We start from the raw sequence: 115,343 nt of genomic DNA on the forward strand, positions 1-115,343 counted from the left end.
CACAGTTCCGTACAAACGCCCAAATCAGACTCACGCCATCTATACGCCGGATGCCATCTACACAGTAATCAGGTATCTTGTAGATTCTTTACAGAAGATCGAAGCGCCCCTGCTTTTGACATCAAATTTCTGGCTTACGACGCGTCAACAATGGTTTAAGGTTTATTCGTCTTTCTGATTTATACCTTCCGAGTTTTATCTCGACTTTTCCTTAATGCTCACTACCATTACTCTTAATAACAGCAGCTTAAGGTGGTTTGAAGCCCGTTCCTGAAAACCGACTTCGGAGGGCCTTCTCCATCATTTGTACAGCTTAAGCACAAAGTTTTAGTTCATATTGAACTTCTTTGCGCGCCTGCGGCGCACCAACAATTTTCCATTAAAGCATCTGTTTAGCTAATGAAACATAGTCTTTTCTTTATCAGCTAAAAACTGAGCTTGCTGAATAAGAAAGCTAAAAGCAATCTTCAAGCACGTTTTTACTTGAGCTAACTCTTTTCTCCCTGCGAAGCTAAAGTGAAATCGGCCGAAAAATATTTCAGAAAAAAATATAAGAAAGAGAAGCTAAAAAAATCATATGTAAATTTTATTTTTAAATCATAAAATTTCATTATAAATAGATTGTCTCTTGCCCTTTAAGTTTATTCTTGGTTAAGCTATTTCTGTTATTTAATTTTGGTTAGTTCATGAAGAAGCTTATTTGCTTATTTATTATTTTATTCATCAATTCCTACGGTGCCTATACGCAAGAGCTCCCCTCTTCTTCATTATTACCTTCCTTGCATGAGTGGCAAAATCCTACTTATGTATTTGATTCAGTAAATATCATGACCGGCCAGTACACGGAAGCTCAAAACGATTTACATCTTAACGGGCCAGCCCCTATGACCCTGCGCAGATATCACACGGGAGAAGACTGTTTTTTATCGGGATGGCAGTGTAACTTCCCTAACCTATTTAACGCATCTACGCCAGGAGAGGCAGGCCATTTTACCTCTACGCACAAAATCTCGTATGAATATGATCAGCAAAATCGCTTAAAAGCTGTAAAAGCCTCTGACTTTGCTGATAAGCATCTCTATAGCTGGTTGAACATTCAACATAGCGATGATCCTTATAAGCAATGCATCATTCAAACCCATGATAACCAGCAAATCACCTATCGCTTCCGTAATCCTCGTTTAATTGCCGAAGTCATTTCCTCAAGCGCTCCTTCTATTGCTTATTACTATCAAAAGCACCCTTCCCAAGAAGGTTACCTTATCAACCGACGCGAATTACCAGAAGGCCGTTATGTAGAATACGAATATTATGAAAAAGGCCATCCTCATGCCGGAAAAGTTAAAGTTCAAAAAAGCCCTGTAGGAGAAGATGCCACCGCTATTGTTACTCGTAGCTTTGTTTATCATGAAGGGTCTACGGAGGTCTATGATGCTCTTAATTGCAAAACCATTTATCGCTTCTGCGATGGATATATAACAGATATTGAAAATTACGATTCAGCCGGCCAATTTTCTCGCCTAGAAAAATTAATATGGACTCAAGCTTTAGGAAAAAAGGAAAACAGCAAACAGCTTCGTACCCGTTATATAGCCGATGCTCAGGGTACTATTCTTATTGCCCACTCCTTTTCTTATGACAACCAACAGCGTTTAATTAAAGAAACCCTATATGGCAACCTTACTGGCACATGCACGCTAGCTATTCAAATAGGCCACGATGCTTATCCTTTAAAAAATGGGATAGAGCATTATAGCATAACCTATGAATATGCAAATGATCTTCTAAAGAGCACAGAAGAAGATAATGGAAAAAAAATAATTTATGCATATTTCCCTAATACTCCCTACCTTCAGTCCAAGTTAACATGCATTAACGACAAAATTATTCTAAGAGAATTTTACTCTTACAATCAAGCTGGGCAGGTCACCACCTTTAGCAAAGACGATGGATCTTCAAAAAATATAAACGACCTTACCAACGTCAGCGAAAGGCAGATAAAAACAATTAGTTATCGTACGGACCATCCTGCCTTAGGTTTACCAGAAAGCATAGAAGAGAGGGCATTGAATCTTTCTACCGGCCAAACTCATCTTATAAAAAAAATCATCTATCACTACAACCATCAAGCGAAGGTTATTCAAGAAGACTATTACGATGCGAATAATCAACATTATTATTCCATAAATAACACCTATGATGAGCGCCAAAAGCTTATTACTTCATCCGATGAAGTTAAAGGGCTTACCGAGAAGAGCTATGATTTAAATGGCAATCTATTAAAACAAACATGTATCAGCCCTACAGGTATCTCACAACAAATTATCCATACCTATGATTTTGCCAATCGTTTAATTAGTAGCGAAGTTTTAGATAACAATGATCAGACTAAAAAAACTTACTTTCATTATGATTTAAAAGGCAATAAGAGAGCATTTATTGACGAGTGTGGTAATCAAACTACCTATGAATATGATAGCTTAGGTCGTGAGACTCAAGTGATTTATCCGGCCGTCTTGGACGAAAACCTTAACATTATCAATCCCTCTAAGCAGACAAGTTATGATGTACTTAATCGCGTGATAGCCCAAACGGATGCAAAAGGTTGTACTACTTACACTCAATACAATGCTTATGGTAAGCCTATCCTCATCCTCTACCCTGATCAAAGAGTGGAAAAATTTATTTATAATTTGGATGGATCCTTAAAAGTTGCTTTTGATATTCAAGGAAATTATATAGTTTATCATCGTGACCCTTTAGGGCGACTCTTTAAAAATGAAGCTTTTGATAAAACAGGCGCTTTATACAAAGCCACTACTTTTATTCATAATGCCTTCCATTTATTAGAAGCAAGGGAGGCCACAGGTCGAAGAATCTGTTATAAATACGACTATATGGGCCGTTTACAAGCTCTCGAGCAAATGACAGGGAAAACTATTAGTAAGCGATTAACCTATGAATATAATCATTTAGGTCAACAGACTATTTCTAAAGAATGGTATGGCCCCCATCTTGAAAATTTTATTGCCACTATTAAAGAATATGATTTTAAAAATGATTTAAAATCTACCCGTCTTGAAAATACCAAGGGCAAGATACAAAAAATGAGTTGGGTAGAACCCACCCCTATACAACCTTCTCCCATTGAAGAGCTTGTTTTCAATTCTCTAGGACAGCAAGTACTTCAACAAGCTGTGACTGACCCGTCAGGAAATGTGACTCTCACTCTTTACGATGCGATGAAACGACCTGTGAAGATAACCAAGAAAAACAGCCTAGGTGACATACTTTCCTTACAAGAATTACAGTGGGATGTGAATAATCATAAAGCTAAGCAAACTTACTTTTTAAGCCACGGCAAAACCATCAGTACAGTATGGCATTATGATTCCTATGATCGCCTTATTAGATGCATTGAAGGATTTGGTACAGTAAGACCTATGACTACCCAGTATACTTACAATGAGGCAGGCCAGCTAAGTGCCCTTCTTAAGCCGGATGGGGTGACCATTTTTTATGAATATGATTCTCTAGGCAACCTTACTTCCCTTCATTCTTCTGATCTTACGATCCACTATATTCTTTCCTATGATTCTCTCCAGCATATCACCCATATTGAAGATAAAGTTCATTGCTTATCTACACGGCGCACCTTTTCTCTCGACGGATGCTTATTAGAAGAAGTACAAGGCAACGGATTAAAAACCACCAGGCATTATGATGAGCTTAACCGCTGCATTCAATTAGATCTTCCTGATACATCTTCCATTAAATATAGTTATGGCAGCCTCTATCTTAGAAAAATTGAGAGGCAACGTCTTTTAAAAGGTCCCTTGATTCATAGGTATCAAGAGCGCAATTTAAATGGTCATCCGCTGATTAGTGACTTGGCGGGCGGCTTAGGTCAAGAGCTACGTAGTTATAATAGCAAAGGTTATCTTACTCATATTTCTACGCCTTTTTGGTCTGAAGCTATCCATTATTTGCCTGAAAAGCCGCAGATTATCGAAGGGATTACTTTTAAAGATTTTAGTGGGGAATATAAGCACAATTATATTTACGATGATCAAAACTACCTAACAAATGAAGCAGGGCTTTTCAGCAATACCTACACCTATAACTGGCTAGGAAATCAAACGTCTAAAAATTATAAAGAGTGCACAATTAATCCTTTGGGGCAACTAATCGGTTACCATAACACCCAAAATGATTATGATGCCAACGGCAATTTGAAAGAAAAGATAGTCGAAGGCAAGAGACTTCGTTTTGAATATGATGCTTTAAATCGCATGATAGCTCTACGCCAGGATAACGGGGAAGTTTATCGATATAGGTATGATCTTTTTCATCGGCGCTTGTCAAAAACATGTTTTGCTCCTAATGGTGAAAAAAAATGGGAACAAAAATATCTTTATGATGGTTTAAATGAAATTGGAGCAGTCAATGATAAAAATCAAATAACTGAATTGCGTGTGTTAGGTGAGGGGCTAGGAGCAGAAATTGGCAGCGCCGTCCTATTAGAAATAGAAGATCAAGCATACATTCCTCTCCATGATCATCGCGGCTCAGTCTGTGGGCTTATCTCACTTGCCGATCAGACCTTGATAGAAAAAGCCCATTATTCTGCGTTTGGGGAAGAAGAGAGAGAGCTCCCCTCCTGCAATAATCCATGGCGCTTTTCAAGTAAAAGAATGGACCCAGAATCTGGCCTGATTTATTTTGGAAAACGTTACTACGATCCTTCCCTAGGCCAATGGACCACACAAGATCCCTTAGGCTCTATGGAAAGCCCTAACCTCTATGCTTTTGCCTCTAATAATCCTATCAATCGCATGGACCCTTATGGCCTATTCTCTTTTAGTAACTTATGGAGCGCGATTTATTCCCAAGTTACCGATATCGGTCAGCAAATTTTCAGCTTACTGCGCAATATGCAGGCCTTCATGTCTACTCATCTTTCATTGGAACATAATTTCAATGAGAAGATTGAAGGAACAGCGAGCGCTATTTTTGGCAAGCTAACTTTAGGCATCTGTGGTTTTTATATAGGAAAGAATGAAGCGGGGGTGATAGGACAAGGAGAAATAAATGACAAAGTAAGAATTACTTTGATTAATGGGATTTTAAATGCTCGCCATGATGTCATGTATAGCTTAGAAATAATTTCAAAATTTCATGGTGGCAATAACATCCACTACATTTTCCGCCCCACAGAAGGATGGACTTACGATTTTCTAAAATCTCTAGCCGTTAGATGTGGATGGGTTTCTCCTCAAGCTAAGCAGCTTGCTTCAAAATGGCGGGAATTGATAGCACAGATAGGTGGTGTGGAAGGCGGAGGAAGAATTATTCATTATGCGCATAGTATTGGGGCCTCTGATACCTTAAGAGCTAAAGGCCTTTTGTCAGCGGAGGAGCTAAATATGATAGATGTATATACTTTTGGCTCTCCTTGCCTACTGGCAACAGGGGGATTTCAAAATGTGATTAACTATGTAAGCCTTGGAGATGCGGTTTGCTATTTAGATCCCATTACCTATATTAAATCTTTCTTAGATCCTCAGAAGCATATTACATTTTTACCTAGCTCCTGGGGTCTTCCCCTCGTAGACCATCAACTAGGATTTCCCACTTATCGTAAGCTGTTAGAAGCATTAGGAAAGGAATTTTTAGAAATCCACAGGGCCAGATAAAAAATTAGGGGAAAAGATTGAATCCTCTCTTTTATGCAGGGACGTTGGAATGAAATGAAGCGAGGAAAAAAGCTAAAGAAGGAGAAAAAGAAAACCTCCTTTTAAAATGCAGGCGCTAAGAAAACTTTAGGTTAGATTAGGTCCGACTAACCAAGCGACAGGCAAAGCCTCCATCCCATCCTTCTGCGTTAGGCAAGATGGAAATAAGTTTCTTTTTCATTAACCCCAGTTCTTGGCACGCTATAGCTACTATCTCTTCATTTTCTTCAGGGAGAATACTGCAGGTCATGTACCAAATTTCACCCTCATTTTCCAACAGATGAGCAGCATTTTTTAACAAATTGAGCTGGATGATTTTAAGCTGCTTTGCTTGATCTTCGTTTAATCTCCAGCGAGCTTCAGGGCGTTTACTCAAAACCCCACTATTACTACAAGGCACATCTAAAACGATAAGATCAAATTTTTTATCAAATTTTAACTTCTCGCCCTCACAGCAGCTTACTTGAGCTTGCACACCATATTTTGTAAGATTGTCTTTTAATTTTTGTATTTTTGGCAAGGAGACATCATTGGCATATAGGGCTGCTTGAGGGAAAAAATCATGTAGGGCCAAAGTTTTACCGCCAGGCGAAGCGCATAGATCCAAAATGCTGGTAGGAGTTTTGCTTATTTCTTGAGAAAGATTCCCTATTAAGCTTGCTGGTGTAACATTTTGAATATAATAATTTGCAGAAGAAGCCACCCTTTTAACCTCAGAAGCAGGGACGGTAATGACCTTGACTGGCTTTTCTATAACTGTGTTCCACTCTGTCGGGATTGCTACTATATTTCTTAGCCGAGCCATTGTTAAAGCAGGCTTATTGCTAGCCTCTAAAATCTTTATTGTCGTCTGCAAGCCGTAGTGCTTGTTGAGAGCTTTAATAAAATAAAGGGGGAACGAATAGCGGATACTAAGAGAAGATGGATCCATCCCTTGGGGTAGACTTAAAGAAAGAAAAGAAAGCTTCCTTAATATAGCATTTAAGTAAGCAACAAAGTAAGAATGAAAATGCTTCTTTGCAATCTTGATTGACTCATCCGCAATAGCGTAATGAGGGAGCTTGTCTAAGAAGTAAAATTGATATAAAGCTGTACGGAGTAAAGCTTTTTCTTTTAACTTTAAACGCATCTTTTTCTTTTCAGAGAGCTGCAAAGCCAAATAATCTAAGGCTAGTGCCATCTGAGCAGAACCGTACGCTATTTGATGGGCTAATTGATAATCTTGAGAAGAAGGCTGCTCTTTTTTAAACCACTCCTCTAAATATTCGGAAATAAAGCTCTCCCCTTTTAAGGAATGTAAGAGGGCGAAAAATGCTGCTTCACGACTGTTTATCATCAAAATATAGCCATTGCCGGAACACCCATTCTTGAAGCCAAAGATGTAGCTTGCTTGCTGCCTCAGCATAAAGCTGCTCATCTTGTTGCTCAAGCCATTCACAGGCTTTTTCAAGACTGGTCCCTGTTGAAAAAAGATTTAGGAAACGAAAAGCAGAAAAGTCAATTTCGTCCCACTGTAAATTATTTTTACTATTACGGTATACCACAAAATAATGGGGACGATCTTGAGCTAGGTTAGGAAAATCATGATTTTCCCAGTATTCTACCTCTTGTTTGATCATTTCCTGACGGAAAGCAAACATATCATAACGCAAATTAAATAAGAAAACGTGAGGTTGTAAACACATGCGACGTTTAAGAGTTTTATCCATCCCTGCTGCTATTGTATGGGCATTTACAGGTGAATAATGGGCAGCAAAAAAAGAATAGTTTAAAGCGGCGTCAATCTTTGCTGCATCTAATACTAATTGTTTATCCTTTTCCTGATAGTTCTCATCTATCCACCGAGGAAGCCGATCACTAAGAAAATTTAACGACCAGGTATCAGGAGGATAATGAGTAAGATAAGGCTTGCCAATTTTTTCATTAAAGTCATGATATCCAAACAGGCGCACCACAAGAGGTGTGGCATCATGCAAAATGCTTAAAAGCCTCCACCAATATTGCTGATTATAAAGCTCTATACGTTGAGCGGGCCTTAAAGTAGGGCTAGGAACAATGTAGTCAAATGCTTCTTCTTCCATGCTTTCTTGTGAAGGAGAGATAGGATTCATACGGCTATCTTGATCGACAGGCCTTACTAGTATACTTGCAAACCACTCTTGCAGCTTTCTAAGGTTAGCGGGTACTTGCTTATCTAACGTTAATTCCATTGCCTTCACACTTCTACCCCTTGCAATTGGCGCATCGGTCTTTCAAGGCTAGCCTTGTCATGTAAATATTTCTGAAACTTTTTTGCTTTTAGAGCCTCCTCCCAAGTTTCTTGAAAACTAAGAAAATTATCATCCCATTCAAGTAAAGTGGAAACACCCCCTGTGCGGGGATAAATATCGGCATATAAATCCCACACTTCATCGCGGACATAATTATCATGGGTATCTAATACATAATCGCCATGATCGCTATGGCCCGCTAAGTGGATTTGCAACACCCGATCATAAGGAAGGTTTTGGATATATTTTTGCGCATCAAAGCCATGGTTGCGACTAGAGACATAAATGTTATTGACATCCAACATCATAAAAATGTTAGCTTTCTCTACAACAGCCGTGTAAAATTCCCATTCAGGCATCTCATCCTCTTGAAAAGCTACATAAGAAGAAAGGTTTTCAAGAGCAAAAGGAATTTCTAAGTAATCCTGTACGATACGTGCTCTTTCAGCTACATAGTTGATGACTTCTTGGGTATAAGGCAAGGGAAGTAAATCATGATAGTGAGCGCCGGGCAGATGCCCCCAACATAAGTGATCAGATAACCAAGGGGTCTTGGTTAAACGTGTTAAGGCTTTAAGTTTTTTTAAATAAGTGTAGTCTAAAGGCTCAGCACTTCCGATTCCTAGAGCTACTCCATGTTGCACGACCTGATATTTAGCTAAAATTTTCTCAAGATTTTCAAGAGGTTTGCCACCTTCCACCATGAAATTTTCACTAATAATTTCAAACCAGTCAATTTCAGGTTGTAAGCGAAAAATATCTTCGTAGTGTACATGCCTTAAACCTATTCCAATTCCTAAGTTAGGAATGTTTGCATTTTTCATAGCCATCCTGGCAATACTTAAATTTTTTTGTTCCTACTACCCGTTTGATGAAGAAAAATTTCTAGAACTTCAAAAATATAGGCCTGGTATTTAAAGTTTAATTTCCGTTAGCAAGTGCCCTTTTTTTCATCATTTTATCATAAACTAGCTTAACAGCAAGGTTTTTGTCCGCGATTGCACATTTACCTTGACCCTTGCACGAGCCTTGCCCGGCACACTCATGCTTATCAGTTTTACAGGCATTTAGCCCTTTACATTGATTAGTATTTCCACAACGTGCGCTTGCCACCTGCCGTGCTAATTCTTTATTAGCTACATCTAAAGCTTGGTAATTTTGCTGGCCCTCCTCATTAAGCTCAAGCAGCAACTCCTCTTCATCCATCAGATGATAGCCTAGATTACCAGCATTAGGATCGACTTCAGCTTGCGTAGTAGCCGTAGAAGGGGCCGAAGGAGGACTGCTTTTGTCAGGAGTAGAGACGGCAGCTAACAGGGTAGGATAAGTAGGGGAAGAAGGCTGCTGCGCATGGACAGATTGCGAAAGCATCATGCCACCTGCCAAGCCCAATAACGCCAATTTTTTAAGATCTCTTTTCTTCATTTCTCTCCTCTTGTCCGAATCATAAGTTTTTTAAGCTCAATCATGAATAAAAAAGTTAACCAAAGCTTAAAGGTTAAGTGCTTATAAAATAGCCTATCAATTTAAATTCTATTTAATTAGCAATAAAAGCTACCAAAAGTGTGCACACATCCAAGCATTTAAAACTTAAAGATATGCACACACTAGGAGTCAAACCTTAATTAGAGCCTTGATTGGTTTGTGCACGTTTTTCGGCTTGTTTTTGTGCTGCAACTTTGATAGCAAGATTCTTATCTTTGAAGTTGCAAGCGCTCGATCCTGCACAAGAACCTTTGCCTGCACAGCTATGCTCCTCTGTTTTGCAAGAATTTAAGCCTTTGCAATCATTATTTCCTTTGCATGTTCTGCTAGCTAACTTCTGTGCTAAAGCTTTCCCTTCTGCATTCAAACTATTATAATTTTCTTTACCTTGTTCATTCAATTGGCTTTTCAATTGATCTTCCGTCATCAATTGAGTAGCAGAGCTACTTTTAAGGCTTTCATCAGCCTCAGCGATGATACGAGATTCACGATTTAAACCAGAGGAGGGTTTGCCTTGATTTCCGCATGTGCCAGCTCCGCAACCGCTAGCCATGAGCACTCCAGGTGTTGCTAAATGATTGCTAGTATCAGCATAAATAGAACCGTGAGAAGCCATCATTACGCCGCCTGTAATACCTAGCAAAGCAAGTTTTTTGAGATCTTTTTTATTCATTCTAACACTCCTAAAAAATTTATGGGTTTTCTTCAACTTTTACAGATAAAATATTCATTTAACATTCATTTCTCTCAAATGCAAGTTTTTTTATTACCTTTTTTTCCTACAGAGAAAAATTTTTCATTGCGTCGCATTTTACACTAGGCAAAGATGGCCATTCGCTCTTAAGAGAGCTTTAGATGAGACTGTTAGCAAGCAAAAGGCAAAAGACAAACTTTTTAATAGAAAAACTTTAAGTTATACGCTTTCAAGCTACTTTTTATGTAATCCCGTACTTTATAAAATTCCTCTCATTAAGTAGAGAGGCAAATTTCAGAGGGCTAGGTATGCGGACTTAGTTTTTTTAAAGCGTATTATTCAAAATAGAGGAGTTATTATACATAATCCCCTAGGGAAACTTGCGAAGACAAACTCTTTATAAGCCGCTTTCTAGTTAAAATTTATAGCCTTAAGAGAAAAAAATAAGTTGAATGCTTGGCTCCGTCCTATATTTTACATAAGTTGATAAGATAAGCTTTTTAAAGATAGAAAAGAAAAATTTAAATGATAAGAAATTAAGAGAGATTATAGATCACTACAATAGCTAATGGAAAATTTTAAAAGTTACATTTAAGCGTTTATAGCAAAGCTTTTGCCTGGCCTTTAAAGGGCTCAAGGCAAAAGCGCGGTAAGTTCTTCTTTGCAACACCTTCAGTAGAAAGGTAAAAGCCTTACTAACCTTAAGAAGAAGGCCAAAGCTCAGCGATAGGAAGAGGCAAAACTTGCCTGATATGTTCAATTTCTCCTTTAGAGACATGCTGGGTAACTACTTCGAATACAGCACGCACTATTTTTTCTACATCAGAATATTGTACTAATGCTAGGCTATTAAAGTGAAAAGCTACAAAATCTAAAAATTCTTCCGTAGTTTTAACCTTAACGGGCATTATAGACGGCTTCCATCCTTCATAATAGAATCCTCGGACTAACATAGGCAATTGAGCACTTAATTTCGCAGACACTTCTACGGATAAACGATCACGCAAAGCTTGCAGTGTTCCTTTTAAAGCCAAATAAGCTTTTTTTTCGTCAGTCCATCCCAGTAACTTCATAAGATCTTTAAGCCACTCATGGGTTTTTTGTAAAGTTGTCTCAAATACATCTACTGACATATCAGCCTCCTTATGTTAAAGGTACCTCAAGAATAGCGTAAGACTAGAAAACTATATTTTCAAGTTAATAAGATCGAAAAAAATCTACAACTATAAATTTTTTAAAATCCTAATCCCCTCATCAGCTAGTTTAGCTAGGATAAATTATTTAAAAAAACTTTAGCACTAGATTTTCTAGGCTTATCTTTTTTTAAACTCTTTTTACAAAGGCAAAAGAAGTTTAATCCTATCGGTTGATGGCTTGTAAGATATAAACAGTTTGATCAACTTTCCATCTATCTAGGAAAAAAAGCTTTTTTAAAAATTAAGGAGAGGAGGAAAGCATTCTCACCAGGAACCTTCTCCATCAAGTAACTTTTAATCCTTATTAAGTTTGCTCTTATTATGTCAAAAACATTTAAAACTTAGATTAACCAAAAGCCTTCTACACAGGTTTCAAAGAAATCGATCTACCCTTATTTTTTTAAAGACTTCTAAATTTGCTATTGCAATAATGATGGGGGCGAGCCTATACGCTCCCCTGAAAATGATAAAAATAGTGCACCCTTTAAGGAAAAAAATATTACAGATAGGAACAGTAAAATGATTTAATCTAACCTCCTCCTGCATTTACGTCTAAAGAACATTTTAGCACAATTTTAAGCATTATTATATTTTTATTAAAAAAAATTAGTAAGCTATAAGGAGGCTTATATGGAAAAGAATTCAGCTTTAGACTTGTTTTTAGAAACAGGCCTTAGACATCTTTATAATGCTGAAAGAGAAACCTATGATAATCTAAAGACATTAGCTAGCAAATCTTCCAACCAAGCATTAAAAGATGCTTTTTCTTCTCATATTTTAGAGACAAAAGACCAAATAAGACGATTGCAACAGACTTTTGAGATGCTAGACATTGATCCTACCTCTAGCAAAATTCAAGGAATTCCTAATTTTGCTGATAAAGGGAGGGAACTGATGAAAACCTTACTAGATCTTAATTTTACGGATCGTAGCAAAGGTATGGACGGCATTCTTAACGAAGGGAAAGAGCTAATCAGGCATTTTGCAGATACAGATTCTAACGATATTGCCTTGATAAGTGCTGCTCATAAGGTCGAACATTATGAAATAGCTTGCTATAATCTTATCTGCTTCTTGTGTGGACATTATAAACAAAAAGAAATGGTCAATTTAATGAAGCTTTCTTTAGAAGAGGAAAAACGTATGGGGGAAAAACTTTTGGAAATAGCTCAGCGTGAGATTAAGCTACCGGCTTTCCCCCCTAGTTAATCATCGTTTTGCCTAACCTAGAAATATGTGGGTATAGCTAATAGAAAGGACGCATACAGATTTAAAAAGCTGATAGCTTAAATGCTGGATGTAAGTCCTCCTTAGTACACAAGCTTAAAAACCAAATTTTTTAATTAAAGCAATCCAAGTAACACTTATAATGCAATTTTCATCATAGCTTATTAGAAAAAATTTAGAAGTGATAGATAATTATCTTTTATTCAGGATCTTTTAAGAATAGCATCCCTTAACCTCTGGGCTACTCCTAAAAGCTCCTTTAAATGCCAGATGGCCTAGCCAGCATGCTCCTTATGGCTCGTGCCCCGCGCCTCTTTCATCTCCTAAATCCAATTCTTGCTGGCCCCTATCATAATCGTTAAGCTCATCCACCGAACCTCCTTTTTCCTGATAAAACATTTTATCAAAGGGAAAAGGGGCCACTTGACCTTTATCGTAATTTTTATTTTTAGTCATTGCATAGCCTCCTTTTCCACGATTAGGTACCGCTACATTTTATCAACATATCTTTAAAATAAAGAAATGTTTTAATTTTATAGACGTCAAACCATTTTCATATAAGTGTTAAAGGAAAAAACAGTGCTCTAATAACGCTATGATAATCCAGGCCTTATTTCTAAAGACATTATCTGAATTAATTTATTGCGTTATTCTTTTTACTCTCATGTGTATCATGGCTAAGTAGAGGAACGCTTGGCTAGTGTTTGGTAAGGCCTCATAATCCTTACTTAATCTGAGGCATTTGCCAAACCAGGCAAATGTTCTTTCTGCTATCCATCTTTTTGCTTGTAGATGAAATCTTTTTAGCTTAGATCTTTTAATGGCTGTTAAATCAATACCCTGTAAAGCTGCTTCTAATTTCATCTCTTCTCCCCTATACCCTGTATCGGCAAATATTTTTTTTGGCTATAGAGCTTTTTCAGGAAAAAATAAAGCAGCATCTTTAGTCCATCTCTACCATTGCAAGTCGTGCTGCTTACTACAGCTGCTATTAGCAGTCCCAAATAATCTACCCCCTATGTGTCTTTTCCTACCTTTAACTTTCTTGCCGCCGTTGCATCCGCTGAGCCCTTTTTTTCAGTTATTTTGACGCTTTGGCTATCGACTATAGCTGCACTTAAGTTCCGCTAGCTTGCCTTAAGCTTTGGCGAAGCGATCACCTTAAATAAGTATTAATTTGTTCGAATAAATGACTCTGTCTCCATCTTAAAAACTGAGAATAGACCGATTTCCAAGGAGGAAGATCATAAGGAAGATCTGTCCATTGGCAACCTGTCCTTAAGACATAAAAGATGGCATTAAGCATCTCTCGTTTAGGGTGCTTAGGTGGCTTACCGGCTTTTTTCTTGCATATTATTAAGTTCAAGCACCTGCCGTTCTCGATCATTTAAATCGTTAGGATAAGGTTTTCTTATCATATTAGGCTTGCTGATTAAACAGCCTATATTTTAATCAATTTTAATAATTTAGAAAATGTCGCTAAGCAAGCTCAAACTAAACTACGCATTTGTAACGACAAGAAGCTTTTCTCTTTTTCTGCAGATTGCTATACTGGCAAAACAACCTTTCTCGACAGGAAGAAGCTAGGCGTATTGTATTTCATCATTCGATAGGAGAATTAAAACATTGCGCCCAAAAGAGTCGTTTTTCTCAATAAGTCAAAGAATCAATTTCATTCTTTTAATCAAAGCAGAATTGCCGCGTCACTTAATCTCCAAAAACTGTGGTTGCTCCTAAATGCTTGAAAGGTCTCCCCCTTTTCCTTAAATCTATCTGAAAAAAAAGCGAGGTAGATTACCTGTGAGTTGCTTTTCATTGATAAGGATACGAATTCGTTTGACTTGCTTTTTAATTTTTTTATATTGTCTTTAAAAAAAATAAAAATGCTGAAAAAGTCACCACTACCCAAGAAAATAAAATGCATCCTATCGCCTTCACATCTATTGAAAGCTTGCCCAATGAATTGCTACTCCCTATCTTAGAGGCTTGCATAGTTCCTTCCTTATTTAGCGTCTGTAAAAGATGGCATCATCTGCTGGCTACTGAAGTCATGCTCCCTCTTTATAAGCAAATAGGTAAAGTGCATGTTCCTCAAGGAAATGTTAAGGAGCAGGCTCTTATTGTAGATAGAATTTATAAGCTAAAAGAAAAGCTTTCTGAAGCAGCAAAGATAAATGCAATCTTTAGGCGAATCTTTACTTTAGCTAGTTCTCTTTCTCTTCTAGAATTTAAATGGAAGACTGAAGAGAAAAAATATTTTACTTTAGCTAACTACTCCTCTTATCTGCTGAATATTAATCGCCTTTTACTGTGGAAAAAACTTCCTGGTGGGGAAAAATACTTGAGCCGGCAAGAAATTAAGCACTTACCTCTAGAGAAAAAAGGAGAGCTTCTTAGAGATTGGATTGAAGAAAATTGTAAAAACATCACGACTTTAAATTTATGTGGAGCAGGCTTGACTTATTTACCTCCAGAAATAGGCCAGTTATCTCAGCTGCAAACGCTTAAATTAAATCAAAACCAGCTTAACACATTGCCTGGAGAAATCGGGCAGCTGTCTAAGCTGGCACGACTTTACTTATACCAAAACCAGCTCACTACTCTACCTGCAGAAATAGTTCAATTGTCTCAGCTGCAAGAACTTCGCTTAAGCGAAAACCACCTCTCCAGCCTACCTGCAGAAATCGGGCAATTGTCTCAGCTACAAACGCTTGACTTAAGAGAAAACCAGCTCACTACTCTACCTGCAGAAATAGGTCAATTGTCTCAGCTGCAAGAATTTCGCTTAAGCGGAAACCACCTCTCCAGCCTGCCTGCAGAAATCGGGCGGCTGTCTAAGCTGGCACGGCTTTACTTAAATCACAACCAGCTCACCGCTCTGCCTACAGAAATCGGGCAATTGTCTCAGCTGCAAACGCTTAATCTAAGCCAAAACCAGCTCACCAGCCTGCCTGCAGAAATCGGGCAGCTGCCTGAGCTAATACAGCTTTACTTAAATCAAAACCAGCTCACCGCTCTGCCTACAGAAATTGGGCAGCTATCGCAATTGGAAACACTTGAATTAAATCAAAACCAGCTCACCAGCCTTCCTGCAGGAATCGGGAAGCTGTCTGAGCTAATACGGCTTAGCTTAAATCAAAACCAGCTCACCAGCCTGCCTGCAGAAATCGGACAGCTATCGCAATTAGGAACGCTTGAATTAGAGCAAAACCAGCTCACCAGCCTGCCTGCAGAAATCGGGCGGCTGTCTCAACTGCAAGAGCTTTTTTTAAGCCAAAACCAGCTCACCAGTCTGCCTGCAGAAATCGGGCAGCTGTCTCAACTGCAAGAGCTTTTTTTAAGCCAAAACCAGCTCACCAGTCTGCCTGCAGAAATCGGGCAGCTGTCTCAGCTGCAATGGCTTTTCTTAAATCAAAACCAGCTCACCGCTTTGCCTATGGAAATCGGGCAGCTGTCTCAACTACAATGGCTTTTTTTAAGCCAAAACCAGCTCACCGCTCTGCCTGCAGAAATCGGGCAGCTATCGCAGTTGGAAACACTTGAATTAAATCAAAACCAGCTCACCAGCCTTCCTGCAGGAATCGGGAAGCTGCCTGAGCTAATACAGCTTTACTTAAATCAAAACCAGCTCACCAGTTTGCCTGCAGAAATCGGGCAATTGTCTCAGCTAGGAGGGCTTAACTTAAGCCAAAACCAGCTCACCAGCCTGCCTGCAGAAATCGGACAGCTATCGCAATTAGGAACGCTTGAATTAGAGCAAAACCAGCTCACCAGTTTGCCTGCAGAAATCGGGCAATTGTCTCAGCTAGGAGGGCTTAACTTAAACCAAAACCAGCTCACCGCTCTTCCCACAGAAATCGGAAAATTGTCTCAGCTGCACTGGCTTTACTTAAATCACAACCACCTCACCGCTCTGCCTACAGAAATTGGGCAGCTGTCTAAGCTGCAAACGCTTGACTTAAATCAAAACCAACTCACCAGTCTACCTGTAGAAATCGGGCAGCTGTCTAAGCTGCAAGAGCTTGAATTAAATCAAAACCAGCTCACCAGCCTGCCTGCAGAAATCGGGCAGCTGTCTAAGCTGCTACAGCTTTACTTAAATCAAAACCAGCTCACCGCTCTGCCTGCAGAAATAGGGAAAATGTCTCGGCTACGAAGGCTTTGCTTAAATCAAAACCATCTCACCAGCCTTCCTGCAGAAATCGGGCAGCTGTCTAAGCTTATCAAGCTTGAATTAGCGGAAAATCCTTTGAAAGATATTACCGTAAAAATAAGGCAGCGTTTTCAATTGTAGAATGGTCGTAAGCACTTTTTAAATTGAGGTGGGCTAAATGGAATAAAAAACTTTTAGCCATCTTATCTTTAAACAAGTAATCCGCACTTAAATCAAAAACATCTCACCAGTGTGCATGTAGAAGCAGTAGAAGAATTAAAACAAGGCACCAAAAGAGCCGTTTTTCTCATATAAGGCACAGAATCAATTTCATTCTTTTAGCCAAACCAAAATTGCCGCATCACTTAATCTCTAAAACCTGTGGCTGCTCCTAAATGCTTGAAAGGCCTCCCCCTTTTCCTTAAATCTATCTGAAAAAAAAGCGAGGTAGATTATCTGTGAGTTGTTTTTCATTGATAAGGATACGAATCCATTTGACTTGCTTTTTAATTTTTTTATATTGTCTTTAAAAAATGAAAATGCTGAAAAAGTTATCACTATCCAAGGAAATAAAATGCATCCTATCTCTTTGGCATCTATGGAAAGCTTGCCCAATGAATTGCTGCTCCCTATCTTAGAGGCTTGTGCAGTTCCTTCCTTATCAAGCGTTTGTAAAAGATGGCATCATCTGCTGGCTTCTGAAGTCATGCCCCCTCTTTATAAGCAAATAGGTAAAGTGCATGTTCCTCAAGGAAATGTTAAGGAGCAGGTGCTTATTGTAGATAGGATTTATAAGCTAGAAGAAAAGCTTTCTGAAGCAGCAAAGGTAAATGCAATCTTTAAGCAAATCTTTACTTTAGCCAAGTCTTTTTCTCCATTGGAATTTAAATGGAAAACAGAAGAAAAAAGAGGCTTAAGTCTTGCTAATTACTCTTCTTATCTCTTAAATATTAATCGCCTTTTGCTTTGGGAAAGACTTCCTGGTGGGAAAGAATACTTGAGACGAGAAGAAATTAAGCACTTGCCTCTAAAGAAAAAAGGAGAGCTATTTAGAGATTGGATTGAAGAAAATTGTAAAAACATCACGGCTTTAAATTTATCTAATGCAGGCTTAACTTATTTACCCTCAGAAATATGCCAATTGTCTCAGCTGACAAAGCTTAAGCTAAGCCAGAACCAGCTCACCGCTCTGCCTGCAGCAATCAGGCAGTTGTCTCAGCTGCAAACGCTTGACTTAAGAGAAAACCAGCTCACCGCTCTGCCTGCAGAAATCGGGCGGCTGTCCCAGCTGGAATGGCTTGAATTAAATCAAAACCAGCTCACCAGTCTTCCTAAAGAAATAGGACGGCTGTCTCAGCTGCAAGAGCTTAAGTTAAGCCAGAACCAGCTCACCGCTCTGCCTGCAGAAATTGGTCAATTGTCTCAGCTGCAAGGACTTCAATTAAATCAAAACCAGCTTACCGCTCTGCCCGCAGAAATTGGGCGACTGTCCCAGCTGGAATTGCTTGAGTTAAATCAAAACCAGCTCACTGCTCTGCCTGCAGAAATCGGGCAGCTGTCTGATCTGCAAACGCTTTGCTTAAATCAAAACCAACTCACCAGTCTGCCTGCAGAAATTGGTCGGTTGTCTAATCTGATACAGCTTTACTTAAACCAAAACCAGTTCACCGCTCTGCCTACACAAATCGGACAGCTGTCCCAGCTGGAATGGCTTGAATTAAATCAAAACCAGCTCACCGCTCTGCCTGCAGAAATCGGGCAGCTGCCTAAAGCGCTGTATCGGCTTGAATTAAATCAAAACCAGCTCACCAGCCTGCCTGCAGAAATCGGGCAATTGACTCAGCTGCTACAGCTTGAATTAAACCAAAACCAACTCACCAGCCTTCCTGTAGAAATAGGTCTATTGTCTCAGCTGCACGTGCTTCACTTAAATCAAAACCAGCTCACCAGCCTTCCTGCAGAAATAGGCCTATTGTCTCAGCTGCGAAGGCTTAACTTAAATCAAAACCAACTCACCAGCCTTCCTGCAGAAATCGGGCAATTGTCTCAGCTGCGAGGGCTTTACTTAAATCAAAACCAACTCACCAGCCTTCCTGCAGAAATCGGGCAATTGCCTCAGCTGCTAGGGCTTGATTTAAGCCAAAACCAACTCACCAGTCTACCTACAGAAATCGGACAGATGTCTCAGCTGCAAGCGCTTGAATTAGCAGAAAATCCTTTGAAAGATATTGCAGAAAAGATAAGGCAGCGTTTTCAATTGTAGAATAACAAGTACTTTTTAATTTGGAGTGAGCTAAAATGGAATAACAAACTTTTAGCCATTTTATCTTTAAACAAGCAATCCGCTTTCCTTCCAGCAACTAAGCAAGCTTAAACTAACCTACACATTTATAACGACAAGGAGCTTCTCTCTTTTTCTGCCGATTGTTATGTCTGGGAGAACAACTTTTTTGATAGAAAGAAACTGGTGTATTGTATTTCATCATTCAGTAGAAGAATTAAAACAAGGCGCCAAAGAGAGCCGTTTTTCTCAAATAAGGCACAGAATCAATTTCATTTTTTTAGCCAAACCAAAATTGCCGCATCACTTAATCCCCAAAACCTGTGGCTGTTCCTAAATGCTTGGAAGATCTCCCCCTTTCTCTTAAATCTATCTAAGAAAGAAGGGCGATAGATCCTCTGTGAGTTGTTTTTGTTGATAAAGATACAAATTCGTTTGACTTGCTTTTTTAATTTTTTTATATTGCCTTCAAAAATAAAAATGACAAAAGTTCATCATTATCCAAGGAAATAAAATGCATCCTATCTCATCAACATCTATTGAAAGCTTGCCCAATGAATTACTACTCCCTATCTTAAAGGCTTGCGCAGTTCCTTCCTTATTAAGCGTCTGTAAAAGATGGCATCATCTGCTGGCTACTGAAGTCATGCCCTCTCTTTATAAAAAAATAGCCCACCTTCATTTCCCTAAGACGAATGCCACTACCCAACGAACTCTTATGTTAGCTAAAGTTTATCAACTTAATCCTGGACTTACCTCTACTGAAAAAGTTTATCAAGTTTTTAAACAAGTTTTTACCTTAGCTAAATCTATTTCTCCTTTGGAATTTAAATGGAAAATAGAAGAAAAAAGAGGCTTAACTCTGGCTAATTACTCTTCTTATCTCTTAAATATTAATCGCCTTTTACTGTGGAAAAAACTTCCTGGTGGGGAAAAATACTTGAGCCGGCAAGAAATTAAGCACTTACCTCTAGAGAAAAAAGGAGAGCTTCTTAGAGATTGGATTGAAGAAAATTGTAAAAACATCACGACTTTAAATTTATGTGGAGCAGGCTTGACTTATTTACCTCCAGAAATAGGCCAGTTATCTCAGCTGCAAACGCTTGATTTAAGTCAAAACCAGCTCACCAGCCTTTCTGTAGAAATTCAGCTGCTGCCTGAGCTGCAAAGGCTTTACTTAGGCAACAATCAGCTCACCTCTCTGCCTGCAGAAATAGGGCAATTGTCTCAGCTGCAAAAGCTTCACTTAAGCAAAAACCAGCTCACCGCTCTGCCTGCAGAAATCCGTCAATTGTCTCAGCTGCGAGTGCTTGACTTAAATCAAAACCAGCTTACCAGCCTTCCTGCTGAAATCAGGCAGCTGTCTCAGCTGCAAAGGCTGGAATTAAATCAAAACCAGCTCACCAGCCTTCCTGCAGAAATAGGTCAATTGTCTCAGCTGCAAGAGCTTAGATTAGATCAAAACCAGCTCACCGCTCTGCCTGCAGAAATTGGGCAATTATCTCAGCTGACACAGCTTTTCTTAAATCAAAACCAGCTCACCGCTCTGCCTGTAGAAATTGGACAGTTGCCTAATCTTGAATTGCTTTACTTAGATGATAACCAGCTTACTACTCTTCCTAGAGAGATAGGCCAGCTGTCTCAGCTGCAAAGGCTTAGATTAACTCAAAACCAGCTTACTAGCCTGCCTGCAGAAATAGGCCAATTGTCTCAGCTGACACAGCTTCGCTTAAACCAAAACCAGCTTACCAGCCTGCCTGCAGAAATCGGGCAATTATCTCAGCTGACACAGCTTTTCTTAAATCAAAACCAGCTCACTGCTCTGCCTGCAAAAATCGGGCAGCTGCCTAAACTACAAACGCTTTACTTAAATCAAAACCAGCTTACCAGCCTTCCTGTAGAAATCGGACAGCTGTCCAAGCTGCGAGAGCTTGAATTAAGCCAAAACCAGCTTACCAGCCTTCCTGGAGAGATAGGCCAGCTGTCTCAGCTGCAAAAGCTTTACTTAAATCAAAATCAGCTCACCGCTCTGCCTGTAGAAATCGGGCAGCTGCCTAAACTGCAAAGGCTTGAATTAAATCAAAACCAGCTCACCGCTCTGCCTGCAGAAATTGGGCAGCTGCCTAAACTACAAACGCTTTACTTAAATCAAAATCAGCTCACCGCTCTGCCTGTAGAAATCGGGCAGTTGTTTCAGCTCCTACACCAGCTTTACTTAAATCAAAACCAGCTCACCGCTCTGCCTGCAGAAATTGGGGAACTGTCTGAGCTGAGACGGCTTGAATTAAATCAAAACCAACTCACCACTCTGCCTGCAGAAATCGGGCAATTGTCTCAGCTGACACAGCTTTTCTTAAATCAAAACCAGCTCACCAGCCTGCCTGCAGAAATCGGGGAGTTGTCTAAGCTGAAAGAGCTTCACTTAAATCAAAACCAACTCACCAGCCTTCCTGCAGAAATAGGTCTATTGTCTCAGCTTACCAAGCTTGAATTAGCAGAAAATCCTCTGAAGAATATCGCCGAAAAAATAAGACAGCGTTTTCAATGTTAGAATGGTCGTAAGCACTTTTTAGATTGAGATGAGCTAAAATAAAATAAAAAAACTTTTAGCCATCTTATCTTTAAAGAAGCAATCAGCTTTTCTTCCCGCGACTAAGAAGTTGCCATGAAACCTATTCTATCCTTAACACAATTCTAAACAAGGTTTTTATAAAGAATGGTATCCTACAAGAGTACTTATAAGTAACTATTTCTATAAGAATGAGCAATTAGATGGAAAACAAGAAGAATTTCATAAGAATAGCCAGCTTAAGCTGTGTATACCCTCTGCAAATCATCCAATTCTAATGATAGTGCCTTGATAAGTGCTGCTCATAAAGTCGAGCATAATGAGATAGCCTATCTATAATCTTATCTGTTTTTTGTGGGAACATTATAAACAAAAAGAGATAGTCAATTTAATGGAGCTTTCTTTGGAAGAGGAAAAACGGATGGGAGAAAAACTTTTGGAAATAGGCCGGCGTGATATTAAGCTGCCAGCCTCCCCCTTAGTTAATCATCGTTTTGCCTAACCTAGAAATATTTGAGTATACTGATAGAGAGAACGCATACAGATTTAAAAAGCTGGTCGTTTAAATGTGGAATGTAAATCTTTCTCAGCAAAGAAGCTTAAAAAACAAATTTTTTTAATTAGAGCAATCTAGCTAGCACTTATAATGCAATTTTCATTATAGCTTATAAAACTCTTATCCCACACAGTTCCTATAATGAGGCTTTTAACCAAATTTTTTGCCAAAGTAAATGATCAAAAACTAAAATCTGAGAACCAATTAAGCTAACCATTTTTCTAAAGAGCAGAGATAGAACCTATAAAATATCACGAAAATAAATACTTAACGTAGAGTTATAGGAGTTGCTCTACTCTAATAATGTATATAAGATTCGCTAGCTGTCTCTTTGCTGTGGGATATTAGATAAGCTAGCCGAATCTGAGGGTGATCTCAAGCTGGCATAATAGTGCAAGAGTATACTTTGCGCTAATTTTTCCGTTGGAACATCCATTTCGCTTTCATCTTCCCAAAAATCTCCCTGTTGCTGCAAGCCATGCACAAAATAGAATTGTTCAAAGGCTATAGCAAATGCTTCTTTATTATCATTGAGGTAAACTCTCTAGCTCACGCGATGTAGATTTTTAAATCTCTGAAAAGACGATAATCCCTGGGATAGGTAATTTTCCTAGCATTTTCTGATCAAGAATATTGACCTCGTTTTGGGGAATCAATTCGGCCACAACTGAATGTGTAAGAGGGGATGGATAAGGCATCTAATCATTTTTTACCTTGCTTTAAAATTTATTAATTTAAATATTCTTCTTCATAATGCGTTTGAACATTTCTTATCACCTCGCGTATAGGAGCTTGTTCCTCTAAAGCTGTATTTAACTCTTCTGCCACGATCTTTATCCCCTCAATTTGTTGCGCGGAGATCCGCCATTTTCTTCCACAACGCATGCATACTCATTTCATGTTTCACTTGAGAGCAACCCTGCAGCTTCTGCTCAAAAAGATTCTTCCAAAGGAAAAAGCAAGAATGTTAAACGAAAAAGAGGAAAATGAGTAAATGCAGCGCTCCTCTTCATAAAGCCAGAAAAAATTAATGAGGCTAGCCAAATAGGCCTATGTTCGCTCGTTTTTCGATTAGGCATACTAACTTCTATGAGAATTTTTTCTCTGCGTCTTGTTTAAACTAATTTTTGTCATAAAAGATATCGCAGAAAAGTAGGCAGCTACTTTTAGAAGACTAAAATTAAAGAAGATCCTAAAAGGTCTAGCTAGCCTACTATTCCCTTTATTACTTAATTCCAAAACTTTATAATAGCACCTACTTTCTTTAAATTATTATTTTATGACTTTTTTATGATCCGTCCGTTAATCTTTATCTGGTTAGCGCACTTTCTCGTAGATTTTATGATAGGGATATGGGCCATGTATAAGACATTGGCTCATTTAGACTTATTTCTTGCTGGCACTATCTCGGCTGCAGGAGCTTTTTTTGGGGAAGGAATGCAAATATTTTTCGGGCCTTTGAGCGACCGAGGATGGCGTAAGCAGCTTATCTGCTTGGGCATCTTATTTACTGCTGCCAACACCTTTTTAGCTTACTCTACAAACTATTGGATGCTTCTATTGATTTATTCTATCACCTGTGTAGGATCAGGGGCATTTCATCCTGCAGCGACTAGCTTAGCTGGAGCTTTAACGCCTCATCGCAAAGCAATGGTAATTGCTATCTTTGCTTCCGGAGGAGCTTTAGGGCTTGCAAGCAGCCAAATCATCTACACTTACTTTCATACTGCTTTACATGGTGCCACAGCCATTTTGGTCCTACCGGCAATTCTTTTGGTATTTACTTCATTCTACGGTCTTCAGGGGGTCCACAATTTTACCCCTATTCAATCTACCCGTGATGTTAATCTCAAAGCTCTTTTTAGGATGTTCAAAAATCGCAATTTACGTCTCTTGTATATCGCGCAAGTCTGCAATCAAACGCTTTTTTGGGCTACCATTTTTCTTCTGCCCGACACTTTGATATGTAAAGGTTATAACCCTTGGATTTGCCATGGCGGCGGCCATCTTTTTCTTATCTTAGGAGGCGCTGTGATGTTGATTCCGGCAGGCTATCTATCTGATCGATATTCGCCTAAGAGAGTTATCCTATGGGCTACAGTGGCGGCCATGATAGCTTTTTATATATTTTTGCTTTATCCTACCTTTGACAATATTACGTTCGTTGCTCTAATTTTTTTATTAGGGGCTTTTTTCGCCACTGTTAATTCAGTATTGATCGCTTTTGGCCATTGGTTAGTCCCTGAAAGTCCAGGTATGGTAAGCGCCTTCTTGATGGGTATGGCTTGGTGTGTATCGGAAGGCTTAGGACAGGGCGGAGGTGGTTTAATGACGAGATTTTTTAATGAGCATGCTCCCGTCTATGCTTTAAGCATCCTAGGTGTTTTTTTTATTATAGGAATAATTGCTACTTTATTGTTGCCAACTTTAGAAAGAAATGAAATTAAAGGGCAGTTAAATTAGAAAAATTTTTTCATTTAAGGTATCTCATGTATTTTTTATGCCCTACTTTATTTCTTATTATTCTCAGCCTCTTTACTAAAGGCTTTAGCCAAGATCAGACCTTGCACCCAGCTGGTGAGCTTCCCCTTACGGAAGCTGTAATCACCACTTTAAAAGAAATTCAACCCAATTGGCGTCTGAAAATTATCGAGAGTCATCCGAATGGCACCCCTAAAATTATCTTATATTACGCACCCTCTGGGGAGAGTAAAGAAGGGGTTCCAGTCAAGGAAATACACTTTAGAAAAAATGCTAATCCTGAAAGAGAAGTGGATTTACTTTATTTAGATCAGCGTCTTGTTTATCATGGTCCTGGGCTATTTTTTAATGAAAACGGTTCTATTCAAAAAATTATTTTCTACGATAAAGGCAAGCTTCATGGGCCCGTCAGAACATATTTTTCTAATGGCTTAATTGAAAGTGTTCATTATATGAAGCAAGATGTTAAGCATGGTCCCTTAGAGATTCGTTATTCTAATGGAGAAATAGCAGAGAAAGGCTTTTATGAAAATGATCAACTTAGCGGTCAATATGAGACTTTTTATCTCAATAAAATAAGAGCTTCTCTTATTCATTATCACCAAGGCCTGAAACAAGGACTTGCCCAAGAATGGTATGAGGATGGCTCTTTAAAAACAGAAGCCTATTACCATTTGGGACTACTTGATAATGGGAAAACTGTTCCTGCCTTCCATCTATATTATCCCAATCGTATGACAAAGGAGTTTCAAGATTTTTTATATGGGCAGCCTAACGGTCAGCATGTAAAATATCATCCTAATGGTAAAGAAAGTTACAGAGCTAGCTATACATTAGGAAAAAAAGAGGGTTTGGAACAATTTTTCAATGAGGATGGGCAGTTAATAGGACAAGGAGAATTTGCTCATGGCATCCCGACAGGACTGCATTTTCTTAACCATCCTAATGGTAAAATAGCTAAATCTGCCCATTATGATCCTCATGGACATTTACTTGAGCCTATCTTAGAGTTGGACGCTAACGGTAATAAACTTGCTGAATATAGGTTTATCCATGGAAATTACGAAGGCTCCTATAAGGAATGGTATCCTACAGGAGTACTTAAAAGTAGCTATTTCTATAAAAACGGGCATTTAGATGGAAAACAAGAAGAGTTTCATAAAAATAGCCAACTCAAGCTTCGTATAACCTATGCAAGCTATCAAAAAACTGGCTTGCTTGAAGGATGGTTTGAGGATGGCCAACCTTCTCTAAAGGAGAGCTATCAAAAAGATGTGAAGGATGGCCTTAGTCAAACATGGTATCCTAATGGAAAGCTCAATATTCAAGCCCATTATGTTAAAGGAGCCCTTCATGGGACTTATGAAGAATGGTTTCCCAATGGCCAACTTAAAAACAGCACTAACTATTCTCATGGCCAGCAACAAGGCGAATCTCGTCAATGGGATGAAGAAGGCACACTTTTATATGAAGCTCATTTTGAGCAAAACCTACCTACCCATAAAATTCAAGAGTGGCACAGTAATGGTCAACTCAAACGCATCAGCTTCTATCAAAAAGGCAGATTACACGGCAAAGAAGAAACATTTTGGCCTAATGGGCAGAAAGCTAGTCAGCTAAACTACCAGCATGGAAAAGTTGAGGGCATTTCCTTCACCTGGTACGAAGATGGCTCGCTTCATCAAGAATATACTTATCAACAAGGTTTGCGAACAGGGCCTGCGCGTGAGCTTTATCCTACTGATGCCCTAACTGGTCAGCAAAGCCCTTCCCACTTGCTAAATTATCTAGAAGGAAAGATGCATGGGGAACAAAAAAGCTTTTATAAAAATGGCCAGCCTCAAGCTATATTAACCTATGATCATGGCATCCTTCATGGCCTTAAAGCCTTATGGAATCAAGAGAGCATCCTTATCGAGCAAGGTTATTACCAGCATGGTAATCTAGAAGGCCCTTATCAAACCCGTAAACCAAATGGCCTTATCGTGAAATCCCATTACCAAAATAATCGTTTGGAAGGCCTGCATCAAATTTTTTATCCTTCAGGTGATGCTGACCCTAAAGTTAAAGCCCTAGAGGCTCACTATGTGAATGGACTTCTTGAAGGTGAGCTAGCAGAATATAATGAAGCTGGCAATAAGATCAGCAGTACCTTTTATCATCAAGGCGTCCGTGATGGAATGAGTACCACCTACTACGAGGATGGCAAGACTCACCTTACCTTGTCTTACAAAAACGATATTTTGCAAGGCCCTCTTCTCGAATACTTTCCCAATGGGAAAATTTGTCGTAAAGAAGATTATATCCAGGGGCAAAAAAATGGAGAAGTCCTATCTTATCATGAAAATGAGCAACTTGCTTCACGTGGTACCTACCAAAACGGAAAAAAAGAAGGCCTTTTTCAATACTGGAATAATAGAGGAGTGCTCTACTTTGAAGCAGAATATAAAAATGATTTACGTCATGGCAAGTTCAATAAATACGATCAGAGAGGTCATCCAAGAGTTTTGCAAACTTACCACGATGATAAACTGATAGATAAAAAAAAGCTCGATGAAGAGATAACAATTAGATAAATCTTTTTACCATAGCTATTCAGGTTTAAAGGCTTGTTAACAATTAAAAGCTTATGAAAATTATATTTTCTTGTCTCTCTTTCTCTCTTCTAAAAAGATGACTTACGAGCCACTCAATCGAATAGCCAAAAAGTCTGGATTTCATAAACAGAGGATTTGTGAGAGTGCTCAAGATCTGAATAGCTGCCCTGGAACTTTAGCTTGATAGTGGGGTCCCAAAGAATACACCTTTAAAACTACATGATAGGGGTATTGGTACTTTATTAAACCCCTTGAGGAAAAAAAGCTGAAAGAGAACTTCTTAACCCTTTGAAAAACAACTTAAGAAAAAATAATTTTTACTATTTAATTATTTGAAAATTAAACATTTAAATGTTATAATGTTTTTTTAATCTTTGTAAGATCGAAGCCTCGGATTAAAGGCTATTCCTCGTCAACTTTTTACTTTTTACATTTGGCAAGACTGTGATATCCTTTTAGCAAGTTATAAGGAGAATTTAATGGCTACACAAGAAGCATTTAGGGGACAATCCGATTATAAATACGGATTTTCAACTGCGGTTGAAATGGATAGCTTACCTAAAGGGCTCGATGAGATGACTATACGTGCCATCTCGGCAAAAAAAGATGAACCTCAATTTTTGCTAGATTTTCGTCTTAAAGCCTACCGTCTATGGCTTGAATCTACCCCACCCGTCTGGCCTAATGTCCACTATCCTCCTATTGATTTTCAAAATATTTGCTATTACTCTGCTCCTAAGACTAAGGCTAAGTATAATAGCTTAGATGAAGTAGACCCGGAAATCTTACGTACTTTTGAAAGATTAGGGATTCCTTTAGATGAACAAAAGAGATTAACCAATGTCGCGGTCGATATGGTTTTTGATTCCGTTTCGATTGGGACCACTTTTAAGAAAAATTTAGAGGAGGCAGGAGTTGTTCTTTGCTCAATCTCTGAAGCGATTAACCTTTATCCTGATCTTGTAAAAAAATATTTAGGCAGTGTAGTTCCTATCGGTGATAATTTCTATGCGACCTTAAACTCTGCGGTGTTTACTGATGGCTCTTTTGTTTACATTCCTAAAGGCGTTAAATGCCCCATGGAACTTTCTACCTATTTTCGCATCAACGATAAAGAAAGCGGCCAATTTGAACGCACCCTTATCATTGCCGAAGAAGGCTCGTCTGTTAGCTATTTAGAAGGGTGCACAGCGCCTGCCTATGACAATAATCAGCTCCATGCTGCAGTCGTAGAGCTTATTGCTTTAGATCATGCAGAAATTAAATACTCTACTGTGCAAAATTGGTATGCAGGTAATCCAAAAACTGGAGAAGGTGGAATTTATAATTTTGTAACTAAGCGCGGTCGCTGCGCAGGTATTTCGTCTAAAATTTCATGGACCCAGGTAGAAGTTGGAGCTGCTATTACATGGAAATATCCTAGCTGCATTCTGCAAGGTGATCATTCCATAGGGGAATTTTACTCTGTAGCCCTGACTAATCATCATATGCAGGCTGATACAGGAACAAAAATGATTCATCTAGGAAAAAACACTCGTTCAACCATAGTTTCTAAAGGAATCTCAGCCGATACCTCTCACAACAGTTACCGTGGCTTAGTTAAAATTGTGCCAAGAGCTCATGGAGCTCGTAACTATACGCAATGTGACTCTATGCTAGTAGGAGATCAATGCTCAGCTAACACTTTTCCTTATATTGAGGTAGGCAACTCTTCTAGCCAAGTTGAACATGAAGCCTCTACCTCTAAAATGAATGAAGAGCAGCTTTTCTATATGAGAAGTCGCGGCCTTTCTCAAGAAGATGCTGTCAATATGATCGTTAACGGCTTTTGTAAAGACGTGATTAAAGAGCTACCTCTTGAGTTTGCTGCAGAGGCTCAAAAATTGCTAACATTAAAACTTGAAAATTCAGTTGGATAATTATTCATGACTCACCTTTCCCAAGCGTTAATAGAAATTAAAAATCTTCATGCCAATGTAGAAAACAAACCTATTTTAAAAGGATTAAATTTAGTTGTACAACCCGGTGAAATTCATGCCATCATGGGTCCTAATGGTGCAGGAAAATCCACCCTTGCAAAGGTCTTAGCAGGCCATCCGGCTTATGAAATTACTTCAGGAGAGATTTTGTTCAAAGGCCAAAATATAGTGGAATTGGCCCCAGAAGATAGAGCCCATGCAGGAATTTTTATGAGCTTTCAGTATCCGTTAGAAATTCCTGGGGTTAGCAATCTGCAGTTCTTACATGCCTCTTATAATTCTGTATTGAAAGCTAAAGGCAATCCCGAAATGCCCTTAGTAGAGTTTGAAAAATCTCTTGATGAGATGATGAAACGTATGGAAATTAAAACGGAATTTAAAGAACGTAGTCTGAATGAAGGTTTCTCTGGGGGAGAAAAAAAACGTAATGAAATCTTACAAATGGCTGTTCTACAGCCTGCGCTTGCGATCTTAGATGAAACTGACTCAGGGCTTGATATTGATGCCATGCGTATTGTGGCTCGAGGCGTCAATCAACTGATGAATCCTCAGATGGGCCTTATTCTTATCACTCACTATCAACGGCTTCTCGACTATATTAAACCGAATGTTGTCCATGTCATGGTGGGAGGAAAAATAGTGCAATCCGGTGGTCCTGAATTAGCCCACCAATTAGAAGATAAAGGGTACGATTGGTTAGTACCAGCCCCTCAAAGCGAGGCTCTACGATGATCACGGAGAGCTATACCGATCAACAAGCTTTTCAGCAAATGCTTCAAAAGATGTATGTTGAGGCTATTGAAGAAAAAGATCCTACACGAAAGCTTAAAGAAAAAGCCTGGCTGCGTTTTTTAGAAATCGGTTTACCTACTCGCCAATCTGAAGTTTTTCAATATCTTCGTTTAAGAAATCTTTACATGCAAGCTTTTGAGCCGACGCCTGTTATCCCCTTAGCTGCTGATTCTATTGCACCGCATATTTTGCCCGAATGCGCGGGCTCTGTTTTAGTAATGGTTAATGGGAATTATTATCCAGAGTTATCTAATTTGTCTGCTCTTCCTAAAAGAATGGTTATTCTACCTTTAAAGGAAGCTTGGAGAACTTATGGAAGCTTTCTAAACAATCAATGGAATAAACTGCTTAAAGAAGAAAGGGATCCTTTTGCTATTCTTAATGCGGCGCTGCATCGTCAAGGAATCTTTATCTATGCGCCTCCTAAAACTCTGGTAGATGTCCCTTTGCAGCTATTACATTTCAATAGTCATGAGCCTGACCTTTCTCTATGGACGAACCCGAGAATCCAAGGCTTCATGGGGGCGCACTCCCAGCTTGATTTAATTGCCACCCACGTGGATGGGCCAGGAAAACAATTTTTATCTAATATTTCTATCGAAGTGGCAATGGATGAAGAATCTCACCTACACTACTTCCAAGCTCCTTTTGAAATTTTAAATAAACATTGGTATTTTGAAGCTTTTCGCGCTAGCCTCAAAAAAGGTAGTACCTTCAAATCTATTTTGGCTAGCAAAGGCGCTACTTCTTTAAGGAACGACTATCGAGTAGTTCTTGCCGGAGAAAATGCAGAGGCTAGCTTAAATGGCCTTTGGATGCTTTCTGATCAAGCAGAAGCCCACGCAAATATTTTAGTGGAACATCAAGCCCCTTACTGCCGCTCCATGCAGCTTTTCAAAAGTGTTTTAAACGATGCTAGCCATTCTAGCTTTGAAGGCAAAATTTTAGTACATCAAGCTGCCCAAAAGACCCAAGCTTTTCAGCTGAATAGCAACTTACTGCTTAGTGATAAAGCTAAAGCTGAGAGTAAGCCTAACCTCGAAATATTTGCAGATGATGTTAAAGCCTCCCATGGAGCTACCATGGGACAGCTCGATGCAGAACAGCTTTTTTACTTAAGAACACGGGGGTATTCAGAGAAAGCTGCTAAAAATCTTTTAGTCTACGGCTTTTGTAAAGAAATCATTGAGATGATCCCCTACCCTTCTCTCATGAATGCCATTAACAAGCAAGCCTACCGATACCTTATGCAGGAGCCTGGCGATGAAACTAGCTTCTTTTGATGTGGAAAAAATTAGGAAAGACTTTCCTATGCTTGCTAAAACGATGCATGGAAAACCGCTTATCTATTTTGACTCTTCCGCTACCGCTCAAAAGCCACAGTGCATGATTGATTCCATCCAAGATTTTTACCAAAATTATTACAGTACAGTCCATCGAACCATTTACGAATCTTCCCTTTTGGCTACTAAAAAATACCAAGAAGCCCGCGAGAAAGTTCAAAAGCTTCTTAATGCCTCAAAAAGCGAAGAGATTATCTTTACGCGCGGCACCACCGACTCTATTAACTTAGTGGCTTATTCTTTTGGAAAAGCCTTTATTAAACCTGGTGATGAAATTATTTTAACGCAGATTGAACATCATGCCAATATTGTTCCCTGGCAAATGATGTGTGAAGATAGGCAAGCTGTCCTAAAATTTATTCCCCTCGATAGCCAAGGAAATTTAAACCTGGCAGAGTTTGCCAAGCTTTTAAATTCTAAAACTAGGCTAGTCGCTTTAACGCACGTTTCTAATGCTATTGGCACTATCAATCCTGTCCAAGAGATGATCCAAATGGCTCATGCCTATGGAAGCAAAGTACTGGTGGATGGCGCGCAAGCTGTTCCGCATATGAAAGTTGATGTCCAAACCTTAGACGCAGATTTTTACGCTTTCTCAGGTCATAAACTTTACGGGCCTACAGGAATAGGAATTTTATACGGCAAGGCAGAACTTCTCAATCAAATGCCGCCTTATCAAGGCGGCGGCGATATGATTGATAAGGTCGATTGGGAAAAAACTACCTATAATGTACTACCTTTAAAGTTTGAAGCAGGGACACCCCTTATCGCGGAAGTGATTGGTTTAGGCGCTGCTATTGATTATATCAATACGATCGGCTTTTCTGCTATCCACGCTCATGAGCAGGAGCTCTTAGAGTATACCACTAAAAAAATGGAAAGCATTCCGCAAGTACGCATCATTGGAAAGCCTAAAGAAAAAGCTGCTATCATCAGCTTTATCGTAGAAGGAGCACACCCGCTCGATATTGGCACTATGCTGGACTTAAAAGGAGTAGCTATACGCACAGGACATCATTGTGCACAGCCCACCATGCGCCATTTTGGTGTACCAGCTACTGCCAGAATATCTTTTGGCTTATACAACACTAAAGAAGAAATTGATCACTTCATTATCTATCTGCAAGAGGTTATTGAGCTATTATGCGCGTCTCAGTAACAGAAGCTATTCAACTGTTAAGGGCAGGAGAAGTGGTGGGTGTACCGACAGAGACGGTGTATGGGCTAGCCGCATCTATAGATCATTTAGAAGCTATCGACTATATTTACACCCTTAAAAGGCGCCCCTCGAATAACCCTTTAATCATCCATGTCGCTGAATTGAATGATATATTATCTTACCTGCAAGGAAACGTCAGCGGTTTAGAGATTTTGGCACGCGGCTTTTGGCCAGGCCCTATGACAATCGTTCTACCAGCCAAATGTAAATTAATTCCGGCAAAGGTACGCGCCGATTTACCCACGGCAGCTTTTCGCATTCCTCAGCATCCTTTAGCTTTAGAGTTATTGAAACAAACAGGCCCTCTCGTTATGCCCTCAGCCAACCTTTCAGGCCGCCCTTCCTCCACTCATCCTGAGCATGTCGAGCATGATTTTGGTAAACACTTTCCTGTGCTAGACGGAGGGGCATGCCAAAAAGGCTTAGAATCCACCATCTTAATGTATAGAAAAGGTGGCTGGCAAATTATACGCCAGGGTGCCTTAGCTGCTGAGAGCTTTTATCCATCTTTAGGATATGTGCCTAAAATTCAACAACAAAAAGGTGAAAAACCTTTGTGTCCAGGAGGCATGTATCGCCACTATGCTCCCCAAGCTAAATTAACCCTTGTACAATCTTTTCAGGATATCACCGAAGGCGTTATTATTGGATTCAGCGATCGAAACTACCCTGCAGGCTGCAAAGTTTTAGCTCTAGGACCTCTTACAGAACCTGAGCTCGTTGTTTCTAATCTATATGCCACTCTTCGGCAACTCGACCAGGAAAAGCACAGGCAAGCCTATGTGGATGTAAACTTTTTAAAAAGTGGAATTTTGGCTACCTTGTCTGAACGCTTACATCGAGCAAGCGAAGGAGCTTAGTAAACGAGGTATAAACATATGCTTGCCATAGAAAAGGGTAAACGTTAGCCGCAGCTTTATTGTTAACGATCTTGGCTAAAGCCTAAGGAATTATCCAAAATATAAGTGGCGCTTTAAGGTTCTATTCATTAAGTTAGCTATCTTTTATCTAATTCTCTCAATAACTCTCGTATTTCTCCCTATCCAGCGCCAAAGACAAGCGCTTTCTAAGGAAAAAATTTTCTGAAGAAAGCTCTCTAAAAAATGCAAGGCAGTCTTCTATTTCTTCCTGACTTTGACACTTGTTAGACTTAAATTGCTGATTATCAAAGATCGTTGTTTCGAAAGATGGCAATATTGCCACTACACTCCATTGAACTAATGCTTATTCATAACAACCCATCCATTACCATTTCCCCTGAATGTTTAAGCTTTAAGGTTTGAAGTATTTCTTTAGATAATCCTTTTGCTGGTGTTCTTAGCAAGATAGGCTTGCCATTTACTTCTAATAGAGAAGCTTTTAATTCACCAATAGCCTCCCTTATTTTTCAACAGTATGATCTGTTCCTTTTCTAATTAAGGCGATCTCTAAATTACGAGGCATTACAAAGGCAAGGAAACAAAGCACGATATGTCCTATGATTTGTAATAGATAGGACTTAATCTGACATTTGTGATAAAAATAAAGGAAACTCAATTTAAAAGCCGCGAAGCTTGAAGCCCTGTCGCTCATTAAAATTGGCAAGGCTGAAGTTGAAGTGAGCGGCTTAAGACTAATAAGGAGTATCAAATGTCAAATTTAGCAACTCATCAAAAAGTCATTAAAAATAAACTCGGTGTTTTAAAGCTAGCTGAAACATTAGGAAATGTATCCCAGGCGTGTAAGATGATGGGATATTCTAGAGATAGCTTTTATAGATTCAAAGAACTTTATGAAACAGGTGGAGAAGCAGCTCTTCAGGATATGACACGTAAAAAACCCTGTATAAAAAATAGGGTGGACGAATCTATAGAAAAAGCTGTTGTTGATTTTGCTCTTCAAAAGCCTGCTTATGGTCAGTTAAGAGTATGTAACGAGCTTAAGAAACAAGGGATTTTCATTTCGCCAGGAGGTGTGCGTTCTGTTTGGCTTAGATACAATCTTGAGACCTTTCAAAAACGTCTCAAAGCATTGGAAGCTAAAATGGCTCAGGAAGAAATGATATTAACAGAGGACCAACTAAAAGCTCTTGAAAAAGCCAAGGAAGAAAAAGAAGCACATGGCGAAATTGAAACTGAACATCCAGGCTATTTATTATCTCAAGATACCTATTATGTAGGCACTATTAAAGGTGTGGGACGCATTTATCAACAGACAGTGATCGATACCTATTCTAAGGTAGCTTTTGTCAAACTATACGATAGAAAAAATGCGTTGGTAGCAGCGGATATGCTGAATGACCAAGTCATTCCCTGGTTTGAAGAGCAAGATATTCGTGTCTTAAGAATATTGACCGATCGTGGTACAGAGTACTGTGGAGCAAGAGAGCATCATGAGTATGAACTTTATCTGGCCATTGAAGACATTGACCATTCTCGCACTAAAGCTCGGCACCCTCAAACGAATGGAATCTGCGAAAGGTTTCATCAGACCATCCAGAACGAATTTTATGCCACAGCTTTTAGGAAGAAAGTGTTTAAAAATGTTGAAGAATTACAAGAGGATGTGGATAAATGGATGAATGAGTATAATAACGAGAGAACACATACAGGAAAGTATTGTTTTGGCAAGACGCCATTACAAACATTCTTAGATGCAAAACATCTTGCGCAAGAAAAGATGTTAGATAAGTTACAACTGACAGAAATAGTACCTGCCAGGTAACTCATGTTTGTCAGGTCAAGTACTGTCTAGGACATTTAAACCAAGCTCTCTTGCAGCTTATCACCTCCAATGAAGGCAATGTTCCTTTATACATGCAAGCGGCTGATGGCAATAGCAGCGATAAAACAGCCTTTACGCAAATTGTTGGCGAATACCTTAAAAGCTTTCGGCAAGCCGTAGAGAATCGTTATATAGTAGGAGACAGGGCTCTTTATACACCAGCTACCTTGCAAGTTTTTAAAGAAGAACAAAGCTTATTTATCACGCGTGTGCCCATGCAGATTAAAGAGGCTAAAGAGCTTATATTTGAAGTGCCTTACGACAAGGCGGTAGAAATAGCAGAAAGCTATCGAGCTTTTGAGAGCACCTCTTGCTATGCAGATGTTGAACAAAAATGAGTAGCTATTTTTAACCAAGCGGCCTATCAAAGAGAATGCCGCACTTTAGCCAGGCATTATCTTAAGGGCAGTGAAAAAGAATCCAAAGCTTTTTTAAAGAATTATATGATCGCATATGGCTCAGCTACACATCCGATCGCTAACAAATGAGATAAATGTGTTCTTTGCTAAGCACGTGACTTTTTTAGACCTAATTTTACCAAATGAAAAATAAATACTTAAAAGGCGCCTGCCATTCAAGAGTTTTCTGCCAGCCTATGTATTAACCGCTTGCCTGTTTTTTAAACACGGCTTTTCAGGCAAAAAGTCATGATACTACCCCCACCTCATTAAATCCACTCACGCTTCCTTTAATCGTCCTTAGCATGTTGATCACTTCATTTATCCATACATAGCCTTGCTTAGCCATTTCTTCATTCAGCATTTTCCAACCTACACATACAATTAATAGGGCTAACAAGGATTTTAAGGGCATGCCTAAAAAAGTAATCTGTACTTGCGGGGCTAGGCGGTTAGCAATTCCTAAAAAGAAGTCTGTCATCATAATCATGATTAAAGCAGGTGATGCCAAACGAATACTGATGACCATTATTTTATTTAGCAGGGCAATTTCGTTCGCCCAGAATACTGAGGATCGTTCAAAAAATTTGGAATTGATAATTTGATCAGCAGGGATCACTTCATAAGATGTAAGGATAGCATCCATGAATAAAAAAGGACCGTCGATCATGAAAAAAATCCAAATCATCACGTAGTTAAACAATGTCCCTAGAGGCGAAGACTGATTTTGAATGGTCGGATCATTAACCATTAAGCTGGCTCCCCCCCGCTGGTGATCAATGATAATACCAGCGCTTTGTACAATCACAAAAGGCAAGCTAATGAGGAAACCTATGATTGTCCCTACGAACAACTCTTTAAATATTAAAAAAACTAGCTTTAGGTTGAAATCAATTTTATGGGTGACTAATAGCAATTGCGGTAAAAAGATAATGAAGAGACCAATCCCTAGCGCCACTTTGGCAGGCTGAGGCATTACCCTTGCTCCAAAAAAGGGTGATTGCAAAAGAATGGGAAAAAAGCGAGAGAGAAATAAAAAGAAAAGCGCAACAAAAGAGAGCAATCCCCCTTCGGTGTTGAAGGCGCTATTTAAAAATAACGCTATAAAACTGTCGGTAGTTTCAGCCATTATCACATTCTTATGTTTTTTATCTCTAGGTTAGCTAGTAGTCTTTAGAGCCTAAATAGAACCAAGGGAAAGTGCAATTGTGTTTACAAGTTGTCTCTCACCCTTGAGAAGCTAAACTCCACTGCGCAAAGTGGGAAAATATATCGCCTGCAAACTCCATAATCTGAGCTCCCAACCATCCACCCAAAATCATCAAAGTAAGCGTTACCGCGACCAATTTTATAGTAAATGATAAAGTCTGTTCTTGAATTTGTGTGGCTGCCTGAAAGATCGCTACGATCACCCCAAAAAACATACTCACCAAAATGGGTGGTGCTGAAAGGATAAGAATCAGCAAAAGAGCATGATAAGCAAGCTGTATAACCTGTGTTTGAAACATAATCTCATCCTTAGCGGAAAGTGTTTACCAAGCCTTCAATTAACATCGTCCATCCGTCCAGCATCACAAGTAAAAATAATTTTAAGGGCATAGATATGGTTACGGGGGATAGCATCATCATACCCATCGCTAATAAAACGTTTGATACGACGAGATCGATGACAAAGAAGGGAATGTAGATGAGCACTCCTATCTCGAATGCATCTTTAAGCTGGCTAGTAATATAAGCTGGCACTAAAATCATAAAATCATCAGGCTTTAGCGTGGGCCGATAATTATCGGGTAAAACGCGATAAGCCATACGGTAAAACAAGGCATGATGCTTAACGGAAGAATTTCTTTTCAAAAAATCACGCAAAGGCTCTCTCCCAGCTTCCACCAAAGCGATTATATATGCAGAAGATCCTGCAGAAATAAGAGATTCTGGAGCAGCTTGCTGGTTAACCACATGCATCGAGGCATCATACATCTTTAAAGCCGTAGGATACATCACATAGATACTAAGCATGAAAGCAACCCCGTTGATCACTTGATTGGGAGGGGATTGTTGGACACCCAGCGCACTACGTAAAAGCGACAAGACGACGACAATTTTCATAAATGAAGATAAAATCATCACTATAAAGGGCAGCATAGCCAAAAGAGATAATACAGCCGCTTGAGTAATCAAGGAAGGTTTTCTAAAATTATCAAACTGTATATCCAGCTCTTTTTCTGCAGGGGTTTTCTCTCCGAGCCTTACTACAGCTTTTCCAGCTTCTATCGAAGTCGTACTCCGAGGAGGAGAACTTTGGGCCCAACATTCAGGGGAGATCATACATAATAGAGCTAGTACTAGCATCCATGACAGACAGTTTAAAGAAAATAATCGTTTAATAATTGCTTTTGTTTTAGCCATGCCCCTGTGCCGCCTTCTCATGTTGTTTCATCATTCTATCAAAAGCATTTTCAATAATACGCCATTGATTTTCAAGCTGGGCATTGATAATACCGCCTTCGGTCTCAATAATACATCCGCCCGATTCAATATCTGCACGTTCTCGAATGATCAAAGTTTCAAGGCTTTCAAAGAGATCTTTTACTTGCTGACGACTTTTCTCTAAAGCTTCGAGATCTTTTTTATTAACGTAGATGGTGATTTTTTTATGTGTCACCACTGCTTTTAAGCTATTGCTAACAATATCTACAACAGCAGTTTCGGATAGCTCCAGCTCTCTACCGACAATCTTCTTAGCAGCTTTTAGTGCAATGGGTAAAGCTACTTTTTCTGTTTCATGGCGTACATTTATAATCTCTTCTTCCACTTTAGCGATTTGCTCTATCCATTTCTTAAAGCCTTCCTCGAAGCCTTCTTTTTGCGCCTGCTCCTTAAGTTTTTCGATTTCTTCAGCTACTCCTTGCTTATACTTAAGGGCATCTTTTTTTACTTCTTCCATGAGTTGGTAAGCTTCCAATGCTTGCGAAAACTCTTCGGCAGGAATCACACGTGTTTCTGGAGCTACATGAACGCTATTGCCATGAATCAGAGAAAAAAATTTCTTTTTCACATTTCACTCTTCAGTTTTAAAAAGTTTATAACATTTATCACTTGCTGGATAAGTACCGAGGTTATAGCAGGATTACTCTGTGGTTTATAATGTTTTTCTATAATAGCGCTACGCCCTGTATCCAATTTCCTTAGCAAGTACCACATAAAATGAGGGTGAGTGCCGCTTAGAGCCTTTCCTAAGCGGTAAAGACCTCTTTGGTGAATTTTTCTTTGTAGCTCAGCGCCCTCCCCTTTCCATTTCTGTAGATCCATTTTAGCAGTAATAAACCTACTTTTTTGATGTAAGCAGAGACGAACAAACTGGATTTTTTTATTATCTAAACATGCATAAACTTTTTGTAAACTTTTCTTATCTACCACATGACGCAATTCTTCCGCTAAATCATATAAGCCTAAAAAATCAATTAAGTAAATAATTTCCATGCGCGATAGGGTTAGCAATATGGATAAATCCTGCTTGGGCAAAAAAGCGGGTGAAAGAATTTCAGTTTGTTTAATTTGATCGTATAGCTTCTTAGTAAAAAATGCACTTGCAAGCTTAGGCATGGAGACAAAGGGGCCATTAATTTTTAAATATTTTTTTAAGCTAGTGGCTAAAGGGTTAGGCAATGCGGAAACCATAAGATTTTGAAGATGAGTAGGAAGCTTGCGAACGTAAGGAGCCAACCAAGAATAATGGATTTCTTTAAGAAATTCATACGGCTTAACAAAGATAGGATCTATCTCTGCCGTGATGATCTGATGTCCAGCTATTTGCTTTGCTTCATCTTCCGGTAAACACTTAAGAAATTCTTGAGAGGTCTTAGGATGAAAGCGATTTAGCAAAATACGTATAAGAATTTGCGTTTTGGCGTGCATGATAAAGAGCCTTATGTCTCATCAACATCTTTATCAACCAAGCCTTTGTCTTCCGAGGAATTTTTATCTTCCGTCGGTTCTTCAGCATCCTGGATCTTCTCTTCTTCAGAAGTCCCAATTTTTAATGGTTGGAGATGAAACAGTTCTTTAAACCCCCCATGCCTTTTTAATAAAGGATAAATTTTCCAAGTTAACCAAATTAAACACAAAGCCATCAGTAGAAGAAGAAAAGAAAAAGTAAAGAAAACGACTCGAAAACGTGTCACCGACTCCTTAGCTAAAACAATTGTCCAAATACTCACGTAAGATTTTTCTTCATGCTCGCCCGATGAAAATGAGGTAGATAGATCGCTTCCACGTGCTCTATCAGAAATGACTGTTACATCATTGAAATTTAGTCCGGTTATGCTTGCCGCCACTAAACGTTTGATTTTGGTAATTAAATGGCTATTAGGATCATCTAACACTCCATTGTGTTTTACGTAAACAGAAGCTGTGATTTTGCCTTTAGTTTTCCCAGGGCTTAGAGGGTCTTCCTCAGGAAAAGAAAGTTGGACCTCAGCATCTAAAACACCATCTATCTTACGTATAACGCTAGCAATCTGCTCGGCTAGTCCAGCCTCATAACGAATTTTATCCTGTCTTTCAGAAGGCACCAACCCTACATTAGAAAAAATGGAAAGTAAATTTTGACTACGTTTCCTAGGCAAGCCAGCTTGGTTTAATAAGGCCATGGCCTGAATAGCATCTTTTTCGTTTACGCTTACATCCCATAAAACTATTTTAGAGGCACCGGTTCCTCCTCCTGCAGATTGTATCTTGTTGGCATTGATTCCTTTGCTCTCTAGAAAAACAAGAATTTCATTAGCTTCTCTTTCATCCAAACTGTTGACAATTGTCTTTTGCGACTCGCAACTAGTGAATAGAAAGGAAGAAGCGATAAGAAGTGAATAGGCAAAGAAGCGTAACATTTGATGGGAAGCTAAAGTAATGAGGTTATACATGTTTATATCTCAATTTTGTTATTAAATGCATCCTAGCATATTGATATATTTTTGCTATACTTTCTTTCTTGCAAAAATGAAACTCAAGCTTCTCCTTAAGGTAGAGCTTTATCAAGCTGGGCTTACTTTGATTAAAAACAGTAGGCAATTACAACCTTATTCTCTTCATATAAAATTTGGAGTATCCTTCTAGCATTTTCCCCATTTTCAACAAGGCAAGGCTATTTAAATATTCCCAGTCAATAAGTTTATCACTAAAAGTGATAGATTTAAAGAAAGCAAGAAGCTTTTTCTATTTTTCTTGTTTTTATTCTAAAAATCCCCTCTTACTTGCTGCTCAATCGTAAGGCTAAAGAAAGAAAACACCTATCTTTCTTCTTTAAAGCTTAAGCAAGGAATTTAAATACTTTTTTATTACATCGTTAGTTCTCTCTATCTTTTTCATCAAAAACGTAAGCGGTCATAGAGAAAAAAAATACTTAAGCTCTTGATAAGCAGAAGATAATGTAATCAGAAAGCGCAGTAAATAGAAAAACAGTTATTTGAGAGCTTTTTTGTCTTTGCAGATGCCCGCAGAATCCCATCTAAATTTGGGCTTAGCCCCGTGACCGCTTAATTAAAAGCTTTCTTCCTACCTCTTAAAAAGCCAGAGGGTTTTTTCTCAACAAAAATTGTTTACAATCCCCTGCTCATTTGTTATGGTGTTAGCCAAGAAGCCTTTTTACTGATGTAATCTCTTTCTTTATGACCATTTTTAATTTTATATAAAATTTAAAATATCTTTGCTTTTCATAAGGTCCTATGGCACTTACTAAATATCAAGAAGGCAGCTTTCGAGAGCTTTTTTCTATCTCTTTGCCGCTCATGCTCTCCTCTTTTTCTATGATGCTCATGCTTTTTGTCGATAGATTACTGCTAGCCCATTATTCTACGGCAGCCCTTAATTCAGCAGTCAATGCTTCTACCTTAGGATGGGGATTACTCTTTGGATGGGTGGTACTGACCAATATTACTGAAGTTTTCGTGGCTCAATATCATGGCGCTCAACAGCTTAATCGTATGGGTGAGCCTGTTTGGCAAATGATCTGGCTTTCCCTCTTTTCTTTCCTTTTCTTTATTCCTATGGCTATATGGGGAAGCGAATGGTTTTATGGCTCTTCCCCAGAAACAGCCATGGAAAGAACTTATATGCGCTGGATGTTATTATTTGGCCCGACTTTTGCTGCTTATGCCGCGCTCAGTGGCTTCTTTGTAGGGCAGGGCCAAACTAAATTGATTACTCTTTTAGCGATTGGCGCCAATATTATTAATGTTTTTTTAGATATCTTTCTTATTTTTGGTATTGAGGGAGTGGTGCCTTCAATGGGCATCCTGGGGGCAGCTATTGCCACAAGCCTAGGATCTTTATTTCAGATGCTGGTCCTCTTTTACTTTTTTCTTAAGAAAGAAAATAGAGAAAAAAAGGGTACTGGAAATTTTTACTTTCGCCCTCTAGCTTTTTGGCAATGTTTTAAAATTGGTTCTCCAGGAGCCATGTTTGCATTAATAGAAATCATGGGTTGGGCAGCTTTTTATCAGATGATGACAAGATTGAGCGAAGTACATATTACTATAGCAGGAATTTGCCAAAGTCTATTTATGCTGCTGCTTTTTTTTGCAGAAGGTGTAAGTAAAGCTGCTACTACTATCTGCGGAAATCTTATTGGTGCTAAACGCACCTGGTTCATTTCTCACGTATTAAAGGCCGGTATACGTATTCATCTGCTTTTTTTATTGGTTATTTCTACCCTGTTTGTCTATTTTCACCCTCTACTTATCGACCAATTTCTCCCTTATGCTACCCCTGAATATAGAGCTTTTATTGAAATAAAACTCATGAATTGCTTATATGCCACTCTTATCTATGTATTTTTTGAAGGCATTCGCTGGCTGCTATCGGGAATTTTAACAGCAGCTGGCGATACTACATTTTTATTAATTGCAGGGTCCTTAAGCGTATGGATACTGATGGTTGCTCCTGTCTACTTCTTTGTAGTAAAAAATCAAGCTTCCGTAGAAGTGGCTCTTTATTTTTGGCTGCTTTTTAGTATAGGAACAGTGATCATCTACTATTGGCGCTATGCCTCTGGCTTATGGAAAAGCAAGTCTATTATCTTAGAAAAGCCTATCTTATAGGCAGAACAATCAACAAAAAGCTAACGAACGCTTCCTTAATTCTTCACGCGTAACTTTTTCTATTTCTTTACTCTTAATTAATTTAAAAGACAAGCAAAGCTTTACAATCTAAAGTGCTGTTTTAGTTGATCTGGAATGTTCTTCAAGGCATTTCCCGTTAACATGAGAATTAACTCTTCTGGTAGCTGCTCTATCTCTATAGGAAGAGAGGTAAGCTTGTTGTCCTCTAAGTTAAGCCAACGTAATTGCGAGAGCTGTCCCATCTCTGTAGGAAGAACGGTAAGTTGATTATTGCTTAAGCTAAGCGTCCACAGCTGAGACAGCTGCCCTATTTCTACAGGAAGAGTGGTAAGCTGGTTATTGCTTAAGATAAGAGCTTTTAGCTGAGAGAATTGTTCTATCTCTGTTGGAAGGGCGGTGAGATGGTTGTCGTTTAAGTACAGCTCTTTCAGCTGAGACAACTGCCCTATTCCTGCAGGAATAGAGGTAAGCTGGTTGCTGCTTAAATAAAGCCATCGCAATTGCAAGAGCTGCCCTATCTCTGTCGGAAGGGCAGCTAGATGGTTGCTGTTTAAATGAAGAGCTCGCAGCTGAGAAAGCTACCCTAACTCTGAGGGAAGAGCGGTAAGATGGTTGTTGTTTAAATAAAGAACTTCTAGCTGGGAGAATTGCCCAATCTCTGTTGGAAGGGCGGTGAGATAGTTGTCGTTTAAGTACAGCTCTTTCAGCTGAGAAAGCTGCCCTATTTCTGCAGGAAGAGTGGTAAGTGGGTTGTTGTTTAAATAAAGAGCTTGCAGCTGAGAGAGCTGCCCTATCTCGGGAGGTAAAAAGCTTAAGTCGATTCCCCTTAAATATAGCCTTTCAATATTTTTACCGTGGTTTTCTATCCAATCTCTAAAGAGCTCTCCTTGTTTTTCTAAAGGTAAATACTTGATTTTTTCCTGACTTAAATATTCTTCTCCACCAGGAAGCTTTTTCCACATTAATAGGCGATTAATATTTATAAGATAAGAGGTATAGTTAGCCAGCGTAAAACATCTCTTGTCCTCGGTTCTCCATTTAAATTCTAACTCCAAAGGGGCAAGCGATCTAGCTAGAGCAAAGGTTTGCTTGAAGATTACCTTAGCTTTTTTTCCTTCTGAAAGTCTATCTTCTAGCTTATAAATTTTATCTAGAATAAAAGCCTGCTTGCTAATATCTCCGTGAGGAAAGTGCATTTTACCTATTTGCTTATAAAGGGGAGGCATGACTTCAGTAGCTAGCAAATGACGCCATTTTGTACAAACGCTAAATAAGGAGGGGTTAGCACAAACCTTTAAGATAGGGAGCAGCAATTCATTGGGCAAGCTTTCTATAAAGGCCGCAGAGATAGGATTCATGAAATGACCTCTTTAAGATGCGTATATATTTTTAGTCGCTTTGTAGAAGTATCGCCTTATACATAAAAAAACAAAATAAGCAAAAAAATAGTAGAAATCAAACTTTAACATTTAGCATTGAAAATGAAGGAGTATAAAAAGCTGTTAGAAAATTTTTGCCTTAATTTTAGCAGAAAAACAGAGCTTTAGATCCTATGCCTTTATATTAAACCAAAGGCTTTCTATATCTTTAAAGCTTCTAAGCCTGCCAATTTGCCATTTTAATGTTATAAATGATGAAAAAAGGCACCTTTTCAGCTACAGTCTAAAGTGTTTTCTTAGTTCATTAGGAATACTTTTCAGCGGATTTCCATCTAACCTCAGATCTAAACGTTTAGGTAGCTGCCCTATCTCTACAGGAAGGGAAGCAAGCTGGTTATCGCATAAATCAAGCTCTTGCAGTCGCGAGAGCTGCCCCATCTCTGCTGGAAGGATGGTAAGATAGTTATTGTTTAAATGAAGTTTTTCCAGATAAGATAGCTGCCCTATCTCTACAGGAAGGGTAGCAAGCTGGTTATCGCATAAATCAAGCTCTTGCATTCGCGAGAGCTGCCCCATCTCTGCTGGAAGGACGATAAGATAGTTATTGTTTAAATGAAGTTTTTCCAGATAAGATAGCTGCCCTATCTCTACAGGAAGGGTGGCAAGGTGGTTGCCACCTAAGCGAAGGATTTGCAGCTGCGATAGCTGCTCGATCTCGGCAGGAATAAACGTAAGCTGGTTATTCTCTAAGTCGAGCCATCTTAATCGAGAGAGCAGCCATACCTCAGCAGGAAGAGTGGTAAGCTGATTGTTTTTTAGATTAAGGTAGTGCAGTTGCAAGAGCTGCCCTATCTCTGCAGGAAGGGAGGTGAGCTGGTTGCTGTTTAGATGAAGTTGTTGCAGCTGAGATAACTGCCATATTCCTGCAGGAAGAGTGACAAGATGGTTGTCGCCTAAGCAAAGACTTTGCAGCTGGGATAGCTGCTTAATCTCGTCAGGAATGAACGTAAGCTGGTTATTCTCTAAGTCGAGCCAATCCAATTTAGAGAGCAGCCATATCTCAGCAGGAAGGGAGGTGAGCTGGTTGTTTTTTAAATCAAGGCGGTGCAATTGCGAGAGCTGCCTTATTTCTGCAGGAACAGAGGTAAGATGGTTGTTGCTTAAGGAAAGTCTACCGAGGTGTGATAGCTGCCCTATCTCTGCAGGAAGGGAGGTGAGATTGTTGGCATCCAATTCAAGGCCTAGCAGCTGTGATAACTGCCCTATTTCTACAGGAACAAAGCTAAGCTGGTTGTTGTTTAAATAAAGCCATCGCAATTGCAAGAGCTGTCCTATCTCTGCGAGAAGAAAAGCAAGCTGGTTATTGACTAAGCTAAGATCTCGCAACTGAGGCAGCTGACCTAGCTCTGCAGGAAGGGAGGTGAGCTGGTTGCGGCCTAAGCAAAGGCTTTGTAGTTGTGATAACTGCCCTATTCCTGCAGGAACAGAGGTGAGCTGGTTATCGCTTAAGTTAAGAGCTTTTAGCTGAGAGAATTGCCAAATCTCTGTGGGAAGGGCGGTGAGATGGTTGTCGTTTAAGTACAGCTCTTTCAGCTGAGACAACTGTCCTATTTCTGCAGGAAGAGTGGTAAGCTGGTTATGGATTAAGCTAAGAGCTCGTAGCTGCGATAGCTGCCCTATCTCTGTTGGTAAAAGGGTTAAGCCGAGTGCCGTTAAATATAACCTTTCAATATTTTTACCTTGGCTTTCAATCCAATCTCTAAGAAGCTCTCCTTGTTTTTCTAAAGGTAAATACTTGATTTTTTCTTGATTTAAGTATTCCCCTCTACCAGGCAGTGTTTTCCACATTAACAGACGATTAATATTTATAAGATAAGAGGCATAGTTAGCCAGCGTAAAGCACCTTTTTTCCTCGGTTTTCCATTTAAATTCTAGCTCCGTAGGAGCAAGGGATTTAGCTAAAGTAAAGGTTTGCTTGAAAATTGCCTTAACTTTTTCTCCTTCTAAGGATCTATCTTCTAGCTTATAAGTTTTATCTAAAATAAAAGCCCGTTCGTTAATATCTCCTTGAGGAAAGTGCATTTTACCTATTTGCTTATAAAGAGAAGGCATTACCTCGGTATCCAACAAATGTCGCCATCTTGTACAAACGCTAAATAACGAGGGGCTAGCACAATTCTTTAAGATAGGGGTTAATATCTCATTAGGTAAATGCTCGATAGTGATAGAAGAGCTAGGATTCATTATACGGCTTCCTTATTAAAACTGATGTCTATTATCAAGCGTTTTTAAACCATAGATGAATAAAAAAGAAACAAGACATACAAGAAAATATCAAAAAACAGCTTCTTACACTCTACTTGAAGCTCAAAAGACTAGAAAAAACATAAATGAAACACTTTTAAAATTCCTTTTTGCTTTAGCAGGGAACGACATGCCTTTAGATCCATCTATAGGTAGAAGGTCAAATATTCTCTCCACCCTTTAAAATTTTCAAAAAAGTATTTTAAAGCTTATTTCCTTCATTATACCATCCTAAGTATTAGTGTATAGCCCCTAGTTTGTAAAAGAAAAGATAAATTTATTCATCTCTCATTAAGGTTCGCTAGGACTTGTTTCCCATAGGCTAGCAACAGCATGAATATCTTGTATAAGCATTTTTGATATTCTGCTCTCCTGTGCAAGAAGTTGGAAAGCTGTACGGTCCTCTAAGCTTTTTAAGCCTTCACAAGCTAAAATCAAATAGGTTGCCAAAGGAATATCCTTACGAACCTGAGGATCCTTTAACATTTCTAAACATGCTTTGGCCACATCTTCCTCTTCTTTAAAAGCAATCAAAGCAATAGCTGCTCTTTCATTGTCCTCGTTAATGGGACGGCCATGCACCACTTTTAGCAAGAAATCTTTGGCTGGTTTTCCTATGGCACGTAAAGCTGCCAACACGATGTCTTCTTCAAAAAAATCTCCTTGGCTCAAGGATTCGAATAAGGCAATAATAGCACGTTTATCGCCTATCATTCCTAAGCATTTGGCAGCTAAAGAAGGCGCTAGGCCATACCCTGGAAACAGAGGATCATAAAACTCCTCTGCTTTAAGCAATTCTATTAAAGCAGGTACTATAGCTCCTTTTTCCTGGACAATCGCTTCAATTTCTTGAGCAGCCTCTAAATCTTCAGATAAAATTAAATCAGCCACTAAAAGCATATTTTTCGTTGTCGATTTAGGCTTTTCATATAAGCTTCTAAGTTTTTTGTAAGCTGTTTTGGCTTCTGCAATTTTTTCTGCCTCAACCCCTGCAAGCATTAAAGGAGCCAAATCTGTTTTCATTTTCTTCTCTATTTTAGCTAACGTATGAATTCTTTCTAATTCAAATTCAGGGTTTACCCCTTTTCCTTCATTAAGATAATAATCCAGCATGACATCAAACTTTCCTCCAAAATGCGCCTCACGGTGCATAAGAATTGCATGATCCAAGGCGTTGGCCAAAGGTAGATCTTCGATAGCTGCTTCTTCATCTCTCATTGTTTTTCTCCTTTACGCGTCTGCTTCCAAACCGCTTCAGCATTATAGCTAGAACGAATAAAAGGTCCGCAATACATATTTTTGATTCCCAAGGAATATCCATATTCTTCATATTTTTTAAATTGCTGAGGGGTAATAAATTCTTTAACCAATAACTTATTTTTTTGTGGTTGTAAATATTGCCCTAGGGTAATGATATCACAGCCTACTGCTTTTAAATCTTTAAGCGTTTCAAAAACTTCCGTTTCACTTTCCCCTAAGCCTACCATTATGCCAGACTTAAGGAGTAGGCCTGGCGCTCCTTGTTTCCTTGCATAGCTTAACACCTTCAACGTTTTATCATAAGTGGCTCGATGGCGTACACGCGGAGTTAAGGCACGCACCGTTTCCAAGTTGTGATTAAAAATTTCAGGGCAGGCTTTTAGGATAACATCTAAGGAGGCATGTTCACCGGCAAAATCGGAGGTTAAGACCTCAATGGTGACCTCACCAGCTTGCCGTCTAATTTCACCAATCACCTTAGATAAATGCTCGGCACCTCCATCAAGCAAATCATCTCTAGCCACCATAGTAATCACCACATGCTTTAAACCTAGCGCTAATACCGATTCAGCCACACGCTGGGGCTCATCAGCTTCTAATGCTTTAGGAGCTTTTGAAAAATCAATGTCGCAAAAACCGCAAGCTCTGGTGCACTCTTTACCCATCACCAAGAAGGTCGCTGTCTTTTTAGACCAGCATTCCATTAGATTAGGGCATTTGGCTTCCTCGCAAACTGTGGGCAAGCGATTTTGGTTAAAGATATGTCCTGTTTTCCATACGTTACTTCCAGGAGGGAGCTTACGATGTAACCAAGAAGGAAAACGCCCAAGACCAACAGCTCTATCCTGGCGGGCTACGTCAGGATTAATAGGAAGAATGTTTAACTTTTTCTTTTTTATCCTAGGCGTATTATCAAACAGTTCTAAGGGATTCATAAGAATTAAGCCTGCTCTTTTATATTTTAGAAAGAAAATGTAAAGGTGGATCAGCCGCTATAAAGGCAGCTTCTAGCTCAGCCTCCGTTGACTTTAAATAGGCATGGATGAGCTTTTTAATTGGCTCGATAGTCAATTTATTCGTTATCGCCCAGCCCATTTGCACTATTAAAGTAGAAGCTTCATATCCCGCAGCGTGGAGCCCCTAAAGTTTTCCCTGTAAATTTATCTTTTATTATTCGTGTAAATCCTTCTATGAGATAGGTGGCCTGAAACTTGTCCAAAGCATGCAAAGGAAAAGCTTTTACCTCTACTTGATACCCTTTCCGTAAAGCCTCTTCTAAGGACACTCCAGCTGAGGCAGTTTTCGGGCATGCCAAAACCCCATAAGGGATCGCCTCATAAAGCGTATAGACTTCCTTTCCAGCCGCATGGCGCCCAACTACGCAACCTTGATGTGTAGCCCCATGAGGTAAACAGCAGTTGGAAGCGAGTTCACCCACAGCATAAATGCCAGGAAGATTTGTTTCCACACTAACATTCACAGCCATCAAACTATTCTCATTAAAAATTACTCCAGCTTTTTTTAAGCTATTTATAAAGCAATCTATAGCTATCCATCCCCTCTTGGCTGTATTGCTCTTTCCTTCCGCCCGCTGCACCTTAATACCTTCTGAGGTTTTGTCAATCCCTTCTACCTTTATTCCTCACGTCTATTATAATATTAGCTTTCCGAAATGCTTGAGTAAGTACCGCAAAAACAGCCTTACTTTCCAGGGGCAAAAGACAGGGCAACATCTCCAACCTCACTACTCCTGATCTAAAAAAGGCAAATAGTGAAGCAAATTCATATCCAATAGATTCTCCTACCGTGACAGCTTTCTTAGAAAGGTTTTATTAGAATTAATAAGAAATAGAAGCATGAATTTTTTCTTAGCCGAAAGGAAAAGTGGAAATATTGCAAAGCTCCGAGCCAGTGGCAAGACTTACTTTTTCAAACTAATCAGTTATTAATCTTTCTAAACCTTTACATATTCTAACCAAAATCCCACCTTATTTACCATGTGCGCGTAATCAAAACCTAACTTCTCAGCCTCAATGCCAAATTCTTCAGCTTCTTGAGTGCAAGTGCAAATCGCCGAGCAAGCCATTAAAGCTTTAGAAAGGATACATCCCCTACTTAAGTAGGCACCCCTTCATTTTTTTACATCCATCAACGCTACAGATTTGCCAGCTTGCATGGTGTGGATAGCAGCCAGATCACATAGGTTAGTCCTTTCCCTATAGCTGCCCCCTCAAGAGGATATGGCCTATTTTCCATCTTCTTTTCTGTTGCTTTATCAACTGTTCAGATTACTACTCCTCAGGGGATGAGTAAAGAATGGACGTTAAGCTTAAGCTAGAGTTATAGAAGTACTAGAATACAAAAGCCTTATCAAGGGTAAGACCCTTATTCTGCATCTTCATAGGGAAGATTTTCCCAGACGACTAAAGAGTTTTTAGTTAAGGGCAAAAATTTTATTCCAAAATTTCCCCTTTCACGCCATCCAATATAAAAATCACTTTTCCATTTAGACCCGTAGGATAAACGTAAAGAGATTAAGGGCTTTCCTCCATGTAACCCTAAGTAGAAAGATGTATAACGACCAGCAAAAACTGTGCGCGCTATGGGTTCGTAATGCAAGCAAGAAAAATGGTTTTTATTGATTTTTAAAAGGGTAAATTCGTCATTTACACATCCAGCATTCCCTATCACGTAATGGCAGAAGTTATGTAAAGGATTGCGCACCATCCAAGCAAAAGCCTTAAGAAAGCTAGTAGGCCTGCAAGGTTTAAACAAGGGTAGTTGGGCTTCAGCAAAAAGTCCATGATCATCATTTCCAAAAAGAGCCCATGTGCACCAATGGCCTAAATCAAACCAATAGATTTGGCTACGATGCCGAGGAATTAGATAATAAAGCCAATGAGAAGAAGCTTGAGAATGATAAGTATCATATAAAATCTTCTCTTCCTGCTTTAAAAGGCCTGGAGGCTCAACATAATAACGCTCTGTAGGGTACTTGTAAGCAGCACAGCTATAAAATAATCCAATCATTACACACAATGGTAGATAGAAAAAGTAGCTTCTGGCAAAGTAGTTAGACAAGTAAACTCCTTAACATCAGTTGAATTATTTCTTGCAAGAAATTATAAATAAGGCCATGAAATTATTTTTAACCCATTTAACACAGAGCCAGTTATGAGTGCCCTACCCAAAAAGAAGTTATGCTGGAATTGCGAAGGTCGTGTCGCATTTTCTGATGAGAACTGCCCTTATTGTGGTGTGTATCTAAGCTCTTCTTCTCTTCTTACCCAGCATGATAAAAGCTTGACCCATATTGCTCCTTTTCCTTCTTATCGTCAAGATCCCTCTGAAGCTTATGATATCAATAAAGTAGACGAAGAATCTTCTGAGGAAGAAGACTTGGAGGCAGCTAATTCTTCTGCTAATTATCCAGCAAGCTTTCTGCTACCTTTTGTTTTATTACTCACAGGCTCTGTTTTTCTTATTTTTGGAATCATTTTATTCAGCTTTTCTCAAGAAGGCATTCTAACATTACAATGGAATGCTAATTATTGGGTTTTATATTTAGGGACTGCTGGGCTTTTAATTTTTTTGGGTTGGCGAGCCATGCGCCCTTTGAATTAGCAGGTAGGGCTACTTTCAAGAGATTTAAGGGGTAAGAGTATTGGTTAGCTATATAAAAAACCTTATCGATTATCTTATAAGCTTTTCTTCTTTCTTTTTCCTTAACTTTAAGCCTTCTTCTGTACAGAAAATGAGTGCTTTTAAGCTGCTTTCTATAAGCAAAGCGCCTATGAAGAAATAAGATCTTAAAAGATCAAGTAGCCCCTCCCCTTTTTTAAAATCATTAAATAAATTTAAGAGAATTCAGGTGAGAATGAGGGCGACTGTTTGCTGTTGCTTTTCATAAACTCTAAAAATTTAGCTAAGATTTTTTTGTTTAAGCAGAGACCTTAAAAGATACAAGCAAAAAAGGAGCCCTCTTGATAAGAAGAGCTCCTAATCCATGCTTTTAAGAAACTTGCTCTCCCACTTCTTGTTGAAGCCCACAGCATTTTTTATATTTTTTACCACTGCCACAGGGGCAGCTTTCATTACGTCCTGCCTTGGGCTCGACAACTAAGGGTTGTAAACGAACAGTAGGAGCATTACTTTCCCTTGCCTCTTCAGCATGGCTTGTAGAAAAAGCAGGTTGAGAGTCTCCATCTAAGTCGGCGACCAGCGAGCGCTGGGTTTCAAGACGCATCTGGGTTAATAAATGTTGGATAGCAGGATGATCCTGCGTTAAGATTTCAAAACGAAAGAGTCCTTGGGCAATCTCGCCTCTTAATAAATTACCTAATTCATCAAAAAGAGTAAAAGCTTCTTGCTTAAACTCCATCAAAGGGTCGCGCTGGCCAAACGTACGTAAGTTAACATCTGCGCGCAAATGATCCATGGCTAAAAGATGTTCTTGCCAACGCTGATCTAGCTTACGGATCATTAGATTACGAATAGCTTCATTAACAGGTTTGGTAGCAGATTTTAGCTTTTCCCCTTGCCCAGCTTGGACAGGAGCTTTTAAATCTTCACGTTCATATTTTTCATTAAAGGCTTTTACGATTTGATCGATCGCTTTTTTTTCAAGATCTATCATATCTGCATGCTCATCATCGAAGTATCCTTCAGGAAAGCTTACAGGAAAGTGGCTAATTAACCAATGGCGATACCCCTCTGCATCCCATCCGCTCTCCTCTCCACGATTTTTAAAATACTTCTCTGCAGCTGCTTGGCAAACAGATTCTAAAACTTCAATAGCCAGAGGCTTAATATCTAGCGCATGTAAAATATCATTGCGGAAAGAGTAAATTTCTTTTCTTTGCTTATTCATTACATCATCATACTCTAAGGTATGCTTACGAATTGTATAGTTACGTTGCTCGATACGTTTCTGAGCAGTTTCGATAGATTTATTAAGCATGGAAGCAGAAATCGGCTCCCCTTCAGGAGGACGAAATTTCTGCAACACAGCTGTCAAGCGAGGAGAAGCAAATAAGCGCAGTAAAGAGTCTTCAAAAGAAACATAGAATTTAGATGAACCAGGATCCCCTAAACGAGCACAACGGCCTCGCAATTGGCGATCAATACGACGTGATTGATGACGAGTGGTCCCCATGACATAGAGACCCCCTATTCCAGCGACACCAGCTTCAAGTTTAATATCGGTTCCCCGACCTGCCATGTTAGTGGCAATAGTGATAGCTCCCCGTCTACCCGCACTCGCTATAATTTCCGCTTCTCTAGCATGATTTTTAGCGTTTAAAACGGTATGCTCTAATTTATTTTGTTTGAAAATACGGGAAAGTTTCTCTGAAACTTCTACCGATTCTGTTCCAATCAAAAGAGGACGGCCTGCTTCATGCACCTCACGAACATCTTTTAAAATTGCGCTGTATTTTTCACGTTCGGTCATATAAATTTCATCATTGAAATCTTTGCGCAAGCAAGGTTTATGAGTAGGTATTTCTAATACGTCTAGTTTATAAATTTGCTTAAATTCATTAGCTTCTGTTACAGCAGTCCCGCTCATCCCTGCTATCTTTTCATACATACGGAAAAAGTTTTGTAAAGTTATGGTGGCATACGTTTGCGTCTCTTTTTGGATAGAAACAGCTTCTTTTGCTTCTATAGCCTGATGCAGGCCATCAGAAAAACGCCTACCAGGCTGAGGACGCCCGGTATTTTCATCAATGATAATAATTTTGTCATCCTGAACAATATAATCGACATCTTTTTCCATCAGTAAATGCGCACGCAATAACTGACGAAGATTGTGAGCTCGTTCTTTCCGCTTAGCATCCTCCTCTTGCACTTCCAGTTTTTTTTGTACTCGAGCAGTTTCATCTAAAGAGGTATCTTCATCGATTTGTAGGTATTCATGGCTAATATCTAGCATGATAAAGTCATCGCCATGATCACTTCCTACAACTTCTTTCCAAAGATTGATCCCTTTGTCTGTTAATTCATACTCGTTGCTTTTTTCATCGATGAGAATATAAAGCTCTGCTAAAGCTGTATGCTTTTCTTCTTTATTAGGATCTGCATAATAGTATAAATCCCATTTATCGATCGCAGCTCGAACATCTGGATCCTCTTTCATACGTTTTAAGATTTTATTGTTAGGCGTGCCCTTACCTACTAACCATAGCTTGCGATAAGCCTCTTTTTCTTGTTCTTCTTTTTTTTTATCGCGTTTTGTTTTTATAGAAGAACCTTCACTAAGCTTTAGACTATCTAAAGTTTTTTTAGCTTCAGAAGCAAGACGATTACATAAATCCCGTTGGAAGCGCACCATATCTGCTACGCTGTGTTTAAGCTCATCATACATTTGTCGGCTGACAGGTACAGGCCCTGAGATAATCAAGGGAGTTCTAGCTTCATCGATTAAAATGGAGTCCACTTCGTCAATAATAGCATAATAGTAGCCACGTTGAACTTGCTCTTCTTGGCTAGAAGCCATGGAATTATCGCGTAAATAGTCGAAGCCAAATTCAGAGGCAGTTCCATAAACAATATCGCTGAGATAAACTTTTTTACGCTCTTCCATTGGCGTTTCATTGGTTAAAGCACCTGTGGTCAATCCCAACCAACGAAAAACCGTTCCTACCCATTCACAGTCACGCTGGGCCAGATAATCGTTAACGGTGACTAAGTGAACAGGTTTTTTAGTAAGAGCATTTAGATAAAGAGGCATTACAGCCGTTAGGGTTTTACCTTCGCCCGTTTGCATTTCTGCAATGGAGCCATGATGTAAAGCAATGGCTCCTACTACCTGAACATCGTAAGGAACCATGTCCCATTTCTGATGATAACCTGAAACGTGAATTTCTGTGCCTGCTAAGCGTCTACAAGCGTTTTTTACCACTGCATAGGCTTCTGGAAGTAAGAGCTCTAATGTTTCACCTTTTCTATATCGTTCCTGAAACTCCTGCGTTTTTGCCCGCAGTGCCTCATCACTTAAATTTTGAAATTTAGCGTCATACTCGTTAACTTCTTGTACTATTTTAAAATATTTTCGTCTTAGACGATCCTGAGCCGAACCAAAAATTTTTTTTAAAAATCCAAACATGATATCTCAACTTTTTTAGGCATTTAAGAAGATAAGAATACTTAAAAATTGCTTTTAATACAAGCAACCTGCATAAACTCTAGAAATAAGCCTCAAAAGCATTTTCTTTATTTATATGCTTCAGGGAAGCTTCTTACGCGATCATCTATTAAAAAAAACAAGCCTTTAAGAAGCTAGAAAGTCGCTAAAGGGGTACTTTTTTTTAAATGCAGGCTTAAGTTTTCCTTTTTTAAATTCATTAAAAGAAAAATTAAGTTATCTAGATAAAAGTTTCCCTCCTTTGCATACCTTCAACAGAATCTGTGGAAAGTTTCTTGCTTGGGAAGGCTTGAGATTAAGAATTAGATATACGATTAGGCATGCAGTTGGTAAGGAAGAAAGGTTACCTAAAGCGAAAAATGATAAGCTCTATAAACTTATAAAAAAAATTATTTAAAATAAGAATAAAGAGCCGTTTGGTATTTGCCAAGGTCAGCTAAGTGCTTTTCCCATACTCTGACCCATTAAACATTTAATTTCTAAGCCTTGCTGGCTAGCAGCTAGCAGGTCTTGATCAAATTGAATCTTACCAGGCTCAAATAATAAAATAAGGGAAGAACCCCCAAATGAAAAATAGCCTTTTTCATCTCCTTTTTTTTGCAGTACATCGGGTTGATAGGTTTCGTGAATACTACCTACATTAGTCGCTCCGATTTCTAAGAACAAAATACAACCAAAGCAGGATGTAGCTAATTTACAAAGCGTTCGCTTGTTCTTAGTAAAGATATGAATATCTCTTTTTAAGGCCGCAGGATTGACAGAGTAAAGCCAACCATTAATGGTTTTTGTTTTGCCGGCCACGCAATCACATGGAAAATGGTAACGATGATAATCGGTAGGACAAAGCCGCGCAATGGCCATAGCTCCCTTAGCATAGTGTGCGGCTAAATCAGCATCGTCTAATAAGCTTGTTAAATCAAATTTTTCTCCCTTAACGATAAAACCATCCACTTGTGATAGGTCGGGATAGAATAAGTAACGTCCATCGGCAGGAATAATAGCTACATCCTCTCCAGAAGCAAGAGGGCGAGCTGTGGGCTTAAGCTTGCGAATAAAAAAATCATTAAAAGACTTAAAAGAAGAAACTTCTTCTAGAAATTCCAAGGGGTCTAAGCCAAATTCACGAATGAAAGGCTCTATTTTATTCTTAGACTTTCGTGAGGCTTGCCATTTACCATACCAAGCTGAAAAAAAAGAATATCTTACTAAACTATGTAAAAGTAGAGGGCCTACTATTTTGCTTATCCAATCCTGACCGTATAAAAGTCTTAGGGCTCTGGCCCCATACACTTTTTCTATTTCACGCTTACCATTTTTTCGATCGAGATAGTAAATAATATCCATATCTTTTAAGGGGTGGAACTGCCCTGTTTAGTCGCAAATTGCGAGAAGAAAGTCAATTGGCTTATAAACTCTGTGTCAAAAGTCTGAAGCAGATGGTTGGCTTTTATAGCTTCTAACAATTGATAAGCAGCTTTCACCATATGTAGAGTAGATTCTTTATCCTGAGGATTTTGTAAATAGAAAGATTGCCGCTCTTGGTAATGGAGAAAAATTTCGCGCAAAGCTTTTTGCTGCTCTAAATTCCTTTCAGTAACAAAGATTAGCTGGTCTAAACGTTTAAGTTCATTTTTTACTACTGCTGCAGGTTCTGTTTCCTTCAAATTATAAAAAGGTTCAACAGCAATTAAACGACTTAAACAACTAAATATAGCTATTAAAAAGAGTGTATAGTTCATTATGTCCTAAATTTTTTAATGAGTAGGGAGGAGATTTTTGTTAAGGGCTGAGCTAATCTATCAGGCATAGAGCGTAAAAAAATTTAGGCTTTCTACCTATTTCTCTTACCCACTTAATCTGCCTATGTACTTTCAGCTGCTTTGTAGCTTTTTTCCTAGTGAGGCTTATAAGCCCTTTAAAACAATTGTCTCTTTAGTAAAAAGCTTAAAGTTGTCGCATAATAAGAAAAAAGACCACCGATAGGCTTTTTATGAACAAATGCTTAAATGTTTTGCATTTTATGGCTACTTAGCTATTTTTTGACTTCTCAACTCTATAATACGTTTATCAATTTTTGCCAAATTTGTTCCTTGAATGCTGATCTCGCGGTTAATTTCTTTTAGCACGGTAGCCGGATCTAAATTCTCATCGTCTATTTTTATTTTTACGGAAGAAGAAATTTTAGCATTTTCCCATAACTTTTCTCGTAAAGTTTTCATTTGCTCTAAAGCTGTCAGGCGTATATGCTGATCAAGGTCGCTCTCGCTTTTAAAAAAACTTACTATACGCCATTGAGAATTAAGATTTTCATCCAATCTTTTAAGATTTTCTTTATGGGTACTATATTGAATTAAATCATAAAAAGCATTTAGAACATGGATTCGGGAAGCTTTTTCTTCTTCTATTTTTTTATCAATATATTTCATTTTGCGGTAAAATCTTTGAATAGCTATTGCTGCCTGATTTCTTTTATTGAATAAAGCTAGCTGTTCTCTTTTTGCAATCTTTTCAGCCACCAGTACATCCGTTAAAGGTTTAAAAGGCTCATCTTCTGATAAAAGCTTAAGAGGCTCAGACTCCGAAGCAATAAATGGCTTACTGAATACTCTTGATTTTATTTCTTCGGAATAAATAAGAGTTTTAACGGCACGGTCAAAATCTAGCCGATATTGAAAAAGAAAAAATAATTTCAAACTATGAAAAATTTTAGAAGCAATTACAGTAATCTGCCTGGCAAGTGTTTTTGAATGCTTTTTATAAAGGACTTTACAATCCACCTCTACATGGTGCCTAGGATGCCTTATAAGCAAATTAATCTGTTTATTTATTTCAGGATACCAAAAGTGATCCCCTAAGCTGCAGATGCGCATAATATTATTTGCCATACATTAACCATATAAACATGTGACTGTGCATGATATTAACTTAATCTTACAATTTTTAAAAGCTTTATCAAATTTTTATTTTAAATAGTTCACAAGCATTTCTAACTGTTTGGTCTGCTAATTCTTTCAAAGAGATATCTTTTAGCTGAGCAATAGTTTGGGCTGTTTCTACTATATAAGCAGGTTCATTTATTTTTCCCCGACGAGTCTGCGGGGCTAAATAAGGAGCATCTGTCTCTATCAACAATTTATCTAGAGGAATTTTTTTTACAATCTGACGCAGCTCTTCGCTTTTTTTAAAGGTCAATATCCCACTTATTGATAAGTACCAGCCTCGCTCTATGACTTGTTCAGCCTCCTCTATAGTGCCCGTAAAGCAATGCAAAACTCCTGGCTGATGTTTACCCTTACTACTCATATATTCTTTATCTAAAATTTCAAAGAAATCTTTAAAAGCATTTCTACAGTGAATCACCACCGGCAACTTACATTCTAAGGCTAAGTGAAAGTAACGTCGCAAGAAAACTTTTTGAATAGCAGACGAAGAAGCATAATAATGGTAGTCTAGTCCCGTCTCACCTATAGCGACCAAATGTCCGCTATGTGCATGCTTAGCAATAACAGCAAAAACGTTTTCGCCTTCTTTTTCTACATCGTGAGGAGGCGTAGCGGCAGCATTATAAATCCATGGATAATTTTTAGCTAATTCTAAGCCTGCGTTTAGGGTGCTAATACTGGTACAAATATTTATAACTGAGCATACACCTGCATGCTGCGCACGTTGTAAAATTGAATCAATAGCCGTAAAGGTGGAATCTGTTAAATGAGCATGCGAATCCACCCATTGCATTGCATTTGCCACTATTACTTCATCCTCTTTAAGGAGCCTTTGCTCTTTCTTAGCTCGGGTATCATAGAATATAGCTCTAATAATTTACAATCACCTTTCCACTAGGTGCCAAGAAAGCCAATCAAAGCTTTTTTACCTGTATCTCTTAATTTAGATAGAAGAAAACATTATTTATCCTCCTTAATTGCTTTAATCTTAGTCAACCTTTCCTACTCTAAACAAGAGCAATAAGGAAGATAAAAATAACCGGCTTTTTTAACTGGTAGAAAATCTACGCTATACAATTCTAGGCAAATAATTAATATAAAAAAATTTATTTATCTTTTTTTTTCCTTAGGTGCTATTAGGTCGATTAATCTTAATTCCAGCGTAAAAAGTTCTAAAGAAGTCTTTAGCTAAAATCCCCGCTTATTTCCTCATCATTTTATATTTTTTTTCTCACGAAAGCCTGCTTAAGCAAGACCTAAAGAACTAAAGAAGCTATTGTTTCGTTCTCTAGCCCACCTATATAAGATCTTTCTTTAATTATTTCGTTTTCTGCTATAGCTTTGTTAATAGTCATAATATTGTTACCCTCATCTTTTAAGCTCACGCGTTATTTTCTTAGCCAATAGAAGCAATATAAAAGTGCCAACCTGAGGCGAGCCTTTAAATAATTTTATCAAGCAGGAAACTCTTTTCTCCCACGTTAAATTTTGGATTAGAGGGCATTAAAAACAGTAAACAATACAACAGCTAAAAGCGATAATAAGCTAAAGGATAAAAAATTTTACAAGTGGCTTGATGAGAGTTGTCCATGGATAGCTAAAGGGAAGGAAGAGAGCTCTAACATTTTAAAATTTCTTCACAAAGAATAGCCAGACAGCCTTCTTCATAAAAGAAAAATCTTTCCAAAATGGAGTTAACCTAAAAGCAAGTGTATAGATAAATCTTTAAAAGTAAAGCTTACATGCTTAAAGAAATAAGAATTAACTTTTTAACTTTTAGCAAAATTACTTTTTTGGCATGGTAAGAAGTGTTCATTATTTATTTTTTTAGTCGTTTGATTATTCGGTAGTAGAATTTCTATCCTAGCGGCTATTTTCTCTCTATAGAGTCTTCTCTATAGGGAAAGGAAATATAATAAATCTGCGAATCTAAGAATTAGGGATCAAACAATAAAGCTTATTAATAGTTTTTGTAAAAAGGAAGTAACATGGCTATTGGACAAAGCGTTAATTCACAATTTTACTCTCAAGATTTTTGCATTGAAAACCTTTATAAACTCCATGAACTAAATTTAGGTGAATCTCTAGAAAAAACTATTCAAGAGCAAGCCGACAGCGTAGCATGCATGATGCCAGATCATAAGCTAAATAGAATCAATAATCAGGGTTTTATTACTTATAAATTTGATACGGAGAGAGTTAGGACGTTAGGGGAACGTATTTCTAAAAAAGCTAAAGGAATACCTCTAGGTCATACTGATTCTTTTCTCCACGAGCCTACCCCTGGATTAAGTACAGCCTTCTTAGTCGCGCCTCAACATGTTGTTACTGTGGCTCACTGTGTTACACGTTCAAACCCCTATACGAAATTAAAACCCAAAAAAGCAAGGGGCGTAATTGTTCGAACAAGTCTAAAAGCGCAAAGCGAATTAGAACGTATTAAATTTGTGTTTGGTTTTCAGATGAAAAGCCAAAACATGAGGACTGAGGATTATGAATTTTGCGAATCAGATGTTTACAGTTTTAAAAAAGTTGTTTTTTTTAATTATACATGTGCGCCGGATTACCTAATTGATTGGGCTCTAATAAAGTTAGATAGAGAAGTTATCGGGCGTCCACCTTTAGCAGTTAATTTTATAAAAAAGTCTTTATTAAATAAAAAAATCTTTATGCTAGGACACCCTCGGGGTTTACCCTTGAAAATTCATCTAGGGGCCTCCGTAAAAAAAGAATGTAGTGATCAACATATTGAAACTAATCTAGACTCTTTTCATGGAAATTCAGGCTCCCCGGTAATCGACGAAAATCTAGAAGTAGTAAGCATCCTTTTTGCAGGAAATGTAAGTAATAAGCCCTGGACCACACCATCTGGCTATGAAGCCAGCACAAAAATGAATCTTCCTACTAACCAATTAAGGCCTAACCCCACCAACCGCACCCATTTGTGCCAAACCACTCATGGCATGTCTTTCGTAAAAATTCATTTAAAAAAATTAAAGCTAAAAAAGCAGAATAAAAATCTAGAGACTGCTGAGTTAAGTGAAATGGGAGCTCATTACCTAAATTTCTATCTTAGCATTTGTATTTCCGACCAGGAAGATGAAGCATGGATCTGCTCGGTTAAAGCAAAAGCTTTTAAATATCTAAGCCAAGCTGCTATCGAAGATCATCGAGAAGCCTTATGCAATTTAGGCATATGCTATGAACGATCACTAGGTACAAGAAGAGATTTAAGGAAAGCTTTTGAGTGTTTTAAAAAGTCTTTCGATAATGGCTATAAAAATGCGGCTTACCATTTATTCCAGTGCTATGAAAGTGGAATAGGAACGGAGAAAGACTCAAAATTAGCTCAATATTATTTTGACCTCGCTCATGCCTTCGGTCATAAAGATGTAATAAAAATTGAGGGACCAAATTGCCTATTGATGTAATTGTACGAAAAAATGTATATAAAAAGTTTTTGAGGACACTTATACCAAGGAAACGATTTAGGCATGCAAATAGCTCTTTTGAGGAATCAACGAGATTTTCATCTGTCAGCTAAGACAATATTCCAAGAACCTTTTAAGCAAGCTTATAAAAATTTTAGCATAACTTTTTGTAATAAGGCTTACTGCTCAGATCAGCTAGAACCCCTATCCATTAGCAAGAAAATCGTTTGCTTATTCACAGCTCTAATCTATTGTGTGCCTATCATTAATACAATTATATTCGTTTCCAAAGAAATACTAGGTTCTTATAAACACAAGATTCAATGGAAAAAATATTATGAAAATCACCCTTTAAATAAATTAACCGACAATAACCTGAAAATTTTAAAAAAATCCCTTTCCTCAGCTATTTTGTCTATTAATTTTGATGACTCCCTTAAATATGCTAATACTCAAGAATGTAACCTAGCTGAATTAGAGTTCAACTCTGAAGGAAAATTGAAGAATGTATATTACGGTCACTCCCTATGGGATGAAGGTTATGAAGGGCGGGGATTTAATCTTAAAAATGATTCTTTTTATGTGCTTTTATCTATTCAAATTTCAACTTCTAAAGCCTATAATCATAATCCTTATTACCTAGAGGCTGAAGATTTAGAATATTATAAGGAACACTATCCCCCTCGCATCCAGGAAACTCTCGAGCTCATGCTTGATAAGCTTAACAATAAATATGCTGAATTAGCTCTTGTAAATTTTAAGAAATCCCAATATGACCCGCTTGTTTGTAAGGTGGTCTATTTATAGCTTTCTATTCTAACCTGCTGTTTCTAGAGCCTTCTCTTAGTCAACAGTAAGAAGAAAGGAAAAAAATTTAAATATCTTATTGCTAAAGTCTGTATAAAGATTAAACTCGGCCTAGATTAAAAGTAGCTTGGAAAAACGCCCAGTAAGTTTATCAGCAAAAGAAAAATAGAAATCTATTTCGCAAGCGCTTTTAAAGGCTAAACGAAAGATTACAAAACTTAATTGCTCAAGGTTATTTATTGAATAAGCTATCCCTTAGCTTTTTTAGAAAGTATTCTCTTTGCCAGCCAATCCACTCCTAGTGAAAACCTTTGCTAAAAAATATTTATAGAGAAACTAGAATGGGATTTTAGTCTAAAAGCGTTGGGCAAGGGCGTTAACTTAAACCCTTCTAAAGAAACAAAGCATACAAGATAAAAAAAATCCTCAGCACTTCCTAATAGGATATAACGCTTAAGAAAAAATCTTTCCAATTATCAAATAGGTAAGTTTCAAGGCTTAAGCTTCTTGCTGAAAAAATCTTGGACGCCGCCATTTAAAGCTAATGACTTCATTGACAATCAACATGCCTAAAAGGATTAAACCTGCTGAAAAAATGCCGCCTGCAGTTAAAGCTTCATTAAGAAATAAATAGCCTAATAACATACCTACAGCTGGAAAGAAACAAGAAACCATTGATATAGCTGTAGGACCGCAGTGTTCTAAAAGATAGTAATAAATCAAAAAAGCTAAATATGTACCTAGCAAAGTTAAACCTAGAATAGCTAGTATGCTAGTTAATGAGGGAAAGATAAAAATAGATTTTGTCTCTATAGAACCTAAAACAAAAGGTAACATCATCCATGCTGTCATGAATAATTGGGCTGTTGGAGCTACAAAACGAGGTTGTCCAGCAATAAACTTCTTAGCATACACATGGCTAATAGCATAACAAAAAGCACCTATTAAAGCAGCAGACATGCCTATAAAATCTCCATCCATGCCTTGAGCAATGTTAGGGGAAAATAGTAATAAAATTCCACAAAAGCTTATTAAAATTCCTATGAGTTTATGAATAGACATTCTATCATTTGGTAAAAACAAATGAGCCAAAATGGCTGTAAACATGGGTGAACAGCCATTGAGTATTGCTGCAAGAGCGCTTTCTATAGAGGTCTCCGCATAACAAAATAAGAAGGAAGGAAGTCCCGAAGAGAATATGGCCATAAAAGCTGAATGTTTCCAAAAAGTAAGGCTTTTTGGTAAAGATCCTCCCTGTAAGCGTAAAGCTATCCAAAATATTAAGCTAGCTAGGCTAACTCGCAGAAAAACAATCGTGGCAGGATTAAAATCAACCAACGCAAGTTTTATCAAGAGGAAACAAGGGCTCCACATCAATGTCAGAGCCAGTATTAAAAGCGATCGCTTGATAGGTGTCATATTAAACTAAAGAATAATTGTTGTATTCATGGTACCTATAACAAAGAAATAACCGCAAATGAAAAAACGGGAGTATCTTTTCTCCCGTTTTAAAACTATAAAAAGTAGAGCTTTAACTATTGACCCACAGTCCAACGCAAGAAGTTAGTCAATTGAAGAGGCTTGCCGTTTTGCTTGGCTCGATCTTCAACGATCTGTGCAATCGATTTGCTATCATCCCTAATGAATTTTTGCTTGGTTAAGCATACACTTTCATAGTAGGCATTGAGCTTACCTTCCACAATCTTATCAATGAAATTCTCTGGCTTGTTTTTGATCTGGCTTTTTGCAATCTCTTTCTCATTGTTTATAAGCTCTGCGGGAACTTTTTCAGGAGAAAGAAATTCTGGATGAGCAGCCGCTACATGCATGGCGATATCTTTAGCTAAAGATTGTTCAGCATCCGAGCCTTCTATCTCAACCATTGTAACGACCTTACCACCAAGGTGAGAATAAATACCAATCGATTTAGATGGAGACTTTGCAGTTGTAAACAAGCGTTTAATCTGGATATTTTCGCCAATCGTTTGGACGACTGTTGCACGATATTGATCGATAGATATGGAAGTATCTTTAGAATAAGGCTGCGCAAGAAATTCTTCTAAAGAAGCAGGATGGGTTTTAGCAATTTCTGCAGCAATGTTTTCCAAAAACTCTTTAAAACGCTCGTTTTTGGCTACAAAGTCTGTCTCTGAATTAACTTCAACAATAGCAGCAGTCTTGTCATTTTCAAAAAAGCCAATCATCCCTTCATTGGTGGTACGACCTTCCTTTTTAACAGCAGAAGCAATGCCTGCTTTACGGAGATTTGAAATAGCAAACTCCATATCCCCGTTAGCCTCTTCCAAAGCTTCCTTACATTTTCCCATCCCTACGCCGGTTCTTTCGCGCAGTTCTTTAATCATTGTAGCAGTAATAGGCATTTTGGACATAAATTAAACCTCCGAAATTGCAGAAGCTTTTTCATCGGCCTCATCTTTTTCATCATATTTGCCGCTTACACCTTCTTCGTTTTCCTCATCTTCTCTTACATCGCCTTTGCCAAATGCAATTTGCATTTCATTTTTCTTTTCTATAATAGCATGAGCTAATGCTTGGATGATAAGTTTAACGCTTTTAAGAGCATCGTCATTACACGCAATGACATATTCGATAGGATCAGGATTACAGTTTGTATCCACTAAGCCCATCACAGGAATGCCTAATTTGTTAGCTTCAGCTACAGCGATATGTTCTTTACTTGGATCTACTACAATCACCAAGCCTGGTAGCTTACGCATTCCTCTTATTCCTGAGAGATTGCCATTGAGTTTTAGGTAGTCCTTATTTAGCAAAGAAAGCTCTTTCTTTGTTAACCCTTCTCCACCAGAAGTAATACGTTTTTCAATACGTTCCAGCTTTTTAATGGATTGGCGGATCGTTGACATATTAGTTAGCATACCACCTAGCCACCTTTCGCAAACATAAAATTCTCCCGCTTGCTCAGCTAGCTCACGTACGACTACTTTCGCTTGTTTTTTTGTCCCCACAAATAGAATGGAACGATGTTTTGCGACCACCTCTTTAACTACTTCTGTAGCCAATCTTATTTGTTGAAGTGTTTTAGCTAAATCTATGATGTATAATCCATTGCGCGCTTCAAAAATGAAACGTTTCATTTTTGGATTCCATCGACGGGTTTGGTGACCAAAGTGAGCACCAGCCTCTAGCAGATCTTTAATAGTAACATTAACTTGTTGTTGTGTTGCCAAGCCTTGTCCCTTTATTTTGACGACGGCATTCTACTTAGGATAGAATTTCGGTCTTGGTTGATATTAGAATTTGTAAATTGAGCGCCTGATCAGAATCGAACTGACACTCGTAGCTTGGAAGGCTACTGTTCTACCATTGAACTACAGGCGCATTTAATGATTGCGAGCCAAATTATGCCTGATAGGCTAATTCTTTTGCAACATCAATTCAATTTTTGCAATCCTATTTTGCTTAAGAATTCAAAATCGTATATTCTCAAAGCCGGGCAATAAAATCATGGCAAGACATATACATTCCTCTTCTCGCAGAGCAAAAAGCAATCTTAATATACCCGAAAAGGCTAATAAAATCCTTAATCTGATTTTTATCGCCTTGGTTGTAATTATCCTGCGCATTTGGTACCTGGCTGTTATTCAATATGAGGTCAAATTAGAGGAGGCCCTTAGACCTCAACGCAAGACTGTCATTGAACCCTCTAAAAGAGCTACTATTCGCGACCGCTTCAACTATCCCTTAGCTCTGAATAAAATTTCTTATCGGGCTGCTATCATCTACTCTCAACTGCGCCAGATTCCTTCTATTAGATGGGAAAAGGATGCTCAAGGAAATAAAAAAAAGAAATTTAAACGTAAAGAGTATATTACACAGCTGTCCCAGCTACTAGGAGAAGAGCTTCACTTAGATCCTCTAAGGCTTGAAGACCTTATTCATGCTAAAAGCTCATTTTATGGGCAGATACCTTTCGTAATTAAAGAAGATCTTACCGAAAAAGAATATTATCGCTTGAAAATGCTTGAAAAAGACTGGTTAGGTATTCATGTGCAAAAAGTACCTAAGCGCCACTATCCTAAAGGGCGTGTAGCGGCGGATATCATTGGCTATATGGGGGCGATCAACCGTCAGGAATATGATAAGATCATGCTGGAGATCAAAGTACTAGAAGCATACATTCAAGGTAGTGATGCAGGTGACGAAATACCTCTTCCCTCTGGGATTGACAATTTAGCTCAAGCCCGCCAGCGCCTTCAAGATCTCCTCGATCATGCTTATACGATTAATGACTATGTAGGGAAAGCAGGTGTTGAAGGCAGCTTTGAAAATAATCTAAGAGGCTATCATGGCAAGAAAAGTTATTACTCTGATTCTCGTGGCAATTTCTTAAGAGAATTATCAGGCTCGCATGAGCCTGTAGCAGGACAGCGTATCCTTCTTACGATTTCGGCTGAGCTGCAGGAATATGCAGAACAACTTCTCATTCAAAATGAGCGCATTCGCGAAACGCGTTTATCAAAATACCTTTCCAAGCCTACCAAGCAACCATGGATTAAAGGGGGGGCTATAGTAGCATTAGATCCCCAATCAGGAGAAGTTCTTGCTTTGGCCTCTTACCCCCGCACAGATCCTAACGATTTTATTCCCGCTGCTAATCCCGAGGTGGCAAAAAAGAAAATGGCCAGCATCATTCGCTGGTTTGAAAGTGAGAATTATGTAGCTGAAATGTGGGATCAAAAACGCCCGTTAGAAAGAGAATTTTATCAGGAGGAAGCTAAAGAATTTTATGAAGATACTTTAATGATTGATTGGAATAATTATTTAAAACTTATACTAAAAGCCGATACTCCAATCATGCAGGCCATCCAAGGGGTGGATAGCGTGCAAAAAGCGGTAAGCATCCAACAAGCTATCGATCAGTTAATTGAATTAAGTGGCACCTGTAATATCTATCTGCTGTTAAAGTTACTGTATGGCGAAGATGGAATTCACGTCCAAAAAGAAAAAATTTCCCTTCAAGCAAAAATGGCGATTGAAAATAATCTAAAAGTACATGCCGACAGTGTTGAGCAGCAAAAAAAAATATTAGATCCCTATTTTTCTGCTTTATTATTACATTATGATAAGATCTTACTTATGGATCTATGCCGCCTTGCCGTCTGCAGCGATCGCTTTTCTCCCCAGCTCCTTGCTGCAAAAGGACACCAATCGCTTGAGGATTATAAAAATTCTTCCGCTGCCTACATTTCTTTACAAGAAACAGCGCAAAAGATGGCTAAGGAATTATTTCATGAACAACATTTCCTACCCTGGCGCCAAGAAAATGAAAAGCTTTTTTTAAAAGAAAAACGGGCAGAAGAAAAAGCTCATCATCAATACCCCAAGCCTTATATAGACTATTTTGATAGGCAAGAAAAAGAGATGTTTAATTCATTTTGGAATGAGCATCAAGGGGACTTACTTTTAGCCTTTTTGACGGGTCGCATTTCACCTCATGTATCGGTAGAAATTATACCCTATCTTAATCATTTCTTAACCTGGCATAACGAACTGCAAGCAGGTGCTCATGCGGCGCTTCCTTGGAAAAATGCCTTTTTTAATTTATCTTTTGTTTTGAAAGGATTAGATGATGGGTTGGCGAAAGATTACTTGCGTACTTTTCGCAGCTTTCACCATCTGGATAGACCCTTACTTGGATATTATCGTTACCTCAACAAAACTAATGGAAAGCAAATAGAAAAAGATCTTGCTCGTGCTTTTTATCCTCTACGGGGATATGGTTACGGGCGTTCTCAAGCCTATAGGCAAGCTGCAACGCAGGGCTCTATTTTCAAGTTAATTACCTCTTATGAAGCGTTAAAGCAACGCTATCATCATCTGAACAATGATAAGCTCTCCCCAAGCAGCCTCAATCCTTTGATTATGGTCGACCAGATCTTTAAAAAAGGTAGGGATACTTTTGTAGGTTATCATCAAGATGGCACTCCTATTCCTCAATATTACAAGGGGGGCCGTATGCTTAAAAGCCATGCAAAAAACATTGGTAAAATTGATCTGATTCGGGCAATTGAAACCTCTAGTAATCCTTATTTTTCTATTCTAGCTGCAGAGTATTTAAGCTCTCCGGAGGATCTTTCGCGGGCAGCTTTAGATTTCTCTTATGGCACCCGCACAGGTATAGACTTGCCTGGTGAAATTGCAGGAAAAGTTCCTAATGATCTTATAACTAATCGTACAGGCCTTTATGCTATGGCTAATGGTCAACATACTTTAGTCGTTACTCCCCTGCAGGCTGGCATCATGCTGTCTGCGATAGCTAATAAAGGACATGTTTTGAAGCCCAAGATAGTTTCTTTAACAGCCGGATACCGTTCACAAGCACAGAGTAAACAGCCCCTTGAAGCTGCCTGCCTTGATCACTCCCAAATCGTGAAAAAAGCTCCTACCTTCGTTCAAAGAAACCTGTTTATGCCTGATATTATTCGCAATATTTTGCTTATTGGAATGCATAAAGTAGTTTTAAAACAATTATCTGAGGGATTGACTAGCCTTTCCCGCTTATATCGTGAGTATCCTGAGGCTATTGCCGATTATCTTGAGCTCAAAGACGAAATGGTTGGAAAAACCAGCACAGCTGAATCCATGGAGAATATTGACTTAGACTTTTACGAGGGGACAAACCTTTATACTCACGTCTGGTTTGGAGGCATTGCTTTTAATCAAAAAATACCTAACGATTCGCATGCTCTCCTCTATCTGGATCGCTGGGGCAATCCTGAATTGGTGGTCGTGGTCTACCTAAAATATGGCGCCTGGGGAAAAGAATCGGCTCCTTTAGGAGCTCAAATGGTGCGAAAATGGCGAGAAATCAAAGCTCGTCATGAAGCTCATCGCTAATTGCGAAATGTTTTACGTGAGATTTTAAACCAAATTTTACTTCATTCAGCTCTTAAGAGTTTTTCTTTAAAAGCTTATACTCTTCCCCTCTTAGAGGGTTAAAAAATAAGCCACGCTTAAATCTAATGCTCTTTTTTATATGACAGCCGCTTATAAAAAAAATACTATTAGAAAACAGCCAATTGTCTATTTATAAGCTTTTAAGCAATTCTTAATAAAACTATACATTTTAAAAAACTATCTTTAATTAAAAAGAAAATTTTCAGAAGATTTAAGTGCTTATTTAGATTCCATTTTCTCTCAGATTTATAAACTAGCCCCTTCTTTATTTTGCAAAAAAAGCTCTACTTCCATGTATAGCTCTATTTTTAGAGATGCTTAAGCTAGCTCTCTTAAGAGTTAACCATTGAAAAATATCATTTTGCAGAGTATGGTGGATGCTTAAATTAAACTTTATTTTATCGGAAAAGTGGCTTTTATGAAGGATGAAACTCTTATCAATTCACCGCTAGGAAAACAGACATTTTATAATACTGCCTATGATCCTAGCTTACTATGCCCTTTACCTAGAGATAAACAACGCCAAGCCCTTGGGATCGCCGATGTAAATTTACCTTTTCAAGGCTACGATGTTTGGAATGCTTATGAGTTGTCATGGCTTAACGTAAAAGGAAAACCTCTCCTAGCGATAGGAGAATTTTTCTTTCCTTGCCAATCCCCTTATATTGTAGAATCTAAATCCTTTAAGCTTTATTTGAACTCTTTCCATCAAACCACTTTTGCCAATCTTGAAGATGTTCAGGCCATCTTAGAAAAAGATTTAACAAAATGTGTGGGCCAGCCAGTAAAAGTTAACCTTATTCAATCTAAAGATTATGCAAGCCTTTGCTTTAAAAACCTCCCGGGGTTTTGCTTAGACAACTTAGATATTGAAACCAATCTTTATGCAGTCGATCCCTCCATTCTTGAACATGCAGCAGAACTTGTGGAGGAAGAATTTTATTCTAATCTTTTAAAATCTAATTGCCCGGTTACTAAACAACCTGACTGGGCAAGCCTTTACATTCATTATATAGGGCCTAAAATTAACAAAGAGGCCCTTCTTAAATATATTATCTCCTTTCGCAGCCACTACGAATTTGGAGAGCATTGTATTGAACGTATTTTCATGGATGTGCAAAAACATTGTCGCTGTCATAAGTTAACAATTTATGGCCGGTACACAAGACGAGGGGGCATAGATTTAAATCCCTTTCGTTCAAATTTTGAAAGCTCCTTAAGAAATATCCGGGACTATCGCCAATAAGTGGGCAAAAGATGAAAAGGCGTAAAGCAAAAAAAGATTTTAAGAGAAGAATAGGAAAAATATTTCCTGATCATACCTTTTGAGCCAATTCTTAGACAGTCCCCTACTTTATAAAATCTCTTTATTTGAGCAGAGAGACATGTTTCAGAGAGCTAGGTATGCAGACTAAGTTTTTTTAAAACCTATTATTTTCCTGGTGAGGAGAAATGCAATCCCATTAATTTCTCTGGATCCTCCTTTTGATGGCCCTTATTGTTATTTTTATAGAGAGAAAAAAACTTTTTCCTTCCGAGCTTTCAAAGTAGATGCAAAGAAGCTGATAGCAAAAACATTTACTTCTCCTCTAACTTTCTGTAGGGCTAAAAACAAAAGTAACTCTTTTCTTATCTGCTAAATGTTCTTTATAAGGCATATAAGTTTTCAAATCTGAAAGAGACTCATAAGTCAAGTTAACAGCCACATGATCAAATATTTTTATTAAGAGATCCGCTTGTCCACTAGCTGGCATGGCATCGCTAACGACCAAGACCCAATCGTATCTTTGTACAAGCTGGTCTAATAAATTTTTGAAACGCTGGGAGCCGATTAACTCTACGGCAAAACGTGAGACACCTCCTTCGTAAATACAATCGTAAGAGCCCTGAGAAGTAATCATGGGTTCTTCAATCTCTCCTTGCAGATATTGAATTAATCCCGTCCCATACCCTTGGCAAGTTGCTTTAAAGCAGATAGGTATTAAGACAACCTTTTGACCAAGCTTGGTTAAGAGCTTGGCTAAATGATAAGAATAATCAATTCCTGCTCCATTAAGGAGAAGTAAGGACTGTCCTATCGGCGCCTGCGAGCTATTGGCCATATAAGCAATCATACGACGCAGCACATCTAAATCTTGATCCATCAAATTTTCATTAGACTCATTAGAAGCTTTAGGAGTTAGATGGCCAGAGAAGTGTAAATCATTAGCTTTAAGATTAGAGGGGCTCACCCGAATGCCAGAGATAGTAGATTTAATAATAAAGAAGGTAAAAGTTATAAAGGCCCCGGTAAACGCACCAAAGGCAGCATACAACAAACTACGCGGAGACTTTGGATGCAGAGGAGGCAGCGCAAAATCCTGAGGATAAGATTGCAAGATCTCTAAATTACTCGTCAAATTTTTTGATTCTACTAAACTTGTAATTTCTTCCACCATCTTTTGATTGATGAGTAGCTGCTGATCGATTAAACGCTCTTCAACCCATTTGTTAGGTAGATCCTTCATTTCTTTACGCAGCTGTTCTTGATGCTGAACGATGAGGTTAGTCTCCTGCTTTAGGTCATTTAAGCGTATAGCCATGTATTCCTGCATGTGCTTATCTAAAATAGAAATTTGCTGACGTAACAGGCCTAGCGTTACACTTTGTAGGGAAACAATTTTTTCCTTAATCAGCTGTTCTTTAAGCTTATGAAGCGTAGCAGCTTGATTTAGGTGTTGGCGCAAGAAATCTTTTTGAACATCTAATTGTTCTTTCAAACGTTCCATTTCTTTAGCACTACGATTGTTTTGATCTTTGAGGGCCTGAACAATTTGCGAAGCTTTAGAAATCATCTCGTTGGTGACAAAATCATTTTGAATTCCACTCATTGAAGTAACTTCAAAGTGAGGATTTTTCAGCTGCTCAATCATAAAATCCAGTTGGCGGATTAAACCTTGCACTTCATTAAGCATGCGAGTGTAAGAGATATACAATTCTTTAGAAGTCGTAATATCAATTCCTTGGAATTCATTTTGAGGGCTTTGCTGAAAGGCTAAGCGCTCTTGAATGACTTTTTCTTGCACATCAAAAAGATGTGTTAAATTTTTTAAATAGGCTATAAAGTTTTCTTTCGCTGTTTTTAATGCTAAAGCCCTGTCACTCCTTTCTTCTTCAGAAAAACAGCTATCCATATCATTTTGGGCGACTAACAATTTATCTTGCCAAGCTTGTACAGCAAATCTTGAATCATTAACTAGATGATCTAGGGTAGGCTGGCCTTGCCCACTTTCTAAGCTCCTTAGCAAGCAAGTCGCTTCTATAGATAGACGCTTGGCTTGTTCTAAATCTAATAACTGTTCTGTAAAGCTATCATGAAAAGTATGATTACCAGAAGGATAAGCATTTTTTAAAGCCATATCTAAGGCATCGCTTTGCTGCTTTAAAGCTCTAATTTCTGCCAATGATTGGTTGATAACCCCTGGATCGCCTTGTAGATCATAAAAAGCGCAGTTCTCTTGCTGGGCATGGCTTAATCTTCTAATTGCTAATTCTATATCGTATAATTTCTGCTGGTAATGCGTTTGATTAGCAGAATAAAACTCTATGGCTTTAAGGGAATTAAAAAATCCACTGGTAGATATATCCGATGACATATTTTTTGCATGAGCAACCATCATTTGACGCAACTTAGCTCCCATTTCCTGCTGGCGTTTTTCTAAGTAAGCAATCTGCTCTTGAGAAATACGCTTTTGCTCCTGGCGAATATGTTCCTGATAAATCAGCATCATAGAATTTAAAATTTCTGTGCCTACATGGCGATTAGCATGTTGTAATTTAATATGAAGGAGATTGCGGTCATTTTGATCCGCTTGGATAGATAAGGCGGCCAATAAATCTTCCGATACTCTGTGCAAGGGCATCAACTCTAAATACCATTGAGTACCGGCCAAAGGCTCAGAGGATTTCCTCATGACAGTAAAAGCATAATCTTTACCTGTTACTTTTCGCCCCCATTCATGCTTCCCTATCTTTCTATTATTTTCATCGTAAATTTCAAAAAATTCTTCGTTAATGAAATGAAGAGTAAAAACTTTAGAAATCTCATCGTTGTAAGCTACATCTTGAAGCCATAAACTTGGGGGATGATCAGGTAAGATGGGCTTTTTAAGGGCAACGAAATGAGCATATTCAACTAGAATATTTTCCGGTATGGATCCCAGTAAATCAAAGCGGGGTTCCATTTTAACCAATAAGCCCTGCAAGCCCCTTCGGTAGATTAGCTTCTCCATAAGCTTGCGAGATTTGATAGTAGCTAAAGCTTCACCTTCAGTCTCATTAGCACCAGAAATAAGAAGCTGGCTCAATGTAGAAAGACCCGACTTTGATTTACCTTTGTCTTTGAACGTGCCAGAAATATTGTAAATGACCGGCCGAGATAGAGCAAAGCAGGCAGCCAAGATGCAGCAAAATAAGGCCGTAGATATAATAGCAACCTTATGTATCTTTAAAATATGCAAAAGATCAGTGATGGTAATCACACTTTCTGAGGGATGTTTATCTATGGGCGGCATTTTTAAGGTAAACCTCTACTACAATTAATCGTTAATTAACTGATATGTTCCATATCCTGCTTGAAGGCCAGTAAAGCTAGGAATCAGCTGCTCGATAAATCTGTTCCATTGCGTCAAAGGCTTTTCGGCTACATAGACAGTATCCCCAGGCATCAATAATAGGCTATCGTTAGGCAAATGCACAATGTGATCTAAAGAGACTAGGTAAACTTTAGGACAAAGCATATTTCCACGGATCACATGGATACAATTGCCATTGCCCGTAAAAGGAATACCTCCGGCCGTTACTAGAGCTTCACGTAGAGAAATAAAGCCGTAGGGAACATTGATTGGGCGAGGAGCCCGCACCTCTCCCATCACCATAACTGTCGCATCCGAAGGAGCAGCAATAAAGATTTTATCTCCTCCACGCATTACAATGTTCTGGTTCATATCCCCTTCATTGATTAACCTATGCAAATCAATAGGCAATTGACGTCCCTCGCGCATTACATAGCTCTTAAATAAGTTAGCGCCTGGCGGAATATGAGATCTAGCAAGCACTTCATAAAGACGCATTTTTCCATCCACCGGTACTGTAGGAATAGAAACTAAACCTATCAACTCTACCCGACGTTGTAGGCGATCACGATAATTGACATAAACTTCTATATCCTGAATTTGGTCCCTAAAAGCTCTTTGCAATTCCTCACGAGCTTCTTCTAAAGTAAGCCCTTTGACTTCAAGGGGAGGTAAATCTGGCACATCTATTTTTCCTTGATAGACTTTAAATCCACCCGTTGATTCATTGATAAACTGAATAGACTGCATTAAATCTTTACGCGTGGGGTGATAAACTGCAATGTTTAAAATATCATCTTCAGCGATCACATCGCGATACTCTAACATATCCTCTTCTGCTAGCTCTCCAAGCTCTACTCCCTCAAGCTCCAAGATAGCTAACTTTCCTTGACGTATGCGATAAGAGTCTATCACAAATTCGTCAGGTCCCATAATAGGATAATCAAAATTAGCAGTTGAGCAAGAAGCGAAAATTATAAGGAGAGATAGATTTAGTAAAACAAAAGGCGAAAACAAAAAATTAATTTTTACTTTCTTTCTTTTCTCGCTTAAAGGCATGTCATAAGCCTCGTTGAATAAAATGAATTTTTAAACTGGATAGAATTAAAGCAATCTTTCTTCTCTTAATTCAATCTACCTTATTTATGTCTCTTAAAATTGCATTATAGCTTTAAATACAGATAATAGAATCTACAACAGCTTTTTTGGAGGGAATAACAAGGCAGTATAATGATGTTAAACCTATTGCATTTTAAGAGGTAGTAATTTTTTTCCAGTAATACTTTTGGCTACTTAAAGCTTTTTTCCACCACAGGGGAGCATTAATGCTAGCCTGCCCTAAGCGATATCCTGCCCATTTAGCACCTATATGCATTAAAGCATAAGGCAGCAATAAAGGTTTTTCTTGATACAGCTGCTTGAGCATGCATGTAGCATAGTGATTCCCTCTCATTTGGTCGCCTTCCGCACAATTTAAAATATTTTCATATTTTTTTCGCATTAATCCGGTATCAAAATATCGGCAGAATTCTTGGCGTAAACTATAGCGATGAGAGTGCCTCACTTCCGCCTCTGCTACATAAGCAATTTTATGTCCTATTTTTAAAAGCTGAGCAGTCGCTAAAGTATCTTCCCCTAAAAGAACAGGATGAAAGCCCTTAATTTCATCTAAAGCGCTGTTTAAGTACGCAGCGCATGAATCGGAACAAAAAAATGTATAGGAGCCATAACGGCGTCTATCAGCAATACTTCGAATTTCACTTCGAACCGGATAATTGTAATAACGAGGAAAAGATTCAAAAAAATCGGCTCCTTCATGGGGAATTTGCCTAGCGTAGGCGATCGATGCTTTACCCTGTAGAATGGGTTCAATCAATTTTTCCAAAACTTGCGGATTTACCGCATAGGCATCAGGGGTTAACATGACTACCAAGTCGGTGCCTAGGTGTTTCCTTGCTAGCTCGCGGGTTTTACCATGGTTGAAAGTTGCTTGTGGGATTGATAAAACTTCTACACCTAATGAATAAGCAAGCGACCTAGTTTGATCCTTCGATGACGAATCTACTACCAGGATTTTTGGGCTTAGCGAAGACTGCATGATAGGACTAAGACAGCGTACCAGATGCTTTTCAGCATTTAATGTTAGAACAACTACGCCCACTGATTTCATAACCTTTGAACTACCTTCCTTAAATTCATTTAATGTGTGAGGAGTTAGAATTTTTAGCCTTCCATCTCTCTTTCATGGGGATTTTTACCTAAAGAAAAAGAAACAGATTAAACCACATTAACTCTCAATCCAACAAATTTCATCCTATTTCCTAAAAAATGCTAATTTAAGCTTAAAACCCTCTAATTTGCAAAAACATTTTGTTTTTATCTGTTTTTTTGATAATTTTCTGCCTTAAAGCAATTTTTAACATCTCTTTTCCTGCGTACCAACCCTAGGATAATTAAATTTCTATGCCTACCCTACATAACAAATTCAGCACTCTTAGTGGAATATTACTTGTTTCAGGTACTTGTATCGGTGCAGGCATGCTTGCCCTACCTGTTGTGACTGGCTTTTCAGGATTTTTACCAGCTATGGCAGTGAATCTGATCTGTTGGATATTTATGCTAATCACTGGCTTGCTTTTTTTAGAAGCCACGCTCTGGATGAAAGAGGAGGCGAACGTATTATCTATGGCGGCACGCTTTTTTGGACCTTGTGGTAAGTGGATAGCAGGCGCAGCTTTTCTCTTTCTTTATTATTGCTTGGAGGTCTCCTACATTGCTGGCGGTACTCCTCTTTTCATCTCCCAAGTCGAAAGCTTAGGCTTTCATCTCACAGGCTATAAAGGCTACATAGCCTTTGCTAGCCTTTTTGGTTTCATTGTTTTCTTAGGCTCGCAAGTCATAGACCGGGTAAATTTAATTCTTATGATAGCGCTTGTTTTCTCTTACTTTTTGCTCATAGGATTAGGAAGTACCGAAGTACAAATAACCTTCCTTACTCGAAGAAATTGGAACGCATTTTTATTAGCAATGCCTACCCTTTTTAGCGCCTATGGCTACCATAATATTATACCTTCTTTAACCACCCTTATGCACCGTAATGTGCAACAACTACGAAGGGCTATTGTAATAGGCACTAGCCTCCCCTTTATTATCTATACCTTATGGCAATGGATGATTATTGGAACAATTCCTGAATCGCAAATAGCTAAGGCGGTCTCTGAAGGAATCCCTGTTACTCAACTTCTCCATACCATTACAGGACACCCTTGGATTGGCTTTTTAGCTACCTACTTTGGATATTTTGCTCTGATTACCTCTTTTTTAGGAGTCTCTCTTTCTATGGTAGATTTTTTAGCCGATGGAATAGCGGCAAAAAGCCAAGGATGGACGCGTATACTTCTTTGCTTAATAGTTTTTATCCCTCCTGCTATCTTTGCTGGCAGCTATCCCGGAATATTTTTAGAGGCTTTAGGAATTGCGGGCGGCTTTGGGGAGGCCATCCTTAATGGACTGCTCCCTATTGGCATGGTCTGGCTCGGTCGCTACAGATTTCATCTACCCTTGCAAGAACAGGTGAGAGGTGGCAAACCTTTGTTATTAGCTTTATTAGCATTCACATTATTGATCATTGCTCTAGAAACTTACCATCTGGTGAGAGGCTAACCATAAAGCTTTTACTTGCTAACCTCGGCGCTCTTCTCTGGCTACCTGCTTAATTTATTTTAAACGGCTAAAGGCAAAGTTTTAGATAAAAAGCTTCAAGGAATAAGAAAACAGCAGCCTCTTTTTTAATTTTATGTGTTTTCATTAAGTTTCTTTCCCCCTAGTAAAGGGATACCCTTCAAACTTTTTTCAATTAATAAAATTAAAGGCTAATAAAAAACCTGAACACGCTACAATCCCAGCTAGAATTACTAAATAAAATGAAAAACACTCTAAATGAGGAGTTTAATCTTGATCATTTGGACATAATCAACTGTTATCTTAAGGAAACCAGTCTAAAATCTTCCGTAATTTATAAATGGCTAGAAAATGCCCGCCGCCAAGCTATTACCCATAGCACAGATTCTAGATTTCCAATTGTTCGGCGTGACTTTACTACTTATTTAGATAAAAGAATTGCTACATTTCAAGCGTGCATATTGAAGGAGCCGAAAGAAAATGCTGCTCTTGTTTTGGATCAATTTCAGCAATCGCCTCTGCAACTTGATATTTGGAGAGCGAAATTTGTAGAATCTTCATCCAATCAAACAGATTTACTCACAGCAAGTATGCACGTCCAAGATCTTTTATTTGCTTGTCAGGAGATTATAAGGCACCTTAATTTTCATTCTAAATATTGGATAAAAAAAGAATTGATGCCTTTTATTGATGAATCTCTCCCCACTTATTTAAGCTTATTGCCTAACTTATCTGATGAGTTAAAATGTGAGATTCATGCAAGTTTTAAGGAATTGAAGAATTTAATAATACAAGAAGATTTTAGAAGAGCTGAAGCTCAACTAAACTTAATTCAAAATCGCATTATGCCTACCCAGAAAGCTTTTAATTAAATGGAAAGAAAAGGATAAAGACCTCCAAAAAATTGCTTTTCTAAAAAGAAAAAGCTCACCAAGATTGCCTTATTGGCTCTACCTCTATTGCCGTTGGTCATAAACAAAGAATTACAAGAGATAAGGTTATTAAAGGGGAAGCTAAAAGAGGAAAAACCACTTCAGGATGGCTTTCAAAGTTTCAAATATTACCTGATTATCAATGGTAAGGGAGAGATTTTAACTTTTTCAGCCCAACTTTGATAATATTTTCAATGTTTTTATGGCTGGCATTTTGCTAAAAAACCTGATGGGAAAGCTGTCTAGCGATAAAGGTTATCTTTCCTTTAAGTTAAGGCAAAAGCTAATTAAGCGCGTTAGAGTCATTGACATGTATACGATCGCATATAAAGCGAGAATTGACGTCCTTTTAAGACAAAATTTCATGGAGAAAAAGATTTATAATCGAACCTGTAAACGAGTAACTAAAAAACAGCTCTTAAATTGCCTATCCACTCAGATTAAGAAGCGTAGCAAATTTTTTAGCCAATATAATGCTAAGAGTAGCAGCTATTATCCCAGCCAAAAAAGCCCTCTTTAAAGTTTCGTAGCCCAGAAGCAAGTCTTATGATTGCTGCCTAAAAAACTTGAAACTCAGGTCAACAAGTTCGGGATTATTCTGAAGCTCTTCGCTAGCATACCTAAGCGCCAAACCATCTTGCTGGATAGCTGCAAGAACAATTTCCCTATCGTTCTGCAAAGCTTTGCTAGCATACATAAGTGCAGAGCCTCTTCTCCGGACGGCGACAAGAAGGATTTCTCTATCATTTTGAAGCTCTTGACTAGCATACCTAAACGACAAACCAAATTTCTGCACGGCAGCTAGAACGATTTCTCTTTCATTCTGAAGTTTTTTGCTAACATACTTAAGCCCCCATGGTGCTTGCTGGACAGCAGCAAGAACGACTTCTTTATCATTTTGAAGCTCTTGGCTAGCGTATCTAAGAGCCAAGCAGTCTTGCTGAACAGCCGCAAGAAGGACTTCTTTATTATTTCGAAGCTCTAGGCTGGCATACTGCAAAGCTAAACCAGTATGTCGGACAGCTGCAAGAACGACTTCTTTATCATTTTGAAGCTCTGAGCTGGCATACTGCAGGGCTAAGCCACCATGCTGGACAGCTGCAAGAACAATTTCTTTATCATTTCGAAGCTCTTGGCTGGCATACTGCAAGGCTAAGCCATCATGTTGAACAGCGGCAAGAACGACTTCTTTATTATTCTGCAGCGCTTGGTTAGCATACTGCAGGGCTAAGCCACCATGCTGGACAGCTGCAAAAATAACTTCTTTATCATTTTGAAGCTCTCGGCTAGCATACTGCAAAGCTAAGCCATTATGTTGAACAGCGGCAAGAACGATTTCTTTATTATTCTGCAGCGCTTGGCTAGCATGCTGTAGGGCTAAGCCATCATGCTGAACAGCGGCAAATACAACTTTTTTAGCATCCTGGAAATCTTGGCAAGTCTGCTGCATTGCTAAGTCATCATGCTGAATAGCCGCAAGGACATCTTCCTTATCGTTCTGATGATCTTTACTAGCATCCCTAATTGTATTCACTTTTTTCTGGGCACTAATTTGAAGCTTTTCTTTAAAATTTTTCAGCTCTACTCCCTCTTTTTTAAGAGTAAGAGGAAATATTCTTTTATCGCCTCTAGAAGGTGGGCCCTCCTCATGCTTAGATATGCGGCCATAGTACTTGGCCGGCTTTGGCAAAGCGTCTTTATCATTCTCTCTTTTACAAGCAAAGTCCCCAATTCCTACAAGGATATTTCCTAATACAGGAATTAATAAAATTATACACCGTTCAAAACTTTTTCGGTTAAGGTAGGAATAGTAAGGACTTTTAGAAATATTCTTTTCTTGCTTAAGGGGTATGATAAAAACTTTTTGAAAGATACAAACTAAATTAGTCACAGTACTTATGATAGGCACGTAATCGGCCTTATGATCAATAAATCGGCATGCTTTAGATGATAGATTTATTTGCATAATACACCTAGTGTTTTAATAATTTACTAAAGCAAGATGGTATAGAAAAATTTTATTAAATAATGTAGAAAAAATATGGGGCCTAAATGATTTTTTTGATTGAAGGAGATAAGAAAAATTATAAGTCATTGAACTGAAAAAAAAATATGAAAAAAATATAGAAAACTTATTCAAGCAAGCCAAGTAGCCACGCTGATTAAGAAGAGAAAGCCTTAAATCTTAATCCTTGTAAAAAAAGTGACCAGCAGTCTAAAAATAAGCTAGCATAAGAGAAGCTTATCCTCACCTCTTTCTTTCTAAAACCAAGTTAATACACTTTTGAGCAACTCCTTATGCAGCCCCGTATTTTATAAAATTCTTTTTGTTAAATACAAATATATGCCTCAGAGGGGTGGGTAGGCAGACTAAGTTATTTATAAGACTATAAAAGAGGATGCCCTAAAACCCTTCTTTTACCTTATTAATTCATCTTAATATCAGTCTAATTATCGATAGATAAACCCAATTTTCTCCTAAAGGGATTAAGCCACAGGCTTTAGAATTTCTTCAATAATGTGCACAAGGATGTGAGTAAAATAAGGGTTTTAAGCTATCATTTAAATTGTAATTTTAAAAGATAAGATAAAAGGAAATTAAAAATTTAGCGTGAATTAGGCTGATCTTTTCCATTAAATTCTGATGGGGCTATAACATACACCCAAGTTAGGTCATCTAAATTTCCTATCGTGGGTTTAGCCTCTAATTCGAAGGCGAAATCTCCTTCCCTTAAAAGATCTACTTTTGTCACTATTGCTACCTTAAGGCCAGCTGGAAAGACTCCATCCATGCCTGTAGTCACTAAAAGATCGTTTACCTTTATTAAAGGCATAGCTTTTTCTTGTGAAGAACCTATAGGCTCCCCAGAACGTAAATCGCGTGCAGGCCCCTGCTCATCTTCGAAATCATAATTAAAACCTGACCCACGAAGGAGATGGCCATCTGTTCGCCAGATAGGACGGCTCTGTCCTCTAATTTCCCCTTTAGCTAAATACCAGGTATGCTTTTTTTCCAATAGCTTTGAACGCAAATGGCGCAATACATTTTCTGCTAGCATTTTTTCCCGCCCATTGTCAAACAACTCTTCATGGGCATGTATATACGCAATTAGATCAGGAATATATTCTGCGATAGCTTTACCCTGCTCATAACCTCTGGCCACACGCACCGAAGGTACAAGCCCCGAATCTGTAATCAGCCTCACACGTGATTGCCTTTTTCCCATATAATCTATTACACCTACCACTGAATCACCGACCAGTACAGGACTGTTCTTAGCCACCAAAGGGCTTTCATAGACTTCATTCGTTTCCTCTCCCACGTTAATCCACAAGGAACTATTCCAGGTTCCTAGAGAACGAAAGATTATACGAGCTGCTACTGCATCGTAAGAGGGTTCTTGAATCTCAGGCATGCTATTTTCATGTAAATCTATAGGCATTAGATTTTTTAATTCTTGCTTTTTTTGCCCTTTTAAATGACTTAAGCCTTCCCACATAGGAGAGAGAATAGCCAAAGCCCTTCCGCGCATCCACTCAGAAGTCGTTAGGGGGAGACTCATTGTAAGTAAAAGCAGGACGAAAAGAATCAAAAAAGGTTTGGAAGTTTTTCTCATTGGACGATGGCTAGGGAAGGAATAATATGCAGAAGAGTATTAATTGCTATACCACGGATTCTTGTATGGCTATTAGGCCTCCTATAAATGGCATAGTCTTTTTGAAGAAGCCCTTCTTGCTCTGATATTAATTCACTCATAGCAAATGCTCCTCTTATTTATAAGGTTAGAATTCTTAATCTTTTGAGCTCCTAAACATTCCTTTTAACATACAATGCATTTTCATTATAAGCAAGCATGTCTACTCTGAGTTCCTCTATCTAAACTGTTTTTTAGAGCTATCGATTACAAAATTGCGGCTATTAGCCGACCTCTATACATACACGACATACAGGGGAGGGGTAAAACAAGCAGAATAGAGCTGGCTTAATGAAGCTTTAAATACTTCTTTAATTATGTGACCTAATAAAAATCACCCATTTACTCGTATCACAAGCACTAGGGTTGTAGATTTTACTAGAGGAAAAATATTGCTTTTAGCATGAATGGAAAAGGAAGGGCGACAGATAATAGACTTCTTGCTTAATTAAATTTTTGCTATTTTCTTATCCTTTAAACTAAGGAAAAAGATATGGAGAAATATGAGGAGCTTAAAGTGCTGCCTGCCGAACAATTTAGAAGGCTGACAGGGGTAAAGCGTGAAACATTTGAAAGAATGGTCGAGGTTTTAGTAGAAGCACAAAACAGAAGATAGAGAAGAGCAGGAAGAAGAGGCGGGCTAAGTATCCAAGACAAGCTTTTGATGGCGTTGGAGTATTTAAGAGAATATCGAACTTATTTTCATTTAGGTAGAAGTTATAGATTGAGCGAAAGTGGTTGCTATCGAGCATGTAGATGGGTGGAAGACACATTAATTAAAAGTGGGGAATTTTCGCTTCCTGGAAAGAAAGCTCTTCTGGAAAAGGATAGTGAATACGAAGTAGTGCTTATAGATGCATCAGAATCACCTGTAGAGCGACCTAAGAGGAGAGTTAAAGAAAAAAAAGATAAGGAATCGCAACAACAAGCAGAAGCATTTCTATTCAGGAAAAAAGAAAAGGCATACCCTAAAAAGTCAGGTGGTGGCCGATAAGAAGAGTAGGAAAGTTATTTGTACGGCCTTTAGTAATGGTAAAAAGCATGATTATAAGTTGTTTAAAGAAAGTAAGGTGCGCTGGACTGATAACCGCTGCGCGATAACCGATAGTGGATATACAGGTATAAAAAAACTTCAAAGAAACTCCAGGCTACCAAAAAAATCTAGAAAGAGAAAACCGTTAACTCAGGAAGAAAAAAGCAAAACCAAGCAATATCTTCGGAAAGAGTAATAAACAAAAATGTGATTGGGAGTTTGAAAAGATTTAAAATCATAAGCGATAGATACAGAAATCGAAGAAGAAGGCTTGGTTTGCGCTTTAATCTTATTGCGATGATCTACAACTATGAAATTGAAATTTAATTACTCAAGAAGTCTAATATATTTGTAGAGCGTTCGCGAAGGCCGGTTAAGTATGAAGATGTATATCTAAGAGATTACCAAGACGAGCTTGAGGCCTATCAAGGACTTATCAAATATTTTGAGGTTTCCAATAAAAACCTTCCCCATTACTTTTTAGAATACAAGACCCTAGCAAAAGAATATGGTGTAATAATTTATTATGAAGCAATACGAGATTTACTGGAAGAGTTAGATAAAAGACAGTCAACCTTTGTGGCTCAAATTCCTGGAAACCATGCCTTCTGGCCTCTAGATATTCCTTTAAATTCTAGTCAGAACATTAGAGGCCAACCAAGAAAATGCCTCAAAAGTTACCGATAGAAGCTTTAAGCCTCCTTCTGCCAAGAAATGGCTAAAAAAATTGATAAAGGAAGGATGTAAGTGGCAAAAGGTAAAACTTAATCTTCAATCGAAGAAATATAATAAAATGACGACCATACGGGTTAAAAAACGATCACAGAGGCATTTTATAGGCCAGAAGTTGAAAGATGGCTAATCATGGAAAAGTTAGGAAACGATCAATATAAATACTATGTTTCCAATGCCTCAAAAGATACTTCCTCAAGAATATAGTAAATAGATTTATGAAAGATATAGAATTGAGCAAGGCTATCAGCAGATGAAAGAGGAATTAGAATTAAATCACTTTGAGGGACAGTCATGGCTAGGACTCCATCATCATCTGATGTTACGTTTTATGGCTTATAGCTTCTTAACCGTATTGAAATACCAGGCAAAAGGTAAAATAATCTCTATGCTCTGCCTCAAGTAAGAAGATTGATTAACAGCTTATTTTGCATTATTATTTCTCCTTCTTGCCAAGCTATTCATGGCTCATCTAGAAGGCTATTTTTTGATACATCCCAAGTTTAACAAAGTAATACTATCACAACCATCAGAATTTTAGTTCGTCAGCTCTGCTTTCCCAGCCATAACACTCTGCAGAAAAAGAGAGAATCTTCTTGCCATTATAAATGTGTAGGTTAGCTTAAGCTTACTTAGTTGCGGGAAGGAAAGCGGATGACTTGTTTAAAGATAAGATGGCTAAAAGTTTTTTTATTTCATTTTAGCCCATCCCAATTTAAAAAGTAGTTATGGCCATTCTACAATTGAAAACGCTGCCTTATTTCTTCTGCAATATCTTTCAAAGGATTTGCCGCTAATTCAAGACTGGTAAGTTGAGACAGTTGCCCGATTTCTGCAGGCAGAGCGGTGAGCTGGTTTTGGCTTAAGCTAAGCGATTGCAGCTTAGCCAGCCGCCCGATTTCTGCAGGCAGAGCGGTGAGTTGGTTTTGTTTTAAGTAAAGCCATTGTAGCTCAGGCAGCTGCCCAATTTCTCCAGGAAGGCTGGTGAGCTGGTTTTGATTTAAAATAAGCTCTTGCAGCTGAGACAATTGCCCGATTTCTGCAGGCAGGCTGGTGAGCTGGTTTTGATTTAAGTAAAGCCATTGTAGCTCAGACAGTTGCCCGAGTTCTGCAGGAAGGCTGGTGAGCTGGTTTTGATCTAATTGAAGGTTTTTTAGCTGAGACAGCTGCCCGAGTTCTGCAGGAAGGCTGGTGAGCTGGTTGTTGTTTAAGAAAAGGTCGTACAGCTGAGACAGCTGCCCGATTTCTGCAGGCAGAGCGGTGAGCTGGTTTTGGCTTAAGCTAAGCAATTGCAGCTGAGACAACTGCCCGATTTCTGAGGGTAAATAAGTCACGCCTGCTTTAGATAAATCTAAAGCCGTGATGTTTTTACAATTTTCTTCAATCCAATCTCTAAGTAGCTCTCCTTTTTTTTCTAGAGGCAAGTGCTTAATTTCTTCTCGGCTCAAGTATTCTTCCCCACCAGGAAGTTTTTCCCAAAGTAAAAGGCGATTAATATTCAGCAGATAAGAGGAGTAGTTAGCTAAAGTAAAATATTTTTTTTCTTCAGTCTTCCATTTAAATTCTAGAGGAGAAAGAGAACTAGCTAGAGTAAAGATTTGCTTAAAAATTGCATTTACCTTTGCTTTTTTGGAGAGGCTACTTTCTAGCTTATACATCCTATCTAAAATAAAAGCCTGCTTGTTAATATCCTCTTGGGAAACATGTACTTTACCTATTTGCTTATAAAGGGAAGGCATCACCTCAGAAGCCAGCAGATGATGCCATCTTTTACAGACGCTAAATAAGGAAGGAACTGCGCAGGCCTCTAAGATAGGGAGCAGCAATTCATTGGGCAAACTTTCAATAGATGTCGAAGAGATAGGATGCATTTTATCTCCCTGGGTAGTGATGACCTTTTATCATTTTTATTTTTTTAAGACAGAATAAAAAAATTAAAAAAGCAAGTCAAACCAATTCGTATCTTTATCAAGGAAAAACAACTCAAAGATAATCCACCACGCTTTTATTTCAGATAGATTTAAGGAAAGGGGGGGCCTTCCAAGCATTTAGGAGCAGCCACAGGTCCTGGGGATTAAGTGACGCGGCAATTGTGGTTCGGTTAAAAGAATGAGATTGATTCTTTGCCTTATTTGAGAAAAACGGCTCTTTTTGGCGCAATGTTTTAATTCTTCTATCAAATGATGGAATACAATACGCCTAGCTTCTTCCTGTCAAGAAAGGTTGTTCTCCCAGCCTAGCAATCTGCAGAAAAAGAGAGAAACTTCTGGTCATTATAAATATATAGGTTAGCTTAAGTTACTTAAGTTACCGGAAGGAAAGCGGATGACTTGTTTAAAGATAAGATGGCTAAAAGTTTTTTTTATTTCATTTTAGCTCACCCCCATTTAAAAAATACATAGGGCTATTCTACAATAGAAAACGCTGCCTTATTTCTTCTGCAATATCTTTCAAAGGATTTGCCGTTAATTCAAGCTTGGTAAGCTGAGACAATTGCCCGATTTCTGTAGGCAAACTGGTGAGCTGGTTTTGTTTTAATCCAAGATTGTTAAGCTGAGATAAGTGCCCGATTTCTGCAGGCAGACTGGTGAGTTGGTTTTGGCTTAAATCAAGCAATTGCAGCTTAGACAACCGCCCCATCTCTGCAGGAAGGCTGATGAGCTGGTTCTTGTTTAAGTAAAGGCATTCCAACTCAGACAATTGGCCTATTTCTGCAGGTAGACTGGTGAGCTGGTTTTGATTTAAGTCAAGCCCTTGCAGCTGGGACAATTGACCTATTTCTGCAGGCAGGCTGGTGAGTTGGTTTTGGCTCAAATCAAGCAATTCCAGCTTAGACAAACGCCCCATCTCTGCAGGCAGACTGGTGAGCTGGTTTTCTCCTAAGTAAAGGCATCCCAACTCAGACAATTGGCCTATTTCTGCAGGCAGAGCGGTGAGCTGGTTTTGATTTAAGTGAAGTATGCGCAGCTGAGATAACCGCCCGATTTCTGCAGGAAGACTGATGAGCTGGTTCTTGTTTAAGTAAAGTCCTTGTAGCTTAGACAGTTGCTCAATTTCTGTAGGCAGAGCGATGAGCTGGTTTTGATTTAAGTCAAGCCTTCTCAACTGAGATAGCTGCCCGATTTCTGCAGGTAGAGTGGTAAGATGGTTTTCTATTAAGTCAAGCTCTCGCAGCTTAGATAACTGGCATATTTCTGGGGGTAAATAAGTCAAGCCTAATCTAGATAAATCTAAAGCCGTAGTATTTTTACAATTTTCTGTAATCCAATCTCTAAAGAGCTCTCCTTTTTTCTCTAGAAGCAAGTGCTTAATTTCTTCTCGGCTCAAGTATTCTTCCCCACCAGGAAGTTTTTTCCAAAGTAAAAGGCGATTAGTATTCAGCAGATAAGAGAAGTAGTTAGCCAAAGTAAAATATTTTTTTTCTTCAGACTTCCATTTAAACTCTAGAGGAGAAAGAGAACTAGCTAGAGTAAAGATTTGCCTAAAAATTGCATTTACCTTTGCTTTTTCGGAGAGGCTACTTTCTAGCTTATAAATCCTATCTAAAATAAAAGCCTGCTTGTTACTATCCCCTTGGGAAACATGCACTTTACCTATTTGCTTATAAAGGGAAGGCATCACCTCAGAAGCCAGCAGATGATGCCATCTTTTACAGACGCTAAATAAGGAAGGAACTGCGCAAGCCTCTAGGATAGGCAGCAGTAATTCATTGGGCAAGCTTTCAATAGATGCCGAAGAGATAGGATGCATTTTATTTCCTTGGATAGTAATGGCCTTTTATCATTTTTATTTTTAAAGGCAATATAAAAAAATTAAAAAGGCAAGTCAAAACAATTCGTATCCTTATCAAGGAAAAACAACTCAAAGATAATCCACCACGCTTTTATTTCAGATAGATTTAAGGAAAAGGCGGGGGCCTTCCAAGCATTTAGGAGCAGCCACAGGTCCTGGGGATTAAGTGACGCGGCAATTTTGGTGTGTCTAAAAAGAATGAGATTGATTCTTTGCCTTATTTGAGAAAAGCGGCTCTTTTTGGCACCTTGTTTTAATTCTTCTACTGAATGATGAAATACAATACGCCTAGTTTCTTCCTGTCAAGAAAGGTTGTTCTCCCAGCCTAGCAATCTGCAGAAAAAGAGAAAAACTTCTTATCATTATAAATCTGTAGGTTAGCTTAAGCTTGCTTAGTTGCGGGAAGGAAAGCGGATGACTTGTTTAAAGATAAGATGGCTAAAAGTTTTTATTTCATTTTAGCTCACCCCCATTTAAAAAGTACTTGTTATTCTACAATTGAAAACGCTGCCTTATTTTTTCGGCGATATCCTTCAGAGGATTTTCTGCTAATTCAAGCTTGATAAGCTGAGACAGCTGCCCGATTTCTGCAGGAAGGCTGGTAAGCTGGTTTTGATTTAAGTAAAGCCATCGCAGCTGAGGCAAACACCCGATTTCTGCAGGCAGACTGGTGAGTTGGTTTTGATTTAAATAAAGCCCTCGCAGATTAGACAATTGCCCGATCTCTGCAGGAAGGCTGGTGAGCTGATTTTGATTTAAGTAAAGCTGTATCAGCTTAGACAATTGACTGATTTCTGCAGGCAGACTGGTGAGCTGGTTTTCTCCTAAGTAAAAGCATTCCAATTCAGACAATTGCCCGATTTCTGCAGGCAGAGTGGTGAGCTGGTTTTTATTTAACTCAAGCGTTTGCAGCTGGGACATTTGACCGATTTCTACAGGCAGACTGGTGAGCTGGTTTCGATTTAAGTAAAGGATTTGCAGCTGAGACAACTGGCATATTTCTGGGGGTAAATAAGTCAAGCCTGCTTTAGATAAACTTAGCAAAGTTAAGTCTTTACAATTTTCTTCAATCCAATCTCTAAGAAGCTCTCCTTTTTTTTCTAGAGGCAAGTGCTTGATTTCTTCTCGGCTCAAGTATTCTTCCCCATCAGGAAGTTTTTTCCAAACTAAAAGGCGATTAATACTCCGCAGATAAGAGGAGTAGTTAGCTAAAGTAAAATATTTTTTTTCTTCAGACTTCCATTTAAACTCTAGAGGAGAAAAAGAACTAGCTAGAGTAAAGATTTGCCTAAAAATTGCATTTACCTTTGCTGCTTCTGAAAGCTTTTCTTCTAGCTTATAAATCCTATCTACAATAAGAGCCTGTTCCTTAACATTTCCTTGAGGAACATGCACTTTACCTATTTGCTTATAAAGAGAAGGCATCACTTCAGAAGCCAGCAGATGATGCCATCTTTTACAGACGCTAAATAAGGAAGGAACTGCACAAGCCTCTAAGATAGGGAGCAGTAATTCATTGGGTAAGCTTTCAATAGATGCCGAAGAGATAGGATGCATTTTATTTCCCTGGATAGTGAGGACTTTTCAGCATTTTTATTTTTTAAAGACAATATAAAAAAAATTAAAAAAGCAAGTCAAACGAATTTGTATCCTTATCAAGGAAAAACAACTCAAAGATAATCCACCACGCTTTTATTTCAGATAAATTTAAGGAAAGGGGGGGCCTTCCAAACGTTCAGGAGCAGCCACAGGTTTTGGAGAGTAAGTGAAGCGGCAATTTTGATTTGGCTAAAAGAATGAGATTGATTTTTGCCTTATTTGAGAAAATGGCTCTTTCGGGTGCAATGTTTTAATTCTTCAAACGAATGATGGAATACAATACGCCTAGTTTCTTCCTGTCAAGAAAGGTTGTTCTCCCAGCCTAGGAATCTGCAGAAAAAGAGAGAAACTTCTTGTCATTATAAATGTGTAGATTAGCTTAAGCTTGCTTAGTTGCGGGAAGGAAAGCAGATGACTTGTTTAAAGATAAGATGGCTAAAAGTTTTTATTTCATTTTAGCTCACCCCAATTAAAAATTACTTATGGCCATTCTACAATTGAAAAAGTTGCCTTATTTCTTCTCCAATATCTTTCAAAGGATTTTCCGCTAATTCAAGCCTTTGCAGCCGAGATATTTACCCGATTTCTACAGGAAGGTTGGTAAGCTGGTTTCGATTTAAGTCAAGCCATTGCAGCTGAGACAACCGCCCGATTTCTTCAGGCAGAGTGATGAGTTGGTTTTGATTTAAGTAAAGCCTTTGCAGCCGAGACAATCTCCCGATTTCTTCAGGAAGGCTGGTGAGCTGGTTTTGATTTAAGTAAAGCCTTTGCAGTTGAGACAACCGCCCGATTTCTACAGGAAGGCTGGCGAGCTGGTTTTGATTTAATTCAAGCGTGTACAGCTGAGACAACCGCCCGATTTCTGCAGGCAGAGTGGTGAGCTGGTTTTGATTTAAGTAAAGCCTTTGCAGCCGAGACAATCGCCCGATTTCTGCAGGCAGGCTGGTGAGCTGGTTTTGATTTAAGTCAAGTTCTTGCAGTTGAGACAACCGCCCGATTTCTACAGGAAGGCTGGTGAGCTGGCCTTGATTTAAGTCAAGCCTGTGCAGCCGAGACAGCTGCCCTATCTCTGTAGGAAGGTTGGTGAGTTGGTTTTGATTTAAGTAAAGCCATTCCAGCTCAGACAGCTGTCCGATTTCTTCAGGCATACTGGCAAGCTGGTTTTGATTCAATCCAAGCCCTTGCAGATGAGACAATTGCCCAATTTCTTTAGGCAGACAGGTGAGCTGATTTTGATTTAAGTAAAGCACCCGCAGCTGAGACAGCTGACCTATCTCTGCAGGAGGGCTGGTGAGCTGGTTTCGATTTAAGTCAAGTTCTTGCAGCTGAGACAAATGCCCGATTTCTGCAGGCAGACTGGTAAGCTGGTTTTGGCTTAAATTAAGCCATTGCAGCTGAGACAATTGCCCGATTTCTGCAGGCAGGCTGGTGAGCTGGTTTTGATTTAAGTAAAGATGTAGCAGATTAGACAGTTGCCCTGTTCCTGCAGGCAGGCAGGTAAGCTGGTTTTGGCTTAAATTAAGCCATTGCAGCTGAGACAATTGCCCGATTTCTGCAGGCAGGCTGGTGAGCTGGTTTTGATTTAAGTAAAGACATCGCAGCTGAGACAATTGCCCGATTTCTGCAGGCAGAGTGGTGAGCTGGTTTTGGTTTAAGTAAAGCCCTTGCAGCTGAGACAATTGCCCGATTTCTGCAGGAAGGCTGGTGAGTTGGTTTTGGCTTAAATCAAGCTCTTGCAGCTTAGATAACTGGCATATTTCTGGGGGTAAATAAGTCAAGCCTAATCTAGATAAATCTAGAGCCGTAGTATTTTTACAATTTTCTTCAATCCAATCTCTAAAAAGCTCCCCTTGTTTTTCTAAAGGTAAATACTTGATTTTTTCTTGACTTAAGTATTCCGTTCCACCAGGCAGTGTTTTCCACATTAGCAGGCGATTAATATTTATAAGATAAGAGGAATAATTAGCTAGCGTATAATATCTCTTTTCCTGGGTTTTCCATTTAAATTCTAACTCTACGGGAGCAAGAGATTTAGATAGAGCAAAGGCTTGCCTAAAGATTGCCTTGACTTTTTCTATTTCTGAAGGTCTATCTTCTAGCTTATAAATCCTATCTACAATAAGAGCCTGCTCCTTAACATTTCCTTGAGGAACATGCACTTTACCTATTTGCTTATAAAGGGAAGGCATGACTTCAGTAGCTAACAGGTGGCTCCATCTTTTACAGACGCTAAATAAGGGAGGAGCTACGCAAGCCTCTAAGATAGGGAACAGCAATTCATTGGGCAAGCTTTCAATAGAGACTGAAGAGATAGAATGCATTTTATCTCCTTGGGTAGTGACGGTTTTTCAGCATTTTTATTTTAAAAGGCAATATAAAAAAATTAAAAAAGCAAGTCAAACGAATTCATATCCTTATCACCAGGTGTGTGTGTGTACCAGCTAACCGCCGATTCAGCCTCTTTGCTCCAGCAAAAAAAATAATCACTTATTCCCAGAACCATTTTTTTAACGTCGCCAGCCTCAAACATGATGTAAAAAATGCAACCGGCCTACAATCTAGTCAGGAGGCTTTTATCAAAATTATTTGACAAATACTTTACCTAGCAATTTTCTCAAGTAATCAAGCGTATAAGTAGCATTTTGTCTAGCTTCTGCCGCACTTCGCTTTGGACTAAAAGCTCTTATTATGTTAGCAGCTATTAATTAGAGCATAAACCGCTTTAAATCATGCCAAACAACCTAAAATTTGAATTAAAATGTGGAAAAGAATGATTGATAGGGCATCGAATAAAACTTAAAAAGATAGAATTTTGAATTAATCTTGCAAAACCTGTCTAAAGACCACTACTACTAATATATTTTAGTCTGTAACTAAACAAAGTTCATCTTCAAAATCGTCAGGTATGGGCTGTTCCCCTGGTATTTTAGTATTAAAAGCGATGGAAGCAGGAACACGAAACTTTTCCATCAGCCAGACAAACCAACGGGCCTTTTTATCTTTCATCCCTTTAGAAATAATGACGGGAACAATAGAATAATAGGTTTCATCTAGAATTTTCCTAAAGCTATAAGAATGATTTAACTTCTCGATCTCTTCTTCAATAGCTTCATTTTCTACAAAAATACATACTGAGATTCCCTTGTCCAGCGTCTTTTTTATTGCCATTAAGCATGCTGTATTTCTCTCTAAAGGCTCTATGTCAGGGATAAAAACGACACGTAATAAACGATAAAGCCGGCGCATAAACTTACTGCTATGCCCTTGTTCTTGCTCAATAAAGAAACGCAATCGCCTGCGCTGCGCGCCTAGCATCAGCAAGGTGTCATTCCAGGCGGTATGAGAACAAACATAAATGGTAGGAGTCTCAGGAATGTTTTCTAGACCATAATAATTTACTTGGAAATGCAAACGTGAAAGAATCATTCCAATAAAGCGCGCTAAGTAATCGAAGTACTGATAGCCAATTAGCACTGTAATAAATAAGGTAATGGTTCCAATGATGCTAAAGCTTTTATCAGGACTATATTTTAACATTTCTTCTGTCAAATATAACATAATTGAAGCACACAGCACGCCTATATAACTTAAAAAGTTGGTGGCCGCCACAATTTGTCCTCTATTTTTCTTAGGGCTGGCAACTTGCACATAAGAATCTAAAGGTATCTCATATATTCCTCCAAAAAAACCTACTAGAATCACTAGACCCATAACCATCACTAGATTGTGAGAAAACAAGTCAATCATAAAACAACAAATAGCTACTCCCAAGGCTGCAATAGGAACTAGCCCTAATTCCACCATTTTACCAGATATCTTTCCAGCCACTACTGATCCCGTGCCAATTCCTAATGCTGTTAAAAGGAATAGATAGCCGCCTTGAATATCAGTCAGATGGAGAGATTGGGTGGCAAAGGGGATCATGTTGAGTTGAACAAAAGCACCTAAGAATAGAAAAAAAGCCGAGCCGCATACTGCCATTAATAAGGAAGGATGCAAACTAGCAAGCTTTAAGTTGCTATAAATGTCATAGAGGAATCGAGCATCGTATTTCTTCAAAGAGCCTGCTGGAGGAGTATACTCAATACAAAAGCTTGAAATCACCCCTACTAAAGCAATAACCGTGCAAAATATAGCCGCTACAATGAAATTTCTTCCCGTGATATCTACTAGGAAAGAGGCAAAAAACGTACCCGATATAATAGCCAAAAAAGTAAAAGAGGCCATCAACCCATTGGATTTAGAAATCTTATCATGCGGCACTAATTCTGGTAAAATTCCATATTTGGAGGGACCGAATAAAGCAGTTTGAGCAGCCATCAGAAAAAGAATAAGATAAGATCCCCAGCGGCTTTCATACCAAAAAGCTAAGATACCTAGCATCATAACCATTAATTCTAAAATTTTAGTGAAAGCGATAATATTTCTTTTACTACAGCGATCAGCTAATACGCCTGAAAAGGCAGAAAATAGCAGAAAGGGCAGTACAAATATAGCTCCTGTTAAAGCTAAAATTTTATGTCCATTTTCAATCCCTTCTTGATCAATTAAGAAGTAAACAATCAATAGCTTATAAATATTATCATTAAGCGCCCCCAAAAATTGAGTGACATTTAAATAGGTAAATGAAGAATATTTGCGAATAAGAGAAGTTAACATATTAAACTTATATATTATTTAACAATTTTTACAGTATGGGCAGTGAACTCTTAAGACTCAAGCAAAAAAATAGGATTGGTATTATATAAGGGATGAGAGGAAAAAGTTTCTAGATTTAGACTTTAAAGGCGAAAATCCTTTAGGCGAGCTACCAACCTTATAGGGTACGCGGTGCGAAAAGATTCCTTTTGATCTTAGGCTCCCTTAAGGCTCAAAGCTCAAGAGAAAAAACACAATAGATTTGCAGCCATAAAGCTTGAAGATAAAGTAGCTTTTCTTATAAATGATATTAATTTAAGCTCACTTATACGATTTAAAAAAAATACGCCTAAAGTTTTTTAAGAGACGATTGGCTTTCCACTCGCTACCGCTTTACCTTAAGAAGATCCAAGATTGCAATTACCTAAGCTGCTGCTCAAAAGCGTATAACTTTTAACTTAATGTCTAAATAGACATTTTCTAGCTTCTACACTCAATCTCTAGCTATCTTTTAAAGCCTAGCTTCCTTCTTTTTTTCCCTAGAACTAGGGCTTAAGCAATATATTTTCTTCACAATTTTGTTGCTTGCTATTACAGTGGTTACTTAACGACTAGATAGTTTAAGCTGTTGGTAGAGTAAGCACTTATGATTAAAACTTTTTATAGCAATCGTATTGAAATTCTTTATGATCATCTTAAACAAGGCCTTTTTGGCAGATCCTCTCCCTTTGCACGACGCGTTATCATCGTTCCTACACTGGCCATTAAATCTTGGCTGATTTTGCAATTGGCTAAAGATCCGGAGTTAGAAATTGCCGCTGGTCTAGAAATAATCTATTTGGAGGAGGCTCTAAAAAAGCTTTCTAATTATTTTTCTTCACAAAAAAATTCTTTCTATTATCCTAATGAATTGGAATTAACTTTAGCCATTGAAGCTCACATTCATAAAATGGCTTTTGCTTGGAATACTCTTTCTCCAGCTCAACGAAGGAATTGGTATCCTTTATTCGATTACTTGAAAGTTAATGTTAGCTCCGGCCCCTCTCTTCTATTCTCTAAACGCAGTGCAAAACGTTTAGCCCTATTAGCAGAAACTGTAGCTCAGCTTTTCATGGACTATGGAAAATATGGGAAAGCAATGGTCAACAAATGGAACTCTGATGAGCAAGGATGGCAGCAAGATCTCTGGCAGTCACTCTTTTCCTCCCAGGATAACAACTGGAGTTGTTCTTATCACGAGCCTATTCTGGCTAACGATTCCTTCATCGAATTCCAAGTTCATCTTTTTTCAATTAGCTTTATGGCTAATAGTGATTATTTACTCTTTGAAAAAATAGCCGAGCAATATTCTGTTAATTACTATTTACTATCTCCCTGCTCTATATTTTGGAGCGATATTTTATCTGAAAAAGAAGCAAAAAAAATACAGCAATTTTGGAAAAAGCAAAAGGTTCTTTCCTCTGAGCAGCAAGAGCTAGAAAACTACTTACGCGATAAAAACTTTTTGTTAGCCAATTGGGGCAAGCTAGGACGTAAAATGTCTGAGTTACTAGAACAAAAGGAGCAGGAAACTTATGCTCAGTATGCTCTGCCTCAGTGTCTGCAGATGGAAGAGATTTATTCTGATTACCTCGATGATAATTTAATCTGGGAAGCAAATAAGCATGCCCCCCATCTTTTAGATTATATTCAAGCTGATTTACTGTTCATGCGTAATCCAGAAAATGCCAAAAAAATCCTTATTTCTAACGATACTTCTATTCAACTTCATTGCGCTCCCACAAGACAACGAGAAATTCAAATTCTTTATAACAACCTTTTAGAACTTATTAAAAAAGAAGGGGATATAGAGGCCTCTGATATTATCGTGATGGCCCCTGATATCACTGTCTATGCTCCTTATATTCGACAAGTTTTCGGCGCCCAAAATCCTCGATTAGATTACCAACTACTCGACATGCATGCACTTGCTGAAGATTCGCTTACTAAACAGTTTTGGCATCTGCTTAGTCTTCCTTCGGGCCGCTGGGATGCCGAAGACATTTTATATTTATTCAATTTCTCGACCTTTCAAAAAAAGCACCAAATCTCTGCTGAGGAAGTTTTGCAAATACGCACCTGGTTGGAAGATGTAGGGATCCACTGGGGGGGAGATGCACTTCATCGTAATGAGCTTCTCCAGCAAAGGCATTGCCAAAACATGGTTGAAGATACCCTCAAAGGGACTTGGGAAGGGGGGTTTGCTTGCTTACTCTTAGGTTTAGCTATGGATCAGCTGCCTAAAGATTCTACAGCTTTGATTCGCCCTAATCATGTGGAAACTAGCCAAGCAATCTTGTTAGGAAAATGGATCGCTCTCATGCGAGCTTTAAAAAAAGACTTAAAAAGCTTGGTCGATGGTACAAAAAAAAGTTATCAGGAATGGATTTTAGAGTTACAACGCCTTATCTATACTTATCTTGTGGACAACGACACAGAAGAGGAAGAAAACGAGGATTTATTTAATCAATTAGAAGCCTTTACCCAAGCAGCCTGTTGGCTTCCTGATCATAAAGTCTGCTTTGATGCTTTAAAAAAGCATTTAGAGACTTACCTAAATCACCGGCATTTTACTTTTCAAGAAAATCATCTGCAAACTGTTAAATTTTGTTCAATGTTACCTATGCGTTCTTTACCTGCTAAGGTTATTGCTTTAATAGGTATGAATGAAAGCGTGTTTCCACGTAATGAAAATAGCTCCTCTTTAAATTTAATGAAAGAAAGCAAGACCTGCGACTACTGCCCTACCCGCAATGATTATGACCGTTATCTATTTTTAGAAGCGCTGTTATCTGCCAGAAATTATTTTATTTTAAGTTATACGCATTACACAGGAGACGAAGGAAAAGATCAGGCTCCTTCTCTTGTAGTGATCGAACTTCTCCATTATATAGATCAAGCTTTTGTGCATGCAAAAGGTAAAGTCTCGCCTACCCTTACTTACACCCATCCTTACCGCTCCTTTGATTACCAATACTTCTCTCCAGAAACGCACCTTCCCAACTACTCTTATTATGATTATCAATTAGCCTCAAGTTATTATCTTGCTGACAAAAAGGGTCGTCATCAGTTTCTTCACGATTTTACTCCGCAAATGAAAGTAGAGTTTAATTTTCCTGAAATTGTCCTAGAAATACATCATCTCAAAACTGCTCTCCAAAATCCTATTAAAAGCTTTTTTAACAAAAACTTGGGAATGTTTTTAAGAGAAGAAGATCATTGTTTGCAAACAGAAGAGTCTTTTGTGGTCAATCATTTGCAAATGTTAGATTTTAAAAAAGCTTCTTTAAAAAACAGTGTTAATGAGGCGATCATCCAGGCGGAAAGACAAGGAAAATTTCCTTTAGGCCTTTTCAAGCAAGTAGCCCTTTCTTATATCCATAGCACAATCGCTAAATACCACGAAACTCTTTCCAAGCTTAACGTTGATGTGAGCAAAATTTTTGAGATAACCTTGCATGAACGCTATCATTTTCCTGTCCAGGACGAGAAAGGGTGGAAGCTTCCTCCTCTAGAAATTTATTATAAAGATCGAGTACGTATAAAAATTGTGGGGAGTTTAAGTGAAGTTTCTGAGCAGGGGTTAATTGCCAACATTAGCGGCAACAAAAATGATATCCTTAAGCCCTGGGGAGAATTTGTTATTCTTAGCTGCCTTATCGATCATTATTCCCTTCCTTTGGAAAAACAGCTATTATGCTCAAAAAGCGGCAAAATTAAAAAAGCTTATTCTCCCCATGCTTTTTCAGAGCTAGAACATATTTTAGAATATTACTTTGAAAGTCTACATAATGTATCTCCTCTGACACAAGAATGGCTATACGATTTAGTATTTCACGATCATCAGAGAGTCCAAGCCTCTATGCATCAATCTTTGAATGATAGCTTTAACCCTATCTATAATAAATATCTTCAATGGGTTTGCCGCCCATACCCCTTAAATGCAGCTAATATGATTGAAAATTGGCAACCAAAAGCCCATTCTCTATTCTCTAGACCCTATCAGGAATGGATTTCTCCAGAAGAATAAAAAAAATACTTATTTAAAATTATTAAGCCAGCTACAATTTTTTGTTAGTTTGTTGCTTTAAGTATTCTCTAGATACCTATAGATACTTAAAAATATCTCATAGAAAACACTACGATCTAATTAGGGCGTTATTAATTTAATAAAAATAGACCTTTATATGAATACGCATTCTTTAACTCCTACATTCTCTCACCCGCCTAATTTACCGAATATAGAGCTTTCAAAAAAGAGCCAGTTAAAGGAGACTACAACCGATCATTCAAAAATTAACGCTACCGTTCAACAGAGCCTAGAGCCTTTAAAGCTTACAAGGCCTTTCCTCTCTTCTTTATCGATAAAAATTTCCGACAGCCCTTTAGCAATTACCTTATTATCTAAGCTCCAGGAAATTAATCTTTTGCAACAACACTATTACCTATCCTCCAAAAACACGTGGAACAATATTCCCTGCTTTTCTAGCTTTATTATGCCTCTTTTAAATGCTAAAAATCTTTTAATCCGTCCTGCAACCCCTTCCGAGGCAAAAGATTATTATTCCAATGCACCTATCATCTGTACCTATCCAATGATTGTAATAACTTCAGGATTAGATACCACAGCATTATTGGGTGCCATCGAATATTGGTATAATCCCGAAACTCACAGGTGCGGAATCAATACTTTACAAATTCATAAACTTAAAAAGGAAAACTCTCTAGTAGAAGAGCTGCTTTTTCTATACATCATTTTTGCTGCTAAAGAGCATAGATGTCAGGAAGTTTTTATATGTTTTGAAGAGGAAGAGGAGGCACATGTATACATCCCTTATGGATTTCTTCCCGATGATTGTGAAAGTGAGGAGAAAGAAGAATGGAAGAGCTTATCTTTAGAAAAGCAAAGTGAAAAGATAATGGTAGAAGAAGGCGGGCATTGTTGTTTAAAGTTAAGTGAAGAAAATATGATTTTAATTAATGAAAAATTAAACGCATTACTAAAATAAAATGGCTAAAATGTTAATTAGAAAAATATAATTTACAATTATTTGTTTTTTTTTAATTTTTAAATTCCTAGCCCTAAACTTTAAAAACTATTTTTATGCTCTTTTTTTTGCCTAAAAGAGATAAAAAACCTAAGGCTAGTCTTTAGCATTATTGATAGTTTGTGGATTTGCTCCTGATGCAATCGCTTGCTTTATAAAAAGAGACTTAGTAGTAAAGTAACAGCTTTCAAAGGGAGGAGCATGCAAATTTCAAAGCCTATTAGAGGTTATCTTAAAAATTTTCTTTTGTCTTATTAATTTAGCTTAACATCTACTTAATCTCGATAAATAGATTTAATTCTCCCTTTAGAGTGGTTTAAGCTACCCGCTTTAAGATTGCTTTAATAAGGTGCAAAAAGATAAAGGGAAGAGAGGGATTTTAAGGTATCTTCTAAAAGAGCTCTGGTAATTTTCCAATAATTTTTCTTTAAGAAGAAGTAAAAAGACTCATCTATTTTTTTGCCTTTTATTGATGCTAATTAGTGCTTTTTATCTCTCCTTTGTATTGATGTACCTAACGCCCATGAAGAATATGAAAAAAGAGGATAAGGTGATAGGAGAGGAGAAGATTAAAAGATAGTTAAAAAGGATAGGCATTATTCAGATTACACAGCTTTAGCATTTTAGCAAAAACTAAAGAAAAAACGAAAAATCTTTCACTTAACTCCTCTAAAGCAAATCTTTTAGATCCAATTAAACCTCCTATTTTGCTATGCTTCATTTCTCTACTTTATTAGTTTTCGCCTCTATCTTAAAAAGGATCTTTGCATTTAAGAGTATGAAGAGTTTTGATGTCCTGCATAGAAGTTTAAATTTACGCCAGCATTATTTACTTGAAGCCTCAGCAGGTACTGGTAAAACCTTTTCCATCGAAAATATTGTAATACGCTTGTTAATTGAAGAAGATCCTGAAGTACAAGAGCCTTCTCTTCTTGAACAAATTTTAGTGGTTACATTTACACGAGCAGCTACTCGCGAGCTAAAGACTAGAATTAGAAATAAGATAGAAGATTCCTTATCCCTTCTTCAGAAATTCTCTAAGGAGGAAGCCTGTGATTATTTACAGGCTGTCATGGAACAAGGAGATGCCCAAGTTGAGAAAGCCAAAAGGCGCTTAGAGCATGCACTAGCCACTTTCGATCAAGCTCAAATTTATACGATCCACGGTTTTTGCCTGCGCATGTTGACCAACTTTTTATTTGAAAGTGATTTTAGCATGCATAAAGGATCCTTTAAACAAAAATCTTTAACAAAACAAGAAGTTTTTCAATTGATTCGCGACTTCTTCCGTACAGAGATACGGCCCCACATTTTTAGCCCTGTGCAATTGCAGATCGTGCTACAAGCCCATGGTAATCGTCTAGAAAAAGTCCAGGAAGCCTTATTAAAATATTTAACAAAGGATTGTGAGATAGCAGCTACTTCTGATTTTTCCTCAGACGTAGAAAAGTTTTGCAACATCCTGCGAACTTTAAAAAAAGAAAGAGGATGGCTACCCGAGAAGATGCAAGAAGATGTTGAACGCCAAATAAGCTTTTATAAAAGCATTAGAAACAAAAGCACAAGCTCTATCTATACTTTTATTGAGTTATTTAGGAAAGATAGTTGGAATGCTGATGATTTTGATCTCCTACTTAAAGAAGGATTATTTATTTGTGAATTTTTTGCCCCCAATAATCTTAATAAAAAGAAATCCCCTAGTCTTCCTAAAAATTCTTCGCTACATTACCCTGAGCTAGTTCCAATTCTTACTCAATCGCTCTATCCTCTTGTACAGCAAGCAAAAAGCTATGAATTTATATTTGCCCGCCTAGTTTTCTACTGCCGCCTGCTAATGCACAAATATCTTTCCGAAGAAGAAAAACATCAGGAAAATGATTTACTTAAGCATATGCTTAAAGCCATCAATTCCCCTTCCTTTGCAGGTAAAGTACGCTCTCTTTATCAAGCTGCCATTATCGATGAGTTTCAAGATACCGATCCGGTGCAATGGAAAATTTTTAATAGATTATTTTTAGAGAATTCTACCTGCAAAATTTATTTAGTCGGTGATCCTAAGCAATCTATTTATGCTTTTAGGCAAGCAGATATCTATACCTACCTTTCTGCTGGAAAATCTTTAGGCCTTGCAAATCGAGCTTCTTTAGATACTAACTATCGTTCTCAACCCTCGTTAGTACAAGCTTTGAATACTTTATTTAAAGCATGCCCTGGATTATTTTCTTTACCTTCCCTAGCTGAAGAAGCCTACTTGGATTATTCTGAAGTCAAATCTTCTCCTCATATCAAAGAAAGAAGATTTTCAGACGAGCAGGGTAGCATTCATTTCTTTCAAGCCTCTAGCGTTTCCAAGTCAACTCAAAGATTCCCTTCAGAAGAATGCGAGGAAAAGTTTTTCTTTCCTTTTATGACGCAAGAAATCACACGTCTGCACAACTTAGACGGCTTCAAATTCAATCAATTTGCTATTTTAATTAAAGATAGATTTCAAGGTCAGCGCTTAGCCTATTATTTTGATCGCCATCATATTCCCTATCATTTACAAAAGCAAACCTCGTTGACAGAATCCATTGCTTGGGAGAGTCTTAGAGAATTATTAGTAAGTATATTAAATCCAAGAAATGAAAACTATGTTAAAATTGCCTTAGGAGGCCCTATATTAGGATGGAATTACACTGAAATTAAAAAATTAGAAAATCCAAATTTTTTAGAGCGTATCTTAGCTGAATTTTATGCGTTTAAACGCCATTTATCTCAAGAAGGTTTTTCTACTTTTTTTCAGTGTTTTATGCAATCTACAGGAACTATGGATAGCTTAAGTGTAGCTGAAAGGCTTATGAAAAGAGAAGGCGGAGATATATTTTATGATGAGCTTACTCAAATTGCCTGCTTACTGATGGAGTATCAAAATGAGCACCCCGCAAGCCCTGAGCGGCTGATTGCTTTCTTGGATGAATATAAAAACATGGGGGTAGAGGATGAAGAACGCCTTAAAAAAGTTACTGATCCTAGCCGCGAAGCTATTTCTATTTTAACCACACATAGCAGCAAAGGTCTAGAATATGATATCGTCTTCGCTTATGGACTGGTAGGTCGCACTCAATCAAGAGATCGCCTGATTCCTCAAAAGGAGGGAACCTATCATTATCTAGTCCCCTGCTTAGACAAGCAGTCTGCCTCCTATACTAAATATTGCGAAGAGATGGATGCAGAGAAGATGCGTCAGCTTTATGTAGCTATGACGCGTGCCAAGTACCGCTTGTATGTACCTGTAGCTGTAGGTGATAAGCCCTTAGAAATAGAATGTGGAGGAGCCTCTCCTATGGATATCTTCTTAGCACGCTTAGGACAAAAGAATTGCAGTTATCAAGAGCTTTACAGACGGATCAAAGAGGGTGATGGCTATCAGCTACAAAATTTTATCAAGGCTTATCCAGAGGCCTCCATTACCTATTCACTATTAGAGGAAGCATTTGATGAAGTAACCCCTCTAAAAAGTCAAAACATTCCCCCTCTTGTGCCCCCTCCTCTTGTGGAGATTCCAGGCGAAAAAAACTTTATTCAATCTTTTACATCTCTTACGCGTTACAAGAAGGCTTTAGCAAGCAGAGATCCTTACTCTTTAGACCTCGCTAATGCAGTGCCTCATAATTTTCAAGCTCCTTGCAAAAATGCACACACTCTTCCCTCTGGAAATGTCACCGGAAAGCTACTACATAAGATTTTAGAAATTATTCCTTTTTCGGTTGTAAATGAAATTTCTTCTGCTAACGATTTAAGAAGCTGGATTCATCCATTAATTCAAGAGACTGATTATCATCCGTGGGAAAAAGTACTTTGCGAGATTACCTATGAAGCCCTACACATAAAAATTAACGAAGATTTTTGTCTTAAAGATATACATCCTTCCTTACTTTATCGTGAGACAGAATTTCTTTATCCTAGTGAAAAAGAAATGTTGGTGGAAGAGCTTCAATGGCATACAGGTTTTTTTAAAGGAGTCATTGACCTAATATTTTTTCATAATCATCATTACTACATTCTTGATTGGAAAAGTAACTGGCTAGGTCCTAACATTGAATCCTATGACCTTGAAAAGATGAAAGCCGCTATGGAACAGCATGATTACTATTTTCAAGCCCATATTTATTGCGAAGCTGTAAAGCGTTACCTAAAACTAGTAGACAAACGACCTTTTGAAGAAATTTTTGGAGGATGCTTTTACATCTTTTTACGCGGGCTTAATGCCGGTACAGGAAAACCTACAGGCGTCTTAAAAATCTGATCTTAAGAGCAGCTAGATAAGAAATAAAAACTTTTCCCCTTATTTAAATAAAAAATCATGCCATCTTTACAAAACATCCATTTAATAGATAAGCTTAAGAATAATCAAGCACTCACCTTGGTAGATTGGGCTTTAGCAGATTATTTAATTAAAAGCTATAATGCCTCCGTAGATGCCCTGCCGCTCCTTCTTCATCTCTCTCAATCCGCTCGGGCAGGTCATTTATGTATAAAAGTTTCTGATGCCGAAGTTTTACCTAAACCCCAAGATGTATGGGAAGTGCAGGAGCAGAATAATTTCTCCGCAGAGGAATGGCAAGAATTAGAACGATTAATTAGCCGCAGTACCTACCATCTTCCTCCTTCTTTACTTCACCTGATTACAGAAACAGAAGACACAGTTCCTCCAACTCCTTTATGTCGCTTAAATGATCTTTTTTATTTTCAAAAGTATTGGCTATACGAACATCGTTGCTTACGAGAATTTCATCACCTTTTAGACCAAAAAGCTTCGCTTGAGCTTGATAAAGCACTTCTCCAAGCTAGCCTTACCCACCTTTTATCTACTAACAGCTTACTTCCAGAGCAAGCCCAAGCTATTGCTCAACTAGAAAACCAATCATTAACTATTATATGCGGCGGACCTGGAACCGGTAAAACTTATACGGCAGGTTTACTTATTAAGGTATTTTGGAATAGCCTGAATAATACTCAAAAAGATAATTGCCGTATTGCTTTAGCTGCCCCTACTGGAAAAGCTGCCGCGCAGCTACAGAAAAGCTTAAATAAAGCAGTTAGTGATCTGGTCGGTTTCTCACCCATCAATGCTACCACTATTCACTCTTTACTCGGCCTTAAATCAAAAAGCCTATCTTCTTCCCCCCCTCTCATTAATGCTGATTTATTAGTGATTGATGAATCTTCAATGATTGATATTCGTTTGATGTCTTTACTTTTTCAAGCACTTAAGCCTGGTGCTCGCCTTATCATGCTTGGAGACCCTTATCAATTGCCACCTATTGAAGCAGGCTCTTTTTTTGCAGACATGACCTGCCTTTGTAAACCCCATCAATTCATTGAACTAAAAAAATGTCTACGCTCAGAGTTAAAAGAAATCATTGACTTAGCCGAGGAGATCAAAAAAGGAGAAAGCCAGGCAGCCTTACACCGCTTACAATCTTCAAGAAAAGCTCTGCACTTTACGAGATTGGGCAAAGATCTGCCAGCTTTTTCTATTCAGCAGCAGCTATGGTTAAAGGTAGAGCCTTACCTATCATGGGAGGAATCAAATATTTCCGAACTCTCCATGAACCATTTCCGCATTCTTTCCCCTCTTCGAAAAGGGCCTTTAGGAGTAGATCAATTGAATGCTTTTTTCTACAAAGAAATTTTAAAGAAGACTAAAGCTCATCAACGCATGATTATTCCTATTATCATTACTACTAACGATTCTACAAGAGATCTATATAATGGGGATGTAGGCTTTCTTGTCAGACAAAAGCCTCACCAACTAGAAGGTCATGTGCAAGCAGGGGACTATGCTCTCTTTGCAGATAAAAAAATACCTGCTCTTTTGCTACCTAATTATGAATATGCTTACTGCTTATCGGTACATAAAAGCCAGGGTAGTGAATTCAATCATTTGATTCTATTGCTGCCGGAAGGTAGTGAGCATTTCGGTCGGGAGCTCATCTATACAGCCATTACCCGCGCACGCCAGCAAATTGAAATCTGGAGCCAGACAGACTCTTTTGAAAAAGCCTTAAATAAATCCACCTCTAGACTTTCAAGATGCTCTAAAAAATAAGGAAAATTTGTTAAAAACTTAAATATTTCAAAAACTTAAAATTTAATTAAAATAGCAGGTATATTTTTTTCTTCTATAGTTTTGGCGGCACTGAAAGGCCAGCCAAGCTTTCCTCAGAAATAAAATTATTTTGGTCAATAGACCAAGCTTTATTTTAAGTTAGCCCCTCTACACTTTTATTTGCAGCTAAAGCTGTCTAACCTTTAATAAGCAATTGCTAAAAGAGTCATCTTTCCCACCTTTTGCTATTGCATCCAATGCCTCTTTTAATAAAAGGAAAAGGCATTCGATGCAATGAGTAAGCTTCCTATTCGACCTATAAAGCAACTTAAAAAGTTAAAGCACTTATTATCGCTAAATAAAAAATTAAAGTTTTAAGCGTTCACTTTTTCCATTTAACTTAAGCTAAAAAAGAGCTTTGCAACCCTAACGATTTCTCTAATTTTCTAGCAAAAAAAGGTGAATTTAAATTTGTTTTTTTTAGATTGATAAGGGGCAATAATTATTTGATGGGCTTGAACATCTATTTCCATCAAGAGGCTACGCTGATTGCTAAATAAATGAGATAGCAAATGCTCAAGTTCTTTACACAGTTCTGACTGCTTATAGTATTTTTCAGGGATAGCAAGCGTGGCTTTACCGCTCTCTTTAAGATTTAAATGCAAAGGCAGTTCAATCGTTTTACCACTTAATAGGGTTATACAAATGATAGAGTCAGAGCTAAAATTTCTTAAGACCACTTCATCTAACGGTATATTTAAACTCGAGGTAAGCGCCCCTTCATAATCTCCTGGCAAGGCAGCGGATTCAGAAAAAGATTGTAATTTAGAAGCCATGAACTCCTCCTTCGTGTTAAAGTTAAAAGAAAACTCCCTATTGCTTTTTCTTGATGATAGCAAATTTTCAAATCCTATCAGGTTTTTAACATACCTGCTTCGATCCTAGGGAAAAGGTTCTTTTCAAACTCCCGAATGCGGGCGTCCCAGGTATGGTAAGTCATTACAATTTCTCTGCCGTTTTCTGCTACCTGTTGGCGGTGATCTTCGTCAGCTAAATAGTCCACGATCATTTGATTAAGATTGAGCAGACCATGGTATTGATAAAAGGCGATATCTACATCATGGGAAAAGAAATTTTTTAAATAATCATTTTCATTAGTAATGACAAGGGCCCCTGCCGCCAAAGCAGTAAAAATACGCTCATGGGCTCCAAATTTATTTTTGATACTGCTATTGAGTACGATTTTACTTTGTTTCATAATTTCGATACTTTTTTCATAGGTAACAGCATCATGAGTAATGATATTGCTTTGGTTTTTAAAGTAACTTTTCCAATTTACTTTGTCAACACTATGGCCAAATACATGTACAGGCACTGTGTGAATAGCTTTAAGGATATCAATTCGCTCTTTTCCTTTAATATAGAGTTCTACATCTTTTAATAGGCTAATGATATCTACCTCCGCAGTACGTAACTCAGGATGATTATAGTAGGCCCACTGAACCTTTCCCAGGGTAGCTTCAATAAAAGCTAACTGGGGATTTAAAAAAGTTTGCTCTACCGCTTCATACATCGCCTCGCAGACCTGTAAAGGGTATTTAAGGCGCCATTGCTCTCGTCGTGCTTCGTAATCGATGAAAGTGGCAAGCATTGATACCTCAAAGATTTTTTCAACCTCAGAATCGGTGGTTAGATCTGATTCTACAGCGTGAGGAACAAAGAACGCCTGATGAAAATTGGTATTTTTAAAAGCGGTCACACTAGAAAAATCATCGCATCCTATAATCACATAGGGAGAAGAAATTTCGCTTAAAAAATGATAAAAAGGATCGACAATTAAGCTCAGGTAAGGCTTTTTGAGAATATCGCTATAAGGTATTTGATCATGACGAGGTACTCCATTAAATCCTACGATTAAGTCCGGTGGATCTAAAAGCATGACTTTTAAAGCTTCTGTAGCATCTTCAAAAAACCTAGCTTCATAGCCAGCTCTTATCCAGGCTTCATACAGCTTTTTCGTAAAATGATGAAGCACCCTATATTGGCTGCCATAAGGTGTTATTAAATCGACTTTTTTGACCATAAATCCTGCTTTGCTAGGTTGATCCTCGAAATTTGTAAAGTAAGTGGTAACTTTAATAAATTCTTAGACTGCTGGTTCCCGGTAGGCTTAAATTTCTGCAACTTTACCGCTCAGCTTTCCTATCCTCTATTCTATTTATAAAAGAGAAACCCAAAAGTAATTCACTTGTTCATGCCACTCCGCTCGATTTTTCTTAAGTGCTAAAAAGCTATATTAAAAAGCTTTTCTAAAAAGCTCTTGTACGTAAATATTTTATAAGTCAGGATCCACTGCCATCGTCTAGAGTTGCTAAGAGCTTTTTAAAAATTTACTCTACCTCATCATTCAAAGGCTTTTTAAAGGTTACAGCTAAGCCCTTAGCGGCTTTCTCCATAAACTTATAAAGCTAACCTACCTAACGGGAGGTTGAGTTCATAATAGTTCGGACAAAAAACATCCCCACCTTGCCTTTCTTATCCGCTTTTAACTGAGCCATAATCTGTAGATAATTCAATCAGCTCCACAGCCAAGAGTACACTACTTACTGTTGATCCATGATTTGCATAAAAGGCTTGTACGTTAAGAACTCTCTGCTCAAGAGTTGTTGTTATATGAGCAGCTTTATTCATAGCTTTGCAGATAGCTTACAGCTATTTTCAAGGCTCTTAAAGTCGGCAGAAACTTTCTAGCTACTGCAGGAAGAGAGCCTGACGACAGCAAAAGAATACTTAAGGCCCTTAATAATTTTTAAATTAAATAAGAGTTATTTTATTTTTGTTAGCTTTCCTCATTCTTATTAGCAACGCTTTATCTTTAGCTATAAGATAGGGAGGCAAGCTAGCAATAAACTTGCTTAAATGATCACAGGGATCCTAAAAATTTTAAGGAAAAGATGGGAAATAAAAGGACTAAAGCCTTACATAGGAATCCAATTCTTGCGCGCTGCTAGGGTTTTTGCTTGTCTCTCTTTTGCTATTCCGCTCGCTTTTAGCATATGCCCTGCTTGAAGAGTTTTAGCTTTTTTAGCATAAATTTTTAAAACATCATGTACCTTTTTCTCGAGTTGATCTCTTTGCAGCTGGATTTTTTGCCACATTTCCGGGGAGAAATTACTAGGATTATCTAAATAATTCCTAACTTGATGGGTTGAAAGTCCTGCATTTCCATAAATTTCATGCATTCTAGATTGAATATCTTCTTGCATTCTATACATTTTATTTAACATTTCATTAATTTCAGGGTCTCCATGCAGCTGTAAAATTTCATCTGTTTTAAGAGAATCAACTTCTTCGGTAGAAACTATCTGCCTTTTTTCCTGCCCAGATTCATGGTTTTTTGATACCAATCTTGTAGTAGAATTTTTAACTGCTTCAAAAATGTTTTTAGCTTTTTTGTCATTCATAGAGACATTTTCCTAATAATGGAGATAGATAGAGGGTCTATTTTCTTAATATCAAAAAAATTTTTAGACGTAAACAAGACTGTAAATAATTAATGGTTCGCTTACAAAAAGACAAAGCAAGAGGTTGAGCATAAACAGCTTATATTATAAAAAAGTCTATCTATTCTTCTCTTTTAAGCTCGCAAAATCCCAATCCAAACTATTTGGGAAATCCCCCTTTACACTATACCTTTTAGGAGCTATACTATTTTAATACAATCTTTAAAAAATAAATTTTTTAACAATTATTAACTAATAAGGGGCTATCTACCATGGGTTATCTGGAGGAATTTCAGGCACTGATTAATCATCGAAACTTTGCCAAGTTCTTACAACTTTGGGAAGAATATTGCACCTGCGATATTGTAGAGGTAGAGGAGCTAGATTATTTGTTAAAATTAATAAAAACATCAGATTTTGCCGCTCCTTTTGGAAAAGTCGTTGAAACGGCTCTACCTCTCTGGGAAAAAATTGAGGAACCTACAGGAAAATATCAGATTATCAAGCTTCTTATCGATCTGCAGACAACTCATACGCCCCGCTTAGCAGAGATTGCTCTAGAACAAATCAACAAGCGCTATCAGAACGATCCATTGCTGAATGAAAGATTAAAATTAGTGGGGCTACGTACTAAAGAAAATTTTCAATCAGCTCTTGCTAATTATGATTTACTTGCTCATATGGCTAAGGGTAAGTTTGTATTCCATACAGGGGGATGGGGTACAGGAGAAATTGTAGACCTTTCTGCTCTTAGAGAGCAGGTAACGATAGAGTTTGAAAATGTAACGGGCCGTAAACACCTTACCTATGCTAATGCTTTCAAGACCTTAATCCCTTTAGAGGATAATAAATTTCTTGCCCGCCGTTTTTCTAATCCAGATCAACTTGAACAAGAAGCCAAAGAAAATCCAGTAGAGGTAATCAAACTCCTTCTTCGTGATCTAGGACCCAAAAATGCGGCAGAAATAAAAGAAGAACTTTGCGAGCTGGTGATTCCTGAAAATGAATGGGCTAAATGGTGGCAAGGAACCCGTAATAAAATAAAAAAAGACCCCCTAATAGAAAGTCCCTCTCAACTTAAAGAACCGTTCCGTCTAAGAAAAGCCGAGCTCACGGCTGATGAAAGAATGGACAAAGCTTTGCAAAATATTAGCAGCATTAATGAATTTATTCAGTCTTCTTATAATTTTGTCCGTGACCTGCCCAATGCGCGTAAGAATCAAGAAACCAAAAACACCTTAAAGGATAAGCTATTAGATCTTTTATCAGATCCCACGATAACTCCCGAACAAGAACTACAGATCTATGTGTTTTTAGAGAGCATGTTTGCTCATCAGGTAGAGGGAAAAACAGCAGAAAGCTTAATTAAAATTTTCAAAGATGTCCCTCAAATTATCAATAATATCGAAATTCAAGCCTTAAGAAAACGAGTGTTAAGCCTTGTTAAAGATTTTCGCCCTGATTGGCCAGAAATATTCTTACAGGTGTTGTTTTCCAATCAGCAAAGCCCAATAAGAGATTATATTCTCAAAGAGCTCAACCAAAGCGAAACCAAGGGGTTACTAAAAGAGAAACTTTCTCAGATGCTTACTCACCCCTTTGAGTCCCCTGAAACATTTGTATGGTATTTCCAAAAGATAGCTAATAAGGAAGATACGACTCTTCCCTTCCATGATAAGGAGGGCTTGACTCAGTTTTTTGAAGCCTTCCTTGTTCTTCTAAGCCATCTAGAGAGTAAAGTAGAATATCGCGATTTAGTAAAGAAAATTTACAATATGATTATTAATAAGCGATATGCTTTAGTCCGCTTTATTCTGGAAGGTACTTCCTTAGAGTTCATCAAAGAATTCCTTCTTCTAGTATCAAAATGTCAAACTTTTACCGACCATGATAATAAAATTTTACGTTCGTTAGCTGAGGTGGTGCATCCTACCCTAGCAGAAGCTAAACATAAGAAAAAACATTGGGATGATAATGTCATTTGGACTACAGAAGAGGGATACATGCGTATCCAAGAAAGGATCAGACAAATTGGCACTGTAGAGATGGTAGAAAATGCCCGCGAAGTAGAAGCAGCTAGAGCATTAGGAGATTTACGAGAAAACTCTGAGTATAAATTTGCCGTCGAAAGAAGAGGACGTCTGCAAGGGGAGCTTAAAGTTCTATCAGATCAGCTTAAGCTTGCTCGCATCATTACTAAAGAAGATATTCTTCAAAACGAAGTGGGCATAGGAAGCGTAGTGGAGGTCGTAGATAGCGCCGGAAATCAAACGGTGTATAAGATTTTAGGACCCTGGGACGCTAATCCTGAAGAGCATATTCTTTCTTTTCAGTCCAAATATGCCCAAGCTATGCTAGGCTGCAAGGCAGGAGAGGCTTTTAAATTTAGAGACGAGAATTATTCTATCGCAAAAATTAGTAGTTTTTTAGGAGATTAAATGGAGCTTATTCTCGCCACTCAGAATGTCCATAAAATTCGTGAATTGCGAGACATGTTAAAATCTTATAAGGAAGTGGCACATTTAGATATTTTATCTCTTCTTAATTTTCCAGATTATGCAGCCCTCCCGGAAGAAGGATCTTCTTTTAAAGAAAATGTTGAAAGAAAAGCCTTGCATGCTGCTAAAAAACTAGGCAAATGGGTGTTAGCAGATGACTCGGGACTGGTGATACCTGCCTTAAAGGGAGCGCCAGGAATCTATTCGGCCCGTTATTCAGGCTTAGAGGCCACCGATGGTGAAAATCGCCAAAAGCTTTTAGCCGAAATGCAGGGCTTAGAAGATATTGAACGAACAGGTTACTTTGAATGCTGGCTTTCCTTAGCTTCTGCCGAAGGGATAAAAAAAAGCGTGCATGCCACCTGTGAAGGACTCATTATTAATCAAGAGCGTGGGCGTCATGGCTTTGGTTATGATGCTCTCTTCATTAAACATGATTATGACAAAACTTTTGCTGAGCTTGATGAACAGACCAAAAATAGGATTTCTCATCGCCGTAAAGCAATTGAAAAATTAATCCCTTCTCTTGAAATGCTCAAAGATTGCTGATAAGGAGTATGCACTATTTCATTGATGGCTATAATTTAATGTTTCGCGTGTTAAAAGCCGAGAAGGAGCTGCAAACCCAACGAGAAATTATTATCCAAGACTTAAATAAAAAAATTCATCTGCTAGGCCTCCATGTCACCATCATTTTTGATGCTCATCATCAAGCAGGAGAAAGTTCACGTACACATCTGCAACAACTAGAAATTATTTTTACAAGCGCGGGAGAAACCGCAGATGAACGTATCTTGCAGGAATTAAAACATAGTAAAAATCCTCGGCAAGAAACCATTATTACTTCTGATAAGAAGTTAGCTTGGCTAGCCCGAAGGCGACATGCTAGGACAGAAACTGTTGAAGATTTCTTAGTATGGCTGAATGCTCGCTATCAAAAAAGACTTAAACACTCTAAACAGCAGGCTCCTCTAGAGATTAAGCAAAAACCCCTCCTACGCTTTCCCCCCAAAAAAGCTCTTTTATCTAAGCCTCTTGCTTCAGTAGAAGGGTGCTTCGAATTTTATCTCCAGCAGTTTGAAATCTCTTTTCAATCGATGATTAATACTCACTCCATCAAAAAAAAAGAAGTGACCCATCAAGCAAAAAGAGATGCTAAGGATTCTAATAGAGAATTAGATAAGGAATTAACAATGATGGAAAGATGGCAAAAAGCATTTGAACGAGATCCAAGCTTAGATGAAATTTAAACCTCTGAAAATCAATAAAGTTCAAGATCTTTTTTAAGCTTTTGGGCGGGCTTATCATCATATTAATATTGCTTTCTGTAGAATAAATTGGTAAAAGGATTTTTAGATTAACTTTACTTTTTTTATCTTCTCTACCTTTTCTTTTCTTCTTACCTCATTAAATTAAGATAAATTTTGTACTTTATAGGAATTAACAAGGAGAAACCGTGATGTCCTCAGCAGTCAGTACCCCTCAAAATGCTTATCAAAGCCAAATATTCGCTAAAAATTTTTATAAGGAAAAGCTTTTGTACCCTTCTACTAATAAGCATACTATCACCTACACTCATAAAGAAATCAAAAGCCTTAGTTTGTTGCTAACTAATGACTCTCAAGATGACAATAAAAAAATGGGTAAAATCATTAAATCTGTAGCCTCTTTAGCAGAGTGCATCATTCATATTCTCATTCAACAAGCTGAAGAGAGCAAGCAAACAGCTCTTTACTATCAATTCCAGCTAGCTATTAACAAGGAGATCTCTACCCTGGTAACCATTTATTCCCTGCTAGAGGCACGCAAAGTTAATCCCCGGGCTCTTGCTTTGATGCATGTAATTAATACACTTATGCAATCTCTTTTTTTTAATGAACAGATTAAAAATTCCTGGAATACTCTGCTGGGAAATAAGAAAAATTCTTGTAGATCCTCTCTTAATTCTTCTTCTACCAAGCAAGAGCCTGCAGCTTCCACGCCCTTAACGAAAGTAAAAGCTTCATCTTCTGCTGGGACATTTGAAGGGCCTTTTATTAATAATGAATATGCCATTTATGCTCATCCAAAAGTATGTATAGATACGGCCGATCTAGAGTTCAGCGATGATAATGAAAAAGATGAAAAGAAGATGCGTAATATTCAAACGGCAGTAGCTGCGATAGCTATCTCCATCTTATGCTTCGATGATTATCAAAAAGCACATGCCCAGGAAGGGAAAATGATTGCTAAGATCGCCACTTTACTAAATAAGGAGTTAGCATGGTTAGCCGTCATTTACGGATTGTTAGATAGGCAAGAGAATCATTCCTTACTAATCGAGCAAAAAGTCCAGGCAATGAAAGATGTAGTAGAAACCACCATTGCTTCTCTTTCTACGATTGAGTATGTTAACAAATGGTGGAAAGCCTACCTAGAGAAAAGTAATAGTACCATCTAAAAATACTTTACTAGCCTCTCCGTACAGAAGCTATTAAGCGACATCCATCATAAGAGTATGCCGCTTAATGAAAAAATATTTAAAAGAAGAGGGATTCTTCTTGCTCAAAAACAAGCTTCATCATACAATTTTTGTTTTGCTTGAGGGGCGTTAGCTCAGTTGGTAGAGCGCTACAATGGCATTGTAGAGGCCAGCGGTTCGACCCCGCTACGCTCCAATTATTCCCTCATCTTTCTTTAGCTGTATTCTTCGCAACTTCAATAAACTAGCCTTTAAAAATTTTGAGCAGGCGGGCAGTGAAAAAATGCAATCGTTTCTATCATTTTAGAGGTTTATCTATCTTTTAAGAATAGTACTACTGAAGAAAAGCTAAAATTGCTTTTCCTTAGCAAAAATAATACACTTTTAAGCTTCTCCTTATGTAACCCTGTATTTTATAAAATCCTTCTTTTTAAATAAAAAACAGGTTTCAAAGGTTTGGGTATGCGTATGCAGACTAAGTTTATTAAAGCATATAAGATTTCTCCTTTTTATGACTTTAAAAATAAAGTAGATCTTCACTAGAATTGTTCCTTCCGGTTAGGAAGCCTTCACTTTTAGTTTTCCCTCTATTTATCCTTTTTGTATAAATTTATTAATCTCTATCTTCACGCCCTGCTAAAGGGTTAGCCTCTTTTATTATGCGCTAAAAAAAGGCTCTTTTTTCCTCATTGACAAACTTTAAAGCCCTTGCTAGGCAAATTCCTTAAATACAAAGATTTTATGAAGTAACAGAATTGCATAGCAATCGGCTTAAAAGCCTAGAGATATTACTTATTGTACCTGTCATATAACGATAAGCAAAACAGTGATCTTTTTTCTCCAAACTATCTTCTATCCCCCAATTCCCATCCCTTGCAAAGGAGCTTACCAAATCTTCAAAGAAGAAGATGTGCCGGGCGGTCTTTTACTTGCCATAATGCTAAGAACTCGATCTGCTGTTTAAATCTTTAAGGTTTTCTGCTCAAAGCTCCCATCTTTATTGCCAAAACTATAGCTAAGCCATGAGAAAGATTTTTCTGACCCCCTATCTTTCCTTTATTAAATATCGTCCATAGATCTTTAAGCTCTTTTCATTTCACATATCGTAGCGTTGCGGATTTCCCTGGCGCGGGATGCTATTAATAAGTACATCTACAAGATTACTCCATTGACGTGCTTGCACATAAGGTAAAATTTCGTTTACATTCACTCCGACATTGTCGGCAAAATCAGAAGTAAATTGGATCAAATTATCTTTATCAAGCTCTTCATTTAAACTGCTTTTCATTCCATCATAGTAATTGCTCCACACATATCCCCCTTTTTTACGAATAGCATGTAGGCCTGCTTTAAGCTCTTCATCATTAAATATGCATTGTAAAAATCGAAAAGGATGAAGATGGTTGATCTTATCTCCTGCTCTTTCTAAGGAGGATTTTTCTCTTGCCAGTTGGGCTAAATTGTATTTGGCTAATGAACGAATGACATAACGAATGTTATTTTTTTCCTCTGCACTTACAGGGCTAGAATAGTTACGTAGCACTTTATGTTTACCTTTATTCACACATATTTCTGGTATCCCGATAGTGTAATTAAAAGATAGCTCTGGACTAGCCTCTAAGCTATTAAAATATAATCCTGCCATCTCCTGGGCTATATCTAGCTCAGCTAGTTGAGCTTGGATTCCTTCTATGACTTCAAGGAAAGGAATATTTTCATCTACCTGGATAATAAAGTTACTACCGTCACGAGCTGCCACTCTCATATCTAGCGCAGGTAGATAGGAAAAATAAGACAAAGAGAAAACAAAAAAAGTTAGAAAGCTCATTGAAAAGCCTTTCTTTAAGAGTTTTCTCTTATTTAATCTTTTCTGGGCTAGAAGAAAGGCTTTGCCTCTTTTTGTTAAATAGCGGAAAAATCTAATGC

The 115,343-nt window shown here is 38.2% G+C and carries 79 protein-coding genes, 2 tRNA genes and 1 pseudogene; 33 read left to right on the forward strand and 49 right to left on the reverse strand.

Features of this window, described 5'->3' with window-relative positions:
* The first annotated feature begins 686 nt into the window (after positions 1-686).
* Entirely contained in the window at positions 687-5,696 is a 5,010-nt protein-coding gene (locus tag NEOC65_RS02800; protein WP_213155653.1) for an RHS repeat-associated core domain-containing protein, read from the forward strand.
* 136 nt (positions 5,697-5,832) lie between these two features.
* Here NEOC65_RS02800 and NEOC65_RS02805 read toward each other — a convergent pair whose 3' ends face one another.
* The 6 genes from NEOC65_RS02805 to NEOC65_RS02830 all read right to left on the reverse strand — a co-directional run bounded on the left by NEOC65_RS02805 (position 5,833) and on the right by NEOC65_RS02830 (position 11,317).
* Positions 5,833-7,071 carry an RsmB/NOP family class I SAM-dependent RNA methyltransferase gene (locus NEOC65_RS02805; protein WP_213155654.1) on the reverse strand — a complete coding sequence of 413 codons (1,239 nt, stop codon included), beginning with the start codon at positions 7,069-7,071 and terminating at the stop codon, positions 5,833-5,835.
* Positions 7,055-7,945 (reverse strand): HvfC/BufC family peptide modification chaperone, encoded by an 891-nt coding sequence (locus NEOC65_RS02810; protein WP_249270172.1) that lies wholly within the window; start codon positions 7,943-7,945, stop codon positions 7,055-7,057. Before NEOC65_RS02810 ends, NEOC65_RS02805 begins: the two co-directional genes overlap by 17 nt.
* Positions 7,946-7,950: 5 nt before the next feature.
* On the reverse strand, positions 7,951-8,829 hold the full coding sequence (gene bufB, locus NEOC65_RS02815) for an MNIO family bufferin maturase (RefSeq protein WP_213151827.1): 879 nt from the start codon (positions 8,827-8,829) through the stop codon (positions 7,951-7,953).
* A 97-nt stretch (positions 8,830-8,926) separates the two neighbouring features.
* A complete protein-coding gene (locus NEOC65_RS02820; RefSeq protein WP_213151825.1) occupies positions 8,927-9,430 on the reverse strand; it encodes a hypothetical protein in 504 nt (167 codons plus the stop codon).
* A 196-nt stretch (positions 9,431-9,626) separates the two neighbouring features.
* Positions 9,627-10,163: a hypothetical protein gene (locus tag NEOC65_RS02825; RefSeq protein ID WP_213151823.1), complete on the reverse strand. Its 537-nt coding sequence runs from the start codon at positions 10,161-10,163 to the stop codon at positions 9,627-9,629.
* A gap of 722 nt (positions 10,164-10,885) precedes the next feature.
* The gene (locus tag NEOC65_RS02830) at positions 10,886-11,317 is read right to left on the reverse strand and encodes a DUF2267 domain-containing protein (RefSeq protein ID WP_213151821.1); all 432 of its coding nucleotides are present in this window, start codon (positions 11,315-11,317) and stop codon (positions 10,886-10,888) included.
* A 693-nt stretch (positions 11,318-12,010) separates the two neighbouring features.
* Here NEOC65_RS02830 and NEOC65_RS02835 point away from each other — a divergent pair.
* Complete coding sequence (locus tag NEOC65_RS02835; protein WP_213155655.1) at positions 12,011-12,589, forward strand: YciE/YciF ferroxidase family protein; 579 nt, start codon at positions 12,011-12,013, stop codon at positions 12,587-12,589.
* Positions 12,590-12,898: 309 nt separating this feature from the next.
* Here the strand turns inward: NEOC65_RS02835 and NEOC65_RS02840 are convergent, their stop codons facing one another.
* From NEOC65_RS02840 to NEOC65_RS09925, 3 genes are all read right to left on the reverse strand, one after another.
* Positions 12,899-13,063, reverse strand: coding sequence for a hypothetical protein (locus tag NEOC65_RS02840; RefSeq protein ID WP_166156609.1), 165 nt, complete (start codon positions 13,061-13,063; stop codon positions 12,899-12,901).
* A 183-nt stretch (positions 13,064-13,246) separates the two neighbouring features.
* Positions 13,247-13,504, reverse strand: coding sequence for a transposase (locus NEOC65_RS02845; RefSeq protein WP_349305288.1), 258 nt, complete (start codon positions 13,502-13,504; stop codon positions 13,247-13,249).
* Positions 13,505-13,763: 259 nt separating this feature from the next.
* Positions 13,764-13,994 carry a transposase gene (locus NEOC65_RS09925; protein ID WP_213155657.1) on the reverse strand — a complete coding sequence of 77 codons (231 nt, stop codon included), beginning with the start codon at positions 13,992-13,994 and terminating at the stop codon, positions 13,764-13,766.
* A gap of 531 nt (positions 13,995-14,525) precedes the next feature.
* Here NEOC65_RS09925 and NEOC65_RS02855 point away from each other — a divergent pair.
* The 3 genes from NEOC65_RS02855 (at position 14,526) to NEOC65_RS02865 (ending at position 21,592) form a co-directional block, all read left to right on the forward strand.
* Positions 14,526-16,901, forward strand: coding sequence for a leucine-rich repeat domain-containing protein (locus tag NEOC65_RS02855; RefSeq protein WP_213155658.1), 2,376 nt, complete (start codon positions 14,526-14,528; stop codon positions 16,899-16,901).
* Between the two features lie 433 nt (positions 16,902-17,334).
* A complete protein-coding gene (locus NEOC65_RS02860; RefSeq protein ID WP_213155659.1) occupies positions 17,335-19,023 on the forward strand; it encodes an F-box/LRR-repeat protein in 1,689 nt (562 codons plus the stop codon).
* A gap of 532 nt (positions 19,024-19,555) precedes the next feature.
* Positions 19,556-21,592: a leucine-rich repeat domain-containing protein gene (locus tag NEOC65_RS02865; protein WP_213155660.1), complete on the forward strand. Its 2,037-nt coding sequence runs from the start codon at positions 19,556-19,558 to the stop codon at positions 21,590-21,592.
* 1,140 nt (positions 21,593-22,732) lie between these two features.
* Here NEOC65_RS02865 and NEOC65_RS09695 read toward each other — a convergent pair.
* A complete protein-coding gene (locus tag NEOC65_RS09695; RefSeq protein ID WP_283248270.1) occupies positions 22,733-22,864 on the reverse strand; it encodes a hypothetical protein in 132 nt (43 codons plus the stop codon).
* A gap of 31 nt (positions 22,865-22,895) precedes the next feature.
* The gene (locus NEOC65_RS02870; RefSeq protein WP_213155661.1) at positions 22,896-23,051 is read right to left on the reverse strand and encodes a hypothetical protein; all 156 of its coding nucleotides are present in this window, start codon (positions 23,049-23,051) and stop codon (positions 22,896-22,898) included.
* 405 nt (positions 23,052-23,456) lie between these two features.
* Here NEOC65_RS02870 and NEOC65_RS02875 point away from each other — a divergent pair, with 405 nt between their 5' ends.
* The 9 genes from NEOC65_RS02875 (at position 23,457) to NEOC65_RS02915 (ending at position 35,678) form a co-directional block, all read left to right on the forward strand.
* Positions 23,457-24,629: an MFS transporter gene (locus NEOC65_RS02875; protein WP_213155662.1), complete on the forward strand. Its 1,173-nt coding sequence runs from the start codon at positions 23,457-23,459 to the stop codon at positions 24,627-24,629.
* 26 nt (positions 24,630-24,655) lie between these two features.
* Entirely contained in the window at positions 24,656-27,223 is a 2,568-nt protein-coding gene (locus tag NEOC65_RS02880) for a toxin-antitoxin system YwqK family antitoxin (RefSeq protein ID WP_213155663.1), read from the forward strand.
* A 500-nt stretch (positions 27,224-27,723) separates the two neighbouring features.
* Positions 27,724-29,163, forward strand: coding sequence for a Fe-S cluster assembly protein SufB (sufB, locus tag NEOC65_RS02885; RefSeq protein ID WP_213155664.1), 1,440 nt, complete (start codon positions 27,724-27,726; stop codon positions 29,161-29,163).
* A gap of 6 nt (positions 29,164-29,169) precedes the next feature.
* Positions 29,170-29,955, forward strand: a complete 786-nt coding sequence (gene sufC / locus NEOC65_RS02890) for a Fe-S cluster assembly ATPase SufC (RefSeq protein WP_213152387.1) — start codon at positions 29,170-29,172, stop codon at positions 29,953-29,955.
* Entirely contained in the window at positions 29,952-31,298 is a 1,347-nt protein-coding gene (gene sufD, locus NEOC65_RS02895) for a Fe-S cluster assembly protein SufD (RefSeq protein WP_213155665.1), read from the forward strand. The genes sufC and sufD overlap by 4 nt, the downstream gene beginning before the upstream one ends.
* The gene (locus NEOC65_RS02900; RefSeq protein ID WP_213155666.1) at positions 31,279-32,517 is read left to right on the forward strand and encodes an aminotransferase class V-fold PLP-dependent enzyme; all 1,239 of its coding nucleotides are present in this window, start codon (positions 31,279-31,281) and stop codon (positions 32,515-32,517) included. Before sufD ends, NEOC65_RS02900 begins: the two co-directional genes overlap by 20 nt.
* On the forward strand, positions 32,502-33,437 hold the full coding sequence (locus tag NEOC65_RS02905) for an L-threonylcarbamoyladenylate synthase (protein WP_213155667.1): 936 nt from the start codon (positions 32,502-32,504) through the stop codon (positions 33,435-33,437). Before NEOC65_RS02900 ends, NEOC65_RS02905 begins: the two co-directional genes overlap by 16 nt.
* Before the next feature lie 769 nt (positions 33,438-34,206).
* The gene (locus tag NEOC65_RS02910) at positions 34,207-35,280 is read left to right on the forward strand and encodes an IS481 family transposase (protein WP_213155668.1); all 1,074 of its coding nucleotides are present in this window, start codon (positions 34,207-34,209) and stop codon (positions 35,278-35,280) included.
* Positions 35,281-35,330: 50 nt separating this feature from the next.
* On the forward strand, positions 35,331-35,678 hold the full coding sequence (locus NEOC65_RS02915) for a transposase (protein ID WP_213155669.1): 348 nt from the start codon (positions 35,331-35,333) through the stop codon (positions 35,676-35,678).
* A 307-nt stretch (positions 35,679-35,985) separates the two neighbouring features.
* On the opposite strand, the gene NEOC65_RS02920 is transcribed toward NEOC65_RS02915, so the two are convergent.
* From NEOC65_RS02920 to sctJ, 6 genes are all read right to left on the reverse strand, one after another.
* On the reverse strand, positions 35,986-36,867 hold the full coding sequence (locus NEOC65_RS02920) for an EscT/YscT/HrcT family type III secretion system export apparatus protein (protein WP_166156571.1): 882 nt from the start codon (positions 36,865-36,867) through the stop codon (positions 35,986-35,988).
* 97 nt (positions 36,868-36,964) lie between these two features.
* Positions 36,965-37,246: a type III secretion system export apparatus subunit SctS gene (gene sctS, locus NEOC65_RS02925; RefSeq protein ID WP_042241710.1), complete on the reverse strand. Its 282-nt coding sequence runs from the start codon at positions 37,244-37,246 to the stop codon at positions 36,965-36,967.
* A 10-nt stretch (positions 37,247-37,256) separates the two neighbouring features.
* Positions 37,257-38,144, reverse strand: coding sequence for a type III secretion system export apparatus subunit SctR (gene sctR, locus NEOC65_RS02930; RefSeq protein WP_249299005.1), 888 nt, complete (start codon positions 38,142-38,144; stop codon positions 37,257-37,259).
* Complete coding sequence (locus tag NEOC65_RS02935) at positions 38,137-38,793, reverse strand: HrpE/YscL family type III secretion apparatus protein (protein ID WP_166156565.1); 657 nt, start codon at positions 38,791-38,793, stop codon at positions 38,137-38,139. The genes sctR and NEOC65_RS02935 overlap by 8 nt, the downstream gene beginning before the upstream one ends.
* Positions 38,790-39,653 (reverse strand): hypothetical protein, encoded by an 864-nt coding sequence (locus NEOC65_RS02940; protein ID WP_213155670.1) that lies wholly within the window; start codon positions 39,651-39,653, stop codon positions 38,790-38,792. The genes NEOC65_RS02935 and NEOC65_RS02940 overlap by 4 nt, the downstream gene beginning before the upstream one ends.
* Before the next feature lie 11 nt (positions 39,654-39,664).
* Entirely contained in the window at positions 39,665-40,657 is a 993-nt protein-coding gene (sctJ, locus tag NEOC65_RS02945) for a type III secretion system inner membrane ring lipoprotein SctJ (RefSeq protein ID WP_242678211.1), read from the reverse strand.
* Between the two features lie 801 nt (positions 40,658-41,458).
* Between sctJ and NEOC65_RS02950 the strand changes: the two genes are divergently transcribed.
* Positions 41,459-42,832: an MATE family efflux transporter gene (locus tag NEOC65_RS02950; RefSeq protein ID WP_213155671.1), complete on the forward strand. Its 1,374-nt coding sequence runs from the start codon at positions 41,459-41,461 to the stop codon at positions 42,830-42,832.
* Positions 42,833-42,933: 101 nt separating this feature from the next.
* Here NEOC65_RS02950 and NEOC65_RS02955 read toward each other — a convergent pair whose 3' ends face one another.
* From NEOC65_RS02955 to NEOC65_RS02985, 7 genes are all read right to left on the reverse strand, one after another.
* The gene (locus NEOC65_RS02955; protein ID WP_249299017.1) at positions 42,934-43,422 is read right to left on the reverse strand and encodes a leucine-rich repeat domain-containing protein; all 489 of its coding nucleotides are present in this window, start codon (positions 43,420-43,422) and stop codon (positions 42,934-42,936) included.
* A gap of 9 nt (positions 43,423-43,431) precedes the next feature.
* Positions 43,432-44,211, reverse strand: coding sequence for a leucine-rich repeat domain-containing protein (locus NEOC65_RS02960; protein ID WP_213155673.1), 780 nt, complete (start codon positions 44,209-44,211; stop codon positions 43,432-43,434).
* A 297-nt stretch (positions 44,212-44,508) separates the two neighbouring features.
* Positions 44,509-46,476: a leucine-rich repeat domain-containing protein gene (locus tag NEOC65_RS02965; protein WP_213155674.1), complete on the reverse strand. Its 1,968-nt coding sequence runs from the start codon at positions 46,474-46,476 to the stop codon at positions 44,509-44,511.
* 351 nt (positions 46,477-46,827) lie between these two features.
* Positions 46,828-47,754 carry a hypothetical protein gene (locus NEOC65_RS02970; protein ID WP_213155675.1) on the reverse strand — a complete coding sequence of 309 codons (927 nt, stop codon included), beginning with the start codon at positions 47,752-47,754 and terminating at the stop codon, positions 46,828-46,830.
* Positions 47,751-48,731, reverse strand: a complete 981-nt coding sequence (gene lipA / locus NEOC65_RS02975; RefSeq protein WP_213155676.1) for a lipoyl synthase — start codon at positions 48,729-48,731, stop codon at positions 47,751-47,753. The genes NEOC65_RS02970 and lipA overlap by 4 nt, the downstream gene beginning before the upstream one ends.
* A gap of 182 nt (positions 48,732-48,913) precedes the next feature.
* Entirely contained in the window at positions 48,914-49,393 is a 480-nt protein-coding gene (locus NEOC65_RS02980) for an oxidoreductase dimerization domain-containing protein (protein WP_166156544.1), read from the reverse strand.
* A 788-nt stretch (positions 49,394-50,181) separates the two neighbouring features.
* A complete protein-coding gene (locus NEOC65_RS02985) occupies positions 50,182-50,877 on the reverse strand; it encodes a hypothetical protein (RefSeq protein WP_166156541.1) in 696 nt (231 codons plus the stop codon).
* Between the two features lie 93 nt (positions 50,878-50,970).
* On the opposite strand from NEOC65_RS02985, the gene NEOC65_RS02990 reads away from it, so the two are divergent.
* On the forward strand, positions 50,971-51,420 hold the full coding sequence (locus NEOC65_RS02990; RefSeq protein ID WP_166156538.1) for a phage holin family protein: 450 nt from the start codon (positions 50,971-50,973) through the stop codon (positions 51,418-51,420).
* 388 nt (positions 51,421-51,808) lie between these two features.
* On the opposite strand, the gene secA is transcribed toward NEOC65_RS02990, so the two are convergent.
* The 5 genes from secA to NEOC65_RS03015 form a co-directional block, all read right to left on the reverse strand.
* A complete protein-coding gene (gene secA, locus NEOC65_RS02995) occupies positions 51,809-54,904 on the reverse strand; it encodes a preprotein translocase subunit SecA (protein ID WP_213155677.1) in 3,096 nt (1,031 codons plus the stop codon).
* A gap of 471 nt (positions 54,905-55,375) precedes the next feature.
* Entirely contained in the window at positions 55,376-56,287 is a 912-nt protein-coding gene (gene asd, locus NEOC65_RS03000; RefSeq protein WP_213155678.1) for an archaetidylserine decarboxylase, read from the reverse strand.
* Positions 56,288-56,292: 5 nt separating this feature from the next.
* Positions 56,293-56,682 carry a hypothetical protein gene (locus NEOC65_RS03005; protein WP_213151480.1) on the reverse strand — a complete coding sequence of 130 codons (390 nt, stop codon included), beginning with the start codon at positions 56,680-56,682 and terminating at the stop codon, positions 56,293-56,295.
* A 285-nt stretch (positions 56,683-56,967) separates the two neighbouring features.
* Entirely contained in the window at positions 56,968-57,828 is an 861-nt protein-coding gene (locus NEOC65_RS03010; RefSeq protein WP_213155679.1) for a hypothetical protein, read from the reverse strand.
* Between the two features lie 67 nt (positions 57,829-57,895).
* Positions 57,896-58,690, reverse strand: coding sequence for a TatD family hydrolase (locus NEOC65_RS03015; RefSeq protein WP_349305243.1), 795 nt, complete (start codon positions 58,688-58,690; stop codon positions 57,896-57,898).
* A 1,183-nt stretch (positions 58,691-59,873) separates the two neighbouring features.
* On the opposite strand from NEOC65_RS03015, the gene NEOC65_RS03020 reads away from it, so the two are divergent.
* Together NEOC65_RS03020 and NEOC65_RS03025 are read left to right on the forward strand one after the other, a co-directional pair.
* A complete protein-coding gene (locus NEOC65_RS03020; protein WP_166156520.1) occupies positions 59,874-61,316 on the forward strand; it encodes a bifunctional trypsin-like peptidase domain-containing/SEL1-like repeat protein in 1,443 nt (480 codons plus the stop codon).
* A 63-nt stretch (positions 61,317-61,379) separates the two neighbouring features.
* Positions 61,380-62,123, forward strand: a complete 744-nt coding sequence (locus NEOC65_RS03025) for a hypothetical protein (RefSeq protein WP_166156517.1) — start codon at positions 61,380-61,382, stop codon at positions 62,121-62,123.
* Between the two features lie 498 nt (positions 62,124-62,621).
* Here NEOC65_RS03025 and NEOC65_RS03030 read toward each other — a convergent pair whose 3' ends face one another.
* The 4 genes from NEOC65_RS03030 to NEOC65_RS03045 all read right to left on the reverse strand — a co-directional run bounded on the left by NEOC65_RS03030 (position 62,622) and on the right by NEOC65_RS03045 (position 65,483).
* Complete coding sequence (locus NEOC65_RS03030; RefSeq protein ID WP_213155680.1) at positions 62,622-63,542, reverse strand: DMT family transporter; 921 nt, start codon at positions 63,540-63,542, stop codon at positions 62,622-62,624.
* A gap of 116 nt (positions 63,543-63,658) precedes the next feature.
* Entirely contained in the window at positions 63,659-64,513 is an 855-nt protein-coding gene (gene tsf / locus NEOC65_RS03035) for a translation elongation factor Ts (protein WP_249299008.1), read from the reverse strand.
* A 3-nt stretch (positions 64,514-64,516) separates the two neighbouring features.
* On the reverse strand, positions 64,517-65,332 hold the full coding sequence (rpsB, locus tag NEOC65_RS03040; RefSeq protein ID WP_166156511.1) for a 30S ribosomal protein S2: 816 nt from the start codon (positions 65,330-65,332) through the stop codon (positions 64,517-64,519).
* An 80-nt stretch (positions 65,333-65,412) separates the two neighbouring features.
* A tRNA-Gly gene (locus tag NEOC65_RS03045) sits at positions 65,413-65,483 on the reverse strand.
* Between the two features lie 126 nt (positions 65,484-65,609).
* Here NEOC65_RS03045 and NEOC65_RS03050 point away from each other — a divergent pair.
* Positions 65,610-69,002, forward strand: a complete 3,393-nt coding sequence (locus NEOC65_RS03050; protein WP_213155681.1) for a penicillin-binding transpeptidase domain-containing protein — start codon at positions 65,610-65,612, stop codon at positions 69,000-69,002.
* Positions 69,003-69,480: 478 nt separating this feature from the next.
* Positions 69,481-70,308 (forward strand): NADPH-dependent 7-cyano-7-deazaguanine reductase QueF, encoded by an 828-nt coding sequence (gene queF, locus NEOC65_RS03055; protein WP_213151496.1) that lies wholly within the window; start codon positions 69,481-69,483, stop codon positions 70,306-70,308.
* A 343-nt stretch (positions 70,309-70,651) separates the two neighbouring features.
* Here queF and NEOC65_RS03060 read toward each other — a convergent pair whose 3' ends face one another.
* The 3 genes from NEOC65_RS03060 to NEOC65_RS03070 form a co-directional block, all read right to left on the reverse strand.
* On the reverse strand, positions 70,652-73,615 hold the full coding sequence (locus NEOC65_RS03060; protein ID WP_213155682.1) for a hypothetical protein: 2,964 nt from the start codon (positions 73,613-73,615) through the stop codon (positions 70,652-70,654).
* Positions 73,616-73,639: 24 nt separating this feature from the next.
* Positions 73,640-74,734: a polysaccharide biosynthesis/export family protein gene (locus NEOC65_RS03065; protein ID WP_213155683.1), complete on the reverse strand. Its 1,095-nt coding sequence runs from the start codon at positions 74,732-74,734 to the stop codon at positions 73,640-73,642.
* A gap of 193 nt (positions 74,735-74,927) precedes the next feature.
* On the reverse strand, positions 74,928-75,845 hold the full coding sequence (locus NEOC65_RS03070; RefSeq protein WP_213151502.1) for a glycosyltransferase family 2 protein: 918 nt from the start codon (positions 75,843-75,845) through the stop codon (positions 74,928-74,930).
* Between the two features lie 293 nt (positions 75,846-76,138).
* Here NEOC65_RS03070 and NEOC65_RS03075 point away from each other — a divergent pair, with 293 nt between their 5' ends.
* The 3 genes from NEOC65_RS03075 (at position 76,139) to NEOC65_RS09930 (ending at position 78,437) form a co-directional block, all read left to right on the forward strand.
* Entirely contained in the window at positions 76,139-77,338 is a 1,200-nt protein-coding gene (locus tag NEOC65_RS03075) for an amino acid permease (RefSeq protein ID WP_213155684.1), read from the forward strand.
* 260 nt (positions 77,339-77,598) lie between these two features.
* Entirely contained in the window at positions 77,599-78,228 is a 630-nt protein-coding gene (locus NEOC65_RS03080; RefSeq protein WP_213155685.1) for a hypothetical protein, read from the forward strand.
* A 71-nt stretch (positions 78,229-78,299) separates the two neighbouring features.
* Positions 78,300-78,437, forward strand: coding sequence for a transposase (locus tag NEOC65_RS09930; protein ID WP_213155705.1), 138 nt, complete (start codon positions 78,300-78,302; stop codon positions 78,435-78,437).
* Positions 78,438-78,832: 395 nt separating this feature from the next.
* Here the strand turns inward: NEOC65_RS09930 and NEOC65_RS03090 are convergent, their stop codons facing one another.
* The 3 genes from NEOC65_RS03090 to NEOC65_RS03100 all read right to left on the reverse strand — a co-directional run bounded on the left by NEOC65_RS03090 (position 78,833) and on the right by NEOC65_RS03100 (position 82,045).
* Positions 78,833-80,254: a DUF4116 domain-containing protein gene (locus NEOC65_RS03090; protein WP_213155686.1), complete on the reverse strand. Its 1,422-nt coding sequence runs from the start codon at positions 80,252-80,254 to the stop codon at positions 78,833-78,835.
* A gap of 640 nt (positions 80,255-80,894) precedes the next feature.
* Positions 80,895-81,851 (reverse strand): rod shape-determining protein MreC, encoded by a 957-nt coding sequence (locus tag NEOC65_RS03095; RefSeq protein WP_213155687.1) that lies wholly within the window; start codon positions 81,849-81,851, stop codon positions 80,895-80,897.
* A 50-nt stretch (positions 81,852-81,901) separates the two neighbouring features.
* Positions 81,902-82,045, reverse strand: a complete 144-nt coding sequence (locus NEOC65_RS03100) for a hypothetical protein (protein WP_213151507.1) — start codon at positions 82,043-82,045, stop codon at positions 81,902-81,904.
* 431 nt (positions 82,046-82,476) lie between these two features.
* Here NEOC65_RS03100 and NEOC65_RS03105 point away from each other — a divergent pair.
* Positions 82,477-83,343: pseudogene (locus tag NEOC65_RS03105) on the forward strand (IS5 family transposase).
* 569 nt (positions 83,344-83,912) lie between these two features.
* On the opposite strand, the gene NEOC65_RS09700 reads toward NEOC65_RS03105, so the two are convergent.
* From NEOC65_RS09700 to NEOC65_RS03130, 6 genes are all read right to left on the reverse strand, one after another.
* Positions 83,913-84,044, reverse strand: a complete 132-nt coding sequence (locus NEOC65_RS09700) for a hypothetical protein (protein ID WP_283248271.1) — start codon at positions 84,042-84,044, stop codon at positions 83,913-83,915.
* Between the two features lie 441 nt (positions 84,045-84,485).
* Entirely contained in the window at positions 84,486-85,619 is a 1,134-nt protein-coding gene (locus NEOC65_RS03110; RefSeq protein ID WP_213155688.1) for a leucine-rich repeat domain-containing protein, read from the reverse strand.
* A gap of 538 nt (positions 85,620-86,157) precedes the next feature.
* On the reverse strand, positions 86,158-87,498 hold the full coding sequence (locus NEOC65_RS03115) for a leucine-rich repeat domain-containing protein (protein ID WP_213155689.1): 1,341 nt from the start codon (positions 87,496-87,498) through the stop codon (positions 86,158-86,160).
* A gap of 534 nt (positions 87,499-88,032) precedes the next feature.
* A complete protein-coding gene (locus NEOC65_RS03120) occupies positions 88,033-89,097 on the reverse strand; it encodes a leucine-rich repeat domain-containing protein (RefSeq protein ID WP_213155690.1) in 1,065 nt (354 codons plus the stop codon).
* Positions 89,098-89,714: 617 nt separating this feature from the next.
* Positions 89,715-91,460, reverse strand: coding sequence for a leucine-rich repeat domain-containing protein (locus NEOC65_RS03125; protein ID WP_213155691.1), 1,746 nt, complete (start codon positions 91,458-91,460; stop codon positions 89,715-89,717).
* 541 nt (positions 91,461-92,001) lie between these two features.
* Positions 92,002-93,798 carry an MFS transporter gene (locus NEOC65_RS03130; RefSeq protein ID WP_213152330.1) on the reverse strand — a complete coding sequence of 599 codons (1,797 nt, stop codon included), beginning with the start codon at positions 93,796-93,798 and terminating at the stop codon, positions 92,002-92,004.
* 625 nt (positions 93,799-94,423) lie between these two features.
* Between NEOC65_RS03130 and NEOC65_RS03135 the strand changes: the two genes are divergently transcribed.
* The 4 genes from NEOC65_RS03135 to recD all read left to right on the forward strand — a co-directional run bounded on the left by NEOC65_RS03135 (position 94,424) and on the right by recD (position 104,955).
* Positions 94,424-97,846, forward strand: a complete 3,423-nt coding sequence (locus tag NEOC65_RS03135) for an exodeoxyribonuclease V subunit gamma (RefSeq protein WP_213152331.1) — start codon at positions 94,424-94,426, stop codon at positions 97,844-97,846.
* A 157-nt stretch (positions 97,847-98,003) separates the two neighbouring features.
* Positions 98,004-98,825, forward strand: coding sequence for a hypothetical protein (locus NEOC65_RS03140; RefSeq protein ID WP_213152332.1), 822 nt, complete (start codon positions 98,004-98,006; stop codon positions 98,823-98,825).
* Between the two features lie 817 nt (positions 98,826-99,642).
* Positions 99,643-103,149, forward strand: a complete 3,507-nt coding sequence (locus NEOC65_RS03145; protein ID WP_213155692.1) for a UvrD-helicase domain-containing protein — start codon at positions 99,643-99,645, stop codon at positions 103,147-103,149.
* Between the two features lie 57 nt (positions 103,150-103,206).
* A complete protein-coding gene (gene recD / locus NEOC65_RS03150; protein WP_213152334.1) occupies positions 103,207-104,955 on the forward strand; it encodes an exodeoxyribonuclease V subunit alpha in 1,749 nt (582 codons plus the stop codon).
* Between the two features lie 446 nt (positions 104,956-105,401).
* Here recD and NEOC65_RS03155 read toward each other — a convergent pair whose 3' ends face one another.
* The 3 genes from NEOC65_RS03155 to NEOC65_RS03165 all read right to left on the reverse strand — a co-directional run bounded on the left by NEOC65_RS03155 (position 105,402) and on the right by NEOC65_RS03165 (position 108,419).
* Complete coding sequence (locus NEOC65_RS03155) at positions 105,402-105,791, reverse strand: hypothetical protein (protein WP_166156174.1); 390 nt, start codon at positions 105,789-105,791, stop codon at positions 105,402-105,404.
* A gap of 77 nt (positions 105,792-105,868) precedes the next feature.
* Positions 105,869-107,038, reverse strand: coding sequence for a glycosyltransferase family protein (locus NEOC65_RS03160; RefSeq protein WP_213152336.1), 1,170 nt, complete (start codon positions 107,036-107,038; stop codon positions 105,869-105,871).
* Positions 107,039-107,933: 895 nt separating this feature from the next.
* Complete coding sequence (locus tag NEOC65_RS03165) at positions 107,934-108,419, reverse strand: hypothetical protein (RefSeq protein ID WP_213155693.1); 486 nt, start codon at positions 108,417-108,419, stop codon at positions 107,934-107,936.
* A 311-nt stretch (positions 108,420-108,730) separates the two neighbouring features.
* On the opposite strand from NEOC65_RS03165, the gene NEOC65_RS03170 reads away from it, so the two are divergent.
* The 5 genes from NEOC65_RS03170 to NEOC65_RS03190 all read left to right on the forward strand — a co-directional run bounded on the left by NEOC65_RS03170 (position 108,731) and on the right by NEOC65_RS03190 (position 113,613).
* A complete protein-coding gene (locus NEOC65_RS03170; protein ID WP_213152339.1) occupies positions 108,731-110,896 on the forward strand; it encodes a GreA/GreB family elongation factor in 2,166 nt (721 codons plus the stop codon).
* The gene (gene rdgB, locus NEOC65_RS03175) at positions 110,897-111,505 is read left to right on the forward strand and encodes an RdgB/HAM1 family non-canonical purine NTP pyrophosphatase (protein WP_213152340.1); all 609 of its coding nucleotides are present in this window, start codon (positions 110,897-110,899) and stop codon (positions 111,503-111,505) included.
* A gap of 8 nt (positions 111,506-111,513) precedes the next feature.
* A complete protein-coding gene (locus tag NEOC65_RS03180) occupies positions 111,514-112,206 on the forward strand; it encodes an NYN domain-containing protein (protein ID WP_213152341.1) in 693 nt (230 codons plus the stop codon).
* Positions 112,207-112,412: 206 nt separating this feature from the next.
* Positions 112,413-113,396, forward strand: a complete 984-nt coding sequence (locus NEOC65_RS03185; protein WP_213155694.1) for a hypothetical protein — start codon at positions 112,413-112,415, stop codon at positions 113,394-113,396.
* 144 nt (positions 113,397-113,540) lie between these two features.
* Positions 113,541-113,613, forward strand: a tRNA-Ala gene (locus NEOC65_RS03190).
* Positions 113,614-114,513: 900 nt separating this feature from the next.
* Here the strand turns inward: NEOC65_RS03190 and NEOC65_RS03195 are convergent.
* A complete protein-coding gene (locus tag NEOC65_RS03195) occupies positions 114,514-115,245 on the reverse strand; it encodes a DUF8085 domain-containing protein (protein ID WP_213155695.1) in 732 nt (243 codons plus the stop codon).
* Positions 115,246-115,343 lie beyond the last annotated feature (98 nt).

Source organism: Neochlamydia sp. AcF65 (genome assembly GCF_018342435.1).
Lineage (GTDB): Bacteria > Chlamydiota > Chlamydiia > Chlamydiales > Parachlamydiaceae > Neochlamydia.

Excerpts from the sequence above, each read along its gene's own strand:
- NEOC65_RS02800 (WP_213155653.1), top strand. The coding sequence starts at position 687 with ATGAAGAAGCTTATTTGCTTATTTATTATTTTATTCATCAATTCCTAC.
- NEOC65_RS02805 (WP_213155654.1), bottom strand. The coding sequence starts at position 7,071 with ATGATAAACAGTCGTGAAGCAGCATTTTTCGCCCTCTTACATTCCTTA.
- NEOC65_RS02810 (WP_249270172.1), bottom strand. The coding sequence starts at position 7,945 with ATGGAATTAACGTTAGATAAGCAAGTACCCGCTAACCTTAGAAAGCTG.
- bufB (WP_213151827.1), bottom strand. The coding sequence starts at position 8,829 with ATGAAAAATGCAAACATTCCTAACTTAGGAATTGGAATAGGTTTAAGG.
- NEOC65_RS02820 (WP_213151825.1), bottom strand. The coding sequence starts at position 9,430 with ATGAAGAAAAGAGATCTTAAAAAATTGGCGTTATTGGGCTTGGCAGGT.
- NEOC65_RS02825 (WP_213151823.1), bottom strand. The coding sequence starts at position 10,163 with ATGAATAAAAAAGATCTCAAAAAACTTGCTTTGCTAGGTATTACAGGC.
- NEOC65_RS02830 (WP_213151821.1), bottom strand. The coding sequence starts at position 11,317 with ATGTCAGTAGATGTATTTGAGACAACTTTACAAAAAACCCATGAGTGG.
- NEOC65_RS02835 (WP_213155655.1), top strand. The coding sequence starts at position 12,011 with ATGGAAAAGAATTCAGCTTTAGACTTGTTTTTAGAAACAGGCCTTAGA.
- NEOC65_RS02840 (WP_166156609.1), bottom strand. The coding sequence starts at position 13,063 with ATGACTAAAAATAAAAATTACGATAAAGGTCAAGTGGCCCCTTTTCCC.
- NEOC65_RS09925 (WP_213155657.1), bottom strand. The coding sequence starts at position 13,994 with ATGATCGAGAACGGCAGGTGCTTGAACTTAATAATATGCAAGAAAAAA.
- NEOC65_RS02855 (WP_213155658.1), top strand. The coding sequence starts at position 14,526 with ATGCATCCTATCGCCTTCACATCTATTGAAAGCTTGCCCAATGAATTG.
- NEOC65_RS02860 (WP_213155659.1), top strand. The coding sequence starts at position 17,335 with ATGCATCCTATCTCTTTGGCATCTATGGAAAGCTTGCCCAATGAATTG.
- NEOC65_RS02865 (WP_213155660.1), top strand. The coding sequence starts at position 19,556 with ATGCATCCTATCTCATCAACATCTATTGAAAGCTTGCCCAATGAATTA.
- NEOC65_RS09695 (WP_283248270.1), bottom strand. The coding sequence starts at position 22,864 with ATGCCTTATCCATCCCCTCTTACACATTCAGTTGTGGCCGAATTGATT.
- NEOC65_RS02870 (WP_213155661.1), bottom strand. The coding sequence starts at position 23,051 with ATGCGTTGTGGAAGAAAATGGCGGATCTCCGCGCAACAAATTGAGGGG.
- NEOC65_RS02875 (WP_213155662.1), top strand. The coding sequence starts at position 23,457 with ATGATCCGTCCGTTAATCTTTATCTGGTTAGCGCACTTTCTCGTAGAT.
- NEOC65_RS02880 (WP_213155663.1), top strand. The coding sequence starts at position 24,656 with ATGTATTTTTTATGCCCTACTTTATTTCTTATTATTCTCAGCCTCTTT.
- sufB (WP_213155664.1), top strand. The coding sequence starts at position 27,724 with ATGGCTACACAAGAAGCATTTAGGGGACAATCCGATTATAAATACGGA.
- sufC (WP_213152387.1), top strand. The coding sequence starts at position 29,170 with ATGACTCACCTTTCCCAAGCGTTAATAGAAATTAAAAATCTTCATGCC.
- sufD (WP_213155665.1), top strand. The coding sequence starts at position 29,952 with ATGATCACGGAGAGCTATACCGATCAACAAGCTTTTCAGCAAATGCTT.
- NEOC65_RS02900 (WP_213155666.1), top strand. The coding sequence starts at position 31,279 with ATGAAACTAGCTTCTTTTGATGTGGAAAAAATTAGGAAAGACTTTCCT.
- NEOC65_RS02905 (WP_213155667.1), top strand. The coding sequence starts at position 32,502 with ATGCGCGTCTCAGTAACAGAAGCTATTCAACTGTTAAGGGCAGGAGAA.
- NEOC65_RS02910 (WP_213155668.1), top strand. The coding sequence starts at position 34,207 with ATGTCAAATTTAGCAACTCATCAAAAAGTCATTAAAAATAAACTCGGT.
- NEOC65_RS02920 (WP_166156571.1), bottom strand. The coding sequence starts at position 36,867 with ATGGCTGAAACTACCGACAGTTTTATAGCGTTATTTTTAAATAGCGCC.
- sctS (WP_042241710.1), bottom strand. The coding sequence starts at position 37,246 with ATGTTTCAAACACAGGTTATACAGCTTGCTTATCATGCTCTTTTGCTG.
- sctR (WP_249299005.1), bottom strand. The coding sequence starts at position 38,144 with ATGGCTAAAACAAAAGCAATTATTAAACGATTATTTTCTTTAAACTGT.
- NEOC65_RS02940 (WP_213155670.1), bottom strand. The coding sequence starts at position 39,653 with ATGCACGCCAAAACGCAAATTCTTATACGTATTTTGCTAAATCGCTTT.
- sctJ (WP_242678211.1), bottom strand. The coding sequence starts at position 40,657 with ATGTATAACCTCATTACTTTAGCTTCCCATCAAATGTTACGCTTCTTT.
- NEOC65_RS02950 (WP_213155671.1), top strand. The coding sequence starts at position 41,459 with ATGGCACTTACTAAATATCAAGAAGGCAGCTTTCGAGAGCTTTTTTCT.
- NEOC65_RS02960 (WP_213155673.1), bottom strand. The coding sequence starts at position 44,211 with ATGAATCCTATCTCTGCGGCCTTTATAGAAAGCTTGCCCAATGAATTG.
- NEOC65_RS02965 (WP_213155674.1), bottom strand. The coding sequence starts at position 46,476 with ATGAATCCTAGCTCTTCTATCACTATCGAGCATTTACCTAATGAGATA.
- NEOC65_RS02970 (WP_213155675.1), bottom strand. The coding sequence starts at position 47,754 with ATGAGAGATGAAGAAGCAGCTATCGAAGATCTACCTTTGGCCAACGCC.
- lipA (WP_213155676.1), bottom strand. The coding sequence starts at position 48,731 with ATGAATCCCTTAGAACTGTTTGATAATACGCCTAGGATAAAAAAGAAA.
- NEOC65_RS02990 (WP_166156538.1), top strand. The coding sequence starts at position 50,971 with ATGAGTGCCCTACCCAAAAAGAAGTTATGCTGGAATTGCGAAGGTCGT.
- secA (WP_213155677.1), bottom strand. The coding sequence starts at position 54,904 with ATGTTTGGATTTTTAAAAAAAATTTTTGGTTCGGCTCAGGATCGTCTA.
- asd (WP_213155678.1), bottom strand. The coding sequence starts at position 56,287 with ATGGATATTATTTACTATCTCGATCGAAAAAATGGTAAGCGTGAAATA.
- NEOC65_RS03005 (WP_213151480.1), bottom strand. The coding sequence starts at position 56,682 with ATGAACTATACACTCTTTTTAATAGCTATATTTAGTTGTTTAAGTCGT.
- NEOC65_RS03010 (WP_213155679.1), bottom strand. The coding sequence starts at position 57,828 with ATGGCAAATAATATTATGCGCATCTGCAGCTTAGGGGATCACTTTTGG.
- NEOC65_RS03020 (WP_166156520.1), top strand. The coding sequence starts at position 59,874 with ATGGCTATTGGACAAAGCGTTAATTCACAATTTTACTCTCAAGATTTT.
- NEOC65_RS03025 (WP_166156517.1), top strand. The coding sequence starts at position 61,380 with ATGCAAATAGCTCTTTTGAGGAATCAACGAGATTTTCATCTGTCAGCT.
- NEOC65_RS03030 (WP_213155680.1), bottom strand. The coding sequence starts at position 63,542 with ATGACACCTATCAAGCGATCGCTTTTAATACTGGCTCTGACATTGATG.
- tsf (WP_249299008.1), bottom strand. The coding sequence starts at position 64,513 with ATGTCCAAAATGCCTATTACTGCTACAATGATTAAAGAACTGCGCGAA.
- NEOC65_RS03050 (WP_213155681.1), top strand. The coding sequence starts at position 65,610 with ATGGCAAGACATATACATTCCTCTTCTCGCAGAGCAAAAAGCAATCTT.
- queF (WP_213151496.1), top strand. The coding sequence starts at position 69,481 with ATGAAGGATGAAACTCTTATCAATTCACCGCTAGGAAAACAGACATTT.
- NEOC65_RS03060 (WP_213155682.1), bottom strand. The coding sequence starts at position 73,615 with ATGCCGCCCATAGATAAACATCCCTCAGAAAGTGTGATTACCATCACT.
- NEOC65_RS03065 (WP_213155683.1), bottom strand. The coding sequence starts at position 74,734 with ATGCCTTTAAGCGAGAAAAGAAAGAAAGTAAAAATTAATTTTTTGTTT.
- NEOC65_RS03070 (WP_213151502.1), bottom strand. The coding sequence starts at position 75,845 with ATGAAATCAGTGGGCGTAGTTGTTCTAACATTAAATGCTGAAAAGCAT.
- NEOC65_RS03075 (WP_213155684.1), top strand. The coding sequence starts at position 76,139 with ATGCCTACCCTACATAACAAATTCAGCACTCTTAGTGGAATATTACTT.
- NEOC65_RS03080 (WP_213155685.1), top strand. The coding sequence starts at position 77,599 with ATGAAAAACACTCTAAATGAGGAGTTTAATCTTGATCATTTGGACATA.
- NEOC65_RS03090 (WP_213155686.1), bottom strand. The coding sequence starts at position 80,254 with ATGCAAATAAATCTATCATCTAAAGCATGCCGATTTATTGATCATAAG.
- NEOC65_RS03095 (WP_213155687.1), bottom strand. The coding sequence starts at position 81,851 with ATGAGTCTCCCCCTAACGACTTCTGAGTGGATGCGCGGAAGGGCTTTG.
- NEOC65_RS03100 (WP_213151507.1), bottom strand. The coding sequence starts at position 82,045 with ATGAGTGAATTAATATCAGAGCAAGAAGGGCTTCTTCAAAAAGACTAT.
- NEOC65_RS09700 (WP_283248271.1), bottom strand. The coding sequence starts at position 84,044 with ATGACTGTCCCTCAAAGTGATTTAATTCTAATTCCTCTTTCATCTGCT.
- NEOC65_RS03110 (WP_213155688.1), bottom strand. The coding sequence starts at position 85,619 with ATGCATCCTATCTCTTCGACATCTATTGAAAGTTTGCCCAATGAATTG.
- NEOC65_RS03115 (WP_213155689.1), bottom strand. The coding sequence starts at position 87,498 with ATGCATCCTATCTCTTCGGCATCTATTGAAAGCTTGCCCAATGAATTA.
- NEOC65_RS03120 (WP_213155690.1), bottom strand. The coding sequence starts at position 89,097 with ATGCATCCTATCTCTTCGGCATCTATTGAAAGCTTACCCAATGAATTA.
- NEOC65_RS03125 (WP_213155691.1), bottom strand. The coding sequence starts at position 91,460 with ATGCATTCTATCTCTTCAGTCTCTATTGAAAGCTTGCCCAATGAATTG.
- NEOC65_RS03130 (WP_213152330.1), bottom strand. The coding sequence starts at position 93,798 with ATGTTAACTTCTCTTATTCGCAAATATTCTTCATTTACCTATTTAAAT.
- NEOC65_RS03135 (WP_213152331.1), top strand. The coding sequence starts at position 94,424 with ATGATTAAAACTTTTTATAGCAATCGTATTGAAATTCTTTATGATCAT.
- NEOC65_RS03140 (WP_213152332.1), top strand. The coding sequence starts at position 98,004 with ATGAATACGCATTCTTTAACTCCTACATTCTCTCACCCGCCTAATTTA.
- NEOC65_RS03145 (WP_213155692.1), top strand. The coding sequence starts at position 99,643 with ATGAAGAGTTTTGATGTCCTGCATAGAAGTTTAAATTTACGCCAGCAT.
- recD (WP_213152334.1), top strand. The coding sequence starts at position 103,207 with ATGCCATCTTTACAAAACATCCATTTAATAGATAAGCTTAAGAATAAT.
- NEOC65_RS03155 (WP_166156174.1), bottom strand. The coding sequence starts at position 105,791 with ATGGCTTCTAAATTACAATCTTTTTCTGAATCCGCTGCCTTGCCAGGA.
- NEOC65_RS03160 (WP_213152336.1), bottom strand. The coding sequence starts at position 107,038 with ATGGTCAAAAAAGTCGATTTAATAACACCTTATGGCAGCCAATATAGG.
- NEOC65_RS03165 (WP_213155693.1), bottom strand. The coding sequence starts at position 108,419 with ATGAATGACAAAAAAGCTAAAAACATTTTTGAAGCAGTTAAAAATTCT.
- NEOC65_RS03170 (WP_213152339.1), top strand. The coding sequence starts at position 108,731 with ATGGGTTATCTGGAGGAATTTCAGGCACTGATTAATCATCGAAACTTT.
- rdgB (WP_213152340.1), top strand. The coding sequence starts at position 110,897 with ATGGAGCTTATTCTCGCCACTCAGAATGTCCATAAAATTCGTGAATTG.
- NEOC65_RS03180 (WP_213152341.1), top strand. The coding sequence starts at position 111,514 with ATGCACTATTTCATTGATGGCTATAATTTAATGTTTCGCGTGTTAAAA.
- NEOC65_RS03195 (WP_213155695.1), bottom strand. The coding sequence starts at position 115,245 with ATGAGCTTTCTAACTTTTTTTGTTTTCTCTTTGTCTTATTTTTCCTAT.